76 protein-coding genes are annotated in these 115,343 nt (G+C 56.0%); 34 read left to right on the forward strand and 42 right to left on the reverse strand.

Annotation, left to right across the window (positions count from 1 at the left end; translation table 11 throughout):
• The first annotated feature begins 208 nt into the window (after nt 1-208).
• Nucleotides 209-3,520 carry a PVC-type heme-binding CxxCH protein gene (locus Poly41_RS03690; protein ID WP_231615372.1) on the forward strand — a complete coding sequence of 1,104 codons (3,312 nt, stop codon included), beginning with the start codon at nt 209-211 and terminating at the stop codon, nt 3,518-3,520.
• A 290-nt stretch (nt 3,521-3,810) separates the two neighbouring features.
• Here the strand turns inward: Poly41_RS03690 and Poly41_RS03695 are convergent, their stop codons facing one another.
• A complete protein-coding gene (locus Poly41_RS03695) occupies nt 3,811-4,794 on the reverse strand; it encodes an SPFH domain-containing protein (protein WP_146524532.1) in 984 nt (327 codons plus the stop codon).
• A 181-nt stretch (nt 4,795-4,975) separates the two neighbouring features.
• On the opposite strand from Poly41_RS03695, the gene Poly41_RS03700 reads away from it, so the two are divergent.
• Nucleotides 4,976-5,899, forward strand: a complete 924-nt coding sequence (locus tag Poly41_RS03700) for a sugar phosphate isomerase/epimerase family protein (protein ID WP_231615373.1) — start codon at nt 4,976-4,978, stop codon at nt 5,897-5,899.
• Between the two features lie 175 nt (nt 5,900-6,074).
• Complete coding sequence (locus tag Poly41_RS03705; protein WP_197231044.1) at nt 6,075-8,129, forward strand: esterase/lipase family protein; 2,055 nt, start codon at nt 6,075-6,077, stop codon at nt 8,127-8,129.
• 23 nt (nt 8,130-8,152) lie between these two features.
• On the opposite strand, the gene Poly41_RS03710 is transcribed toward Poly41_RS03705, so the two are convergent.
• The 4 genes from Poly41_RS03710 to Poly41_RS03725 form a co-directional block, all read right to left on the reverse strand.
• Nucleotides 8,153-8,422, reverse strand: a complete 270-nt coding sequence (locus tag Poly41_RS03710; RefSeq protein ID WP_146524533.1) for a Sec-independent protein translocase subunit TatA/TatB — start codon at nt 8,420-8,422, stop codon at nt 8,153-8,155.
• Nucleotide 8,423: 1 nt separating this feature from the next.
• Nucleotides 8,424-8,645 carry a twin-arginine translocase TatA/TatE family subunit gene (gene tatA / locus Poly41_RS03715; protein ID WP_390621396.1) on the reverse strand — a complete coding sequence of 74 codons (222 nt, stop codon included), beginning with the start codon at nt 8,643-8,645 and terminating at the stop codon, nt 8,424-8,426.
• 250 nt (nt 8,646-8,895) lie between these two features.
• Nucleotides 8,896-12,675 (reverse strand): CRTAC1 family protein, encoded by a 3,780-nt coding sequence (locus tag Poly41_RS03720; RefSeq protein ID WP_146524534.1) that lies wholly within the window; start codon nt 12,673-12,675, stop codon nt 8,896-8,898.
• 15 nt (nt 12,676-12,690) lie between these two features.
• Entirely contained in the window at nt 12,691-13,554 is an 864-nt protein-coding gene (locus Poly41_RS03725; RefSeq protein ID WP_231615374.1) for an SMP-30/gluconolactonase/LRE family protein, read from the reverse strand.
• 207 nt (nt 13,555-13,761) lie between these two features.
• On the opposite strand from Poly41_RS03725, the gene Poly41_RS03730 reads away from it, so the two are divergent.
• The 3 genes from Poly41_RS03730 to Poly41_RS03740 all read left to right on the forward strand — a co-directional run bounded on the left by Poly41_RS03730 (nt 13,762) and on the right by Poly41_RS03740 (nt 16,606).
• On the forward strand, nt 13,762-15,003 hold the full coding sequence (locus tag Poly41_RS03730; RefSeq protein ID WP_146524535.1) for a PQQ-binding-like beta-propeller repeat protein: 1,242 nt from the start codon (nt 13,762-13,764) through the stop codon (nt 15,001-15,003).
• 55 nt (nt 15,004-15,058) lie between these two features.
• The gene (locus Poly41_RS03735; protein ID WP_146524536.1) at nt 15,059-15,685 is read left to right on the forward strand and encodes a nitroreductase family protein; all 627 of its coding nucleotides are present in this window, start codon (nt 15,059-15,061) and stop codon (nt 15,683-15,685) included.
• Between the two features lie 189 nt (nt 15,686-15,874).
• Nucleotides 15,875-16,606, forward strand: coding sequence for a pyridoxine 5'-phosphate synthase (locus tag Poly41_RS03740; protein WP_146524537.1), 732 nt, complete (start codon nt 15,875-15,877; stop codon nt 16,604-16,606).
• 1,340 nt (nt 16,607-17,946) lie between these two features.
• Here Poly41_RS03740 and Poly41_RS03745 read toward each other — a convergent pair.
• The 3 genes from Poly41_RS03745 to Poly41_RS03755 all read right to left on the reverse strand — a co-directional run bounded on the left by Poly41_RS03745 (nt 17,947) and on the right by Poly41_RS03755 (nt 23,726).
• Nucleotides 17,947-19,128, reverse strand: a complete 1,182-nt coding sequence (locus Poly41_RS03745; protein WP_146524538.1) for a Gfo/Idh/MocA family protein — start codon at nt 19,126-19,128, stop codon at nt 17,947-17,949.
• A gap of 179 nt (nt 19,129-19,307) precedes the next feature.
• A complete protein-coding gene (locus Poly41_RS03750) occupies nt 19,308-23,051 on the reverse strand; it encodes a glycoside hydrolase family 2 TIM barrel-domain containing protein (protein WP_146524539.1) in 3,744 nt (1,247 codons plus the stop codon).
• A 156-nt stretch (nt 23,052-23,207) separates the two neighbouring features.
• Nucleotides 23,208-23,726 carry a response regulator gene (locus tag Poly41_RS03755; protein WP_146524540.1) on the reverse strand — a complete coding sequence of 173 codons (519 nt, stop codon included), beginning with the start codon at nt 23,724-23,726 and terminating at the stop codon, nt 23,208-23,210.
• A 269-nt stretch (nt 23,727-23,995) separates the two neighbouring features.
• Here Poly41_RS03755 and lysS point away from each other — a divergent pair, with 269 nt between their 5' ends.
• Complete coding sequence (lysS, locus tag Poly41_RS03760; RefSeq protein ID WP_146524541.1) at nt 23,996-25,582, forward strand: lysine--tRNA ligase; 1,587 nt, start codon at nt 23,996-23,998, stop codon at nt 25,580-25,582.
• Nucleotides 25,583-25,811: 229 nt separating this feature from the next.
• Here lysS and Poly41_RS03765 read toward each other — a convergent pair whose 3' ends face one another.
• The 3 genes from Poly41_RS03765 to Poly41_RS03775 all read right to left on the reverse strand — a co-directional run bounded on the left by Poly41_RS03765 (nt 25,812) and on the right by Poly41_RS03775 (nt 31,746).
• Entirely contained in the window at nt 25,812-26,813 is a 1,002-nt protein-coding gene (locus tag Poly41_RS03765; RefSeq protein WP_146524542.1) for a dihydroorotate dehydrogenase-like protein, read from the reverse strand.
• Nucleotides 26,813-30,391 (reverse strand): pyruvate:ferredoxin (flavodoxin) oxidoreductase, encoded by a 3,579-nt coding sequence (gene nifJ, locus Poly41_RS03770; RefSeq protein WP_146524543.1) that lies wholly within the window; start codon nt 30,389-30,391, stop codon nt 26,813-26,815. The genes Poly41_RS03765 and nifJ overlap by 1 nt, the downstream gene beginning before the upstream one ends.
• Nucleotides 30,392-30,744: 353 nt before the next feature.
• A complete protein-coding gene (locus tag Poly41_RS03775; RefSeq protein ID WP_146524544.1) occupies nt 30,745-31,746 on the reverse strand; it encodes a TIGR00341 family protein in 1,002 nt (333 codons plus the stop codon).
• Nucleotides 31,747-31,888: 142 nt separating this feature from the next.
• Here Poly41_RS03775 and ppsR point away from each other — a divergent pair, with 142 nt between their 5' ends.
• Complete coding sequence (ppsR, locus tag Poly41_RS03780) at nt 31,889-32,725, forward strand: pyruvate, phosphate dikinase/phosphoenolpyruvate synthase regulator (RefSeq protein WP_146524545.1); 837 nt, start codon at nt 31,889-31,891, stop codon at nt 32,723-32,725.
• Nucleotides 32,722-33,270 carry a M50 family metallopeptidase gene (locus Poly41_RS03785; RefSeq protein WP_146524546.1) on the forward strand — a complete coding sequence of 183 codons (549 nt, stop codon included), beginning with the start codon at nt 32,722-32,724 and terminating at the stop codon, nt 33,268-33,270. The genes ppsR and Poly41_RS03785 overlap by 4 nt, the downstream gene beginning before the upstream one ends.
• On the opposite strand, the gene Poly41_RS03790 is transcribed toward Poly41_RS03785, so the two are convergent.
• Nucleotides 33,250-33,537, reverse strand: a complete 288-nt coding sequence (locus Poly41_RS03790) for a transcriptional regulator (protein ID WP_146524547.1) — start codon at nt 33,535-33,537, stop codon at nt 33,250-33,252. The two genes, Poly41_RS03785 and Poly41_RS03790, sit on opposite strands and share 21 nt — an antisense overlap.
• Nucleotides 33,538-33,899: 362 nt before the next feature.
• Between Poly41_RS03790 and Poly41_RS03795 the strand changes: the two genes are divergently transcribed.
• From Poly41_RS03795 to Poly41_RS03810, 4 genes are all read left to right on the forward strand, one after another.
• The gene (locus tag Poly41_RS03795) at nt 33,900-36,716 is read left to right on the forward strand and encodes a hypothetical protein (protein ID WP_146524548.1); all 2,817 of its coding nucleotides are present in this window, start codon (nt 33,900-33,902) and stop codon (nt 36,714-36,716) included.
• 112 nt (nt 36,717-36,828) lie between these two features.
• Nucleotides 36,829-37,047 carry a hypothetical protein gene (locus Poly41_RS03800; RefSeq protein WP_146524549.1) on the forward strand — a complete coding sequence of 73 codons (219 nt, stop codon included), beginning with the start codon at nt 36,829-36,831 and terminating at the stop codon, nt 37,045-37,047.
• Between the two features lie 149 nt (nt 37,048-37,196).
• Nucleotides 37,197-38,123, forward strand: a complete 927-nt coding sequence (locus tag Poly41_RS03805; protein ID WP_146524550.1) for a sugar phosphate isomerase/epimerase family protein — start codon at nt 37,197-37,199, stop codon at nt 38,121-38,123.
• 1,433 nt (nt 38,124-39,556) lie between these two features.
• Complete coding sequence (locus tag Poly41_RS03810; RefSeq protein WP_146524551.1) at nt 39,557-40,096, forward strand: GrpB family protein; 540 nt, start codon at nt 39,557-39,559, stop codon at nt 40,094-40,096.
• Here the strand turns inward: Poly41_RS03810 and Poly41_RS03815 are convergent.
• The 5 genes from Poly41_RS03815 to Poly41_RS03835 are packed head-to-tail and all read right to left on the reverse strand — an operon-like array spanning nt 40,093 to nt 48,207.
• Nucleotides 40,093-41,037, reverse strand: a complete 945-nt coding sequence (locus tag Poly41_RS03815) for a patatin-like phospholipase family protein (RefSeq protein WP_146524552.1) — start codon at nt 41,035-41,037, stop codon at nt 40,093-40,095. The two genes, Poly41_RS03810 and Poly41_RS03815, sit on opposite strands and share 4 nt — an antisense overlap.
• A gap of 11 nt (nt 41,038-41,048) precedes the next feature.
• Entirely contained in the window at nt 41,049-42,974 is a 1,926-nt protein-coding gene (locus Poly41_RS03820; protein ID WP_231615375.1) for an acyl-CoA dehydrogenase family protein, read from the reverse strand.
• Between the two features lie 31 nt (nt 42,975-43,005).
• Nucleotides 43,006-45,228 carry a 3-hydroxyacyl-CoA dehydrogenase NAD-binding domain-containing protein gene (locus Poly41_RS03825; protein ID WP_146524553.1) on the reverse strand — a complete coding sequence of 741 codons (2,223 nt, stop codon included), beginning with the start codon at nt 45,226-45,228 and terminating at the stop codon, nt 43,006-43,008.
• Between the two features lie 40 nt (nt 45,229-45,268).
• On the reverse strand, nt 45,269-46,555 hold the full coding sequence (locus Poly41_RS03830; RefSeq protein WP_146524554.1) for a thiolase family protein: 1,287 nt from the start codon (nt 46,553-46,555) through the stop codon (nt 45,269-45,271).
• Nucleotides 46,552-48,207, reverse strand: a complete 1,656-nt coding sequence (locus Poly41_RS03835) for an AMP-binding protein (RefSeq protein ID WP_197231045.1) — start codon at nt 48,205-48,207, stop codon at nt 46,552-46,554. Before Poly41_RS03835 ends, Poly41_RS03830 begins: the two co-directional genes overlap by 4 nt.
• Nucleotides 48,208-48,780: 573 nt before the next feature.
• On the opposite strand from Poly41_RS03835, the gene Poly41_RS03840 reads away from it, so the two are divergent.
• From Poly41_RS03840 to Poly41_RS03850, 3 genes are all read left to right on the forward strand, one after another.
• Nucleotides 48,781-50,121 carry a Gfo/Idh/MocA family oxidoreductase gene (locus Poly41_RS03840; RefSeq protein WP_231615376.1) on the forward strand — a complete coding sequence of 447 codons (1,341 nt, stop codon included), beginning with the start codon at nt 48,781-48,783 and terminating at the stop codon, nt 50,119-50,121.
• A 42-nt stretch (nt 50,122-50,163) separates the two neighbouring features.
• Entirely contained in the window at nt 50,164-51,366 is a 1,203-nt protein-coding gene (locus Poly41_RS03845; protein WP_146524556.1) for a lysophospholipid acyltransferase family protein, read from the forward strand.
• A 218-nt stretch (nt 51,367-51,584) separates the two neighbouring features.
• A complete protein-coding gene (locus Poly41_RS03850) occupies nt 51,585-55,355 on the forward strand; it encodes an efflux RND transporter permease subunit (RefSeq protein WP_146524973.1) in 3,771 nt (1,256 codons plus the stop codon).
• Between the two features lie 109 nt (nt 55,356-55,464).
• Here Poly41_RS03850 and Poly41_RS03855 read toward each other — a convergent pair whose 3' ends face one another.
• The 3 genes from Poly41_RS03855 to Poly41_RS03865 all read right to left on the reverse strand — a co-directional run bounded on the left by Poly41_RS03855 (nt 55,465) and on the right by Poly41_RS03865 (nt 58,905).
• Nucleotides 55,465-57,321, reverse strand: a complete 1,857-nt coding sequence (locus Poly41_RS03855) for a biotin/lipoyl-containing protein (RefSeq protein WP_197231047.1) — start codon at nt 57,319-57,321, stop codon at nt 55,465-55,467.
• 118 nt (nt 57,322-57,439) lie between these two features.
• A complete protein-coding gene (locus tag Poly41_RS03860; protein ID WP_146524557.1) occupies nt 57,440-58,606 on the reverse strand; it encodes a sodium ion-translocating decarboxylase subunit beta in 1,167 nt (388 codons plus the stop codon).
• Nucleotides 58,606-58,905 (reverse strand): OadG family protein, encoded by a 300-nt coding sequence (locus tag Poly41_RS03865; RefSeq protein ID WP_146524558.1) that lies wholly within the window; start codon nt 58,903-58,905, stop codon nt 58,606-58,608. Before Poly41_RS03865 ends, Poly41_RS03860 begins: the two co-directional genes overlap by 1 nt.
• A 354-nt stretch (nt 58,906-59,259) precedes the next feature.
• Between Poly41_RS03865 and rimI the strand changes: the two genes are divergently transcribed.
• Nucleotides 59,260-59,736 carry a ribosomal protein S18-alanine N-acetyltransferase gene (gene rimI / locus Poly41_RS03870; RefSeq protein WP_146524975.1) on the forward strand — a complete coding sequence of 159 codons (477 nt, stop codon included), beginning with the start codon at nt 59,260-59,262 and terminating at the stop codon, nt 59,734-59,736.
• A 511-nt stretch (nt 59,737-60,247) separates the two neighbouring features.
• On the opposite strand, the gene Poly41_RS03875 is transcribed toward rimI, so the two are convergent.
• From Poly41_RS03875 to Poly41_RS03890, 4 genes are all read right to left on the reverse strand, one after another.
• Nucleotides 60,248-61,732 (reverse strand): MATE family efflux transporter, encoded by a 1,485-nt coding sequence (locus Poly41_RS03875; RefSeq protein WP_231615378.1) that lies wholly within the window; start codon nt 61,730-61,732, stop codon nt 60,248-60,250.
• A 6-nt stretch (nt 61,733-61,738) separates the two neighbouring features.
• Nucleotides 61,739-62,815: an ROK family protein gene (locus tag Poly41_RS03880; RefSeq protein ID WP_146524559.1), complete on the reverse strand. Its 1,077-nt coding sequence runs from the start codon at nt 62,813-62,815 to the stop codon at nt 61,739-61,741.
• 220 nt (nt 62,816-63,035) lie between these two features.
• Nucleotides 63,036-64,097 carry an SAM-dependent methyltransferase gene (locus Poly41_RS03885; RefSeq protein ID WP_146524560.1) on the reverse strand — a complete coding sequence of 354 codons (1,062 nt, stop codon included), beginning with the start codon at nt 64,095-64,097 and terminating at the stop codon, nt 63,036-63,038.
• 57 nt (nt 64,098-64,154) lie between these two features.
• Nucleotides 64,155-65,534, reverse strand: a complete 1,380-nt coding sequence (locus Poly41_RS03890) for a radical SAM protein (RefSeq protein WP_146524561.1) — start codon at nt 65,532-65,534, stop codon at nt 64,155-64,157.
• 239 nt (nt 65,535-65,773) lie between these two features.
• Here Poly41_RS03890 and Poly41_RS03895 point away from each other — a divergent pair, with 239 nt between their 5' ends.
• From Poly41_RS03895 to Poly41_RS03910, 4 genes are read left to right on the forward strand one after another with little or no spacing between them, the layout of a single operon-like run.
• Nucleotides 65,774-66,229 carry a GntR family transcriptional regulator gene (locus tag Poly41_RS03895; protein ID WP_146524562.1) on the forward strand — a complete coding sequence of 152 codons (456 nt, stop codon included), beginning with the start codon at nt 65,774-65,776 and terminating at the stop codon, nt 66,227-66,229.
• Complete coding sequence (locus Poly41_RS03900) at nt 66,226-67,146, forward strand: ABC transporter ATP-binding protein (protein ID WP_146524563.1); 921 nt, start codon at nt 66,226-66,228, stop codon at nt 67,144-67,146. The genes Poly41_RS03895 and Poly41_RS03900 overlap by 4 nt, the downstream gene beginning before the upstream one ends.
• Nucleotides 67,143-69,698, forward strand: coding sequence for an ABC transporter permease (locus Poly41_RS03905; RefSeq protein WP_146524564.1), 2,556 nt, complete (start codon nt 67,143-67,145; stop codon nt 69,696-69,698). Before Poly41_RS03900 ends, Poly41_RS03905 begins: the two co-directional genes overlap by 4 nt.
• On the forward strand, nt 69,695-71,071 hold the full coding sequence (locus Poly41_RS03910) for a hypothetical protein (protein ID WP_146524565.1): 1,377 nt from the start codon (nt 69,695-69,697) through the stop codon (nt 71,069-71,071). Before Poly41_RS03905 ends, Poly41_RS03910 begins: the two co-directional genes overlap by 4 nt.
• Nucleotides 71,072-71,150: 79 nt before the next feature.
• On the opposite strand, the gene Poly41_RS03915 is transcribed toward Poly41_RS03910, so the two are convergent.
• Together Poly41_RS03915 and Poly41_RS03920 are read right to left on the reverse strand one after the other, a co-directional pair.
• The gene (locus Poly41_RS03915) at nt 71,151-72,335 is read right to left on the reverse strand and encodes a trans-sulfuration enzyme family protein (protein ID WP_146524566.1); all 1,185 of its coding nucleotides are present in this window, start codon (nt 72,333-72,335) and stop codon (nt 71,151-71,153) included.
• Nucleotides 72,332-73,630 carry a trans-sulfuration enzyme family protein gene (locus tag Poly41_RS03920; RefSeq protein WP_146524567.1) on the reverse strand — a complete coding sequence of 433 codons (1,299 nt, stop codon included), beginning with the start codon at nt 73,628-73,630 and terminating at the stop codon, nt 72,332-72,334. The genes Poly41_RS03915 and Poly41_RS03920 overlap by 4 nt, the downstream gene beginning before the upstream one ends.
• A 457-nt stretch (nt 73,631-74,087) precedes the next feature.
• Here Poly41_RS03920 and Poly41_RS03925 point away from each other — a divergent pair, with 457 nt between their 5' ends.
• A complete protein-coding gene (locus Poly41_RS03925; RefSeq protein ID WP_146524568.1) occupies nt 74,088-75,665 on the forward strand; it encodes an SLC13 family permease in 1,578 nt (525 codons plus the stop codon).
• Nucleotides 75,666-75,713: 48 nt separating this feature from the next.
• Here the strand turns inward: Poly41_RS03925 and Poly41_RS03930 are convergent, their stop codons facing one another.
• The 5 genes from Poly41_RS03930 to Poly41_RS03950 form a co-directional block, all read right to left on the reverse strand.
• Complete coding sequence (locus Poly41_RS03930) at nt 75,714-76,607, reverse strand: ion transporter (RefSeq protein ID WP_146524569.1); 894 nt, start codon at nt 76,605-76,607, stop codon at nt 75,714-75,716.
• 1 nt (nt 76,608) lies between these two features.
• Nucleotides 76,609-77,496, reverse strand: a complete 888-nt coding sequence (locus Poly41_RS03935; RefSeq protein ID WP_146524570.1) for a hypothetical protein — start codon at nt 77,494-77,496, stop codon at nt 76,609-76,611.
• Nucleotides 77,496-81,362 (reverse strand): secretin N-terminal domain-containing protein, encoded by a 3,867-nt coding sequence (locus tag Poly41_RS03940; RefSeq protein WP_146524571.1) that lies wholly within the window; start codon nt 81,360-81,362, stop codon nt 77,496-77,498. Before Poly41_RS03940 ends, Poly41_RS03935 begins: the two co-directional genes overlap by 1 nt.
• A 142-nt stretch (nt 81,363-81,504) precedes the next feature.
• Nucleotides 81,505-82,320 carry a phosphatase PAP2 family protein gene (locus Poly41_RS03945; RefSeq protein WP_146524572.1) on the reverse strand — a complete coding sequence of 272 codons (816 nt, stop codon included), beginning with the start codon at nt 82,318-82,320 and terminating at the stop codon, nt 81,505-81,507.
• Between the two features lie 1,059 nt (nt 82,321-83,379).
• Nucleotides 83,380-83,970: a hypothetical protein gene (locus Poly41_RS03950; protein ID WP_146524573.1), complete on the reverse strand. Its 591-nt coding sequence runs from the start codon at nt 83,968-83,970 to the stop codon at nt 83,380-83,382.
• A 248-nt stretch (nt 83,971-84,218) separates the two neighbouring features.
• Here Poly41_RS03950 and Poly41_RS03955 point away from each other — a divergent pair, with 248 nt between their 5' ends.
• Nucleotides 84,219-87,506, forward strand: coding sequence for an SUMF1/EgtB/PvdO family nonheme iron enzyme (locus tag Poly41_RS03955; protein ID WP_146524574.1), 3,288 nt, complete (start codon nt 84,219-84,221; stop codon nt 87,504-87,506).
• On the opposite strand, the gene Poly41_RS03960 is transcribed toward Poly41_RS03955, so the two are convergent.
• Nucleotides 87,465-88,082 carry a hypothetical protein gene (locus Poly41_RS03960; protein WP_146524575.1) on the reverse strand — a complete coding sequence of 206 codons (618 nt, stop codon included), beginning with the start codon at nt 88,080-88,082 and terminating at the stop codon, nt 87,465-87,467. The two genes, Poly41_RS03955 and Poly41_RS03960, sit on opposite strands and share 42 nt — an antisense overlap.
• Before the next feature lie 64 nt (nt 88,083-88,146).
• Nucleotides 88,147-88,563, reverse strand: a complete 417-nt coding sequence (locus Poly41_RS03965; protein WP_146524576.1) for a DUF2780 domain-containing protein — start codon at nt 88,561-88,563, stop codon at nt 88,147-88,149.
• A 685-nt stretch (nt 88,564-89,248) separates the two neighbouring features.
• Here Poly41_RS03965 and Poly41_RS03970 point away from each other — a divergent pair.
• Both Poly41_RS03970 and Poly41_RS03975 read left to right on the forward strand, forming a co-directional pair.
• Nucleotides 89,249-92,311, forward strand: coding sequence for a vitamin B12-dependent ribonucleotide reductase (locus tag Poly41_RS03970; RefSeq protein WP_146524577.1), 3,063 nt, complete (start codon nt 89,249-89,251; stop codon nt 92,309-92,311).
• Nucleotides 92,312-92,570: 259 nt separating this feature from the next.
• Nucleotides 92,571-94,751 (forward strand): WD40 repeat domain-containing serine/threonine protein kinase, encoded by a 2,181-nt coding sequence (locus Poly41_RS03975; RefSeq protein ID WP_146524578.1) that lies wholly within the window; start codon nt 92,571-92,573, stop codon nt 94,749-94,751.
• Here Poly41_RS03975 and Poly41_RS03980 read toward each other — a convergent pair.
• The 7 genes from Poly41_RS03980 to Poly41_RS04010 all read right to left on the reverse strand — a co-directional run bounded on the left by Poly41_RS03980 (nt 94,744) and on the right by Poly41_RS04010 (nt 102,707).
• Entirely contained in the window at nt 94,744-95,658 is a 915-nt protein-coding gene (locus Poly41_RS03980; RefSeq protein ID WP_146524579.1) for a glycosyl transferase family 90, read from the reverse strand. The genes Poly41_RS03975 and Poly41_RS03980 overlap by 8 nt on opposite strands.
• Nucleotides 95,658-96,551, reverse strand: a complete 894-nt coding sequence (locus Poly41_RS03985; RefSeq protein ID WP_146524580.1) for a sulfotransferase — start codon at nt 96,549-96,551, stop codon at nt 95,658-95,660. The genes Poly41_RS03980 and Poly41_RS03985 overlap by 1 nt, the downstream gene beginning before the upstream one ends.
• Nucleotides 96,552-96,562: 11 nt before the next feature.
• On the reverse strand, nt 96,563-97,744 hold the full coding sequence (locus Poly41_RS03990) for a glycosyltransferase family 4 protein (RefSeq protein WP_146524581.1): 1,182 nt from the start codon (nt 97,742-97,744) through the stop codon (nt 96,563-96,565).
• 23 nt (nt 97,745-97,767) lie between these two features.
• The gene (locus Poly41_RS03995) at nt 97,768-98,163 is read right to left on the reverse strand and encodes a fascin domain-containing protein (protein WP_146524582.1); all 396 of its coding nucleotides are present in this window, start codon (nt 98,161-98,163) and stop codon (nt 97,768-97,770) included.
• Between the two features lie 406 nt (nt 98,164-98,569).
• A complete protein-coding gene (gene cysK, locus Poly41_RS04000) occupies nt 98,570-99,511 on the reverse strand; it encodes a cysteine synthase A (RefSeq protein ID WP_146524583.1) in 942 nt (313 codons plus the stop codon).
• Between the two features lie 119 nt (nt 99,512-99,630).
• Nucleotides 99,631-100,641 (reverse strand): 2-oxoacid:ferredoxin oxidoreductase subunit beta, encoded by a 1,011-nt coding sequence (locus Poly41_RS04005; protein ID WP_146524584.1) that lies wholly within the window; start codon nt 100,639-100,641, stop codon nt 99,631-99,633.
• 143 nt (nt 100,642-100,784) lie between these two features.
• A complete protein-coding gene (locus tag Poly41_RS04010; protein ID WP_146524585.1) occupies nt 100,785-102,707 on the reverse strand; it encodes a 2-oxoacid:acceptor oxidoreductase subunit alpha in 1,923 nt (640 codons plus the stop codon).
• 417 nt (nt 102,708-103,124) lie between these two features.
• Between Poly41_RS04010 and rpsB the strand changes: the two genes are divergently transcribed.
• The 8 genes from rpsB to Poly41_RS04050 all read left to right on the forward strand — a co-directional run bounded on the left by rpsB (nt 103,125) and on the right by Poly41_RS04050 (nt 112,585).
• Nucleotides 103,125-103,946, forward strand: a complete 822-nt coding sequence (gene rpsB / locus Poly41_RS04015; protein ID WP_231615379.1) for a 30S ribosomal protein S2 — start codon at nt 103,125-103,127, stop codon at nt 103,944-103,946.
• A gap of 262 nt (nt 103,947-104,208) precedes the next feature.
• Nucleotides 104,209-105,198: a translation elongation factor Ts gene (tsf, locus tag Poly41_RS04020; RefSeq protein WP_146524586.1), complete on the forward strand. Its 990-nt coding sequence runs from the start codon at nt 104,209-104,211 to the stop codon at nt 105,196-105,198.
• 143 nt (nt 105,199-105,341) lie between these two features.
• Complete coding sequence (gene pyrH / locus Poly41_RS04025) at nt 105,342-106,109, forward strand: UMP kinase (protein WP_146524587.1); 768 nt, start codon at nt 105,342-105,344, stop codon at nt 106,107-106,109.
• Between the two features lie 138 nt (nt 106,110-106,247).
• Nucleotides 106,248-106,808 (forward strand): ribosome recycling factor, encoded by a 561-nt coding sequence (gene frr, locus Poly41_RS04030; protein ID WP_146524588.1) that lies wholly within the window; start codon nt 106,248-106,250, stop codon nt 106,806-106,808.
• Nucleotides 106,809-107,073: 265 nt separating this feature from the next.
• The gene (locus tag Poly41_RS04035) at nt 107,074-108,681 is read left to right on the forward strand and encodes a hypothetical protein (protein ID WP_146524589.1); all 1,608 of its coding nucleotides are present in this window, start codon (nt 107,074-107,076) and stop codon (nt 108,679-108,681) included.
• Between the two features lie 177 nt (nt 108,682-108,858).
• Nucleotides 108,859-110,013 carry a hypothetical protein gene (locus tag Poly41_RS04040; RefSeq protein ID WP_146524590.1) on the forward strand — a complete coding sequence of 385 codons (1,155 nt, stop codon included), beginning with the start codon at nt 108,859-108,861 and terminating at the stop codon, nt 110,011-110,013.
• Nucleotides 110,003-110,914, forward strand: coding sequence for an NAD(P)-dependent oxidoreductase (locus tag Poly41_RS04045; protein ID WP_390621405.1), 912 nt, complete (start codon nt 110,003-110,005; stop codon nt 110,912-110,914). The genes Poly41_RS04040 and Poly41_RS04045 overlap by 11 nt, the downstream gene beginning before the upstream one ends.
• A gap of 78 nt (nt 110,915-110,992) precedes the next feature.
• A complete protein-coding gene (locus Poly41_RS04050; protein ID WP_146524592.1) occupies nt 110,993-112,585 on the forward strand; it encodes an alpha-L-fucosidase in 1,593 nt (530 codons plus the stop codon).
• A gap of 4 nt (nt 112,586-112,589) precedes the next feature.
• Here the strand turns inward: Poly41_RS04050 and Poly41_RS04055 are convergent, their stop codons facing one another.
• Complete coding sequence (locus Poly41_RS04055) at nt 112,590-113,912, reverse strand: Gfo/Idh/MocA family protein (protein ID WP_146524593.1); 1,323 nt, start codon at nt 113,910-113,912, stop codon at nt 112,590-112,592.
• 57 nt (nt 113,913-113,969) lie between these two features.
• On the reverse strand, nt 113,970-114,401 hold the full coding sequence (locus tag Poly41_RS04060) for an acyl-CoA thioesterase (protein ID WP_146524594.1): 432 nt from the start codon (nt 114,399-114,401) through the stop codon (nt 113,970-113,972).
• Between the two features lie 283 nt (nt 114,402-114,684).
• Between Poly41_RS04060 and msrA the strand changes: the two genes are divergently transcribed.
• On the forward strand, nt 114,685-115,236 hold the full coding sequence (gene msrA, locus Poly41_RS04065; protein WP_197231048.1) for a peptide-methionine (S)-S-oxide reductase MsrA: 552 nt from the start codon (nt 114,685-114,687) through the stop codon (nt 115,234-115,236).
• The last annotated feature ends 107 nt before the right edge of the window (nt 115,237-115,343 follow it).

Below are 115,343 nucleotides of genomic sequence, written 5' to 3' on the forward strand. Positions count from 1 at the left end.
TCTGGTTACAATCCACGTCTAAATCTTGCCATCTTTTGGCGTCCCTGGCTATGTTAGGGGAAACCACTTTTAAGATCGGCAACCGAAGCGTGAATTCTTTCCTTCCGATCCGTGCCAGATCGGTTTTCTCCGCCCAACCCTCTTTGGACCCTTGAACGTCTTGACTCCTTTTGTAACTTGCATCCCGGCGTCGTTCCGATGGTTTTTCTTGTCGATCCTGTTCGTTCACGCCGTCACGCGAGCAGCTGGACCGTTGGCAAGCAACGAACCCCTGCAGCCTGATGTCGCGGCGGCTTCGGGCGAAGCCCAAGTGGCGATGTCGGCGGTCACGATTCCTGAGAATTGGACGATTAATTTGTTTGCATCCGAGCCAATGGTTGCCAACATTGTGGCCTTTGATATCGACTTGGAAGGTCGGCTGTTTGTCGCGGAATCGTATCGTCAAAATCGCGGTGTGACCGACAACCGAGGTCACGATGACACTTGGTTGTTGGCTGATTTGTCGGCCCAAACGGTCCAAGATCGCATCGATTATCATCGCAGACTGCTCGGCGACTCGGCGGTCACTTACACGCAGCATGATGATCGCATTCGCCGTTTGATCGATGCCGATTCGGATGGGAAAGCCGACGACAGCGTGGTCTTCGCCAACGGATTTCATCGTTTGGAAGAAGGGACGGGGGCCGGCGTCTTGGCTCGCGGCAATGACGTTTACTACACCTGCATTCCTCGGCTCTGGAAACTGTCGGATCGAAACGGTGATGGCGAAGCCGATGACCGAAACGTGATCTCGGATGGATATGGGGTACGAGTGGCCTTTCGTGGACATGATCTCCATGGGTTGACGATGGGGCCTGATGGTCGGCTTTATTTTTCGGTGGGCGACCGCGGCTACCATGTCACCACGAGTGATGGCAAGGTGATTGCAGACCCCGCGACCGGAGCTGTCTTTCGTTGTGAGATGGATGGCAGCAGCTTGGAGGTCTTCTGCAATGGGCTGCGGAATCCTCAGGAGTTGGCTTTCAACGATCTCGGAGATTGGTTCACCGTCGACAACAACAGCGACAGTGGCGACAAGGCGCGGATTGTCCAATTGTTGCAATACGGTGATTCGGGATGGCGAATGTACTATCAGTACTTGCCAACGCGCGGACCGTTCAACGAGGATCGGTTGTGGGAACCGTGGCACCCGGCGCAACCTGCCTACATCGTTCCGCCCATTGCAAACTTCACAGACGGCCCATCGGGGCTTGCCTATTACCCGGGAACCGGTTTCTCCGACGAGTGGAAGGATCGGTTTTTGATTTGTGATTTTCGTGGTGCGGCAAGTCAGAGCGGCGTGCGCAGCTTCAAGCTTAGCCCCGCGGGCGCTTTCTACAAACTTGAAAGTGACGACCAACCGATTTGGTCCGTTCTCGCTACGGACGTTGCGTTCGGGCCGGATGGTGCGCTCTACGTTAGCGATTGGGTCGATGGCTGGGATGGCGTTGGCAAAGGTCGCATTTACCGGCTGACGGACAACCGGTTTCATGATTCGCCGGATGTCAAGGAAGTCGCCAAGCTTCTTGGTGGTGATTGGCGTTCGTTGCCGACGGAGGACTTGGTCGCGGGGCTCGCACATTCGGATCGTCGCATTCGATTGGAATCCCAATGGGAATTGGCCCATCGTCGGGACACCGCTGTCCTACTACCCATCGCAATCAGCACCGATACCCCGACGCTCGGTCGATTGCATGCCCTTTGGGGAGCCGACATGGTGGCTCGGGTTGATCTACGCAAACGGCCGGCGGTGATCGACGCCATTCGTCCGCTGATGGAGGATGCAGATCCCGTCATTCGGGCAGCCGCAGCCAAAGTGGTGGGCGAGCGTGGCGATCAAGATTCGGTGGCTCGTTTGACAAACCTGCTGACCGACGAATCGAGTCGCGTACGCTACTATGCGACCCTGTCCTTGGCCCACTTGAAAGCTGCTTCCGCGATGCCCGCCGTTGTGCAATTGCTGGAAACGAACAACGATTCGGACCCTGCCCTCCGACATGCCGGACAAGTCTTTTTGTCGCTTGCCGTTCCTGCCGCGCAGGTTGCGACTTTGAGCGAGCACAAGAGTGAAGCGGTCCGGCGCAGTGCTGTCGTAGCATTGCGACGAACCACCAGTGGTGAGGTCGTGCGGTTTTTAACCAGCGAGAGCCCCTTGGTGTCGGCAGAAGCCGCCAGAGCGATTCATGATGCGCCTATCCCTTTGGCACTTCAAGCCTTGGCTTCCATGATCGAAACCCCGCTTGCGAATGTTCCCTTGCTTCGGCGTGTGATCAACGCAAATTATCGCATTGGTTCGCCGGAAGCGGCAAAAGCACTTGCCAAGTTCGCGGCCCGTGGCTCCAACCCCGAGTTGATGCGGATCGAAGCACTCGATTGCCTCGCTGAATGGGATAACGTCGATCCGCGAGATCGCGTTTTGGGTGACGTACGCCAAGTGACCCCGCGATCCCGCGCCGATGCCTTCGATGCGCTATCGAGTGAAATGGAGGCGATTCTGGCGGGAAGCGAGACCATTCGTGAGAAGGCCATTGAAGTGGCAGCCAAACGCGGCATCAAGAAGGTCGCCCCGTGGTTAGCGATGCGAGTGATTGATTCCAACCACAATTGGCAGACGCGTGCATCGGCGCTGACAGGATTAGCGAAGCTGGATTCGTCGAAGGCGACGGAGTTGGCAAAAGAGGTCAAGCTAGCGCCGGCGAACGAGTTACTCGAAGCTGCCCTCCGCGTGCTGGCCGATCATGACGCTGCGGCCTCGATCGACACGTTCATTGCAGCGACCGAAAGTCGTGGAACAAAGGTACGGCAATTGGCGTGGGATATTTTGGCAACAATCGAAGACGAACGCGCAAACGAAGCGATTTCGAATGCGGTTCGGCAATATCTCGAGGGGACCTTGGCGAGTGAAGTGGCATTGAATGTGCTGGAAGCTGCCAGGGACCGGCTCGACGTCCCTACGATGGAAGATCTGAAAGAGCACCAGTTGTCGCTGCGTGAATCGGACCCTTTGGCGCCTTGGTTGACATCGCTCCATGGTGGTGATGCGATGGCAGGCAAGAAACTCTTTTTTGAAAAGACCGAGTTGTCGTGCGTTCGATGCCATCGGATCGAATCCTTGGGAGGCGAGGTGGGCCCCGAATTAACAACGATCGGCAAGCAGAAAGATGCTCGCTATCTGCTGGAGAGTATTTGCTTGCCCAATACAACCATCGCTGAGAAGTTTGGTTCGATGGTGATTGCAACCGACAGCGGCCAGGTGTTCACGGGGATCGTAAAATCAGAAACAGAGGAAGCGATCGAGCTGACTCAAGTCGATGGGTCACTGGTTCAAGTGGCCCAAGAGGAGATCGTCGCCTTACGATCGGGAAAGTCGGCGATGCCAGCTGATTTGGTCCAACATCTTTCGGGCCGTGAATTGCGTGATCTGGTGGCCTATCTGTCGAGTTTGCAAACGGAAACGCAGCCTTCAACCGACGTGCAGTAGCGAGCTCGTCTTCCGCCGCAGCTCAATTTTCGGGAAGGGCCGTTTCCTAGCGGCCACACTCCCAGGTGATTTGGCCGGTGGGAACCGGCCCTACTTCGAACGCCGACTCGCAATTCAAGCTGAGTCGGAATACTGGTGGACCGTCAGCATTAAGTTTTAGGGTAGTGGATTTCGCCAGAAATCCGTAACTCAAATGTTCTTCGGGACTTCTGGCGAAGTCCACTACGTCCCAACTCGCAGTTTTAACCTTGACGGTCCACTCGACCGAACGTGACCTCCCAAAAAGGGTGTTAGGATCCCGCTTGGACCACGGGTTGCGTGTGCCGATCGCTGCAGAGGACAACGAGCAAGTTTGAAACCAGTTTGGCTCGTTGGGTCGCATCCAGTTCGACAATGTTGTCACGATTCAAGTGTTCCAGTGCCATTTCAACCATTCCAACGGCACCGTCCACGATCTTGGTTCTCGCAGCGACGACGGCTCCGGCTTGTTGACGCTGCAACATCGCCGCTGCGATTTCAGGAGCGTAAGCCAGATGGCTGATGCGAGCTTCCAGCACGGTGACGCCTGCCTTCATGAGTCGTTCCTGGATATCTTCTCGCAGTCGATTGCATATTTCCTCGGTGCTGCCGCGCAACGATACCTCATGATCTTCGCTGTCATAGGGATAGCGTGTTGCCAAACTACGCAATGCGGCCTCGCTTTGTACTTCCACAAAATGTTCGTAATCATCGACTTCAAACAGTGCTTCGGCGGTGTCGGTCACCTTCCAAACCACCACGGCCGATATTTCAATAGGATTCCCATCACTATCGTTCACTTTCGAGGGTCGGCTGGCGGTGCGAGATTTCGCTTTGAGTACCTTCCCCGTGCCATCCTTTTCTTCGGGGGTCGATGACGATCCGGTTTCAAAGTTACGCACCCGCAAACTCACCTTGCGTTTCCAATAGAACGGGTTGACCCAAAAGAAGCCCGATTCTTTGACGGTTCCGCGGTACTCGCCAAACAGCAGCAGCACGCGCGAGTCATTTGGCGCAATCGCCATCAGGCCAAACAGACAAACGAGTGCGCTCGGAATCATCAGGATTCCAAGCAGGATCGTCAATGCACCGAAAGCACCTCCGGCTGCACCTCCGAGAATGATCATCAGGATGGCGAGGGGGATGCTTGCCAGGGCTCCAAACAACGGGCCCCATCCGGGAATCGTCTTGCCGACTTTCTCGTTGTGAACAACTTGGTCTTTCGGGGGCTCAAATGAATTCGTAGTCTGAGTCATCGTCGCAGCTCGGATTGAGGAAGTTGGGTTGGGGGACAACCGGGATTGGTCATTGTAGGGCTTGATTGCGAGGCAAGTTGGGCGCGCAATCTCAATCGTGTAAGATACCGCGTAAGACATGTTCCGGGGTTGCGTTCTTCGGAATCGTTCCTGTCGCCCGCCCCTTTGTCGGAGAATCGTCATGATGCAACTAGGTTTCACCACCGCCATCCTGCCAAGCCAGTCCCTTGAAGAAGTTTTTTCGGTCGCATCGGATTGCGGCTACGATTGCGTGGAAGTGATGTGTTGGCCAGCCGGCAAGGACGCGCGACGGTACGCCGGCATCACTCATATTGATGTAGCCGGATTGGATGATGCAAAGGTCAGTGAGATCCATGCATTGTCTGCAAAATACGGGGTCGCGATTAGCGCGCTCGGATACTACCCCAACCCCTTGTCACCGAACCAGCAGGAAGCGGAGGCAGCGGTTGCTCATTTCCGAGACGTGATCGCCGCGGCGGCCAAGTTAGGAATCTACCGCGCCAATTCCTTCATCGGCCGCGACTGGACAAAGTCCGTTGACGAGAACTGGCCGCGGTTCCTGGAAACCTGGGAACCAATCATCCGGTATGCCGAAAGCTTGAACGTGAAGGTGGGAATCGAGAACTGTCCGATGTTCTTTACAGGCGATGAATGGCCGGGTGGAAAAAACCTCGCCCACAGTCCTGCGATTTGGAAACGTATGTTCACAGACCTACCGAGTGACCACTTTGGTTTGAATTTTGACCCGTCGCACCTGGTATGGCAGCAGATCGATTACCTGCTCCCGCTTCGTGAGTTCGCCGATAAGCTGTTTCATGTTCACGCCAAAGACGTACGCATCGATCGGGAAAAGCTGAATCAAGTGGGGATTTTGGCCGTTCCGAACGATTACCACACCCCGAAACTCCCCGGCATGGGCGAGATCGACTGGGGGAGGTTTTTCTCGATCTTGGGGGATGTTGGTTATCGAGGGCCGGTTTGCGTTGAGGTGGAAGACCGAATCTTCGAGGATTCCGATACGAATCGCAAATTGTCATTGCAGCAAAGTGCAACGTATTTGCGGAACTTTGTTCCTCGCCGCTAGTGTTTCACGGAGCGTGAAACCGAAGTAAAAACAAGGTTGACATGCGCGTCTAAAGAACCCTAACGTTCGGCTGGGTTTCTCAAGCGTTTTTGAGAGGGGTAAGAACCTTTGATTCGCATCACTTTGCCAACCGACGACTAGGCGATTGTGCGGTTTTCCGCCGCAAGACACCTGCATGCCGACCTTGTTTCCCTCGACCGTCTCCTCGGAGGGTTGCCCGAACGATTCGAGCAACCGCTGTGGTAGCGCGCTGACGCGGTCGAGGTTGTGGCGAACCATCATCACTGCAATCTGGGTTTTGCTGATCGCAGTGGGCGCATCCGGATGCTCGACACCTCGCTATTTGTCGAGTCGATCCGTTCGCGAAAACCCGCTTGCCGGAACGTTGAAGCTGATGGGGGCAAAAGGTCCTCAGATCAGTGAACGAACATGGAACACGTTGAATCGATTCGGGCTAGAAGATCAATACTCGGCCGATCATCACAAGTGCTTCGCCAAGATCCGCGAAACGATCAACACCACTGCGGATCCCGAATTGGTCTACGCACTGAGTGAACTTTGCTATGTCGAGGGCAAGAAAGCCGAACGCGACGGCGACCTCGTGGATGCGTTGAGTCACTATGGAATGGCATTGACGAACAGCTACGACTATCTGTTCAGCGACGACCTTCAGATGACCCGCAATGCGTTCGACCCGCAATTTCGTGATGCCTGCGACTTGTACAACGAATCGCTCGAGGACACGTTGCGCATCATGTGCCGCGAACATCACATCGAACCCGGCAGCACCTACACGATCAAGACGCCTGACCGAGAATTCATCGTGCGGACCGAAATGCACGGGAAGTGGAAGCCGGAAGAGTTTGACCGGTATGAATTCGTCAGCGACTACGACATTCAAACGCTCCACAATCGGCACACCACGTATGGCTTAGGCGTTCCGTTGATTGCCGTGCGTAAATCCGCTTCGAACGATGATCCACGAGAGCGGTTCTATCCCGACGGGTTGAGCTATGCCGTCTCGGCCATGATGCGCTGTGCGCCTGGTCATAGCGATAGCCGCGCGGGTGAATCGCCAACCTGTGTGTTGGAGTTCTTCGATCCACTGCAAGCGAATCAGATCGAGATCGCGAATCAATGGGTTCCACTTGAAACCGACCTCACGACACCGTTGGCGTTTTTCCTGGATAGCCCTGAATTTCGTGAACGCAACCTTGCAACCGAAGGGTTGCGCGATCCCGACAAGTCACAAGAACGTCGGGGGATCTACATGCTTGAACCTTACGATCCCAATCGAATTCCCGTCTTGATGGTCCACGGTTTGTGGTCGAGTCCATTGACGTGGATGGATATGTTCAACGACCTTCGCAGTTTTCCCGAGATTCGCGAGCGGTACCAATTCTGGTTCTATTTGTACCCCACCGGACAACCGTTTTGGATCAGTGCGGCGCAACTACGCTCTGATCTGTTGGCAACCCGAAAGGCGTTCGACGCGGGACACCGTGATCGAGCGATCGACCAAATGGTGCTCGTCGGTCACAGCATGGGGGGATTAGTCAGCCGCTTGCAAACCATGGATAGCGGTGATGAGTTCTGGAAAATCGTGAGTGATCAGCCGGCCGACAAGTTAGTGGGATCGGAACAGGACCGCGTGAAATTGGTCAGCACATTGTTTTTCAAACCCAACGAATCCGTGCGCCGGGTGATCACGATTGGAACGCCCCATCAAGGCAGCAATTTTGCGAACGATTACACACGTTGGCTGGCACGGAAATTCATCAACCTGCCGCAGATGTTCGTCTCCACTGGGCAACGCCTGACCCGCGAAAACCCCAGCTTCTTTCATGATACGAAATTGTTGACCACTGCGAACGCGATCGATTCACTGGCCCCCAAATCGCCCATTTTCCCCGTCATGATGCGAGCGAAGAAGGCCCCCAATGTCAAATACCACAACATCGTCGGTATCGTCGAAAAACGCGGCTTCTTTGCGCCTCACACCCGCAGAGGGGACGGCATCGTCGAGTACGAGAGTTCGCACATGGATGATGTGGAGAGCGAGTTGATCGTTGAAGCGGAACACACGACGATCCACATGACAGGCAAAGCCATCTTTGAAGTTCGTCGTGTCTTGCTAGAACATTTGCAACAAGTCGATGCGGAGGACCGCGTCGCGATGCGGCAACAGGCCGATGCAAATCCAACCCCAGTCAACGCAACCATGCGGTAGCACAGCGATCGGGACCGAGGGGGCTACGCCGGCGGTTTAAACTTGGGAGCCGAGGGTTCGTCGGGTTCATCCAACTCCGATTCGCTCGCTTCTTTTTTCGAATTATCCATCGACATCGCTTTGTTCGCCTCATGCTCGGCGTTGCGAAATTGTTGCTGGACGTCGTTGAGCGTTCGACGAAGTTCGCGGTAGCTGCCTCCGAATTTCCGGGCAACCTCGGGAAGATTGCCCCCGAAAAGCACAACCGCAATGACACCGATCACCATCAACTCGAATGGTGAAAGTCCGAACATGTTACGATTCTTTCCCGTCCGACGAATCACGGGTGTCTTCATCGTCAACCGCTTCGTTCATGCCACGTTTGAACTCGTTGGCACTCTTACCCAGGTTTCGCATCAAACTCGGCAGTTTTTGGCCACCAAAAAGCAGCAAGGCGATAAACAAAACGATCACCATCTCGGGCATGCCCGGGAATCCGAACGCCAAGACTGAATTTGCCGATAACACCGTTAACATAATTTCGCTCCGCAGGAGAGGCTCTGATTCGAGAACCCTGACTGATTGTTCGGCGAAAGCGGGAAGGTCGCTTGGCCTCTGCACAGAACGGCACAAAACCGCTCGGCTGAGTCTGCCAAACACCTCCAGAACCGATGTGTCGGGGATTGTGGGTGTAGGTGCGAGCAACTCACTCGCTTTCCATCCCCCATTGTATTGACCGACGCAGAAGAGTCAAAGGCGTAAGGTTCCCAAAACCAGCGATTTTCCACTACTGCCAAAACGCCTGGAACGACTGAGTCCGCTGACGGTGAGCCGCATTGATCGCGTCCGTTTTCTCGCTTTCGGCCCATTGTCGTCGCGTGGGCGGGTAGGTTTCCATCGATTTGAACGGTAGCGGATCGGCACTTTGTCCGGTCAGCGTGTTCAAATCGGCGTCCTTGTCCCAACCGACACAGTGCAGGACGAAGTCACGCTTCCAACCCTCCGGTGGCGACGCTTCGGGAACGGGGAAACGCAACCGCAATTCGTCGCCCGCCCCCATCACGACCATCGAATCGTCCCAAGCCTCAACCAAACTTTGGCAGTCGCCATAATTCGTAAACTTGCCCCGCAGCGGTGGCCATTTGGGCGTTTCGGTCACATGGGTGTAATCGTAGGTTTCTGGCGCCAACGGCGACTCCTTCCATCGCCGCGAAAAGCCGCGGTAAACCAATTCGGCATCGCGGAGCGTCAAAGGGTGCGTCCGCGTTTCCACCGGTTTCTGCTGGATCACCAATTCGGCACTGTCCCAGTAGATCTGAGCCGAGGTGCGAACTCGCATCCGCAAATCGTCACGATTGATGGCATCGGTCACGTCCACCACAATCGTCTTCGTCTTTCCCCCGGGGAAGCCGACATAGGGAATTGCTTTTCGCCATCCTCCCTCGGCTTCGGTGTCGGGCACCCATAGCGATGGAAACTCAATCGGCTGCAGTTCGGGGTTTTGGTCAATTTGTATGTTGAGCGAAGTGTCGGTAGGCAAAATCCAGCCAGTCAAAACCAGGTAGACCGATTCGCCCGAGGGTTCTTGAGGCAAACCCGCCTTGGCAAAACCAACATCGATCCAGTGTGGCGGACAAAGGCCTTGCCGCAATCTGCGATCGAATCCTTGAACGTAGTCCTGGTCGATGGAGGTCAGTTTCTCTGTGACGTCCCGGTCGGCGGTGTCGAATGCACGGGTCACGTTCCGCCGACTCGGCTCATCAAACGCAAAAATCGTTGGTTTCGCGATTGCCGCTGGGCCAACCTTCTCGTTGGTCCAAATGTCCACTTCCTCGGGATGATCCACGGCGACCAACGCGACATGGTCAAAATAGCCAACTTCCCAAAGCTCTTCGGTGATTCGCATTTCGTAATGCCCCTCGCGCTCGACCACGAAATCACCATCAACTTTCAAATACTCCCACGGCCGATCCTTCGCAACGACCCCTTCGGCTACCTGTAATCCGAGCGGTGCCGCCCACAAACAATCGGTCACGAAGGCAAATTTCTCTCCATCCCAAGCGTACAAGTAAGGGCAGGAACCCTTGAGCGTTTGCTCTTCTTCGACCAACGTGTCGACCGTGGGTTGCAAGATCGTTTGGGACAAACCGTTTGGGAAAATCACCCGCAGCGTTGCGGCCGCGTCGAACTGTCCCAAACCAAAATGGGTCATCGGTGTCGTAATCACCTCAGCCCGGTAATAGGGACCAAACCTCACTTCGACCACCGATCCGACGGCGTAATGATTCACCCGACCGCTATTGGCATTGTTGTCGTCGATCCCTCGGAATCGAACCTGCAAGAAGTGGTTCGTGGACTCGGTCGTGTTCAGCGCGACGGTCGGTTGACCTTGACGCACGGCCAATGTGTCGAGCAAACCATCGAGATTAAAATCGGCAACGGCTAAGGATTGATTCCCCAGGGCCGTGTCAATGGTTTGAACCGTATCGCCCTCTTTCGACCCCATTCTCAGCACATCGGCAGCCGACTCGCTAGAACGAAGCACATCGGGCCAGATGTCATTATTGAAATCAGCCAGCGCCAATCCATTCCCCGTCTGCTTGACCGTTTCGGCCCGGTCGACGGTCCAGGCTCCCGCGTCGGCGGTTTGGGAATAGGCGATCACCGACGTACCTTTTCCGGCAACCACGAGGTCCCAGGAGATGTTTCCATCCAAGTCGCCGATGGCGATTCCAGCCGGTTCGTCAACAGCCGGCACCTCGTCTAGGTTGCGGAAACGAAACTGTAGGTGCAGCAGATTCTCGACCAATCCGACCTGGCCCGATTGATCCAAGGTGACAATGTCCAGGTCCAAGTCACGGTCCAGATCAACGATGGCCAGCTGCTGAATCGAATTTTGAGACGCCAGCGACGAGCTGTTGCCGGCAGTCGCGGTTTCAAAGAAGGTTCGGTTCCCGCGATTGACAAACGTTCGAATGCCGAGATCCGTTGTGGCCAACACCAGGTCCAAGTCTCCGTCGCCTTCTAGGTCTCCGACGGTCGCCGCTGTCACGCCGGTCACATCGTCCAGTCCGGCCGAAGGTTCCGCGAGCGACATCCGCTGGTCCTCCCCCGTTTCCCCGCGACCGTCGACCGTGACCAGCCGGACGCCTTGGTCGCCATAGGCAATCACGGTAAGGAACGTGTTGTGACGCGACGACGAATCGGCCACCGCAGCACTCGATCCGCCATCGCCCGATGCGGTAGCCGATTGTCCGCTCGCTTGGATCCGTTTTGGATCGCTGCTATCGACCATGAATAAGTCAGCCGCCAACAAACCCTTGATCGGCATTTTCAGATCGAGTGAGCCGGCAGATTCCCAGGTCGCGGAACTGCCCATCCGATTCCGTAGCAGGGTCAGTTTTCCGTCCGTTGTAGCGGTCAACACATCGGGGGCAAGGTCCAAATCAAAGTCAATCGGAATCGCGACGGCGACGTCGTGGGCTTCGCTGACCGACTTGGCGTCGAACGTGATCGGTGCCAAATCCAAGGGGGCCGGTTGCGCTTCGGCAACGGCAGCCGACGCACGCCGCATTGCATCAAAGCTGAGCCGATCAAGCGGGTGAGGCGCCGAGCGGCGACGATCAAGTTTCACCAATTCCGTACTGTTGAGGACGTTGAACCAAAGTAACATTTGGTTTTCCGCGACCGACCAATCTTCCGAATCAATTCCATCAAGGATCTTTTGGACCAACTCGTCGGGCGTCAATCCAATCGGTTCCGTTTGGCGACGCAGCGAGGGCTCGATGGATCTGGCAAGCTCGCCGGTGCGACGGACTGCGGCGGTGGCGGATGGCGACTGGATCGAAAGATTGGATCTCGCCGCCCGCAGCGCGATGTAAAGATTTTCGGGGTTTGTGTCGGACAAGGTCACCAGTGCTTTTGCGGCCACAGGCTCAATCTCTTTCGGCAACCCGTCAATCGGGTCTTCCATCTCGTCGAGCACTTGAGTCAACGGCCCGCCGAGCATGATGGATCCAGGGCGTTTGCCGAGATCCCCTTCGATCGCAGCGACAAGACGATCGAAGATTTCTTTCCGCATCGATCGCGTCAGGGTCGGCGGCAATAGCGACGCTTCATGGAGATCCACTCGACAACGCAGCCATAACGCGACGACGGTTTCGCCATCGGTCTTGCTATAATCGTCGACACCTTGCCGCGCCGCGTCGATCGCCTCTGGCAATTGCTTGCGAGCGGCCTGTTTTTCCGCAGGCGTTAGCAGCGAATTGGTGGCTTGGGACGTCAGTGCATCGACGTGCAGCACTCGCGACAACGCTCGGTTGAGCGTGATAGAGCGATCGTCTGGATGATCGCGGTAGAGGGAAGTCCAATCCCTGTCGGCGGCGACGACCTCCAAGTTCTCGGTGTCGGCCAAGGCTTGACGAATCTGTTCGAGTTTTGCAAACGCTGCATTGTTCTCGGACGAAGCGGTCTGTTGGGCCTCGTTCGCAGGGCGTCGGTTTGCAACCACGATGATCACCACGGCGGCGGCGACCAGCACCAAGAATGCCAAGAAAATGCGTTTCATTTTGAGTTCCTTCACTTACAGCCGAGGTCGTACGTCCTTGTTCGCCAAATTGAACTGGTAAACTTGCAGCTGTTTGGGGTCGGCAACGTAGAGCGACGCTTCATCGATGGCCATGCCCACGGGACCGACCAACGGGTCGCCTTCGTGCCAAACCTCGGTCTTTCCATCGGCCGTAAACTTCCAGATTTTCTTAGCGTAACCATCACTCACGAATCCATGTTCGCCGGACCAAACCAAGCCATTGGGGTATTGGAAAGGCCGCCCCGTCACGATCGCTTGCGATTCCTTTGTTTCGACGTCAATGCGATGAACCGCGGCATCATCGGGCGTGACCGCCCACAGCTTTCCTTCGGCGTCAAACGCCAATCCGCGGGCGTTCACTCGCACGACCAACTCCGGATCGCCGCCTTCGATTGGAAATCGAAATACCGAACGCTTTTCGGCATCACCAACGTAGACGGTTTTTTGATCGGGTGACACGGCGAGCGCCATCGCGACCCCAACGCGAGCGTTGCACAATGGCTTGGGGTCCGCGTTCGGTTCCGCCACGTAGTAGACTTCGCGAGTGGCGGAATCGCCCACCAACAAGCCACCGTTGGGATGGTTGGCGATCGGGCGGGGCCGGTTCATCGGTTTTCGTAGTAGGTTCGAACCCCGTGCATAGAGCGATCGACCCGACGCATCCACTTTCCAGACACCCGGCAGGTCTAAGTCAACCACAAACAGTGCCTCGCCATCGACGGCTACCGAAATCGGGTACTTAGGGTCGGCCGGCGCGTCGTTACGATCTTGCCCAAACAAAGGGACAGCGGACGTGAAAAACAACACCAGACAAACCGGCATCGACCATCGTCGGGAAGATTGAGATAAACTCTTCATTTGGGGGCCAACACCAAGTGGGAACTGTGTGTTCGAAACGAGCAACTCTGGCTGATTGTACGGCATTCGTCTCCGGCCGTGAACGCGGCAGCTGGCTTCGGGCAAGCCAAACAACAGGTCTGAAAGGCCGGCGGGATTCGGTGGTCAGTTGCCGATGCTCTAGAATACAGTAATCCTTGCTTAAAACCCTCAGAGAAATCTTGACTCATGCCAAATCGCAGCCTAATGAAATTTGCGTTCTCGATTGCGATCGCGTCCGTTTGCCCTGCTGCCGAGCCGGATAGCTCGTGGAACCAATGGCGAGGCCCCTCGCGAGATAGCCAAGTGCCCGCTGTCCCGTGGCCAGAAGACCTTCAAAGCAGCATGCAATTGCTCTGGCAACGGGCTCACGACCCAAGCTATAGCGGGCCGGTCGTTCTGGAAGGCCTCGTCTTCACGACCGAAACGATTGGCAAAGCGATCGAACGGGTGACGGCGTACAACCTAGAAGATGGCAGCGTGGCGTGGTCCAAAGAGTGGCAAGGGGCGATGGCGGTGCCTTTCTTCGCTGCATCCAATGGTGACTGGATTCGATCGACCCCGGCTGTGGTTGAAGGCCACCTTGTTGTGCTGGGCATGCGAGATGTCCTGGTCTGCTTGGATCCGAAAACGGGGGACGAAAAATGGAGAGTCGATTTTCCGAGCGAGATGGGGACTCCTCTTCCCTCGTTTGGGGCCGTCTGTTCGCCACTGATTGATGCGGGGGCGATCTACGTTCAAACTGGCGGTGCGCTGGTGAAGGTGGCGCTCGCCGATGGCCGTATTCTCTGGCAATCGCTTGAAAACGAAGCGGGCATGATGAGTAGCGGTGCTTTTTCGAGCCCCGCGATCGCGACGTTGTGCGGCGAACGTCAATTGCTGGTTCAAACACGAGAGGAGCTGTGCGGTGTTTCCCTTGATGATGGGACGGTCCTCTGGAAGGAGCCGATCGAAGCCTATCGCGGTATGAATATCCTCACGCCACTGGTGATTGGAGACACCGTTTTCACTTCGGCACATAGTGGCAAGGCGCAACGTTTTCAAATAGGAAAATCCGAGGATGGGACTTGGAGCGTCGAGGAACAATGGTCTCAAAAGAGTCAAGCTTACATGTCGTCTCCCGTTGTGATAGACGATACCATCTACTTGCACTTGAAGAACCAACGTTTTGCCGCAATCGCGGTCGACGATGGGGCGATCCGGTGGACGAGTGCGCCGTTCGGAAAATATTGGAGTATGGTTGCTTGCGGCGATAAGATGTTATGTTTGGACCAGACCGGTGAGCTGCTACTGATCCAAGCGGACGATGAGAAGCTAAACATCATCGACCGCGTCCAGGTCGGAAGTGATACCTGGGCTCATTTGGCGATCAACAATGATTTTCTGATCGTCCGTGACTTGGCCGCGTTAAAGGTCTATCGCTGGAAGTAGTGGCATTGCGGGTCGCCATGCATTTTGACATTCAGAATAAAAACTGGACGAGACAATGAGTTCCCCCTCTCCGAAAGACGTGAACCCCACGGATCTTGGTGTTCTTGATGCGATTCGCCAGCGATGGAGTCCGTATCGATTTGAAGATCGATGGGTGGAAGACGAGAAAGTGGTGCGTTGTCTCGAGGCGGCCCGTTGGACCGCCAGCAGCTACAATGATCAGCCGTGGTCGTGGATAGTGGCTCGCCGGCAAGACACCGAGCCTTTTCAAACCATGCTGAGTTGCTTGCTCGAGGCGAATCAAGCGTGGGCAAGCCAATCGGGAGTGTTGTTGATTTCGGTGATCCGAACGACGTTTCGCAAGAATCAAAAGCCCAATCGAGTTGCCTTGCACGATCTTGGACAAGCCGCCGCTCATTTGGCACTCCAGGCAACGCAGATTGGCCTTCAGGTTCACCAGATGGCTGGACTCAATCTAAGCCGCGTGCGCCAAATCTACGAGATTCCCGACAGTCACCAGCCGCAGACGGCAATCGCGATCGGCTACCCTGATCGGAGTGCACCGGTAACCGAGGTTGACCGCGAATTGCAGCAGCGAGAAACGAGGGCCCGCGAACGCATGCCGCTTCGCGATCAGGTGTTTTCTAGCAAGTGGGGCAACACGAGCAGTATCCTGAAATAGTCCTCCCACCAGCGTGCTCCGGTTCACTCCCCGCGTCTCGTCTATCCGTTTCGGGCCACCGGTGATTAGACTACGCTTGCTCTCCTCATGGCTGAGTGTCCCATTTGGGATTCGTTCACCGGGTCGGTGCATGCCGAACGTAAACGATGCATCGTCTGCCCGTTTCTTTCTAACGTTAAAGCAATCCTCATGATCGAACTTGGTGTCAACATTGACCACATCGCCACGGTTCGCCAAGCGCGTCGAACCTACGAGCCCGACCCGGTGATCGCCGCAGGCTTGGCCGAACAAGGCGGCGCCGATGGAATTACGTTTCATCTACGCGAAGATCGACGTCACATCCAGGACCGTGATATCGAAATTCTGATGAAAACGGTGACGGTTAAAACCAATTTCGAGATGGCTTGTGCGGACGACGTGCTCAGCATCGCGTGCAACGCAAAACCGTCGTGGGGCCTGTTGGTCCCCGAAAGTCGCCAAGAAATCACGACCGAGGGAGGACTTGATGTCGTGAACGATCGTGGTCGGATTCGGGATGCCGTTAAGCGACTGCAAGATTCAGGTATCCTGACAAGCCTGTTTATCGACCCGGATCCCGCTCAGGTGCAAGCGTCGGTGGACCTCGGAGTCGACGCCGTCGAATTGCATACGGGCCCCTACGCGCTCGCCACGCATCAAACTCAAACGACCGAATTAGCGAGGCTCGACTCTGCGGGCCAAGTTGCCCGAGAGGCGGGGATCCGGCTGCACGCTGGGCACGGACTCCATTACGCGAACGTTCGTCCCGTCGCGGCGCTGGCAAACATGATCGAATTGAACATCGGTCATTCGATCGTCAGTCGAGCGTTGATGGTGGGGATGCGTGAAGCGGTTGCCGAAATGCGACGCATTTTGGACCTGGTGAGATCGCCAGTTTCGTAGTGCGTCCCCCACGCAGTGTGCATTTCAAACCCTGACGTTTCCCAAAACTTTGCAGCAGCACCCTTCCTCTTTAGCTCCCCTTTCCCCCGATTTGAGGTTGTACCGTTCTTAGGTCGTTGTTTGTCCAGGAGTTACGGTACCGTTACCTCTCCTTTGGGGAGGTCGGCGTCTAAACGCCGGGAGAGGGCCGGTGTTGCTGCATCGAGTGAAGACCCTCCCCCTCGCTGCGCTCGACCCCTGCCCTCGCAGCGCTCGCTGTACCGCGCATCTCGGGTGGTGTCTAATACATCTGCGGGGTAGGTGACGAGATTTCGCTTTGGACTTTCGACAAACCGCTGCGAATGATAGTTGCCTTACGGTCCGCGCTGGTGCTGCGAACATGGGAAAGCCTGTTGCACGGAGGTATGGCTCCGGTGTCCAATGATCTCTTAGAAAAGAGTCCCCGACGGTCGGTCGTCCGCCGGGAACCTGTAGCACCCTTGGCGCACCGTCGACCGGGATATCCCTTGTCAAGTTGCAACTCTGCAGAGCTCGACTCCGTTTCTACCGGCAACTGCACGATAACAAGTGAAAATAGCTCCTGCCAGCAATGATGGGACACCGGAGAGATGCCTCGAAAACCTCCTGCGCACGCTTCCGCCGGATGAGCCAAAAAACCTAGGTGCGCAAGAGCCTCAGCAAGCTTACACCTTCGCAAAAATCGGACAAGCGACGCAGTCCCCCGATCTCCGAGAAGGAAAGTATTCGTTGGCTCGAAGGATCTTCCCCCGAGCGTCCGCGTCAACGTGGTGCTGTGCGAAGAGGTCAATGTACCCGAAGGGGAGGATCCGATTTGCTGGATGCTGGTGACCACCTTACCGATCGATACCGACGAGGACCTTGTGGATCGGAATGCAACGCTGCCACGACCTGTCCAACGCATGGAACACATTCGGACCAGGAGCCAAAAAAATATCACCGGATTAGGATGTGGGGTACAACGAGCCGCGCAGCGGGAGAGGTCGAGCGCAGCGAGGGAGAGGGTTTCTTGGCACCCAATTGACTTGCTCCCTACGACTACTTTCGAATCGTTGATACTTTTCATCGGTCTCCAAATCCCCACCGATTCGTCAGCCGACCCCCGCGGAAGGGGGGGTGCTGGGTCAGCCCTCGCTTCTGAATACCGACTTAGAAACTGCACGACCTTCAAAGGTGGAGGTGACATTACGAAGCTCGCACGGAATAACAACTTCAAACCTTTCCACCCTCAACGATTGAGGGTGTATTCGCCGAGTCGCGCAAAAAAACGGCAAGAGCGTTCGTTGAACGTCTTGCCGTCATGGAGTTGGTTTACGGAATGCCTACTTCACGTCGTCCATGTTGATGGCATGCTTTTCCGCTGCCGACAAGGATGCCGCTTCGAGGACTCGCTGCGTTTGATACGCGTCTTCAAACGTCGGAATCGGCACGGTTGGCGTCTGGCCAGCGATTTGACACAAGAAGTCATAGGCTTCGTTGGTGAAGCAGTGCTCGTACCCGATCAAGTGTGCGTCGGGCCACCAATTAGCAACGTAGGGGTGGTCACCCGCGTGGGTGCACATGATGTTGGTCCAACCTTGAACGGCACGTGGACGCGTTGCGTCGTAGTACTCGAGTTCATTCATTCTTTCAAAGTCAAACTTCAGCGAACCCTTGGTTCCGTTGATTTCGAAACCGTTTCGGTTCTGGTTGCCGGTTGCTTGACGAGCCGCTTCGAAGCTGGCCACGGCACCGCCACTGAATCGAGCCAAGAACAACACCGTGTCATCGACGGTGACGTCCCCCATATCCTTCCCTGCATCCAACCCACCGGCGATGCTGCCGGAAGCAACACCGGTCATCAGTTTGCGTTTCTTGATAAAGGTCTCCGAGATTGCACCGGAGATCTCAGTGATTTCCTGGCCCGTCACAAAACGAGTCATATCGATGATGTGGGCGTTCAAGTCGCCATGAGCACCCGACCCAGCGAGCTCTTTCTTGAATCGCCACACCAATGGCACCGACTCGTCGGCCCAATCTTGTAGGTACTGAGCTCGAACGTGAAGAATGTCACCAATCAGTCCGTCTTTGACCATTTGGTAGGCCAGCGCTACGGCGGGCACGCGACGATAGCAGAACCAGACAGCGGTTTTCACGCCCGCCTTATTGGCTGCTTCCGCCATTTCGCGGGCTTCGGCAAGCGTACCGGCGATCGGCTTTTCGCATGCCACATGCTTGCCGGCTGCGATGGCCGCTTTGGCTGGCGGCGCGTGCATGAAGTTAGGCGTCACGATATCGACGATGTCGATGTCGGGTGACTTGACAACGGATTCCCAATCGGTCGCAGCGTTCTGCCATCCCCAATTGTCCGCAAACGCCTGCGGGTTTTCCGCTTCTTGGCCAAACACGGTGTGCATCACTGGCTTCGAGGGGCATTGAAAGAACTTTGCCACTTGGCCCCAGGCGTTCGAGTGCGAACGCCCCATGAACCCTTGACCAATCATTGCCACGTTTATGTTACTCATCAAAAGTCTCCGCTAAAACCTAGTAATCGAACCAAGAATCAATTTGCTGGCGAACCAGAACGCCTGCGATCCACTTGCAACCCAAGTCAGGCAGTTTTCTACGGTGAAGTGGGCCCGTTTTCAAGGGGACGGGTTGCGTTTGCTCCCTTGTCGGCGGTTAAGCCCGCTTAGGACGTGACTCATTCCACTGGCGAGAGTGTGAACGAATAGGAGTAGGGCTGATCGCCTGGCAACGTGTACTCAGGATGGGTTTTCGCCCCCCAACTGTTGTCGCCTCCGACGCCGTGCAATTTCAAGTCAACGAACACCATGTTGAAGTCTCGGCGCGGGAGCTCGTAGGGATGGGATGCCAACTCCACATCACTGATCGTGTAGGGCCAAGCACTCATGCTGAGCGGCTCCGATCCGACAATCTCAATGCCACGACCCTTCGAATCGGTCAATGTCATCGAGCGGACATCGGTTCGATTACCGGTGTCTTGGCTACGACAATAGGGAAAGACCATTTCATCAACGGTCGATTCGTACACGGCGATCTCCCCGCCGGTTTTGCGGTCGCAGTACGTTTCCTGAGGCCCGCGGCCGTACCACTGCACTTGGTTCAGATCCTTGGCAACTGCGAGCTGCATGCCAAACCTGGGCAGCATTGGAAAATTACCCTTACCCGGTTCGTAAGCAGCCTTCACCTGCACCGAACCGTCCGGAAAGAACCAATAGCGGATTTTGTAGCTGGAATCGCCGACGGGCAATTTTGATTTGATCGTTGCTTCGAAGACGTCCCCGTTTTCCTCGCCAAGGAAATCAACGAACTCCCTTTCCGCAGCCGCGGCACGCCAGGGCCCCAGTCGATTGACGTAGCCGTTTCGGAATTGGTTGTCGTTGGGAGCTTTCCAGAAGTTCGGTGCAAGTGGGCTGTGCAGCATCTCCTTTCCGTCGACCTTGATCGAAGTCAGATCCCCGTTTGATGGATCCATTCGGTATTGGACCTTACCCGAAGTGATCACCACCATTCGCTCATTGTCCTCAGCTGTAACCGTTGGCTTTTCGCCGCTGGGTTGGTCGACCGAGTCCGCAGCCTTGACCTCGAATTGGTCCCAAGCGATGCGGTGGCCGGCCGAGGCCCAATTGGTTTCTTTTGGCAGCTCAAAGGAGACTGTCAGCAAACACTCACCCTTCATTTCGTCGGTGACCATCGTCGGAATCACCACGTACTCGTCACTTAGCGGCTCGACATTCAAATCGTTCAGCTCCGCCGTGGCGACGACCTTTCCATCGCACCGGAGCGTGGCCGTCGCCTTGAACTCGTTCAGATTGCAAAACAGGAACTTGTTTTCGATTCGGAAGCGACCTTCGGCCAGGTCCACTGCGTGCAGCTTGATCTCCTGATGGACTTTCTTGACTTCCCACAAATGGGGATTCGGTCGCCGGTCGGGTTGCACCAGACCGTTCATGCAGAAATTGCCATCATTGGGTTGATCGCCAAAATCGCCGCCGTAAGCAAAAAATTCGCCGCTTCCATCCGGAGAGGTCTTCACACTCTCGATCTGACGCAAGTCCATGTGCAGAACTTGTCCTTGAGGGTCGCGCGAGCCGACGTCGGCTGCCTCGGCCGCCGTCAGGGCTCGGTTGTAAATCCGAACCTGTTGAATCGGAAGCGAGGTGACGCGATCGGTCACTTCTGAGTTGCGGCCGATGTTGACGGGATAAATGCTTTCGGAAAGGGCTCCCGTCAATGCTCGTTCACCCACCTGTTTTCCGTTCACAAAGATTCGCATCTGTTGGCCATCGTAAGTCGCCGTGATTCGATTTGCACCGTCGAGCAAATTGGCATCGTCATACAAGACCTTTAGACTCTCCCAAGCACCGGGGTACAGCGTGAAGTTGATTCCGGAATTATCGAGTCGAAGTAGATATTGGTGGTCACCCTTAGAAAGGATCGGACAGAATCCGCCGACACGATTGCCGTAGACCGTCGCTTCGAGTGTCAACTGCGTCGTCAATTGCAAGGCATCGTCGTTGTCGACCATTGCTGCGCCGGTCAATCCTTGCTGAACATCAAATTCCCCGCGGACTTGCGCCGTTAGCTTGGTGTTCTCGATGTCCGTTACGCGGTACACCGGCGGGACGGGCTTGCGCAGCCCTTGGTCGACCCAGTCCCATATGAATCCACCCTGCAGATGATCATACGCTTCCATCGCGTCCCAGTAGTCTTGGAAATTGCCGACGCTATTACCCATCGCGTGTGCGTATTCACAAAGAATCAGCGGCCGATCGGGTTGGTTCTTTGCATAATCGACAATTCGGTCGATCGTGGCGTACATCGGACATCGAATGTCGGTGTTGTCGAGATCAAAACCCGCTTGCTCATACTGAACCGGTCGAGACGGGTCACGCTGTTTGATCCAGTCGTAGTTGGCGAAGAAATTGACGCCATTGCCTGCTTCGTTGCCGAGTGACCAAATGATGATCGAGGGATGGTTTTTGTCCCGTTCAACCATCCGAATCGCTCGATCGAGGTGAGCTTTGCCCCACTTTGGGTCTTTCGCGAGTGATTCCGCTCCGTAACGCATTCCGTGCGATTCGATGTTGGTTTCATCGACCACGTACAAGCCGTACTGGTCACATAGCGTGTACCATTGCGGATCGTTTGGATAGTGGCTGGTGCGCACCGCATTGACATTGAATTGCTTCATCAACTTGATGTCTTCGATCATGGATTCGACCGAAACGGTGTGCCCGGTATCGGGGTCATGCTCGTGACGATTGACGCCCTTCAAGTAAACTTGCTTGCCATTGACGTGCAACAAACCGTCTTTGATCTCAACTTCCCGAAAACCGACTTGAGCGGTTGTGATTTCGATCGTTTTGCCTGCCGCATCTTTGAGTGTCAGGAGCAGTTGATACAAATTGGGTTTTTCTGCGGACCATTGCTTTGGACTCGAAATCGATTTGCTCAGCGTTAGCTTCGCCGCCTTTCCGGCTGCCACTTGGGTTGATGCACGGAGATCGTTGAATACCACCTTGCCCTCGGCGTCAAGCAACTCGGCAAGTACCGAAAATGGGGTTGACTGTTCCGTCGCGTTGGCAACTTCAACATCGACGCTCAATGTGGCGTCTTGATAGGCGTCATCTAAGTCCGTGTGGACAAAGAAGTCGCGAACGTGCAGGGGATCAGCTGACCAGAGATAGACATCACGAAAGATACCGCTCAGTCGCCAAAAATCTTGATCCTCCAAGTAGCTGCCATCGCTGTAGCGATACACTTCAACCGCCAACGTATTGCTACCGTCCTTCAAGTAATCGGTGATATTGAACAACGCCAACGTCCGGCTGTCTTGGCTGTACCCCACGCGCTCGCCATTGATCCACACATAGAATGCCGAATCGACACCGTTGAACTGCAAGAAGACCTCACGACCATCCCACTCGGGTGGCAGCGAAAAATCACGGCGGTACGAACCGACGGGGTTACGATCGACATAGTTGGTAAAATTGGCTGGCGGCTCACCCATCACCCGCGGCGGGTCCTTCTTGAACGGATAGGTCATGTTGGTATAGACCGGAACGCCGTAGCCTCGCAGCTGCCAGTTGCTCGGCACGGGCATGTCGTCCCATCCGCTCACATCAAAGCTGGGGTGAAAAAAATTCTCCGGCCGTTCGCTCGGCTGTTTGACCCAATGGAACTTCCAGATTCCATTGAGACTGCGGTGATAGACGCTCGCGTCACGAGTCGCTTCGATCGCACTCGCCCGGTCATCGTAGGGCAGCGATGTGGCTCGTCCGGCCAACTTATTGATGCCAACCACCTGCTCGTTTTCCCAATCAGGGGCTTGAGCGCTTAGCGAGTGGAGGGGCAACAGCGACAAAAAGGCAAGGCTGGTCAGCAGGACCCAAGGACGAAGCGAGATCGTTTTGCAGAGCATGAGGGGGCACTCTCATAGGGCAGGAAAAATGGCAGCCGCAGACAACGTGGCGGCAGTCGCCTCTCGTTGCCGTCTTTCGACGGCGGATCAGACGCCCTTCAAAGATGATGAAAGGTGCTGCGAAAGTCCAGCCCTGGCAGCTTGGGTGAAGGTGAATTAGAGGGTCACCCAGCCGGGCCGGGTCGGCTGGGAACCTCGCTTGCGATGCGCGGAAATCAAGGACGGCATCCAAAGCAATTGGTCTGCCACAGCAATCAACGCATGGGGGTCAACGGGTTTGAACAAGCAGCGGCTTGCGGCTGCCATCTGATCCGTCTTCTTTTCCAGTCCCGCCCAGCGAGTGTCGGCCAACAAAACGACCGGAATTTGTTCATAGTCGGTTTGTTGGCGAATTCGTTGGATGGCCTCTAATGCCGCAGTCGCATCGTCGGCGACATCCCAGATCAATAAATCTTGGGTGCCCAGTGCGAGTGCGGATACCGCGGCCTCGGCCGTCCGAGCGCACGTACACGCATAGCCTTCATAGTGAAACACGCCGGCGGTCGCCAGCAAGGACAAGGGACTTGGATCAACCACCACAATCGATGCCTGTTTCGTTGGCGGCGTCGCGTGTTTCGTTCCGCTGGCCCTCAAGCCAGCGACGCTGCCGGCATCGTGTCGAACTTTACGTTGCATGGTGGTGTCTATCGAAGAAGTCGGGTGCAATCCGGAAACGGGGGCTGCGGATGCTGTCGAACAACACGCCGCAGGCCCCCAGATCCCCTGATACATCCATTTCGCCAGATAAAGCAAGATCGCTCGTGGTTGCGTGTTTGCCAAATCGTGCCGACAATCTGACGAAACAACCATACGATTGCGGACGTCTCGTGTGACGAAAAGCCGCAGGTTCGAGTCCCGAAATATTCCCCCATTCTAGCCACGGCGTTGCCGTTTTCTGTCAACTCATGAGCCAAAAACTCCCCGCATCGCCCGTTGGCGACGACCACACCGACCCCAAAGTCGCCCGCCGAAACAAGCTAAATCAGTTGGTCGAGCGGGGCATTGACCCGTTCGGCAGCCGGTTTGATGATCGCTCGTTTGTCAGCGATTGCCAAGATCGATCGGGCGAGGTGCAGTTTGTCACCGCCGACGGCAACAACATTGAACTTCCCGACTTCGACGCACCCGATCTCGATTATCGTCAGTGGAAATCGGACAATGGACCTGGCCAGGAAATCGGACCCACCGTTCGTGTCGCAGGCCGGATCATGTTGTCGCGGCCGACGGGGAAGTTGATTTTCTTGAACTTGCGTGATTGGACCGGCGATATTCAAATCTTCGTTGGTAAGAAGCAGGTGGGTGACGACGACTTCGAAGTCGCCAAATTGTTCGATCTTGGCGACTTGGTCGGCGCCGAAGGACGCCTCGGCCGAACCAACACGGGCGAGTTAACCGTGTTTGCCGAGAAACTTTTCTTCTTCACAAAAATGCTGGAACCGGCCCCCGACAAGCACGCCGGGTTGACCGATCCCGATCTGCGTCAGCGAATGAGGTACGCCGATTTAGCGTTTAACGATGGAGTGATCCATACCTTCATGGACCGAACGCGGATCATTAAGTCGATCCGCCAAACGCTTGACGATGACCGCTTCTGCGAGGTCGAAGGTCCTACGCTGCATACGATTGCCGGTGGTGCCGCCGCTCGACCTTTCATCACGCACCACAACACCCTCGACATGCAACTCTACCTGCGGATTGCATTGGAGTTGCATCTCAAACGCTTGATGGTCGGGGGGATGGAACGCGTCTACGAACTGGGACGCGTCTATCGCAACGAAGGGCTGAGTCCTCGGCACAACCCCGAATTCACGATGCTCGAAGCCTACCAAGCGTACGGTGATTACGAATCCATGATGGATTTGACGGAGCGTTTGGTCAGCGGCGCGATCCGCGCGACAGGCGGCAACACTCAGCGAGAGTTTGCAGGGAAGGTCATTGATTTCAGTGTCCCGTTCCAACGAGCCACCTATGCTGATCTGTTCCAAGAAGCCACGGGCGTCGACCCAGCCGATGAGGATGCCGTGATCGCATTGGCGACGAAGTTGGACATCGACACCGCTGACAAGCATCCCGACGTGATTCGCAATGAGATCTTTGAAGAGAAGGTCGAAGATACCTTGGAGGGGCCGATTTTTGTGATCGACTACCCCGCCAGTATCTGCCCCCTGACGAAGCGAAAGAAGGATAATCCCGCGATCGCGGAACGATTTGAGTTGTTTGTGCGAGGAATGGAAATTGCAAACGCTTACACCGAATTGAATGATCCTGATTTACAGCAACGGTTGTTCGAAACGCAACTCGATGGCCAAGACGAAGAGGATTCGATGGCCAAGATGGACCACGATTTCGTCCGAGCGTTGCGCTACGCGATGCCGCCGGCGGGTGGATTGGGCGTTGGAATCGACCGATTGGTGATGCTGCTGACCGGACAGAAATCGATCCGCGATGTGATCCTCTTCCCGGTCCTAAGACCCGAAAGCGAGTCGAAGTGAGAACGTTGGTCAGCGACCGCGTCAGGCAGCCTACGTCGAAGAGGTTTTACAAGGAATGGCATCGAGCCCCAACGTGACGCCCACCGGCGCTGGCCTTATTGTACAACGGCCTTATTGTACAACGCCTGCGGCGTAGGAAGACGCTTTTCGACACCGTGGCCCCAGGGTGCGCCGCTGTGCGTCGACCCTGGGCACTGGAATCCAACCGCTTCGCGGCAATGGACTCGGCTTACTTCGACGTGGTGTAGGAGGTCAGTGCCTTCATGTAGTTCGCGCGACTGAGACCTTCGGGATTTGAGCAATTCTCTTTGCTCATGCTGCCCTTCATTTGTTCGACCGAGGTGTACTCATGCTCGGTCATCCACTGGATCAGTCCCGTGCGAAGCGTGTCGAGGTGGTTGGGGCCCTGTTTCAACAATGCGGACGCCAGCATCACGGCATCGCTGCCCACCAGCAAGGCTTTCACCAAGTCGGGTACTTCGTGAACGCCCCCCGTTGCGGCCAAGCTCGCGTCGACTTGATCTCGAAGGATTGCGATCCATCGCAAAGCAACCCGCAACTCATCCGCTGTGCTGAGAACCAAATCGGGTTTGAACGTTAAGGTTTCCAAATCGATGTCGGGGGCCAAGTAGCGATTGAACAAGACGAGTCCATCAGCGCCCGCTTGGACAAACCGCCGCACCAGATCGGGAAGCGAGCTGAAGTAGGGTCCGATCTTAACACCGACCGGAATATGAACCGTCTCGCTAACTGCCGCAATCAATTCACAGTATTGATTCTCGACATCGTCAGCGATGGCGTTAGGTTCTGTGGGAATGAAGTAGATATTCAACTCGATCGCTCGCGCACCGGCTCGTTCCATCAGCTGAGCGTAATGCACCCAGCCACCCCGCGTCGATCCGTTCAAGCTGGCGATGATTGGCATCTTGACCGTGCTCACAGCGTCACTGATCAGCTTCAAATACTGGTCTGGCCCAAGGTTGTATTCGACTTCAGGAAAGAAACTGAGCGATTCGGCCATGGAATCGGATTGGAATTCATGCAGCCGCTGAACCTCTTGCCGATCATGTTCAATTTGCTCTTCAAACAACGAGGGCAAAACCGCCGCCGATGCCCCCGCCTGCTCCAGTTTCTGCAGCGAATCGATATCGCCGGTCAACGGACTCGCCGACGCGATCAGGGGGCTGTCAAGTTTCATGCCCAAGTATTGGGTCGATAGATCAATGGCCATCAGTTCTCCTTCACTACCTTTTTTAAATCGGTGTATTCACGTTCTACATCGGCAAGCTGCTGATAGTAGTGCCAAGTCTCGTCGATGTCACGTTGTGCAAGGCCCATCAATTCGCGAGCCCGATCCGGTTTGGATCGCGCCAACATCGCAAAACGAGCCTCTTTCATCGCGACCTCTTTGAACGGCAGGCTCGGTTTCCGCGAATCCAGTCGGAACGGATGTTCTCCCTGACGTGCATTTCGCGGGTCGTAGCGGTAGAGCGGCCAAAAACCGCTCTTGACCAAATCCTTCTGGTGCGACATGGCGGTGGTCATGTCGATGCCGTGGGCGATACAGTGACTGTAGGCCAGAATCAGCGAGGGACCCGGAAACGATTCGGCCTCGTGGAACGCCTTGATCGCCTGTGCGGGATTGGCACCCATCGCAATCTGAGCCACGTAAACGCTGCCGTAGGCAATTGCCATTTGGCCCATGTCCTTACGGTGGGCTTCCCGGCCAAACGCGGCGAACTTCGCCGTGGCCGCTCGCGGTGTTGCCTTGGAGGCCTGGCCACCGGTGTTGGAGTAGACGCCGGTGTCGAGCACCAGCAAATTCACGTTTCGTCCAGTGGACAATACGTGGTCGACACCACCGAAATCAATATCGTAGGCCCAGCCGTCTCCGCCGATGATCCACATGCTGCGATTCACTAAGGAATCAGCGATCATCAACAGTTCCGCCGCTTCGGGGGTCGTCAACGGGTGGAGTGCCTGCTTCAACCGGGCGATTCGATCACGCTGAACATGGATTTCCTGTTCATTCGACTGAGTGGCGTACAGAAACTCGGTCGCCAATTCCAAGCCGATGTCTCCAGCGACTGCTTTGAGCAACTGTTCGGCGCGATCGCGTTTGCCATCGAGTGCCAAGCGAATCCCCAGACCGAACTCGGCGTTGTCTTCGAACAGCGAATTTGCCCAAGCCGGGCCGCGGCCTTCTGCGTTGGTCGACCAAGGGGTCGTGGGTAAGTTGCCGCCATAAATCGAGGAACACCCCGTTGCATTCGCCACGACCATGCGATCGCCAAACAACTGCGACAACAGTTTCAAATAGGGCGTTTCGCCGCAACCGGCACAGGCACCCGAAAACTCGAACAGTGGTAACATCAGTTGCGATCCCTTCACGGTGTCCGCCTTGACCGTGGTCCGATCGATGTCAGGGATGGTGTCGAAGTATTCAAAGCGAGTCTTCTCGACCTCGAAGTGCTCGCTTTTGGGAAGCATGTCGATCGATTTGTGCTTGACGACCTCCTTGCTCTTCGCTGGACACACGTTGACGCACACGCCGCACCCCGTACAGTCCTCGGGCGTCACTTGGACGGTCAATGCCGTTTGAGGCTGAGCATTCGGTTTGGACAATCGAGCTTGGAAATTCTCAGGAGCCTTTGCCAGTTCGGTAACATCGAATCGCTTGGTTCGAATCGCCGCGTGAGGACAGACGAGGGCACACAAGCCACATTCGATACAGATGTCAGGATCCCAAACAGGAATCATGTCGGCGATATTGCGTTTCTCGTAGGTGGCCGTCCCCGTCGGGAAGGTCCCATCGACGGGAAAGGCACTGACCGGCAACAAGTCGCCTTTCCCGGCAATGATCATCCCCGTCACTCGCTTGACAAAATCAGGCGCGAACTCGGGGACCGGGGGCAACATGTGTTGGTCACCACCGATTTTGGCAGGAACCTCAACTTGTTGGAGGGAATCGACAGCGGTGGTGACAGCCCTAAGGTTTCGCTCAACCACACTCGGCCCGCGCTTGCTGTACGATTTTTCGATCGCCGTATTGATTTGCTCGAGCGCCTCGTCCATCGGCAAGACTTTCGAGAGCGCAAAGAACGCAGTCTGCATCACCGTGTTGATCCGTCCGCCCAAGTTCACCTCGCGAGCGATCTTGGCCGCATCAATGACATAGAACTTCAACTGCTTGTCAATGATCTGCTGTTGAAGCTCAATTGGCAATTGATCCCAGACCTGGTCCGCCGCGAAGGGGCTATTGAGCAAGAACGTCGCGTTCGGCTGAGCCGTCTCCAAAACATCCATTCGCCTCAGCAATTCGAATTGGTGACATGCCACGAAGCTGGCTTTGCGAATCAAATAGGTCGATTGAATCGGTCGAGGACTAAATCGCAGGTGGGAAACCGTCGTCGACCCCGCCTTACGCGAGTCGTAGACGAAGTAGCCCTGTGCATAGAGCGGAGTGTTTTCGCCAACAATCTTGACGGAATTCTTGTTCGCCCCGACGGTGCCGTCGCTGCCCAGCCCATAGAAAATCGCACGCGTGACGTCGTCGGGCTCGCTAAATCGCTCCTCGTCCCATGGCAAACTGGTCAGCGAAACATCGTCGTGAATGCCGATCGTGAAATGGCGTTTTGGGTTGTCGGCTTTGAGTTCGTCCATCACCGCAATCAACATCGCCGGCGTGAATTCCTTGGACCCCAGTCCGTATCGCCCGCCGATCACCAGCGGCATCCGCTCGGATTGTGGGTTCCAGCCTTCTGCGACCGCAGTGATCACATCCTGATACAGCGGCTCGCCAATCGCACCGGGCTCTTTGGTTCGATCGAGCACCACCATCCGCTTTGTCGTTTTTGGAAGTGCCGATACGAATCGAGTCACATCGAACGGACGGAACAAACGGACCTTCAGCAATCCGACCTTCTCGCCCTCGTTGACCAGCTGTTCGATCGCCTCTTCGGCCGCACCCACGCCCGATCCCATCATCACGACAACTCGATCCGCGTCGTCCGCTCCCAGATATTCAAACAGCTTGTATTGCCGACTCGTTCTCGCCGCGAAGCGGTCCATCTCTGCCTGCACGATGTCCGCTGTTGCAGCATAAAACGGATTTGCGGCTTCACGAGCTTGGAAAAAGACGTCGGGGTTCTGTGCCGTTCCACGCAGCACCGGTCGATCCGGGTCCAAGCTACGGTTGCGGTGTGCCCACAGCGAGGGCATGTCAAGCAAACTGCGAATGTCCTCATCGCCGAGCGGTTCAATCTTGTTGACTTCGTGTGAGGTGCGGAATCCATCGAAGAAATGCAGGAACGGAACTCGCGAGCGGAGCGTGGCCGATTGCGAAATCATCGCAAAGTCATGAGCCTCTTGGACCGATGCGGACGAGAGCAAGGCGAACCCCGTGCCGCGAACCGACATGACGTCGCTGTGGTCTCCGAAAATCGACAGCGCGTGAGTTGCCAAGCTGCGAGCCGCCACGTGGATCACCGCCGACGTCAGTTCGCCCGCGATCTTGAACATGTTCGGAATCATCAGCAGCAAGCCTTGCGACGCGGTAAACGTCGTCGAGAGTGCGCCGCCCTGCAACGAACCGTGAAGCGCCCCAGCCGCTCCCCCTTCACTTTGCATCTGAATGACCTGCGGAATGCTGCCGAGCACATTGGGCTGTTCTGACGCCGCCCAGGCATCAGCCAGTTCCCCCATCGTCGAGGAAGGCGTGATCGGATAAATCGCGATCACTTCGTTTGTCGCGTAGGCAACACGGGCGGTCGCCTCGTTCCCATCGACGGTGACATACCCGATATCCATGTGCGCAATCTCCAATGATTCAAACTAAGTGATGGGTGTTGGGTGAAGTGGTGTTCTTTTTGGACTTTTCGGGCCGCTCGCCCCTAGCGATACAGCCGCAACTTCCCCATCTGGGCAGCGGCCACGCAATGTTACCCCAATCGGCGCCGAGTCAGAATGACCCCTGGTCGCGAACGTGCTCTGTGCGTGAAGATGCGATACCTCTTGACGTCCTTAGCGGCGTCCAGACACCCTTTTGCAGCGCGCGAATTCGCACGCATGCGACAATATGGCCCAGTTTTGACCTATGCACAACTCGGCATCGAAGCCCATTTTTGGCAATTCGCGGGATCCGATCTGGGTTTCGACAATCGCTAGGGGGCGTCGGTAGCGAGGTGGATCAGCACGACCAAGATCCCCAGCAACACGACCCAAGTGAGGATCGCGAGACGCGTCGCCTTTTTAGCTCGCTCGGTTTCCCACCACGTTCGCGGCCCAACGCCTTGAGCGAGGAAGGTCAACACTCCGGCAAGATTGACGCAGATCACGTTGGTCGCAGTCAACAACAATGCACCTTTGGCCGAGTCGAATTCACCCACGGCCAGCAGCAACCCGAAGACGGCGAAGGGTGGCAGCAGCGCGACAGCGACCATCACGCCAACCAGGGCCGACGGTGCGCCAGTCGTGAAAGCCAAGACTCCGGCGCATCCGGATGCCAAAGCGAGAACGATGTCCCCCATGCCAACTTCGGTGCGAGATCGAATCGCATCACCGTTGGGGTCGATCGCAAAGCAGACTCCCACGACCAACGATGCGACCAACGCGATGGAGAGCCCGACGGCATTGGTTCGGAGCGACTTGAAGACTAAATTCCAATCGCCAAGTGTGGTAGCCAGGCAGAGCGACATGTTTGGCCCCAGCAGGGGGGCGATCACCATCGCCCCAATGATGATGGCCGTATCGTTGCGCATCAATCCGACTGCAGCAACCAAGGTGGCGATCACGACCTCGGCAGCGAAGACGCGAGAAAGCTCCGCGCTCTCAGCGATATCCGCATACAATTCTTCACGACCAATCCGCTCGGGCGAATTCCCCTCACCATTGGACCGTTTGGTCGACTCGACCGGTTTGGGCCGAGGCAGCGTTGCTTCGACCGGCAGCAGCATGACACGGAAGGGCTGAAGAGATGAGAAATGATCTTGCAACGGATCCATCAGCGCTTCGGTCTTTTCCGCATTGACCAACATACGGATCAACGAAGTGTCGTCGCCAATCGGTTGCGCCCAACGATCGAGTATGTGCTCGTCATCACATTGGTCGAACAGGTCGTCGACGGAACCGCTTGGAATCACAATTTCGATTAGTCTCAAGGCCATGATGATGTCGCCCGATCCACGATCTTTGAAGGAGTTTTGAAACGCGATCCCCAACGCGAATCGAAGATGGTATGATCAAGTTTCGGTTCGCGTTGAAGTTGGCCCCCATCTTACCCGGAACCTGATCATCCACGGGATTCGCATGCCCAACACCAAATCCAAGAAGACGCCCAAGATCGTGATTCTTTCGGGTGGCACCGGTCGCACGGTCGACAGCTTGCTCCGTGCTGCGTTGGAACAGTTTCCAGACAGCCCGGTCGAAGTGGTGATTCATGCGGGGGTCCGCAAAGTAGACAAGGCCATGGGGGTCATCCGCGATGCGGATCGTTCCGAGGCGGTCGTTTGCCATTCCTTGGTGGAACCCGAAATTCGCAAAGCGGTCGAAAAAGAAGCTCGGAGGTTATCCGTCCCTTGCATCGATGTGCTTGGACCTGCGATGTCGCTGCTTGCCGATCATCTTGGGGCGTCGCCACGTGGCCGAGCAGGGCTGTTGTATCAAGTTCATCACGAGGAAATCGATCGGATGGATGCGATGGATTTCACGCTCGCCCATGACGATGGCCAAAACCCAAGCGATTTGAAGAAGGCCGACGTGGTCTTGGTGGGGGCGTCAAGAACCAGCAAGAGCGTCACCTGCTGCTACTTGGCTTTCCGAGGCATTCGAGCGGCCAATGTTCCCCTCATCCCTAATTTGCCACCACCACCCCAGCTACTGAAGCTCGACCCCCGCCGCGTCGTGGGGCTGACGATGAGCGCATCGCGTCTCGAAGCGGTTCGCTTGACCCGAATGGAACGGATGAGTCATCGATCGGTCCCCAAATACGCGAGTCTGCGCGACATTCAAGGGGAACTTCGGCAAATCCGCGAATTGATTCAGGGCAACGGCTGGGAATGCATTGACGTGTCGTACAAAGCGACCGAAGAAGTCGCGGATTTGGTAGCCGAACTGTTGCCCCGCCGTCGCCCGCGCAAGAAATGAAATGGATCACGTGGCTGTTGTGGTGCTGGACCGTGATGACGCTCAGCCATGAAGTCGGACATGTCATCGGCGGCTGGGCAAGTGGTGCGGCGATCACCGACTTAGAACTCCGCCCGTGGCATTTGCCGCATAGTTTGTTCCAGCCCGACCCTCATCCGATCGTGACCCTTTGGAGTGGCCCAATCCTCGGATGCGTGGTCCCCTGCATTGCAGCGGCAATCTCCCGTCGCGATGCTTGGTGGCTGGTCGCTTGGTTTTGCGTCTTAGCCAACGCCACCTACATGCTTGTCGGTTGGTTCAGTGGTGATGCGGAACTGGACACCACGAAAATGATCCAAGCGGGCACGCCACCTTGGCTGCTGCTGGCGATCTGGACCACGGTGTTACCGGTTGGCTACGTGAAATTCCGAGAACGGCTTGTGCAACGTTTTGCAGCGGACCGATCGGAGGCTTTTGCGAAGGAGCATTTGAAATCAGCAGCTGCATGGGCTGCCGTTTTCCTGGTCCAGTCGATCGTTGGCGAGTTACTGGCCGCGCTCTTCTAGCTGCTCGCGATAGCTATCACGTTCTCGGCGAGTGGCTTCGAGATCGAAGATCAAGTACTTCATGTCCAAACGTAACTGCGAGAGCGCCTCTTGGACCAAGTTGAGGATACGGCGACGGCGGGTGCTGCATTCGATCACGCGTCCAAGGGCAGGGGCAACGGCATCCCGATAGCGAGCGGGCAACGCGTTGATCGCATCGACCATTTCCTGCAGTTCCACTGGAGTTTCGTCGTTCAGCTTGTTGGTCGATCCGATGGTCTTAGGCATGTCAGGGGTGCTCCAGAAAAAACAGCAAGTTGTGTGATTCAATGTTTTGCTATCCATTGCATTTCAAATGCCGAATCCCTAGCCCGATCTCGCCCTCGACGACGTAACCTCTTTCCTTGGAAGGCTTTATCGCTAGCACAGTGCCAATGTTGTCAAAACACCACGTTGCAAGAAATCCACGCGTTTTCGCCTTGGCTTCATGACTTAAATCATGGTATGGAAAGGTCTTACGTTTTACGCATGCAGTCTAAAAACCGTTGGTGCCTTTTTTCAACAACGTGTCGTGTTTACCGCACATCCATCGGCTACCGAGTCGAGTGCCAGCAGATTGTTCCGCTTTTGATCCCTTGGGTCAACGATCAATGTCCTCACCGAAACCAAAGCGAACGAAATCGCCGTGGGTGATTCCATTGGGGCAAACGCTGCGCGTTGCGCTCGGCGGTTTGGTATTTGCGTTTACGGGATTGTTGCTGAGTCTCTCCCCGGCCAGCGGCCAGTTGTATGATGCCCTGGACGCCTACCCACCCCGCTGGCACCTGGACCATTCCGATTGTGACGCTCGTGTTGTCACACACAAACACCTTGGCGACGGTGGCGTCGACGGTCGCGGTTGCGAGCTGATCACCATGACGGCCTCGCACGGCACTCAGATCGTGCTCGCCTACCCCATTGAACCTGTTTTGCCGATCGATGGCTTGACTGCGAACGTCTCGGTCATGAGTGCGCTCAACGGAGCACGGATTGGACTTCGTGTTCGGTATCCCTACCTGCGAGTCGATTCGTCTCGTCAATCTGCGTCCGTGATCGTCTACGGCACCGCTTACAAGGATGCCGGCAAATATGCGGCGATCGGCATCGGGATGATCGAAAAATCGCTTGAGGAGAAGGTTATCGCGCTTCGTGCCGAGCATGGATCCGATTCGGACCTGCGAGATCCCTACGTTGACGCGGTGGTGATCAATGCTTACACCGGTGCGGGATCCAGTTCCCTCAGGATCGACGAGTTGCGAGTCGACGGATTGGTCAGTGTGAGCGACGTTTCCGGTGCGACGCTTCGATCGGCATCCGACCATCGCGGCGATGACCTTGTTCAGGCTGGCCGAATCGGTGAGGGGTCGCAACTTGGTTCGTCCGGTTGGCAACACGATACGACGCAAACGATTGCATTCCCACTGGGTCGCATCACTCGAATTTTGCAGCACAACGGGGAACCGCTTTCTTGGGTTCGTTCACTTGGTTTCGATGCGGTCCTCCTGTCCAAACCTCCCGACGCTGCCATTTTGGGTGAAGCCATCCGATCCCGCATCGCGATCTACGCACCTCCCCCCTCGTCCCCGGATCCGTCGCTTCAGTCGCTCTTGCAACCGGTAGCAGGATGGTGCATTGGAATGAATGTCGCGCTCGACTCGACAAAAATCAACGACGCCGAGATGACATCGCGTCGCTTGCGAGCGATGCCGATGGTTTGGCAGCGTCCGATTCTGGCTGCCCCCTTAGAGTCCTATCGGCAATACGTCCCGATGTTGGACGCGATGATTCACGATCTACCGATCCGATCGCGTGGCGTAGCGGACAGCGAGGAGATCTCGCAACTTTTGAGTGTCCGCCAACGCGTCGGCGATCGGATCGAATTGGCGACGGGAGTGATGAGCATGCCCCCAGAGCGGGCGCTGCGTCAAGCCGAAGCGATCGCCGATTCGATTGGTGCTCCACGACCGACGGGGTTCCGATGGCATTCGATGTGGATTCAAGCAATGCGTTCCTTGCAGGCCGCTCCATCGGCAATTGTGTTTCGCTCGACTCGTTCACTTCTCTCAGGTGCGGAGATTGAAAATCAGCGTTCCATGGCCTTGAGCTATGTCAATCGAATGATTGCCATGATTGAACCGTGGGCCTCGGGTGCAACGCCCAGTCCGCCGCTATCGATTCGTGGCGCCCCCTACCGCTGTTCGCGTTTGGTCAAGGGCAAGGCGGAAGTTTTGATTTTGACTTCTTCGACGGCCCGTGGTTCGGAGGTGCTCGCAGGCGATGGGAATTCCCTTGAACTGGTCCTTTCCCCCAGCGACGCCAACAAGACGATGTGGCGGATGACCCACTTTTCTGCGGAACGATTGACACCCGAGACGACGGCCGAAGGCGCACGCGTGGAAATTGTTTCACCCGACGCTGTCGAAGTGATTGTGGTGAGCAGCGATCCGTCACTCGGATCCCAACTCAGTCAGGCGGCAAATCGATTCTCAAGGCAAGCGGCCCTTGACCGTTGGCAATTAGCGGGTGATCTGGTTCGCCGCACGCGCGATCATTGGCAAACAACCAAGGCGGCTCGAGTCACCAACCGCCCGCCCCCCATGGATCTACTACGCGTCGCCACGCAATCACTGCATGACGCGGAACCTCTGTATCGGGCAGGCGAGACGGAAGCGAGTTTGCGAATGGCTCGACGCGCGGACGCCTGGGCAATGCGCAGTGAGTGGCAATTGAGTGAAACATTGATGCCGGATTGGCCACGGCCTACGAGTTGCCCGACCATCGATTGCGGTGCGACTGAAGTTCAAGCGATCTGGTATCCGTTAATGCGAGATCGCGGGTGGAGTTCGAACTACTTGACAACCGGTTCGCTTGATAGCGCCGATCTGATTGATCAAAACCGCTGGACATTCGGAAAGCGACTCGAAGGCCGAGCGAACAGCGAAGTCGTGTTTGCCCACCGTGGATCTTACAGTGGCCCAGGCGCGTTGGTCACACGTGCAACCTCCATCGCCGACGACCCGTTGCCCGGGGGCTATGAAGGCACCGTGCTACAAGTCCGCAGCCCCGGGGTGCGGATTCCAGCCCAAACCGCGGTACGAATTGATGCGCTGGTGCGAACGATCGGCTTCGGCAGACCTCAACAAGGCATTTTGGTGTATGACAATATCGGCGGTCAGGAAATGGGCGTCCTGGTCCGCGGTCGGTCAACCTGGACTCCCGTCCGGCTGTATCGCCAAACCACCGCTGAAACCGAAGTCAGCGTGATGTTTGAACTGATGGGCGATGGCGAAGCCATGATCGACGAGGTGGAAATCAGGATCTGGCAACCCAGCGAAGCGATCCGTCCCCCAATGCCGATCCGGCCAATCGAGGGTTCCCAAACGGGTATGCAAATCAGCAGCGAGCCCGAGCTCACCCACAAGCACTAGCCGCGCGGTCATGATCAGGTGATAATGGTCTGCGAAAGGCTGAGTCGTCTCAACGCGAGTCTGTGCTCGAATCGCGAAAACTATATCGAATCGCGCCACGCAGGGAAGTCCCATGCAACAAGTCAAGATTTTTAAAACCGTCGATACGGAACTGTCCGAGTTAGAACAACAAATCAATCGCTGGATGCGGAAGAGTGGTGCCCGCGTGATCTCGATTACGGGTAACCTGACCTCCCAGCCGCCGTCGAGCGGCGGCCCGCTGAACTCCTTTTCCGCGGGTAACATCATGCTGGTCGTGCTCTATGAAATCGATAAGCCGCCAGCTTCGTAGTGCTGACCATGACGGATCCATCGCCCCGCCCCTGCCGGTTGTGCGGACGTGTGACCCGGCACGGCTGCACGGCCCCCCTTTGATTGCCGCGATCGGTTACACTAGCGGGTTAGTGCATTCCATTCTTACCCGTCTCAACCAACGATCCCATGAACCTGACCCGCCGTGAATCGATTGCCGCGCTGGGCGGCTCCTTGCTACTTGCGTCGTTGCCCTCTCGATCGCTGGCTGCGAACGAGTCACAAATTCATGTTGCCACGAACACCTATCCTTGGCTCACTTTTTGTCGGCGAGATGGCCAGGAGTTCGTGCTGCATACCGATCAGCTCCTTCGCGATATCTCGCTATCGAAGATGAATGGGTATGAGCCGATCATCAACGACGTCTCCGAGTTCGTAGGTCTGCGAGAGCGACTCCAGAACCATGGATTGGAAATGCGATCGCTTTATGTCAACAGTGCGCTACACGAGAAAGACCAGGCTGACGCGAGCATCAAAGCCGTTTTGGCGATCGCAAAAGCTGCTTCGGATCTTGGCACAAGCATCGTCGTCACCAACCCGTCTCCGATTCGATGGGGCGGGCCCGAGGACAAATCCGATGCTCAACTTCGTACGCAAGCGGAGTCGCTTGATCGGCTTGGAGCGGCACTCCGCAAGCAAGGACAGTTCTTGGCCTATCACAACCACGACGCCGAGTTGCGACAGGGGGCTCGCGAGTTCCATCACATGCTCTCCGGCACGAACCCCGAGAATGTGAAATTCTGTCTCGATGCCCATTGGGTATTCCGTGGCTGCGGCGATTCCGAAGTGGCCGTCTTTGATGCACTCTCGCAGTATGCGGATCGGATTGTCGAGCTCCATTTACGGCAATCGGTCGACGGTGCTTGGACCGAAGCGTTTCAATTGCAGGGCGACATCGACTACGTGGCGTTGTTTGAGTTTCTTCAGCACAGGAACATCCTTCCCCATTTGGTCCTGGAACAAGCAATTGAAGATCGATCGCCAAAACAGCTGACCGTGATCGAGGCTCACCAACAAGGTCGTGAACAGTTGGTGAAAGGGTGGGGAGCCACCTAAGACGGAAACCGCAGCGCTGCAAAACGTGGCACTCGCAGATCGGTGGAGAGGGGGTTGGAGTTCAGGCTTTAGCCGCACGAGCGAATTTCGCTGTCGCCTGAAGGCTAAACTCCAGCGCCCCCCCCCCGCTTGAAGGTCGTCCGGTTTTTACGTTATTGATTGAAAAAGACTTACAAGATTTAACTCTCCCTCTGGGAGAGGTCGAGCCTAAGCGAGGGAGAGGGAAAACGGGCTGCGATGACAACATGAAATTCCAGCACTGTTTCTATACCGGCCCTCCCCCTCGCTGCGCTCGACCCCTCCCGCTGCGCGGGCAGGGGTGGTTGGATACCTAAACACTTCAGCAGTCACAACTTAAAAACTGCACGACCTCTGCGCGGGCAGGGGTGGTTGGATACCTCAACACTTCAGCAGTCACAACTTAAAAACTGCACGACCTCTGCGCGGGCAGGGGTGGTTGGATACCTAAACACTTCAGCAGTCACAACTTAAAAACTGCACGACCTCTGCGAGGGCAGGGGTGGTTGGATACCTAAACACTGTGTTAGTCACAACTTAAAAACCGGACGACCTCCGAGCTGGAGGTGTCGTTGTGAAGCTCCCACGGAAAAACGACCATAAAGCGGCTCGGCATCTTCCTGTGGGGGGGCGTGACTAGTCCCTTGATGGACGAACTGGACAATCGGACGCTGGTCGTGACGGCATCTCAAAGCCGAGCGTTTGGAAGCCGGCAAGATCGCGACAAAAAATCGGTTGGAATTTTCTAACTCAGTCTCGCTCAAGGCTTTACATCGCAAGCAAGGTGGGTGCTGCGATGAAAACAGAAAAACTGAGGTTGACCGGGGCGCCGAACAACGTAACCTAAGTCTGTCGAGACAACGTTTGCCCCACACATCGCCGGTCCAACGCAGGTTGGATCGGCCAGCTTCTGTTTGTCGCTAAACGCTTGTTATCAATTGACTTACAACTTCCGGACGAGGGCGGCTGCCGAATGGTAGGCCTTTGGAATGTCCGATTAGAATCCACTGATGGATTTGCTATCACGCGTCTTCCGCGAGTTCGCCTCGCGTGGGGTCAACGAAGGATCAGCTTGCGGCCACGGGCTGATGCATCGTCGATGTTTTGTTTGGCATGAGCCGCCCAATCCATCATGAACCCACGGGCCGGGTACACGGTAAAAGGTACCCGGTCGCGAACGCTCGCGCGTCTTCCTGAGCGATTTCGGATCGTTTTTGACCGCGTTTTTTACGACGCTCTCGGGGGATCTGTGCCGCGGCACCTGCTGCTTCATCGTGCTGTCCTCGAACGCTGCCCATCGAAGTGGCTTCCCAACGTTGAACAATGGTTGGCCGGCGTCTCTATTTTCTTCACGGAAATCCGGTTCTTAGTTTGGCAAAACATGCTGAGTTTTTCATTTGATTTGATGGGAATGAATGATGGTCCCCACCACCGTACCTTTGATGCATTACGACCCCAGTTGGCCACAACAGTTTGAGCAAACTCGCAGCAACATTCTCGCCGCTTGTGACGGGCTTGTCGTTGCGGTAGAGCACATTGGGGGCACGGCAATCTCGGGGTTAATTGCTCGACCCACGATTGATGCGGTTGCAATGGTTGCTGAGTCGGATTCGATTCCGACTGCCGCCCTGCTCATCGAAGGGCTGAACTACCGCGTACAACCTAAGACGAGTTGGTGTGATTCGGCATGGGTCTTGACCAAGCCGCGTTATCTCAGCTCAACTCAAACCGCAACAAACCGTTGCATCTACTTACTGGCGTCTGAATCTCCATTTTGGAAATCGGCCTTGGCGATCCGTGACCTGCTGCGTCGAGATCGACGAGCCGCGATCGATTTCGAGCAGGCAAAGCTGCAAAGCTGGAAAGAATCTGAGGGCGATTTGGAACGATACAACTCCGAGAAAGCGGAGATCTTCGCACAGCTCCACTCCATGCTCCCACCGGACTTTTCCTAGCCTGCTTTTCGCGCAAGAAAGCCCGCGAGTGATTTTCGGCCCGCATCGCGCCCACGATCGATCAGCGCTTGTGGATTTTGGAAATCGAACCATTGCACCCCGTCCAAATGTGGCCGAATCAATAGATCGGCAACTTCCGATTTCTCGCGTCGCATCATTCGTTCTCCGAGGTCTTGCATGCGCATGACGACATCCAACGCAGTCGAGCAATCTTCGACGTGGCTCTGTGCCTGCCCGACATCCACGGCGATGGTCATGTCGGATGCATAGGACTTTGCGACCGTGGATGGCAAGGAATCGACGACGCCAATGTCGCACAGCAGCATGCCGTCCCACTCAACCGGTGGGAAGATCCCGGGAATTGCCATCGACGCTTTGACGGCCTTTCGCACCGATCCGCTTTCCAGCACCACTCGGTGTCCGCTCCGCAGATCTGCTGCAACCACACTCAGCGGAGTCACAAGATCCGCGAAGGAGGTGTCATCAATCAAGGCATCGATCGCATCGGCCAAAATTGCGCCGGGCATCAGGGACATTTTTGTAACGGCCCGCGTCAAGCGACGGTGAGCGGAGTAAAGGTGTTTGACTCGGTTGTACCACGCCATCATTGTCGAGTCGCAATCACCAAGGTGCGGTGTCGTCGAGCCAAACAGCAATCGTTGATCACGAGCAAAGGTCGGGGAGGACAGGAACTCGATCGTTCGAGTCTCAACGCGACGAAGATTGGGATCGATGGCACACATCGCTCCAACCATCGCTCCGATACTGACTCCAACGAATCGCTCGGTTTGAATTCCTGCTTCACCGACTGCTTGAATCGCTCCGAGATGGGAAAGTCCTCGCGCACCGCCACCACCGAGTGCAATCACGGCTCTCCGCATGGGTGGTTGTCGTACCGCGTCGCCAGAACGAAACCCCAGAAAATCAATCAGCTTCCTCATTCCAGGCCACCTTACTTATACGGCATCATGATCATTCCATCCGAAATTCCCTTCAACTCCTCCCAACCCTGTTCGGAAAGCGTCCGGCCCAGACGAGTGACTCGGCGGAAGTCGTTATCGGTTGGCTTCCCCCCGGTGATCCGCAGTCGAAGTTCGTGGCAAACGGTATCGGCAGCCATCCGGGTAACCGGGTCGTTTGAACCCTTGGCGTACAAGCTTGTCACTAACAAGACGATTGCATGCTGCACGTCCGAAGAGATGGCGGACATGCGACATTGGCGATCTGCTAACTTCAATTGATACTTGGTCATCTTCAAGCTAATCGACGTCCCGCTACGGGAGAGAAACCTCTGGGCGAACCGAGTGTGCTGGTTCAGCGAGCGGTCACCGGGCTTCACGCTCGACCACCGTGATGGAACCAGCGCATGCGCAGCGAACCATGTCACGTAGCGTGCCAAGGCCCCCTTCAGTGCCCAAGCGTGACGTGGGTTGAGCGGGTTGGGTTTTTGCACCCCCAGCTCGCCAAGGGTTCGACCGATTGGCTCAAAAAACTGTTTACCGTGGTGCTTCACGAGCGACTTGAAGAATGCCATACCAAGCATTTCGCCTTCCCCCTCGTAGATGCATGGCGCTAAAAAATCGTGAACGTTGTCGCCGAACAAGTGCCCCTGCAAAAAGGACCGTCCACCATGCGTCTTCATGAACAGCTCGACGGCAGCTTCTTTTTGCGTTTCGCTGCCAAAGATCTTGGCGATGATACATTCCATTTCACCTCGATAGCCCTGGTCAAGCAGCCCGGCACACCACGCGGTCATCGCGTCACATGCGACGATGAATCCCGCCATGCGTCCGATTCGTCGCTGAACCAACTCACGTTGGTTGATCGGTTGACCGTAGGTTTCCCGGTAACGCCCCCACGGCAACATCTCGGCCAGCATCCAACGCATGGCACCCGCCGCATTCGCACACAGAGCGACTCGGCCAAGATTCAAGCCATGGTAAGCGATCGTTAACCCATCACCTTGAACAGGACGAAGCAAGTTCTCGACGGGCACTCGGAAATCCTTAAACACCAAACCCACATTGTGTGCGCGGCGAAGCGCGTAGAGACCATACTTTTTGATTTGAAAGTGGGCGCTGTTTTGCAGTGGCAGATCGACAATCAGCACGCTTGGTTTACCATCAATTCTGCATACCAATCCGATGGTTCGTCCAGGTGCCGCGTTGGTGATAAACAGTTTTTCGCCGTTGACGACATACTCGTCCATGTCCAGTTCGGCATGAGTCCGTAATGCGGTCAAGTCGCTGCCTGCACCCGGTTCGGTTAACGCAAATGCCGACAAACGACGGCCATCCGCCAATTTCGGCAAGAAGCGAGCTTTTTGTTCATCGCTGCCAAAGGAGCGAACCGGGTCGACCGCACCGATGCATCCGTGTACGGACGCCAAACCCGCAACGGTGGGGTCAATCGTCGCCATCTGCGTAATCATTTCCGCAAACGCTCGTGTCGATGCGCCGCTTCCGCCAAACACCGGATCGACGAGGAGTCCCCAGTAGCCAACTGTGCCAAGTTCTGCCAAGACGTTCGCCGCAATCTTTCCGTCCGCATCGAGTAGCGTTCCCTCGTCACGGTGCTTTCGGACAATCGCGATCGACTGTGAGATGACTCGGGAAACCGATTCCTGCTGCGGCATCGGTTCGACTTCAAACGATTCGGTACAAACTCGCTTTTCCCAAACCGCACGATGCACGGGGCTGTTGACCGTTTGATACTTGGCCGCAAACAAGGCTTCGACTTGATCATCCGCAGTATCGATCACGCCAGTCCGCTGCGATTCGTCTTGTGATGCACCGCCGAGACGGAGGGCAACTTCGGCGAACGATTCGGCCGCGCGTGGATCGAGCGGCTTGCTCTGAGATTGCATGTCGATGTTCATGGCTTGGACTCCAGAAAAGGACAATGGGAAGCTAGTGGGTTGAAACCGCATGATCGTTTGATTGAGGATTTGACTTTGGAAAGAATTGGCGATTCTGTTTCGCCATCTCCACGAGCATTCGTGGCGAAGCAAACCGGTCACCGTAGAGCTCTTGCAGCTGACGTAAGTTCTCGTGCACGATGTGCTGGCCGATCGAATCGACAACATGCAGCGGGCCGCCCGTGTGGGGTGCAAAACCGGTTCCCAGCACCATCGCTAAATCAATGGCCCAACACTTGTCGACCACACCTTGCTCCTTGCAGCGAATCGATTCGGTCAACATGGGGTAGAGCAGCCGCCGTTGGGTCGTTGTCAAAGAATCGTTGACAAACCTAGCCTCATGGCCGTCTGCGGCACCGGCGTGACTTGGTGCGGACTTCAATCGTGGGAACGTTGCTTCGGCCGTTCGTTTGCCGTTGCGATAGCGATAGAAACCGCTGCCCGATTTCTTACCCATCCGTCCGTCGTCGACCATCATCTGCAATTGATCCAACACCGGTCTCAGTCCACTCACGATGTTGTCGAGTGACCTTGCCACATGCCAAGCCACGTCCAAACCGACTTGATCGAGCAACTCCAATGGCCCCATGGGCATACCAAACGATCGCGTCTGATTGTCCAAATCACGAATCGAATGTCCCTCGGCCACCATCAACACCGCCTCGCCAAGGTAGGGGAACAGGACCCGATTGACCAAGAAACCAGGTGTATCGGCTGTGACAACGGGAGTTTTTCCGATCGCACGGACAAAACCGAGCAGTCGTGCGATGGTGGCGTCATCGGTTTGCTTGGCTCGCACCACTTCGACCAATTCCATCTTGTGAACGGGATTGAAGAAATGGAGCCCCGCAACGAGTCGTCCTCGACCGGTAGCGTTTGCCATTGCGTCCACAGACAGCGACGAGGTGTTGGTCGCCAGGATCGTCTCGGGCGACATGATTCGGTCGAGCGTTCGAAACAAGTTCTGCTTGACGTCGATCTTCTCCACGATCGCTTCAATCACCAAATCAGCGTCTGCGATCGCGTCCGCCTCGGTGACGACGCGGATGCGATCGAGCAGTTCGGACTCGTTCGCATGGCTCATTCCCTTGTGTCGGGCCCATTTCCGCACGAGCGTCGTAACGCGTTCGCGTCCCCGGTCGGCTGCTTGCTCGTCGACCTCCACCAAGACAACTTCATAGCCATGATTTGCCGCAAGTTGGCCGATTCCCGCGCCCATCGCGCCAGCGCCAATCACGCCGATTTTTCGAAGCAGTTTTTCATGGATCACGGCGGATGGGTCTGTCCAACTCCGTAGCGACCGAGCGGATTCGCGGGCGAAGAACAATTGCAACAGATGTCGACACGTTGGCGTTGCCAACAGATCAATGAATTCATTCCGCTCCGTCATGAATCCCTTGGGCCTCAGACCATAGCTGCTTCGAACCGATCGTATCGCAGCCCCCAGTGCGGGATAGTGCTGGAGTTTCGCGGCAATCCGTCGCCGCGTTGCCGCAAAAACCAACGCCCGTCCCAGACGTGTCTTCTCGATCCATCGGCCCAGGTACGCGTTCTTTGCATGGCGTCGTCTTGGTGGGCTCGAAGCCAGCACGAGATCCACAAACACGTCGACATCGTCGTCCCAATCATCCGGCGAAATGGCTCGATCGATGAGACCAAGCTTAACGGCCTCGGCAGCCGACACGTGCTTGCCGGTGAGGATCATCGACAGGGCAGCCGGCAGCCCGATCAGCTTCGGCAATCGCTGTGTGCCGCCCCAACCGGGGATCAGTCCGAGCTTTATTTCTGGCAAGCCGATTTTTGTGCTGCTGTTGTCACGGGCAATCCGGTAATCGCAGGCCAGCGCCCATTCCAATCCGCCCCCCAAACAAGGTCCGTGGATCACCGAGATCGTCGGCATGGGAAGCCACTCGATCGCGTCAAACAGCCGCTGCCCACCGTCGATCAATTTTGCCGCTTCGACAGGGCAACTCAAATCCGCAATTGCTCCTACATCGGCTCCTGCTAGAAAGCCACTCTCTTTTGCGCTTCGAAAGATCACGGCGGCGCATCCGATTCGGTGTTGCAGATCGCGAACGATCTGGCTTAGTTCGCTCATGACAGACGCATCCATGACGTTCATCGGGCGGCCCTGCACGTTCAACGTGATGGTCACCACGGAGCGATAGTCGGTGGTCACGGTAAAGGACTTGTAAGATCGTTCTTTCTTGTTCATGGTTCTGCCTCGCTTTTTGTGAGGTGTTTCTTGGGCGGACTCACTGGCTTTGCACTGCGATCGCGACTCCCTGGCCACCTCCGACGCAAAGGGTTGCCAATCCGCGACGTCTGCCGCTGGCTCGTAAGGACCGAAGAAGTGTGATGATCATTCGGGTCCCGGTTGTTCCCACCGGATGGCCAAGGGCAATCGCCCCGCCGTGGATGTTCGTGCGATCGATCGGCAATGTTCCCACTGGCGTCGATTGGGAGAGTTCCCTTTTCGCAAACGAAACCGACATCATCGCACGACGGCAAGCAATGACTTGGGCGGCGAAGGCTTCGTTGATTTCGATCAAGTCATAGTCTTCGAGCGTCGATCCCGTTTTCTGAAGCAATTTTGCAGTCGCGTAGACCGGACCCAATCCCATCCGACGTGGATCGCACCCCGCAATGGCATAGGCGGTGATGAAACCCAGCGGTGGTCGCGAAAACCGATCAAGCTGATCGGGGTCGGATAGCACCACCGCTGCTGCCCCATCGGTCAAGGTGCAACTGTTACCAGCCGTAACCGTTCCGTGCTCGTCAAACAGCGGCCGAAGTCGGGCGAGCTGATCGAGTGATTGAGTGTGACGTGGGCCATCGTCCTTGTCGATCGTTTGCCCGGCTGGAACGGAAACACCGACAATTTCTCCGGACATGAAACAAGCCTGCTGAGCAGAACTGGCTTTTTGGTGGCTGGAAAGTGCAAATTCGTCTTGTTCCGTTCGTGTGATCGCGAATTCCGTCGCCAACTCTTCCGCTGTCTCGCCCATCTTCAAGCCCGACACGGGGTCGGTCAAACCCAGTTCAATCGCAGCGACAGGCTTAAAGTGTCGTGGCCGCATCGAAGCGATCGCGGAAATTTTTTGCGAGATCGTTTTCGCTCTTGCCAATCGCATCCATGCCTTCGCTGCTGCTCGTGAAAAGAGCATGGGGATTTGCGACATCGATTCGCTTCCGCCCGCAACGACCGTTACCGCCTCACCATCGTGAATCCGCGAACAACCTTGAAGAATCGACTCCATGCCGGAAGCACAATTGCGGTTGACGGTGTGAGCGATTCGGTCATTCGGTACGCCGGACCGCAAAGCAATCACACGAGCGATGTTGGCCGCCTCGGCCGGTCCTGCGACGTTTCCGATGATGACTTCATCGATCATGTCAGGGGTTAAGCCGCATCGGCGGATCGATTCCGCAACGACGACACGTCCAAGCTCGACGGCGGAGATGCTATCCAATGCACCGAACGCTTTCGCAAAAGGAGTCCGAATGCCATCCACCACAGCTATGGGTTTTGACCGATTCATCGCAGCCTCCTCCGAACAACCTTCCCCAAGAAGTTACGTGGCAAATCACCGCTGCACCTCTCGTACAGCCTTGGCTGTTTGTGTTTCGACAAATGGTCTCGGCAATGTTGCCGGAGCTTTTCTTCGTCCCATACGGATCCCGGCTTCATGACGATAAACGCTTTCACGACCTCGCCTCGTTTGGGATCCGGTGCCGAGACGACGGCGGCATCTTGGACACCCTCCACCGTTCGCAATACGGCTTCAACCTCCGCGGGATAGACATTGAATCCCGACGTAATGATCAAGTCCTTCTTGCGACCCACAATCTCAAACAGCCCCTCGCGATCGCGCATTGCCAAATCACCGGTGAAGAGCCATCCGTCGCGCAGGGCTTCCGCGGTTGCAGTGGGATTTTCCCAGTAACCAAGCATCACTTGCGGGCCTCGAATCAACAATTCTCCAACCTGGTTCACGCCCACGTCGCGAATGCCACTCAACGATTCCTCAATGATGCGACAACGCGTTTCGGGTAGCGGATACCCAATCGTGCCGTAGCGTGGCTCACTGAAAAGATCGCCAACATGGGTCACCGGCGAGGATTCGGACAATCCAAAACCTTCGACAACGACCGCACCACAATGCTCCGTGAACTCCTCGGCTATCTTTGCTTCCAAGGGAGCACCCCCACAAATTACCCATTTGAGTGAGCGGAGATCTGCCGGATAATCTCGGAGTCGTTCGTTGAACGCTACCAGCATTGCGGGAACTGCGTGAAGCACCGTTGGCTGATGCTGTTGCATCAACTGAATCACCTGCCGAGCATTGAAACGATGGTGCAAAATGAGTGTTGCCCCCATCGCCGCCCCCCCCATCGCGATAGCTGAGACGCCGTAGCTGTGGAAAAACGGTAAAACGGCCATCATCGTCTCGGATGCGAATGTCCGCCCTGCCCATTGGAACTGTTGCCACGCATTGGCAACCATATTCTCGTGACTGAGTGTGACCGACTTTGGGGAACCGGTCGTTCCACCCGTCGGCAGTATGTATGCGGGATCCGTTGCCGGATCAATCGCTACCGGTTTCCACTCGCGACGCGCCTGTTCAATCTCGTTCCAGAACCATGAATGTGATGCGTCACTGGGTAGCGACAAGACCCCAGTCCGTTGCATCCGAACCCACAAGTAGCCGATTTGTTTCAGTGACGGCAAATGCTCGCGGATGGAAACGTACAGTGTTTTTTCGAGGTGCGACTGACAGCCCCCGAGCAAATGCGCGAGCATGTCGAGCGTAATGACCACTCGACACTTCGTCTGCTGAACCAATTGGGTCACTTCGTCTGGCACCATCAACGGGCTCAGCGCGACAACAATCCCCCCGCATCGCCAGATACCGTTGATGGCGATCAGGAACTCCGGCACGTTGGGCAACAACACTCCGACGCGATCGCCTGGGGCAATCCCAAGCCGTTGCAGCATTGCGGCAGCACGAACGGAGTCGTGATTGAGCTGGGCATAGGTCCAGCACTGGCTACCGTAGATCACCGCGTCTCGATCGGGGATCACCTCCGCGGCATAGCGAAGCAACCCGAACGCGGGCAAGCCTTTGTAGTAGGCGATGCCTTCTACCAGCGTCGGAACCGACGCCTGTCTGTTCTGTAGCAAGTGACCCATAACCGAGCTCCCGAAAGAGGCCGAGTGTGAAGGGACCGCCGGCTCGAGAGTTCCAGCCCAAAAAAAGAGAGTAGAGAATAATCGACGCACCACGCTGGCAGGATCGTGAACCACCCTGTGACGCGGGCAAACAGAGGAGAAGCAGATAACCGAGCCGAGATTGCCCCTTACTGCCTGCAACCCCATTCTAGGCACTATCTTCTTTTAGGGAAGCAGTAAAACCTTAAATATGCGATAAGGACTAAATATAGAACCTAATGAATTTATGATCCAAGTATTCCCAAGCATTTCAGCGACGCGGTCGTCGTTTGGCGGCGTATGAACGATGGGCACGGATCACGGTCCAACGCCCCGCGGCGCGACGTCTTTTCGGGAGAGAAGGGCTGGGGATGAGCGGGCAGCAGCAGCGTGATCGAGCCAAGTAGTCGGTCCGCAATCGGTGTGCGAAAAGGACACCTCCGCCCGCCCCTGATTTGGCTATAATCATTCGCACTTGCCGCTGGCATCTTCCCCCCCACTGCAATCGCTGCTCCGCGGATGTGTGTGTCGCTCCCACCAATGAAAGGCCTACCGATGACCGAAATGCCCACTCAACGACGAAATTTTCTCAAACGAACCTCCGTCGCTGCCGGCGCCGTTGCACTTTCGGCCAGCGCCATTCCGAGCGTCCATGCTGCGGGTGACGAAACGATCAAAGTCGCATTGGTCGGTTGTGGCGGTCGAGGCACGGGGGCGGCATCGCAAGCCCTCAATACGGCGGGTCCGGTCAAGTTATGGGCGATGGCCGATGTTTTTGAAGACAAGTTGAAAACAAGTCTCGAGGTCTTAACCAAGGGACAAGAACAACGCTATGATCGCGAGGCGCACGACGGCTTTGCGAATCAAATTGACGTTGCACCGGAGCGACAGTTTGTCGGTTGGGATGCCTACAAGCAGGCCATCGACAGCGGTGTGGACGTGGTGATTTTGACGACCTTTCCCCACTTTCGCCCGATGCAGTATGCGTATGCGGTTGAGCAAGGCAAACACGTCTTCATGGAAAAGCCGGTTGCCTGTGATGCGGCGGGCGTCCGCCAGATCTTGGCAGCGAACGAGATCGCCAAGCAAAAGAACTTGAAGGTGGGGGTGGGTTTGCAACGTCGCCATTCCCCGCTCTACCTCGAAACGCTCGATCGAATTCACGGCGGTGCGATTGGCCCGATTCAATCGATGCGGTGCTACTGGAATTCGGGATCCGCGGGCCAATTAAATCCGCGTCGTGGCGAAACGGAAATGGAGTTTCAGATGCGTAACAAGTATTACTTTACATGGCTCGCCGGCGATCACATCGTCGAGCAACACATTCACAATATCGACATTTGCAATTGGATGGCTGGTGGTCATCCCGTAGAGTGCAACGGGATGGGGGGCCGAATGTGGCGAAACGGGCGAGAGCATGGGGAGATCTACGACCATCATTTCGTCGAATACACCTATGCCGATGGAACGAAGATGCACAGCCAATGTCGGCACATCCCTCGGTGTTTTAGTAGCATGTCTGAACATGCTCAGGGATCCAAGGGCTCGGCGATGCTGGACAATCGCAATGGCGTGATCGAGATCGCGGGTGCGGAGCCGTGGAAATATAGGGGCGAAAAAGTGAACCCCTATCAGAGCGAGCATGATTGCTTGTTCGACGCGGTGCGAAAGGACTTGCCTTTCAATGAAGCGGAGTACGGAGCGATCAGCACGATGACGGCGATCATGGGACGGATGGCAACCTATAGTGGTAAGGTCGTTCAATGGGAGGATGCCTTGAATTCAGAGGTTGACTTGAAGCCCGACCGCTACGCCTGGGACGGCACCCCCCCAGTGGTTCCGGATGCCGACGGAGTCTATCCGTGTGCGATGCCGGGAATGACCAAGGTACTGTAGTCACACGTTGTTCTCACTCTTTTCGAACCAAGCGAACTGCGAATGAATCGATATCGCATGCGTTTTGCACCCAGTGTGTGGAAGCCCAAGTTGAATCCGTGGTTAGTCGATTGGTTACGTCCGCTGCGAAAGAGGCGTCAATGGTCGGAGTTGAGGATCAATCGGGTCTCGGTCGTCGGCGAATCGATCGTACGCGACCAGTTGGATGCTGGCAGTGGCGTGCTGCTGATGCCGAACCACTCCAGCCACGCCGACCCGTATATCATCTATGCTGCGGCCGATCGGATCGGGACGGCGCTCTACGTGATGGCGACGTGGCACGTCTTTGACGGACAACCCTGGCTGACTCAGCAACTCCTTCGATGTCATGGTTGTTTTAGCGTGGACCGTGAAGCGAACGACATTGGTGCGTTTCGATTGGCCACAGGAATTCTGCAAGAGAAGAAGCAGCCGTTGGTTCTTTTTCCTGAGGGAGAAATCTATCACTGCAATGACCGAGTGACTCCGTTTCGCGAAGGAGCCGCTGCGATCGCAGTGTCCGCCGCGAGGAAATCGAAACGGCCGATTGTTTGTGTCCCCTGTGCGATGACCTATCGCTATGAAGACGATCCGACCGATCAACTCGTCGAAACGATGGGTGAACTTGAAGAGGCGATTCTTTGGCGACGGCGAACCGGTCGGCCGCTGAGCCAACGCGTCTATCAGTTTGCCGAAGCCTTGTTAGCTGTCAAAGAACTCGAGTACTTTGACCATGCAAGTCGCGGCCCGCTGCCCGAACGCATTCGCGTTCTTGGCGATCACATCCTGAGCCAGGTGGAATCACGTCACGGAATTCTTGCGGGAAGCAGTTCCGTACCGGAGCGGGTCAAGGCGGTGCGACGCACGATTATCGAACAGCTTGAATCGGACGACTGTTCGTCGGAATTGGCCGCAAAGCTGAATGACGACTTGGAAGACATGTTCCTCGTGGTTCAATCCTTCAGCTATCCGGGTGACTATGTGAAGGCGGAACCGTCCATCGAACGGTTGGCCGAGACCCTGGACAAATTCGAAGAGGATATCCTGCGGCGGTCCACCGCATCAATCAAGGCCGAGCGGAGTGTTCGCGTTCAGTTCGGTGACGCGATCGCGGTAACGGGTGATCGTAAGGATAAGGGCCAAACGTCTCGAATCACGTCGAAAGTCGAGGCGGCAGTCCAATCGATGCTCGACGAGGGGGCCCGTTGGCGCTGCGGTTCGGCCTAACCGAGAGAAGAATCGCCTGCACGGAAGCCGTTGCAACGACTCCGACGCCGCAAAGACACCGTGATCGGCATATCCGGCGGCGTTATGACCGTCGTTCGCATGGCAGCGGTCGATGTGAAGTGGACCATCGGCGCTTCGGTTGGTAGCCTTTATATTGCCTGTTGGTTTCTTGAACACGGAAACCAACGCGCCCAAAACCCCCGAGATCCAAGTTGTCCATGCCGCCTTTTCTCGAGCGACGTAGCCCTGCACGGGTCTCGTATGCGCTGTTGATCTTGATGGCTTTCTTTTTCTTTCTCCCCTCGGTGTTTCGCGCCGCACGGCTGAGTTTGGGAGAGAAACAGAATAATATCAAAGATTGGTTGCCAAGCGACTTCCCTGAAACAGCCGAATTGGAGTGGTTTGGTAGCCACTTCGTTGGGGAGAGTTTTGTCTTGGCGACCTGGCCAGGCTGTACCAGCGGCGATCAGCGGTTGCAGTTGCTCGAACAAAAATTGCTTCACGAATCCGACGCCTTCGATCCGACGGGCAAGCTACCCCCCGACGACATCGACGATTACCGACGCGCGAAGGAGTTGGGTAAAAAACTCGAGCTGCTCAATACGGGACGCAAATTTGATAACTGGGGTGGCAAGCAAGAGAAATGGGTTCGTGCCGCCAAGGGGACATGGTTTTACTTGACGCCCGACGGTCGGTTTTATCGTTGGGAAGGATCGATGACCGGGCCGGCATCCTTGGTTCGGTCGATCCAACGCAGCCTCGGTCGTTATGAACTCGATGGGACCTTTGTGACAGCGTTCGGGCAACAACCTGATGATGAGCAGAGCAACCCCTTTCACAACGATCCGACCCTCCTTTGCGCGCCGCTTTTTCACACCGTTCAAACCGGTGGCTCGATCGCAGAGCAGTTAGCGTCCGAAGGGGGGCCGCTTTGGCCCATCGAGTTGATCGACCCTGCAAGTCGCCCGACGATTGCCCGTCGTTTGGCCATGAAGCGATTGACCGGGACGATGTTTGCCCCTGCGGTACCGCCCCAGTTTGATTGGACGGCGAAGTCGTTTCGTGCAGCGATCCCTGAGGAGGTTGGCGAAACGCTAAGTGACGACTTTGAGTTGACGGTTTCCGAGACCCTCCGTGAGATCGTCGAGACTCGTTTCGCGGGATCGATCGAGCAGCTTCAAGCGGCTCCGATCGACGAGCAAGCCGACGTCTGGTATGCGGTTTTTGATGCGGTTGCGATCGAGCCCCCCCCGCGTTTGAGTTGTGTTTTGGTCACCTTGACCGACATTGCGAAAGAGAACCTGCCGTACGTGCTGGGGCGTGGTGCAGCGGGAGGCCCGCGAGGCCGGCTGCTTCAATTGGCCGAGGAATCGGGCATTCATCCCGCTCCGCCACCTTCGCTTGCACCGCCTCCCTTCAACCGCGAACCGGTCGAATCGGTAGCGGGAATGCCAACGCTGCATCTTGGTGGGCCGCCGGTCGATAACTTAGCGATCGATGAGGAAGGCACGGTGACCCTGATTCGGCTGCTTGGATACAGCTTGTTGGTTGGAGTCGTTTTGTCGTACCTCTGCTTCACCAGTATCAAGATCACCGTGATGGTGTTTGTGGTGGGTGGTAGTGCAGCGATGTTGAGCATGGCGACGGTTTGGTGGACCGGGGGCAAGGTCGATGCGATTTTGATGAGCATGCCGTCGCTGGTTTACGTGATGGGACTTTCCGGTGCGATTCATGTTGTCAACTACTATCGCGATGAGGTTCGCCATCGTGGTTCAAGCGGTGCCGCGGGGCGAGCGATTCGCCATGCGGTCGTTCCTTGCACGCTCGCGTCGCTGACCACGGCGATCGGGTTGGTCTCTCTTTTCACCAGCAACCTGGCACCGATCAGCAACTTTGGGCTCTATTCGGCGATCGGGGTGATGGCGACCCTGGGTGTTTTGTTTTCTTACTTGCCCGCTGCATTGCAAACGTTTCCGCCCTCACTTCATTTCGCAAAGGAAGGTAAAAAGGCTTCGGAAAAGTCCGCTTCGCAGGAAAAGGTTGGGCAAGCTGATCGAGCGGAGGAGAGTGCATTCGCCGAGGCATGGGCATCGGCGGGGCGATGGATCACTTCGCACCATCTCGCGGTCACAACGGTTTGTTTGTTGGTGCTGTTTACAGCGGCCATGGGACTGCGGCACATCAAGACTTCGGTGCAACTTTTGAAGCTGTTCGATACCGAATCACGGATCATCCGTGATTATGCATGGCTTGAAGACCATTTTGGCAAACTGGTGCCGATGGAAATGATCGTCCGCATGCCTCCGTTGCCAGAGATTGCAGAAGAAGCGAATGAGTTGACGGATAACGTCGAACCGGCCGATACGGTGACGTCGCTCAACATGCTCGAGCGTGCCGAGGCGGTGTCACGGATCACGACGGTCGTGCGGCGGACCTTGGGTGAAACCGGGACCGATGTGGTGGGCCAGACGTTGAGTGCCGATACGTTTTTGCCCCCTTTGCCGGAACCCGAGTACCGTTGGACGAGCCGTCGATCGACGTTCAACCGTCGATTGTTGGCTTCCCGCTCGGAGTTGTTGGATAGCGACTACATCCGGATCGAAAAAGAGGGCCCCTTTGCTGGTAGCGAGTTGTGGCGAATCAGTTTACGCGTCGGGGCACTTTCGGATGTCGACTACGGACGCTTCATTTCTACGTTGCGAACCGCCGTCGAGCCAGTCCTGCGAGCCTATGACACACGCGAGGCCATCCTTGCGGCAATGACACGCGATGCGGAAGGCAACGCGGTCGGTTTGTCTGCTAAAACGCGTCTCTTGATCATCGGCCATTCACGCCCGGAATCGCTCGACCAGGCTAAGTTGCTTGCCGAGGACGGCGAAACCCTTGACGCGGAACAGATTTATCTCGCGACCCTTGGCGAACTACTCGCCGGAGTCCCGATGCGAACGCCAGGATGGATGGCCGAGGCGAACGTTACGCAAGACTCGAAGCAGTGGCAGCAAGCGATCGCGAACAATTTTGATGCCGTTGTTTGGGTTGGCGACCAGACGCCCGATGAAGCAACGCGAACAGCGATTCCTCGATTTATCGATGCTCGAGCCATCTATGCCAAGTCGGTTACACCGATCTTGATCGACGGCAACGTTCCGGATGTTGAAGGCTCCGGTGAATTGCAAGTCGTTTACACCGGAGCGATCCCGGTCGTCTACAAGGCTCAGCGAACCTTGTTGTTTAGCTTGGTCGAGTCCATTGCCTTGGCCTTCGTGCTGATTGCGGGTGTGATGACCTTGCTTTTGAATCCGGGACGTTTTCCATTCGGGTGGTTCTCGCCGAGCAACTTTGCCTACGGTGCAACCGCAGGAATGATCGCCATGATTCCAAACGTCTTTCCGGTGCTCTTGGTGTTCGGCGTCATGTGCCACCGGGGCATTGCGATTGACATCGGCACGATGATGACCGCATCGGTGGCGATGGGGGTCGCCGTGGACGACACGATTCACTTCCTTTCTTGGTTCCGAGCCAATTTGGATGCGGGGCTTAGCCGCGTGGAAGCGGTGATCGAAACCTACCGGCGCGTCGGTCCAGCCATGACGCAAACGACGATTGTCGGCGGACTCGGGTTGTTTGTATTTGCACTTTCCACTTTTACGCCGACACAGCGATTTGGAGTGTTGATGTTGGTCATGCTCGGCGCGGCTTTGGTGGGGGACTTGGTCTTGTTGCCGGCTTTGTTGGCGGGTCCCCTGGGTCGCTTCTTTAAACCGCGTGTTGTCGATCCCAATCCGATCCCAGCCTCCGACGTAGGCGCAGTAGAAGACGTGAGCGCCGAGGAAGACGCGGGCGCGGAAAAAGGCGCGGGCGAAGGGGAGGACGTGGGGGAAAAGGAAGGTGCATCATCGGGCGTGGAAGGCTTGCACGATGAAACGCTGCCTCGATTGAAAGTCCATTTCCCCTCGGGGCGAGTGGACTCGCCACACCGAGCACGGTAGATCGTACTCGGTCGTTTCAGACGGGATTTTTCGGTGAATACGCCGAGCCAACGGTTGACGATCGCGGAGCGAAGCTTGCCTTCCGCGCACAACATGAGTCGTTTTTATCCTATTGGATCGTTGCTAAGACCTGGCCGGTTGCAACCTTGTCGCCGACGTGGAAGCGAATTTCCGCAATCGTTCCGTTGACCGGAGAGGAAACCTCCATCTCCATTTTCATCGCTTCGAGAATCAGGATCGGATCGCCTTCGCGTACCTTGTCGCCAGGCCCGACGATGACCTTGAAGACGACGCCGGGCATCTGAGCGATCACTTGGGTCCTGTTGGCTTCTGACGCGGTGGAGGGTTCGATTTTCGCACCCCCTTCGTTGCCTTTTCCCTCTTCGGGACGAAGGGCAACCCGATAGACTTTGCCATCGACCGTGACCATGTCGCCTTCAAACGCCATAAAGAAATCTTCGCCATTGATCGTGACCGTGTATTCCGACGGTCCCTGTTTTGCGCTGGATGCGTCTTCCGAAGCGGTGCTTTGGGCCGATTGCGCCACCGGTGGGGCGCCCTTGTCGATCTTTCGCACGCCGACTTCCGCTTTTCCATGCAAGTAGCGGATTCCTTTTTCCTTACAGGTCGCTGCGATAAAGATATTTTCGTCGGTAATCCGCAATCCTTCTTCTTCGAGCAATGCCTTGGCCGGCTCGATCCCCTTATCCGGATCCGCATCGTTCAACTCAAGGACCTTTTGTGTCGTCGGTTGCAGGTTCAATTGCTGGCTAGCAAGCGCGACGATTTCGGGATCGGGTTCGACCGGTGTTTTGCCGAAGTAGCCAAGCACCATCTTGCCGTAGGGTTCGGCGATCTTCTTCCAAGGGCCGACCATGACGTTGTTGAACGCTTGTTGGAAGTAGAACTGCGAAACGGGCGTCACCGATGTGCCGTAGCCACCTTTCCGCACCACATCGCTCATGGCGGCGATGATTTCGGGATACTTGTCCATGATGTTGTTGTCACGCAGCATCTGCGTATTGGAGGTCAGCGCTCCGCCCGGCATCGGGCTCCAAGGAATCAGCGGTTCGACCGCAGTCGCTTCGGGCGGCAAGAAGTAATCGCTCATACAATCCTTGAAGACAGCCTCGGCTTCACGAACCTTATCCAAATTGACGTTCAAGTCGTATTCGCTACCGCGCAGTGCGTGCCACATCACCAAGATATCGGGTTGGCAGGTGCCGCCACTGCAGGGTGCCATCGACAAATCAATCGCGTCGGCACCCGCATCGAGTGCGGCCTTGTTGGCGAGCACGCTGACGCCCGCCGTCTCATGGGTATGGAAGTGAATGAACGTTCCCTCGGGCAACATCTTCCGCGCCGCTTTGATCGTTTCATAAACCTTTGAGGGGACGGCCGTTCCCGATGCATCTTTGAAGCAAACCGAATCGAAAGGAATTTCCGCATCCAGGATTTGACGCAAGGTTCTGGCATAGAAAGAAGCGTCGTGGGCACCTTCGCATCCCGGCGGTAATTCCATCAAGGTGACACAGACTTGATGTTTTAGTCCAGCGTCGACAATGCACTGGCCGCTGTAGATCAGATTGTTGACGTCATTAAGTGCGTCAAAGTTACGGATCGATGTGATGCCATGTTTCTTGAACAGGTCCGCGTGCAATTTGATAATATCACTCGGCTGCGATTCAAGTCCTACGACATTCACGCCACGCGCCAACGTTTGCAGGTTGGCATCTTTGCCAGCGGTTGCCCGAAATGCGTCCATCATCGCGAACGCGTCTTCGTTACAGTAGAAATAGAGCGATTGAAACCGTGCGCCACCGCCTGCCTCAAACCAGTCGATTCCCGCATCACAGGCTGCTTCCACCGCGGGCAAGAAATCTTTGGTAAAGACACGAGAACCGTACACGCTCTGGAATCCATCGCGAAACGCGGTACACATGAACTTGACTTGTTTCTTCGACACGTTGCGTTCCTGCTGTGAAAAATTGTAGGCCAAACCAACTGTCTGGCGAGTGAGTCGGTTCGTAAGGGATGAATCAGGCAAGCACCTGAGGGACGTTTCTCTGAGTGTGATTCGGTCGCTAAGGCAACACGGCCCACAACACGCCGGCGGCGATCGCAGATCCGATCACACCGGCAACATTGGGTGCCATCGCATGCATCAACAAAAAGTTGTGAGGATCTTCTTGTTGGCCAACCATTTGGACCACCCGAGCGGAGTCGGGAACGGCTGATACTCCTGCGGCTCCGACCAAGGGGTTGATCTTTTCGGTCAAGAACAGATTCATGAACTTGGCGAATAGCACGCCACCCGCTGTGGCGACAACAAACGAAAGCGCCCCGAGTCCAAAAATCAATAAGGATTGAGGACGCAAGAACGTATCGGCTTGAGTGCTGGCTCCAACGGAAAATCCCAGCAAAATGGTGACCACATCGATCATCGCGGTGCGAGCCGTGTTGGCAAGCCGTTCGGTCACCAAGCTTTCTTTGAGTAGGTTGCCGAAGAACAGCATGCCCAACAAGACGATCGCCCCCGGCGCAATCAACGTCGCGATTAAGAATGCAGCCACAGGGAAAAACATCTTCTCGCGTTTCGACACGTTTCGCGGTGGCTTCATGCGGATCAGCCGTTCTTTGCGAGTGGTCAACAGTCGCATCACCGGCGGTTGGATCACCGGAACCAGTGCCATGTAGGAATAGGCCGCGATGGCAATCGCGCCGAGCAGATCGGGAGCAAGTTTTGAGGAAAGAAAAATTGCGGTCGGGCCGTCCGCACCACCGATGATCCCAATCGCTCCCGCTTCCTTCAAGGTGAAGCCGAGGTAGATCGCTCCAAGAAACGTCAAGAACACGCCAACCTGCGCCGCAGCACCGAGCAAAACCAGTTTGGGGTTGGACAACATGGTCGAAAAATCGGTCATCGCCCCGATCCCCAGAAAGATCAGTGGCGGGAACAGTCCCCAACTGACGCCAAAGTAAATGTAGCTCAGGACACTGCCGGGAACGTAACCGATTTCGCCATCGCTAAAGTTCCACGTATGCACGTCGTACACGCTCATCGACATCCCCTGGACCACCGGGATATTGCCCACGACGGCTCCCATCCCGATCGGCACGAGCAATAGCGGCTCGTAGTCTTTCTTGATGGCCAAGGTGATGAAGGCGATACCGATCACGATCATGATCGCATTACCCAGCGTCATGGCCGAAAAACCGGTTGTCTTCCAAAATTCGAGAAATATATCCATTAACGTTCTTTCGAAGCCAACTGTTCTTGGTGTTTCATATGCAAGGCGTAGCCGATGGCGGCGTACAGGGCCTCATCATGCGGCTCCAGTCGCTCATGATGGCCTCGCCGGGCATGGGCGTCGTCTTGTTCAGGGAAAAGACGTCCCATCGCCGCCAAAACCTGCGGTAGCGCTGCGATAAACAGGCTGATAAACGCCAGCGCTAAGCCGACAATCACCATTCCCGCCACTGCGATCGTCAAACCTTGACGGGTGATGTCCGCGATCAGAAAAACATGCATGTCGGTAACAGACGCCATAGCGGAAATACTTGGGTTGGGAACGAGTTGATCGAGGACAGCCAACCGGGAATTGACGGACGCGAGCCTACAAGATAGCAGACAAGGATATCAAATGGGACCATGATGTTCATCTATGGGGAATCAGGGCATCCGGGGGCGGAAGCGAACAAAAAACAAGGGAACCCCATAATTTGTCTTGGTCCGATTTCCGTGATCTGCTAATCTCCGAAACACGTCGTTGGTTGCGACGCATTTCTGAAAGCTCGAACGGGATGCCATGAGGGTGTTTTTTCGAGAGGAATCGTTCATTCAGGTGGAAAGGACTCCAGCGTGGATACCAAGCAAGCTTCCGTCAGCGTTCACATTCGTTGGATGATTCGTCGCGATATGCCGGCGGTTCTGGGAATTGAAAACCGGAGTTTCGAGTTTTCTTGGACTGAAGAAGATTTTATTCGCTGTCTTCGCCAACGCAATTGCATTGGCATGGTTGCCGAAATCGATGATCAAGTCGTGGGGTTCATGATTTATGAATTGCACAAGAACCGGCTGCACATCTTGAACTTTGCGGTTCATCCAGATGCTCGCCGCAAGGGCGTCGCGAACTCCATGGTCAACAAGTTACTCGGCAAATTGTCGCAAGAACGGCGTAACCGAATCATGTTGGAAGTTCGCGAAACGAATCTCGAGGCGCAACTGTTTTTCAAGAAAATCGGTTTCCGCGCGATTTCGGTGCTGCGAGACTTCTATGAAGACACGGTCGAAGATGCGTACTTGATGCAGTACCGCTACGCACCAACGGCCGAGGAATTGGCACAGCCGCACAACCGGATTTCGCGGATGGCCGGTTAGTTTTTGCGCTCATCCGACGGAAGCGCGCAGAACGCAGACTCGAGGTTTTTTGGAGGTATGGCTCCGGTGTCCAATGATCTCTTAGAAAAGAGTCCCCGACGGACGGTCGTCCGCCGGGAACCGGTAGCACCCTTGGCGCACCGTCGACCGGGATATCCCTTGTCAAGTTGCACCTCTGCAGAGCTCCACTCCGTTTCTCCCGGCAACTGCACGATAACCAGTGAAAATAGCTCCTGCCAGCAATGATTGGACACCGGAGAGATGCCTCGAAAACCTCCTGCGGACGCTTCCGCCGCATGAGCCAGTTTTTCAACGTCGTGGACCGTCAATATTGAAACTGCGAGTTGGGACGCAGTGGACTTCGCCAGAAGTCCCTAAGAATATTTGAGTTACGGATTTCTGGCGAAATCCACTATTAAAATCCACTATCAAAAATTCAGTGCTGACAGTCCAGTTGGTTGGTTTTCGGGAGCGTCCGGATGGTATCCAAGACGGAGGGACACGGGTTCCCCTACACCATGCGCATCGTTTTCCATTTGCCTTGGGTGAAACGGGCGGCCATGAACAGGGCCAACATCCATACCCAGAGCGTGATCATCCACCACCACCAATTCAATTGGTTCTCGGCGGGTTCAAACATCACGCCGAATCCAAAGGCAAAAACGGACGTTGCTAGTCCGGTGCCCAGCACGAACCACGTGTCACCGGCGCCACGCAGCGCGCCGGCCAAAATCAACTGCGTTGCATCGACGACCACATAGATCGCGACGAACTTGAGCAGTCCTCGAGCAATCTCGATCGCTAAGGCGGAATCCTCGCTGGGTGTGTTGAGTTCGTAGAGATTCATCATCGTGTCGGGTAATGCCAAATAGCCGACGCACCAAAGGGCTGAATAGATCCAGCCGATCGCGAGAGCTGCAAAAACGCTCTTGATCGCCCTGGCGGGTCCCGTTTCGAGCAAATGGCGACCGACCAAAACGGATGCGGCGATCGACACGCCGACCAAGGGAATGAACGCGACCATGTTAAAGTTGATCGCCATCGTGGTTGCCCGTAGCGGCACGTCACCCAGTTTTCCAATCTGTAAGACAATCGCCGTGAAGCCGCTGGCTTCGGTCAGGAACATCAAACCGCTTGGAAATCCAAAAAACAGCAGCTTTTTGATCAGTGGCCAATCGAAACCGAAGCTGCGGCGGACTTGGTATTCTCCGGCGGAATCATAGTACAGAATCAAGAACGCAAAGCAAACGGCCTTAAACCAAAAGGCGATGGAACTGGCAATCGCCGCTCCCGCGATTCCCAGTTCGGGAAATGGGCCAGCGCCAAAGATCAAGATCCAATCAAAGACCAAGTTGACCAAGCCTGACATCAAGCTGACCCACATGATGACTCGTGTCCGTTCGGTTCCGCTAAAAAAACCGCTCAGGGCGTTTTCCAAAACCGCCCCAACTGCGCCGATTAACAACAGACGCAAGTAGGTCGCTTCGGCAGGGACGAGGCTATCAGGTTGCTCGCTGAGCCGAAACAAGTCGGGCGCGAAGTAGGCCACCAGGGCAAAGAACGGGGCCGACAACAAAGCGAGCCAGATCGATTGCCAAAGGAACCGGCCGATCCGATGTTCTTCGCCCGAGCCGACATATTGGCTGATGATGGCGCCCGTCATCGAGGCGATCCCGACCGGCAAACAGATCGAGACCCAGAAAAAATTCCCGCCTGCCATCGAGGCGCTCATCGACGCGCCGTCGTACCACAACAATAGCGTGCGGTCGATGAACAGGACGAGCGAGAAGGTGCCCGCACTGACCATCAAGGGCAGCGCAACCGCGAGCAGTTCGCGGACGATCACGCCAACGGAATCGCCGCTGTGGTCCTCGGGATGGTGATGAGGCGTAGGCTGGCCGCGTCGCAAGAGGCGCGCGAGCGTTTGGGGAAAGAAACGTCGCGCGTTGGTGCAAATTCGGCTGAGAACCGATGGAGGCTTGGAAACGGTGGTCACATTTGGCTACGCGGATGCTTGGGCCGTTTCATACGCTTCTGCCAACGCGCCAATCACCGATGCTTGGTCACCACACTGCGAAAAGGCAAAGCCCGGCAGGTTGCGGAACCCGTCGAGAGCGTGTTTCTTGTACGATTCTTCGGCGATTCTCGCGTAACGCTCGCGCATTTCCGCCGATAAATCACAAACACCACCACCGATCACCAAAAGCCCAAGGTCGCCGATATAGTTGACGACCAACATCGCGATTCCCAAGGCCGCAGCTTGGTCGTCAAACAACTGAATCGAGAGCGCGTCACCCGCGGCCGCGTACTCACGAAGTTTGCGAGCCTTGTCCTTGATCGTGCCCTCCTGGAAATTAAGCGGATGCTCTTTCCACTGAGGCAACGCCAATCGGTACTCCAATTGATGCGTCAGCGCGGTCAAAGAGATCGCCGATTCGGCCGTGCTCAGCGCGTTGCCCACTTTGAGTTGGCGATCGTGGTCGTAGCGAAAGGCATCGTGGGGTAAGAACAGGTGACCTGCATGTCCGGCGCGTCCTTCGCAGCCGCGGACCACCTTGCCATCGGCGACTTCGCCGCCGCCCAGTCCGGTGCCGACCGCAACAAAGAACAATGATTCAAGGTTATCCGGTTGGTGATCATTGGGATCAAGCGGTGGGGCACTCGGCCACGCCAGCTTTTTTGTTCGGACGACGTATTCCCCCAAGGCTGCCGCTTGGCCGTCGCCAAGGTACCAAACCGGGACGGGGCCACCGTCGCGCGAGAGCCGCGTTTGAAGTTGTTCGCGAATCCCGCAATTCACCCATTCGGGGTGCCGTAAATTCGGGCTTGGCCTCAAAACCCCATCCAGCGTCGCGGGTCCCGGAGTCGCAATGACGGTGGAGCTGACGTCCGAAAGCGAGCCGCCGAGTTGCTTCAGTTCCTTTTCGAGGTTCACCGCGATGTCTTCGATGGTCGCCGTGGGGCCTTCGATGGCACGGGTCGCAAACTGATCCGAGATCCGCACGACTTCGCGACGGTCGTTCCCGATCGCAACGGTCGAAGTGGTGCCTCCGACATCAATCCCAACAAAAAAAGACACCGGCCAATCTCCTGAAAAAAAACTCGCTACACAGCAATAAAAAAACGATGACGCCCGAGCGGTGGGTCGTGCCTGATCCTTTTCGACGCTCGGTCTTCAACATATCAGCCCCGTCCTTCTTAGGCGATACCCAGGAAACCGTCACGTCGTCAGGTCGTCCCGTCGCGAACGCGGCGATCGAATATCGGGTCAAACAACCGGTGGGAGGTTGGCACCTGGCCTACTTCATCCTGACTGCAAAACAAACCTCGCAGCGGTTCCGAGCCAATTGGCGAACTTGGATCGCTTTGGGGTTCCATGTCTCGACGGTCTGCTGCCACTGATCGATCTTCTTGGCCGCCTTGTAGTCGCCCAATTTCAACGTGATCAACAGTCCTCGTACGTCGCTGTAACGACTGGTGACGATATTGCCCACCGTGACAAGCGTTTGCTCGGGCTTCACGTTCGAATCGACTAAAATCCATTTCACGCCCCGAAAGTCTTTGCGAGGCAAATCGCCGGCACGGGCTTGGATGTACCGAAAATGGGGATGCTCGCTGATTCGGGGGTCCATCTCCGCAGGATCAATTCCAATGACTTTCAAACCGAGTTCGAGCAATCGACCGCATGCCCCACCGGGGGCGGCACCAATTTCCGCCGCCAAATCACCTCGTTGAATCGGAAAACCGCTCCATTGGATCGCTTCGGCGGCTTTGTAGTATGCTCGCGATACCGGCTCTTCCGCCAAGTCCATTGGCTGAATTCCACCTGGCCACCGGGTGGGCCAAGTTGAGGCAACGTGGGTGCCGAAGAACCAATGCGCGGGCTCGACCAAGACCACATCCAATACACGTTCACCCGGCTGCGCGACTCGGTTGGCTGCGTCGCAACGCAAGTGGTCCGGCGACAAGGCCGCGTAGATTTCAGCGGCAACCGCTCTGGAAACCTCATCGACACCAGGCTCGAAATCGAACCGTCCAATCGGGGCGCGATCCTTGGGCCAAACGTGAAGTTGGTCGAAGCGATGCTCCGCCGGGTAGTGGTCGGCGAGCGACTTCCGCAACGATTCGAGAAGTTCACTCGCATTCGGGCTGCGGGCTTGCCCGATCGACGTCGCGGCGGTGCGAATGAAAGTGCCCGAGGGGGTGGGGACACGTTCATCATGTTTGGCGGTGACAAAACCGGGCCGCGAAAACGCCAGTCGCCATCCTTCACCCGCGATCGACTCTTTCACCAGCGGTTCGGCACCGTGGGCACAGCAGATCATCGTAAATGTCGGACCAGGGGTCGATTCGGCGTTCATTCAAGGCTTCGTTCGAAAGGGGCGTTCGTAAAGGAACCGATGCGGAGCAGCCAAACGTTAGGGTTGCAAAAACGACCATCGAACTTCAAAGCCGGATTGAATCAGCCATGCAGCAACCTCGTCGGCGGATCGCTCGTCGGTGACGGGGAATTGTTCCCCCAGGCATTCCGGTCCACCCGGACATTCCGGTTCGCTTTGATCGCGGTAGCCACCCGGTGCCGTTGAACTGCCAGCGCTCATTTGTGTGATGCAGATTTGGGCCAACTGGCCGCGTAGAGCGGCCGGCTCACGCGTCGACAACACCAACTCGGCGTCCGGAAATGACAGCCGGCAAACGCTGTAAAGCCTGACAAGCATCTCGTCGGTCACTTGATAAGGAATGTCGAAATCGTCGGGCGCTTCGTGGATACGTGGCAAGCTGAAGGCGAGCTGCAAATTTGGAAATCGGTCTCGCAGGTATTGCCCATGACGCAGCATTGCGGTGACGTCGGCGACCGGATCCGATAATCCTAACAAGACCCCAAGCCCGATCCGCCCGATCCCCGCTTCGGCTGCCCGCTCGGGCGCTTCCAATCGCCAATGAAACGATGCTTTCGGACCCCGAATGTGATACGTTTGGTAATCCGCTTCATCGAACGTTTCTTGGTACAAGGCCAAGCTGCGTACCCCGGCGTCCACCATGGCCGCGTAAGATTCGGTGGACTGAGCCGCGATCTCGATACCGACCTCGATGCCGTCGCGATGCAGCCCGTCGATCAATTCGACAAAGTACTCGGTCGACGTGTGACGTGGGTAATCTCCTGCGACGATCAATTGATGGCCAAACCCGCGGCGCCGCAAAATGCGTGATTGCTCAAGCACTTGGTCGACGTGCAAATGCGTGCGGTTGATCTTCAGCGGATAACGGAATCCGCAATAAGTGCAGTGATTCACACATTCGCTCGAAACGTAGAGGGGCGCATAGAGCACCATCCGACGTTTGGCTGCTTCGGAGCCTCCGGAAACCTGCACCGAGAACCCTCGGTCCGTGACCTGCTTGGCCGCAGCGGTCAATTGGTCGAGGGGATAGGCAGCATCGAACCAAGTTGGCAATTTTGCGATCGGTTCGCTGTCGCGGGCGTCACTTCGTATGGCGTCGAGCGGACGACGAGGGGGACGCGGTTCGCCACCGCGAAGCTGGTTGGCATGAAGGTCCAAGTCATCCAGAAGCGATCGATCTTTCTCGTCCAGTGACCCATTTTGCTCATTCAAAATCTGGTATCGCCAACGCTCCAGTTGGGCTGCCAATTGCCGACACAGCTCGTCGGAACGCTGGCGATCGTCAAGCAGTGCTTGCTCGACTTGTTCGATCAGTTTGAGTCGATGTTCGGCGTGATGGTCGGATGCCCGTATCCAATCGGACCAGTGCAGAAGGGGCGAAGGGGTCAGCGCAGTCATCGGTTTCCTAGCGATACAAAAGAGGACGCCGGTACCTTAGCGAACAAACCCCATTTTGTCATGCGGCGGTTCCTCAGCACGTGGCCCGTGAGGTGCTTTGCCGAAGGCGGCCGCCAAACGGAGCTGGAGCAAAGCACGAACGTCCCTTGACAGGCAGGATGCTTGGTGTACTATGTTGCTAGGTAGCTGTGTGGCTGTGCTCCGTTTGCTGCCGCGGTTCCGATTTCCCGGAGGGCGTTTTGTTTCTTTCCATTGATGTGCATTCCGACGTCGCGATCTATGCCCAGATTGTGCGTCAAGTGAAGTTTGCGGTCGCCGCTGGCACGCTGCGGCCGGGCCAATTGTTGCCCAGCGCCCGGACCCTCGCCGGCAAGTTGGCGATCAACCCCAATACCGTTGCTCGCGCTTTCACCGCCCTGCAAGCCGATGGCGTGGTGGAAACCCTTCGAGGACGCGGCATGGTGATCCGCGACGACGCGGTGGCGATTTGTCGTCGTGAACGCGAAGACGTGCTGGCCGAGCGGATCGGTGTCGCGCTGGCCGAGTCATGGCACGCGGGTTTGGACGAGCACAAAATTCAAGCGATTGTGCAGAAGCACTTGAAGCAATTGACGAAAACGAATCCGTCGGTTTGGGTTTCAATCCCTGATGGCGATGCAAACTCCGAAAGCACAACCCCGAAGGCCAAGTCATGAAGCCCATCATCACTGCTGATTCCCTAACGATGCACTTTCGCCGCTGCGACGCACTCCGCGGCGTCGATTTGCAAATCGAACCGGGCACGGTGTTTGCCTTGCTCGGTGAAAACGGTGCGGGGAAAACCACCCTGATTCGAATTTTGACCGGCTACCAAGCCCCGTCGAGTGGGTCTTGCCGCGTTTGCGGCTTGGATCCGACACGCGATCCGCTAGGGGTCCGGCGACAAATCGGCTACGTCTCGGATTCGCCCGCGCTGTACGACTGGATGACCGTCAGCCAGATCGGTGGCTTCACCGCTTCGTTTTATGACGATCGGTTCCGCGATCACTTCAATGAATCGGTTCGTCGCTATGAGATCGATCCCGCTCAGCGAATCCGCAACCTCAGTCGTGGCCAACGTGCAAAGGTCGCACTATCCCTTGCACTCTCGCACGACCCCGCACTCTTGATCATGGACGAACCGACGTCCGGGCTTGACCCGAAGGTACGCCGCAACTTTCTCGAAAGCATGATCGATCGCGCGGCCACGGGACGCACCGTCTTTTTGGCGTCGCATCAAATCAGCGAGGTGGAACGCGTCGCCGATACCGTCGCGATCATGCATCAGGGTCAGATTTGCTTGACCGCTCCGCTGAGTGAATTGCGTGAATCGTTTTTCCATGTGGTGATCGACGTCGAAGACCCGCTGCGAACCTTGCCACCGCTTCCCTCTCCTGCCGAGATGTTGAGCGAAGAAACCGAAGGCCGTCAACGCCAATGGATCGTTCGCCATCTCGATCCATCGATGGTCAGCATGCTGAGGGAAGCTGCGGGCGTGATCGACGTTCGCCACCGTGTCGCGACACTCGAGGAAGTGTTCATTGCTTGCACCTCGAGTGATTTCGCGACCTCTTCGGCAGAGGTGTTGTCATGAGCGAAGCAATCGTGAAACGAACCGGATCGAGTCCGATCAACTCGTGGCTTGTCTGGAAAGAGGTGATCCAAATCGTGCCGCTGGTGGCTTCACTGTTGGTGATCGTGGCGATCTTGGTGACGCTTCAATACTGGAACAATCCACTTCGAGTCGATGGTTTTTTTGCGACGTTGGAACTGACCTGCTTGATCCTTCCAGGCATTTTCGCAACCGGTGCCGCGGCGGTCACGGTCGGTCAAGAACGCGAGCATCGGACGATCGATTGGCTTTCATCGCTACCGATCACGCCAAAGCGACTCATCCTAACGAAAATCGCCGTCGCCCTTGCGGGGTTGCTGATCATGTGGGTGATCGCGGTAAGCTTGATCACGCTGCTTGTCGGCCCCGATCCGCTCGTTTCCCGCTTTCGTTTGACCAATACCAGCGAGGTTCATAGCGATTTGACTCCCATCAGTTTTCCGATGTGGGGCGTCCATTCGCTGTTGGTGTTATCCGCGGGTTTTTACACCGCGTGGCGATTCAAAAACCAGTATTTATCTTTGATCTCGCTTCTTACCATTGCCGCGATTCCTACCGTCTTGGCATGGATCGCGTCGGAGTTATTCTCGAGTCATCGACATCTTGGATTGGGAGTCGAATTTTATGCCTGGTTGATCCTCTCGATCGTGATGATTCCGACGGTGTTCCTGCTTGGTTACCGCCGCGCGAAGATTGTCTTGTCGCCGGCGTCGGCGAATCGCCCGCATGCACTCGGTCGAGTTCGCTCACTCCTTACCTCCAACGAAGTACCGGTCTTTCACAGCGATGTGTCATCGATCCTTTGGCAATCGATTCATTCGTCACGGGTGTTGTATGCGATACTGGCGGTGATGTTCCTGGTCGGCGCGGGACATCCGACTGATATGCTGAATCTGTTGCGGGTTCGATACTATGTTTCGACCTTCATTCCTTTGGCTTCGGTCGCGATCGCGGTGGCGTTGCCGGTCGCGATCTCCTGGGCCGGCGTGTCGGTCTTCAAGTTCGCCGGCAGTGCCGACCAGCTTCGCTTCCTCGCCGATCGAGGCGTATCGCCGACGAAAATCTACATCGCTCGACATGCGGTACCGATCGCGATGGTCGCCGCATCGGTGGTACTTTGCACGATCCTCTCGACGATCCAAGCCACATCGGGTACCCAGTCGTCTCGTTATGGTGAGTCGCCAAGTTTGTTGTCGTTGACGCTTTCTGCCGCGGGTATCTATGCGATCAGTCAGTGGGTTTCCCAATTGATCCGGACCACGACGGTGGCTGCCCTTGTCGCGCCGGCCGTATCCTTCGTGATGTATCCCTCGACATGGTATTGGTATGACTTGGACAATCGCTGGCAAGTGCTGTTGCGGTTGTTCGCCGCGGCGATTCCGATGCTGGCGACGTGGTGGTTGATGCAGCGGTACATGGACCGACGAGATTTTCTACGAAAGATCTTGCTGGCCGTATTGGTCGTCTTCTTCACCGCCAGCACGTCCTTTGCAGCGAGGTTGCTATGGGAGCGGGACCTCTTCGGTGAGCAGTTTGGCGTCGAGGGTGATGCGCGATCGATGCATATGAAGTGGTTGATGGAGCAGAAACAACAGCCGAGGCCGAACCCCGTTTTGGTTCCCATCGATTCGAACCTGTTTGATGACGTGGAATGGTTCTACTCGGACGAATCCAAGGTCCAATTGGCGTCGGAGTTGATCGAGGCCAAACGTATTCGCCCGATGGATCTGCTAACCAACCTTGACCAACTTCAAAGCGATTCCACCTCGGCTGCCGCAATCGATTCGAATGCTTGGAGGGGATGGTTGGTATGGTTGATGTTCGAGCAGGTGCGGTTCGACGCGGCGATGGACGATGCGGACGACGCGCAGGCGGACGACGCGTTTGAGAGCCTTTTGCCTTGGATCGACAGCACGTCCTTGTTGGTCAGCACCTTGCGCCGCAGCCCTCGGTGGTTGGACCAGGAGGTCGCGGATCGTTTTGAGATTTGGCTCGCCCAAAGCTTGACACGACCTACCACTGCACCGTTTTTGAATCGCGACATGGTTCGGGTGGCGATCGCCCGGTTGCCCACGATCGCGGCTCGCAACGAAGCACGGCGTCATGCCATCCGTGCAACGAGGGAGTCGTGGCCTGATGGTCCGGGTGATCGTTTGGACCCGGCCGTTTTTGGGGGTGTAGAAGTGCTGAGTCATAAAAGCACCGAACTGGGGATTCGTGTTAGCTATGACCCAAAGTATCAACTTGACCGCATGGCCGTTGCAGCGTTGGAAGCCGTCCGTCTGAGCGACCAAAAGATTTATTCCACCGACCCGAATCGAAAGCTGCTGTGGTGGGAGCGTCAAATGCACGAAGCCACCGTCAGCAGCTTGGTGCCGCCCGCAATCGGTCCGTACTCGCCTCGTTATCGAAGCCTTCCTGAGAGGATGACGTTGATTGCCCATGTGGGGTATCAGCCTCAGAAACTATACCCGGCTCAGTTTTTTGCGATGCCATGGGAATCGGTGGTGGAAGGAATGAAAAAGCAACGATGAGAAACGACAAAACTCGAAGCGACTACCATTACTTGTTGTTGGTTGCTGCTCCGCTGGTAACCCTTGTCACGATGTTCGGTATTGCGATCTTCTCGGCTTGGAAGAGTCAGCGATATTGTGAATCCGGTTTGCAGCTCGTTACCGGTCTTGAGCGCCCGATGGCGCCGACGGCGCTCGCGGATTGGTATGACGCACGGTCGTCGAAAGCCGACACCGTCAAATGGCAGGAGTTGGAGATGGCGTCGGTCGCAGTGAACTATTTGGAACGTGTTTCCAACATGAATCATCGAAACCGCTCACTTTCATGGGTGCCACCCGGCGAATCTTCTAGAACCGCCGAACGCAACGAGCGGTTTGCAACCCTGGTCAAACCGATCGTCGATCAGCTGAAAGCGATGCCAGAGCCTGGACAACCGGTTTGGCATCCGCTGGACTATGACAATCTTACCCTTCAAAGCATGCCAGCTCCTGTGTCAGCCGTATTGATGTTCGAGATGTCGGATGCGTATCATCAAGGCGACACCCGTCGAGCGATCGAGGCGATTCGACTGGGCGACCAACTTTTGGGTCCGAGATCGAAAACAGCGATCCAGATTCCTCAATTCCACCAGCAAATGGTCGGCAGGTTGATTCGCCTCTCACTGAGAGACAACCTTTGGTCGGAGCCGGACCTTGCCGAAATTCAGCAGTTGATGTCCGCGCAGGGGGATGCCGAGGAAAGCTGGCGAAATCATGTCACGATGGATGCCTTGCGGGTCGCTCCATGGTTACTCGATCACTATCGGGGGTCTCGCTATCGCCACTATGCGCACGGAACGAATCCTTTGTCACAAGATCGAAGCGGCGAATGGCGGGTGGTTCCGAGTGAAGCGATCGGCATCGTTGATCAATACACCCATGCGGTGCAACTTGAAGGGCAACCCGGAACGGCCGACCATTCGAATTCGGCCGCGCGAACGTTGCCGTCGCGTTTCCCTCGGCCTTGGAACGACGAGCCACAAAAGCGATTCTATTTCGACCAATGGCTAAAAATGCCCTATGTGGATCCGAATCCCGATATTTCGTCGATTGGAAACAACTTGCCGTCGTTTGCGCAGCAGCTGGTCGACCATACAAAGGACCAGCGATTCACTCGGACTGCGATTGCGCTGAAACAGTACCAAATGAAGTTCGATCGGTACCCCGAAACGCTCAACGAATTGACCAAGGTTGGTTTGCCCGCTTCGGCGATGCTCGGCAGCGAGGGCAAGCCCTTCTATTATCGTGTGGAAAAACAGGGTGAATCGGTGACGGTCGGAACGTTACCGTATGAAATCAAGATTGATCCCGAAAAGGAGGCCTACCGTTACCACTCGATGCTGCTGGAGTTGTAGCGGAAGCCGTAGCGGCTTCACGGATGTTGGAGATCACGGTTGGCGTGTTCCGTATGCCGAGCGAACGCTCTCGCGATCCTTACGACTCGGTCGCAACACCGCTTGAGCCGATCGCCGCTTCGAGGTCTCGTCTCAAATCTTCGAACGACTCGAGCCCGACCGACAAACGGATCAAGCCATCGGTGATCCCAAACCGCTCGCGGTCTGCCGCATCGTAGCTGGCGTGTGACATCGTCGCAGGTTGTTCAATCAACGATTCAACGGCACCGAGGCTGACGGCCAAGTGAAATAGCGTCGTTGACTCGCAAACCTTTGCTGTCTCGCGAATCCCCGCATCCAATTCGAAGGTCATCATCGCGCCGAAACCACCTTCAAATGTCTGTGATGCCAACGCGTGTTGAGGGTGTGACGCCAATCCGGGATACAACACGCTGCGGATTCGCGGATGCAATTCCAACCATTGTGCCAATCGCAGCGCTGTCGCCGACTGTTCACGGACGCGAAGATCGAGAGTTTTCAGCCCACGCGATACGAGGAAACAGCTCAGTGGATCGAGTACGGCGCCGGTCGAATTTTGGATAAAGTACAATTGGTCGTACAGGGAGCGATCCGCGACCGCCAACGTTCCGCCCAGGCAATCGCTATGCCCACCCAGGTACTTGGTCGCGGAATGCATGACGATATCGACCCCTTTTTCAAGTGGCCGGACGAGAGCGGGAGTGCCAAAGGTATTGTCGACGCCGAACAGGCATTCCCGTCCTCGGGCAATCGCTACCAATGCATCCAAATCGGGGATCGTCAACCGCGGGTTGCCAATCGTTTCGGCCCAAATCAGTCGGGTCTTTGCGGTGATTGCGGATTCGACCGCCACCGGGTCGGTCATGTCCACAAGCGTGACGTCGATACCGCTGCGGTCACAAATCTTGTGCAGCAGTCGATAAGCACCGCCGTACAAATCACACCCAGCGACAACATGATCGCCACTGCGTAGCAACATCGTCACGCAGTGAATGGCGGCCATGCCTGACGAAAATGCCAAGGCATCGGAACCGCCCTCGAGTGACGCCAACGTCGTTTCGAGGTTACGGCGAGTTGGATTCCCGCTGCGCGAATAGTCAAATTCGCCCCATTCGCCAGCAGCCGGTTGGCGAAACGTGCTGGCGAGATGAATCGGCGGAACGACGGCGCCCGTCGCAGGGTCGATTTCGTTTCCGACATGGATCGCGCGGGTGCGAAAATCGGCATCCGATCGTTGCTTGTTCATGCCGTCAACGCTTGCTCGATGTCGGCAATCAAATCCTCGGTGTCTTCGATTCCACAAGACATCCGAATCATGTTGTCTGCGATCCCAAAGCGTTTCCGATCTTCGGGTGTGTAGTTGAAATAGCTCATCACGTAAGGTTGTTCGATCAACGATTCGACTCCACCGAGGCTCGGCGCGATACGGGCCAATTTCGCGGCATCCACGATACGCGAGGTTTGTTTCCAATCGGCATCTTTGACCTCGAAGGTGATCAATCCGCCGAAGCCTCGCATTTGTTGCCGAGCGATGGAGGAAGTGGGATGAGATTCGGCGCCTGGGTAATACACCCGGCTGACGCGCGGATGCTTTTCCAGGAACTGCGCGACGGCCAGCCCATTTTCGTTGTGTCGCTGCATGCGAAGTCCGAATGTTTTGAGTCCCCGTTCGAGCATGTACAGGTTCTGAGGCGAGTTGATGCTGCCCAAGATGCCTCGCATGCCCCGAACTGGCTCAAGTGAATCGTGACGACCGCAAATCACACCCGCCAATAAATCGTTGTGCCCGCCGAGGTACTTCGTTGCCGAGTGCCAAACATAATCGACACCGAAATCGATTGGATTGATGTTGAAGGGAGTCGCCAAGGTCGCGTCGATCAGGGTTTCCACCTCATTGGCCTTTCCCACCGCGGCGAACTTCTCAAGATCGACGACCGTCAGATGCGGATTCGTCGGCGACTCGCTGACCAGCATCTTCGTTCGTGACGTGATCGCGGATTCCAAGGCGTCAAAGTCGCCGGTGGGAACTTGGTGGGTGATCACGCCAAAACGCGAAAGATGCTTGCTGCAAAATTCGCGGCTGCGGTGATAGCACTGGTCAAAGAAGACGATTTCATCACCCGCACTGAGTTTCGTCATCAGCAGCCCGACGATTGCCGCCATTCCGCTGCTGTACAGAATCGCCTCTTCAGCGTGGTCGAGTGCAGCGAGTTTCGCCTCGACACTTTTCTCGTTTGGGCATCCATAACGACCATACTCTTCACGTTGTTCATCGCCTTGGACGAACCGCAAAATCGCGTCCGTGGATTCGAAAGTGAAGGTGGATGCCGTATAGATGGGGGTCGAGATCGCCCCTTCGGACTTTTGCCTTACTTCACCCGCGTGAACGCATTGTGTCGAAGGCCCTCCTGCCGAAGCGCCCCGTGTCGGAGGTCCCTGCTCGGCTGGGAGAGGATCCGAAGGCCCCGGAGTCTGGCCGCTTACGGGCGACACGGGCTGGGATGAACGCCTCAGATCGGGCGCATCAGAATCGATGGTCATATTTGTTATCATGGCTCTTTAGCAGTTCTAGGCTGCAAGCGGCCGCAAATCCCTAATGAACGTGAGCTCCGCCGAGCCACGTCCATTCACGTCGCTCATAGGCTAGCCGCGGCAAACCGTCGCGGCAAGGGTTTTTCTGGTGAAGTGGAGGAAATACCGTCTCACCGGCTCCATGGGCCGCCAGCGGTGTGAATTGCGACAGTACATTATCGTTAGTGCAGGTCGCCATAAATGGAGGAACATCAACCACTTATGGCAGCAAAGCCGAAATGGCAACAGCGAGATTCTGCTACAAGAAATCACAAGATTTGAGGATCACGGATGTCGAAGCCTGTCTTGCTGGATGTCGAAGCCTGTCTTGCTGGATTGAAACCCCGCCTTGAAACTTTGAAACACAGAGCACCCGTGAACACCTCGGTTCCTTCATTTCTTCAATCCTCCAGTCCATGTCTCCTTGATGCCTGACGCACCTCAACGCAGCGGAACGATGCAGTGGATCGGTTTTGTGCTCGGACCGTTGTTGGCAGTGGCAGCGCTGTATCTGCTGCCGCAACAGTTCCACGCGGTCGCTGCCGAGGGGCCAGATCGTTTGCTCGATTTTTCCTGGCCTGGCCGCGCGACCTTAGCGGTGATGTTGTGGATGGGGATATGGTGGTTGACCGAAGCGGTCCATATCAGCGTCACGGCCTTGTTGCCGATCGTGCTGTTCCCGTTACTCGGAGCCACGACGGCCAAGGAGGCTTGCTTTCCCTATTCCGATCCCTTGGTGTTTCTGTACTTTGGTGGTTTCATCATCGCGCTCTCGATGCAGCGATGGGGCCTCGGGAGACGGATCGCTTTACTAACCCTCGGAGTGGTTGGAACCAGCGCGACGGGCATGGTCGCCGGATTTATGCTTGTCACGGCGGTACTCAGCGCGTTCGTTTCCAACACCGCGACCACCGCGATGATGTTACCGATTGCGTTGAGCGTGATTGGGCTGCTGCGTCAATCGGATCGTGACGAGACTCGGGATCCGCAATCACCCGACTTGCAAGCGGGACGCGATCGTGTCGGCCCATTTAGCGTTTGCTTGTTGCTCAGCATTGCCTACTCCGCGTCGGTCGGTGGCGTGATGACCATCATCGGCACTCCCACCAATGCGTTTCTTGTCGGTTTTCTTCGAGACAAAATCGCTCCCGAATACCGTCAAGACTTCAGCTTCTTTTCATGGTTACCGATTGGCGTTTCCTTCGCCGTCGTCATGTTGCCGATCATCTATTTGGTGTTGACGCGATTCGCTTTTCCGATCAAGGGGATCACGATGGCAGGAGGGGCACAGCTTGTAAAGAAAGAGCTGGACAAGCTCGGGCCAGTCAAACGTGGCGAGTGGAACACGTTGGTTGTGTTTTGTGTGACCGTGCTGTTGTGGTTCGTTCGCCCCCTCCTGACGCGTCTGGAAATTCCTTTTGGCGACATCGTTTATCGTCCTTTGGCGAATCTCTCGGACCCGGTGATCGCCATGTTGGGTGCTTCGTTGCTGTTTGTGATACCGGTTGAGGTCAAGAACCGAGTGTTCACGATGGATTGGGAGCATGCATCCAAGATGCCATGGGGGATTTTGTTTTTGTTCGGGGGTGGACTCAGTTTGGCGGCCGCAATGCAGGCAAACGGGGTTGCCGAGTTCATCGGCAGCCAAGCGGGCGTGTTCGCCGTGTTACCGGCGGTCGTGATTGTCTTGATCGTTTCGATCGCAATCGTCTTTCTGACGGAATTGACGTCGAACGCAGCAACCACAGCATCGCTCGTGCCCGTGTTGGCGGCACTGGCGCCTGGGTTAGGGGTCCACCCTTACCTATTGATCTTCCCTGCGACGGTGGCCGCCAGTTGCGCGTTCATGTTGCCGGTTGCCACGCCCCCGAATGCCATCGTGTTTGGGTCGGGGGAGATCACGATTCCGCAAATGGCCCGCACCGGCATTTACTTGAACCTGATTGCGGTCGTGCTCGTTACCGCTTTGGCCTTCTACGTGGTGAAGCCTTGGTTGGGCGTCTGAAGTCACGGCAGGGCCCGACTCTCATCCGCCCTTGGCGTCACCGTGACCTTACGACATCCTCGAACCACAACGATAGCAGTAATGTGCTTCGCTTCGATGCCCCGTCGCTTCGCAAATGGGACAGCCGGTGCGGTCGTCCGCCATGGTACCTTTCGCGTTGATCATTTCGGCACTCACGAATCCCGTTGGCACGATAATCAAGCTGTAGCCGAGCAAGATCAGGGCTGCGGAAATGATTTTTCCGATCACGGTTTTCGGAACGACATCGCCATAGCCAACAGTGGTCATCGTCACGGTCGCCCAATACATCGCTTGCGGAATGGACGTGAAATCGCTTTCGGTGTTGATTTTTTTTTCAGGGTCGACGTTAAACATCAACGTTTCGACGTGATACATTAACGAACCGCTGATCGTCACCGCAACGAGAACGACCGACAAGAAGACGACGATCTTGTTGCGTGCTCGCCAAATCGCCGTTGATAACTCGTTCGCCTCGTTCATCATCCGCCACAGCTTCATGACGCGAAAAACGCGCAACAATCGGATACTGCGGAGTGTCAGCAAGGCGCTGGAAGAACTGCCAATCAAGAGCGTCAAGTAGCCTGGCGCGATGCTAAGCAAATCGATGATCCCCCAAAAGCTGAGGGCGTAACGAAGGGGGCGGCGCGAGCAGACTAAGCGGAGGACGTATTCAATGGTGAACAGAATCGTCAGTGCCCACTCGGCCACTTGGATCCAGTCATTGTCGGCGTAACCATCAACCGTTTCGAGGGAAACGAAAAAGATGCTGGCAAGAATCGCAAGGAGCAATCCAATGTCGAACCAGCGTCCGGCATGCGTGTCGGCTTCAAAGATGACATCGTACATGTGGACTCGCCACGGTGGCGAGTCCGGTCGCTGTGTCAGTCGACGACGCTGGGTCGAGACGGTAGGTGGCGACATGTTACCTTACCGGCATCGTTGCACTTGCGGGCAACACGGTGTCGACGGTCGGACGCGATGCCATGCGGATTTCTTGAGACGGCACCGACGTTGACTGTGCAATGCCCGAGTCACCATCAAACCGCTGGGTTCCCGGGACCGAGATCGATGGGATCGATTTTCGATTGGAAAGCGGCGAACGACGTCTCTCGATAGTCGTCGTCGTCAACCCCGACGTGCGCGTGTTGATTCCGGCGGTCGCCTGTTTGTACTCTTGGTATTGGGGCGACAAACGGGACTGCTCTTCGGCGATTTGGTTGATTCGGGACTTTTCACCGGGCAACATGATGGTCGAGGGGACCCCTTGCACCAGCTTTGGCGATGGGTACGGCTTGCCGTCGGCGGTCAATTCGCTGCTCTCGACGGCGAGAGGTTTGAAGGATGCGACCAGAGAAATCCGACGGGGTTCACCGCCGATCGCGTCCCACGGAATCCAGACGCTGTAGGAAGCGCCCAAGTCCGATTGGCTGAAGTGTCGGGTGAATTGCTCGGGTGTAAACTCGAAACGCTTGACCGTTTTTTCTGGATTCGAACTTTCTTCGTCAAACCCATGCACGACCAAGGTCCCTTCGACGGGCACGGGGCGTGATTTTTCGTCGTAGAAGAAAATTCGGCCTCCGAAGCCGCGAGTCGGCGTTCGCCCTGTCTGGACGAGCGTATCGGGAGTCCAGGTGGTCGCCATCTTGACCGGGTTCGGGTACGGCACGATGACGTCCTTCTTTTTGCTCCACGGCATCCACTCGGCAAAGGACTTGCTCGACTTGTTGCTCGACAGACTTGAACATCCAACACTCGATAGCATCGCGATGACCGCGACCAACGTAAGGCTTTGTTTGAAGATCGTATTCATCAGCGAATCCATGCTTGCGGGAAAATACTCGGAATCGGTTGTGTAGTGGAGTTCTGGGATTGCGTCGTCGGTTTTTGGCCCGACGCGCCGAGTCGTGTTGGGAAGGATGCGGCCGGCTGGGACACACTATTCGCATTTTGCCAACTGACTTGACGTGACACGTTGGTCGACGGCGTCACCGGGGCTCGCGACGCACCCTCTTGGAACCCTGGTGAGAGGGGTTGTGTGGATCTTGGAATCGATAACGCATCTTGCGGGATCGATTCCGAATAAGGATTCGAGATGGGTTCCGACATCGATGGCGTGACTCGGCCATCGGTCGCTCCGTTGACCCCAGCACCCGTGTCCAGGTACATCGCGTTGGGCGACGACGTCGCTTCAAGCGGCACCATCTGCGTGCTTTGCTGCTCTGGCAATAAGGTAGATCCATAGATCGCACCTTCGGACAAGGAGGAGGCGCCCTGATTGATCATCGCGGGTGCCGTCTGGATCAAGCCCTCGCTGTGAGCATCGTCGGAGATCATCACGGAATCCGCATCGGGGCAAAACACGTCTGCTGCATCTGTGTCGGGATAATACCGTCGGTCGCCCGAATCGGAGTGTTTTTGGAAGTCGTCGATCGTAGGCTGCATGTCGGGATAGATCGTTCCACCGACCGCAGGTCCCCACAAACCGTAGCCACCGCTCAGGCCGACGTCGCCGTGCATTTCGACAATATCCGCCAGACACCAACTCATTCGGCTCGATTCGGAGGCTTTGACATAATCGAGGTCTTCTTCGCCGTTGATCACCATCGGAGTGAGGATCACCAGCATCTCGGTTCGTTCTTCACCTTCTCGGTCGTACTTGAAGAAGTAGCCGAGTACGGGGATGTCGGCCAAGTAAGGCACGCGGCGACTTGTCGCGACGCGAGTCTTTTGGATCAAACCACCAAAAATGACGGTTTGTCCGCTGTAGGCGGCAACGGTCGATTGCGCGGTGGTTCGCAGAATGTCGTCGATGGTCACGGTTCCCCCGTCTCCGGTTGGAACCACCGTACCGTTGTTGTCATCACGGGCCGAGCGGGTGGCATTGATGTCCATAATGATCAAGCCATCTGCACCAACGCGGGGCCGGACCTCCATGATCAAGCCGACTTCGATATCTTCGGTGACCACCTGAGTTCCAGCAACGCCGTTGTTGATCACACCGGTCACTCGTGCGATTTGGCGTCCTACTTGAACAAAGCCTTCGGTGTTGTCCATCGTCATGATCTGAGGACGACTGAGGATCTGCAGCCGTTGTGCATCTTGAAGCGTTCTCAGCAACAAGCTGACCGATTCACTGGCGGCACTCAACACAAACCCACCATAACCCAGTGAGCTATTGGTCGATCCCACGCCGAAACTACTCAACCCGCGTCCCGCCAAGCTTTCTTGACCGAACGAGTTGACATTTGGCGTTCCATTACCGTTGTAGGTGAAGCCGGGAACCGATTGAGGGTTATTGGTGGCGATCGATCCGGTTGCAATGCCCCGGTCAAACATTAACGAGTCTTGCAAACCCACTTCGCCACCGATTTCGAATTCGTCGCCGAGTCGTACTTCGGCCAACAACACTTTCATCAAGACCATCGGACGGCGGCGATCTAGCTTGTCGATCAATCGTCGCACGTCTTCATACAACCGAGGTGAAACACTGAGCAGCAAACTGTTGCTGATCGGTTCCGCGATTGCGATCAGGTCACGGTCGGGCAAGTCGAAGGGCCCTAACCCGCCTTGTTGAAACTGTGTGATCGAGTTCAATCGTGTCGATCGCTGTGTCACATAGTCGCTCACCGCTGTTGCGATATTTGCAGCATCACTGTGTCGCATCCAGATCACTTCGGTAATCCGTTCGGAAAAACCAGTAGTATCGAGACGCAGCAAGATGCTCTCGGCGACTTCCAAATCGTCCGCCGAACCGCTGGCAATAATGCTGTTGGTCCGTTGATCGGTGCTGAACCGTAGCGGGACCAGCGAAGAGTCACCCGAGGCGGTCGAGGACGGCAAGCCGGTCAAGTTGCCTGCACCAACGCTCGTCCCACCGGTTGCCGCGTCGTCTCCAAACAAATCCTGTAAGGCCGCAGTCAACTGAGTGGCGTCTCCATTCTCGATCGTGAAAACTTTCACCAACGAGGCGATTCCTGGGGCAATGTCCAACTGGCGAATCAACTCGCTGATCAATGGCATGCTGGCGGCCGGTGCCCGAACGACGATCGAGTTTGCATTCGTATCGGCGGTCACAACCGCTCCCGCCAGAATCCCTGAGTCAAGAATCTGGTTTCCATTGTCGCCGAGCGGGACGATCGAAATGGTGGTCGAAGGCGTTGTCATGTTTCCATCACCATCCACTTCACTTTCACCGCTGATCGCTTCTTGAATCACGGGTGCCAGGTCTTCGGCAATGGCATTGCTGAGCGGGAAAATCTTGATTTCGCTCTTGGCGGAATGCTGTTGAACGTCCAACTCATTGATCAATCGAGTGACTTCGGCCATGTCCCGAGGTGCAGCACTGATGATTAGCGAATTGGTTCGATAGTCGGCCGTGATCCGCACTCGAGGCCCAAGGGCGGGGCGGGGATCATCGTCGGAGCCCGGCAACGCGGTAAAGAACTCGCGAATGCTCTCCTCGGCATCGGCTGCTGAGGTATATTGCAATCGAAAGATCCGCAGTCGACTCGACTCGTCAATCGGGATGTCGACCTTCGCAATCAAGTCGCGGACGCTGTTGATCGCTTCACTGCGTCCGATGAGAAGCAGTGCATTGGGCGTGTCGAGCGCGGTGATGCTGACGGCACCTTGTCGAGCGGACAACACATCGTCGTAAAGCTGCGTGAGTAGCTCTGCGACCGCGTTGCTATCCGCGTACTTCATCTCAATCACTTCGATATCGGGCTGAGTGACCTCGCTTTGTTTCTCGATTTCGCGGATCACATCCATCACGCGTTGGACGTCGCGTTTGGCCCCTTTGATGATGATCGTTCCCAGTTCAGGAACGAATTGGATTTGGGTGTCTCCGATCACGCCCGAACCGCCCTCGGCGGGGTCCGCACCTGTGCCGTCCTCGAAACCGCCACCTTCGTTGTTCGCAGCGGCAGACGAATCTCCACCTTCGACCGAGGGTGCAGCACCGGCGTCTTGTTGAAACAAGGCGTTGCGGAATCCTTGATTCGCATCGACCGGCAAAAGCTTCCGCGCGTCGAGTTGGCCCAAGACTTGAATCGCTCGTTGCACCGGAGCGGGCTCGGCGTTTTCCAGCCGCAACAGCTCCGTCACTTCTGTCAGCTTCGTTGGTGGCTCGTCGAGCGTCCCGATGATTTGACGCCATCCGTCCTGCGTGGAGTTCGGCGCCGTGACCGTGACCAAGTTGTTTCTACGATCGACTTCGATCGTGGTCCCCGTCAACGGGATGGCGTTGAGTTGGAACGACGCACGTTCGCCATTCTGGCTGGTGGTGATCGGCAAGGGCGTACCGGCCAGCTTTTTCAAGCCGTCCTCGAACTCTCGCCAACTGATGCTTCGTAGCTGGATTTGAACCGGCCCGATCGCTGAAGCTTGTTGGATTTCACCGGATTGAAGCAACGAGACGACGTCTTTCGCAATTCGTTGCTGAGCCGCCTCGGGAGCCATCACGAGCAACTGGCCGTTCTTCAGATCCGAAGAGATCTTGACGCCATCAATGTCGCGATACATCAAGCTGAGCCGAGTGGCCAGCCCGCGGCTTTGAGCCGCCGGTACGTTTAATTTGCGTAATTCCGGTTTCGATGAACCTTGAGCCCACGCATTGCTAGCGACTGTGGAAAGCGACAACGCCAGGGTCAAAGTGCAGTATATCAAACGCCGCATTTGCGACCACCTTTGTGGTGTGTACCAAAGAGCATACCCATTGAACGGAAACAACGTGCGCGCTCGCCCGTTCAAACGGATTCATCGTCTCGATTGGTACAACCACTACAGTCAAAATACGCCGCAGGGTCACATGAATTTGCTAGGCGGCGACTTTGCCGTCTGCGTCGTCCTGGCTCGGTTCGCGATCCCCTTCGATTACCTCGTCTTCATGGTGAATCTCGGGTTTTCGTACCCTTCGCTCCGATTCCATGCGGTCAAACAGGCTGCCGAGCAGCTTGGGATGGAAACAGACGTAGGCCCAGCTGAGCCCAAAGGCAGCTCCGCCACAGACGTCGCTGAGATAGTGGGCACCGGAAAACATGCGTTGTAACATCACGCCGACAAGGAAGATGGCGAACAGCACCCGGCCTCGCGGCAACACGGCCCACAGCCCCACGGCAAAGGCCGTCGCCGTCGCCATGTTCCCACTCGGAAACGCTCGCGTACTTGAATCAAACGCAGCCACACGATCGAGGGTCCAATCGAACACCCACCGCCACGCAACATCGTACGAGGCAATGTCCAAATTCATGCATCCCGGTCGCTCCCGCAGAACAAACATCTTGACGAGCGTCGCAACCGCCCCGGCACCCATCGCCAACACGGCAAGCCGCGAGATGTAACGACGACTTCGCGGCGCCATCAACAAGATGCACAACAGGATCAAAAAAATCCCGGTCCCGTGAGAAAAAAAGCTGGTGAGATTGAGCAGATCACCCACTTCGCGAGACAGGTGCGTATTGGCAAACCAGCGACCAACCGGAACATCGACGAGCGTCAACATCGGGACGCTGAGCAACGCAATGCCCGCGATCCAGACCAAACTGGTGGTGCGAAACGGAGCAAGTTCGTCCGCATCGGCGCCACCAAACATTGATAGCTTGGGTCGCAACTTCGAATGATCACGATTTCGCATGTCAGAACCGAATCCGCAATGAAGAACGTTTGTGCTAGCATGCGGTCATGCCGCGCCGGCGCCAGGTTGAACACTGGTTCGGGAAGCTAATCAATAGGCGGCCACCAGGGGAAGATCATTTTTCCCCCCCAACCTTGAGGGGTGCGACCCTTTGTGGCCCTCGTCCTCTCACCCGATCATCCGCACGACCATCACGATTCGTTCTTGGGAATGACGTCGTGCAGTTTTTAAGTTGTTTATTTAAAAAGACTTACAAGATTTACCTCGCCCTCTGGGCTCGTTGTACCTCGCATCTCGGGTGGTGTCTAATACATCTGCGGGGTAGGTGACGAGATTTCGCTTTGGACCTTCGACAAACCACTGCGAATGATTGCTGCCTTGCGGTTCGCGCTGGTGCTGCGAACATGGGAAAGCCCGTTGCACGGAGGTGCGGTTCATGGATGCGGTGGCTCTCGGACTCCTCGGTCAAAAAACCGGCTCATCCGACCGAAGCGCGCGGAACCCAGACTCAAGGTTTTTTTTGAAGGTATGGCTCCGGTGTCCAATGATCTCTTAGAAAAGAGTGCCCGACGGTCGGTCGTCCGCAGGGAACCTGTAGCACCCTTGGCGCACCGTCGACCGGGATATCCCTTGTCAAGTTGCACCTCTGCAGAGCTCGACTCCGTTTCTACCGGCAACTGCACGATAACAAGTGAAAATAGCTCCTGCCAGCAATGATGGGACACCGGAGAGATGCCTCGAAAACCTCCTGCGCACGCCTCCGCCGGATGAGCCAAAAAACCTAGGTGCGCAAGAGCCTCAGCAAGCTTGCACCTTCGCAAAAATCGGACAAGCGACGCAGTACCCCCATCTCCGAGGAGGAAAGTATTCGTTGGCTCGAAGGATCTTCCCCCGAGCGTCCGCGTCAACGTGGTGCTGTGCGAAGAGGGGTGTGTAAATACCATGGCCACAGAGGCAGGGTGAGGTCCCAAAACGCTTATTGTTGAAGTAATTAAAAACTGCTCGCACTGAATCGGGGACGGAGCGGCAACGCGCCGACGTTGTCGGGCAACGCAAGCGCTATCGTAAATGGTTGCCAAACCGACCATCGGTTTGATCGACGGGCACAATGTAGAACCACTGGCCGTTGAATTGGAAACGCTGCCAGGAGTTTGGCACGCTCGTGTTGGGGCGAGGGAACCCGTTCGGCGTGGGCATGTTCGGAGCATCGTACGGAGTCGGCTGCGGTGGCACCGGCAGCGGTGTCGCGTTGAAATAACGGGGGTCAGATTGCGGCGGTTGCGGGGCCTGGGGAGCAAGTCGGGGAGTGGGGTAAGCCGAATTCGGGGGCTCGAGATTTGGGGTTTCGGGGCGCTGCGAACGAGCCCCGGGCATTGAAGGGGGGCCTGGTAACGGCGGTGCAGCGCGGCGTGGCTGCGCTCTCTCGGACTCAAGTTCTGCCAGACGCTGCTCCAACTTATTGATCCGTGCCAACAAACTCTGCATGGTCACAGGGGCGTGATTGCGCGTTGGGTCAGCTTGTAGAACGGGATGAGGGTTCCCAGGAAGATCGGGAATAGGGCTAACTGGGGAATCGTCCGCAAAGGCGGTATGGGCCAACAGACTGACCACGATCGACGCGAGCGTGAAGGCGATGGGGCGAATCAACATAAAATCCCTTTGACGAGTGAGAGTTGACGCGGCCAATTGAACGGAAAGTCAGTTGTCAAAATGGCCGGTGACGAAGCACGAAGTCTACCGCGCGGACTTAACAGCAACAATCTTTGCCACGAGGGGATTGGACCTGGACAAGAGAGGGTCAGACCCCTTTTCGGATTGGTTTTAAGGTACACTGGAGTCCCCTGGTTTGACCGATCCGCTCAAAACCTGCGACATCCTCCTACCTCAAACGGATTGTGATGAAGCTACGATTGATCCTCCTCGGCTGTTGGCTCGGTTGCTTCACGATCGCTTTGACGATCACGACCTCGGCAGACGCATTGGCGGCGGGATCCTACGCGTCGCAGGGTCGACGGATCAATCGCTCCGTCGCGGCCTGCGAAAAACTGCGTTTGGCGGTTACCGATTTGTCGTTGCAGTTCGGTGAACGCTATCCCGATGCTGAAAGCTATCTGGCTCGGCTGCATTCGATCGAAGCACGTCTGGCGAGCGAGCCGCGACAAGCAGCCGATGAACTTGAGTCGCTTCGCCGAGAAGCGTTGATGGCCAACCCCTTGTTGGATTGCCGTGTAATCGTCGTCAAGCGACGCGCGAATCATCCGATCAAGGGGATCGCGATACCCGCACCGCATGAGACCAATTCAGGGTTACCGCGTGAGGGCTACGACAATGAGGTGCTTGTTGTCGATCTGAAGGCCCCGATCGAAAATGCGACCCGCCTGTTGAAACCCGAGGACGGCGGTTATGTCGGCGAACTTGATTTGCATTTTGATGCCGACCGGATCCTGCTGACTCGTTCGGACCGCGAAAGTTGGAAGTTGTGGGAGATGGATCTGGACGGATCCCATTTGCACCAGGTCTCGCAGACTCCACCCGATGTGGATTGTTTCGACGGATGCTATGTGCCTGACGGAGGGATCGTTTTCGCCAGCACCGCATCGTACCAATCGGTACCATGCTGGCACGGCAAGATGCCGACCGGCAACTTGTATCGGATGAATCCAGACGGCACCGGGATGCGGCAATTGTGTTTTGACCAAGACGTCGATGCACATCCCGTTGTGCTCAATGATGGCCAAGTGATGTTCAGCCGCTGGGACTACACCGGAGTCAATCATATCTTTCAGCGCGAATTGATGGTCATGAACCCCGACGGCACTGGCCAACGGGCGGTTTATGGCAGCAATTCGTATTTTCCCAACTCGCTATTTTTCCCCCGCCCGCTTCCGGGCCCCGCAAACCGGTTGGTCAGCATTTTGTCTGGCTACCACGGCGTACCGCGGATGGGATGGCTGGTGATGCTTGATCCGTCACGAGGTTGGTACGGCGCCGACGGGATGGTTCATCGGATTTCTGGCACCGGCGCGGCCATCACGCCCGTGGTCAAAGATAATGCCGTCGACCAAGATTGGCCAAAGTTCTTGCATCCCTACCCGCTCAGCGATAAATACTTTTTGGTCAGCATGTTGGAAAATGCTCAGTCGAATTGGACCGTTTGCGTTGCGGACGTGTTTGATAACGTGCTGCCAATCTTTGGACAATCTGGCTACGCGATGTTGGAGCCGATTCCGGTGGTTCGCCAGCCAACGCCACCGGTTATCCCCGATCAAACGTTGGCATCGAAGGAAAATGCGACGGTCTATCTGAACGACATCTATTCGGGACCAGGATTAAAGGGAGTTCCACGCGGGACGGTGAAGGCCCTACGCGTCCTTTCCTATCACTTTGGATACCGCGAATTAGCTGGGTCAGACAAAATCGGTTATGGCGGTCCTTGGGATGGCATGCAAATCGAGGGGACGGTGCCGGTGGAACAGGATGGATCGGCCGTTTTTGAAGTCCCCGCCCGCACTCCGCTGGCGATCCAGCCGCTTGACGAAGAGGGCAAGGCGGTTCAGCTGATGCGGTCATGGTTCACCGCGATGCCGGGTGAAGTGGTCTCGTGCGTGGGATGCCATGAAACGCCGACCGAGGTCCCTCGCGTCGAATTGTCGTTGGCTGCTGCGAAGCCGCCGAGAGCCATCGATCCTTGGTACGGGCCGCCACGTGGTTTCGATTTTGCGCGCGAGGTCCAACCGGTGCTCGATCACCATTGTGCGGCATGTCATGATGGATCCAATGCTATGCCTGATCTGCGAGCGGAAACCGAAGTCGCGGTTCGCCAATCGTGGCCGATTGGGTACGCCGGACGTTTGGACCAACAGATGATGCGAGACACCGGCGGGCGGATGACCTACACGCCCGCGTACGACGCATTGATTCACTACATCCGCCGCGTTGGGGTCGAGGATGCTGTGGGGATGCACCGACCGGGCGAGTATCACGCCGATACCAGCCCCTTAGTCCAATTGCTTCGCAAGGGGCACCAAGGGGTGGAGTTGTCGGCTGAGGATTGGGATCGCATCGTCACTTGGATCGATCTCAACGGCCCTTGCCACGGGACGTGGGGCGACGTCTATCCGATCCCCAACGATGGGCATCAGCGGCGAATGACGCTGCGGCGAATGTACGGTGGAGCCCTCCGTGATCCCGAAGTCATTCCCGCCGCTCGAGTGGACCGCCGCGCTGCGGCCCGACCGAACCCACCCGATCCACCGCCACGCGTGACGCTTGAGGATGACACGCTGCACCGTAACGCAACACGGAGTACGGGTGCACTTGATCCGGCGATACGAAATCCGGCAACACGAACGATTGACTTGGGCGACGGAGTCACGATCAACTTGGTGCAAATTCCGGCGGGGCGATTCGTGATGGGATCGGTCGAGGCAGAACCGGATGAATGGCCGCCCTCGGTCGTCGAAGTGACCGAGCCGTTTTGGATGGCGACGACGGAAATCACCAACGAACAGTTCGCTCGGTTTGACCCCGGTCATGATTCCGGTTTCTACGCGCGGCGACTTCCCCGACCGGATTGTGAAGGAACCCCTTTGTCCGAGCCAAAACAACCGGTTGTTCGCGTTTCATGGGAACAAGCCAACCGGTTTTGCGAGTTCCTATCCAAAACAACGGGACAGAACTTTCAATTGCCGACCGAGCAGCAATGGGAATACGCTTGCCGTGCCGGAACGGAAACGCCGTTATGGTTCGGAGACACCGAGAGCGACTTTTCACTGTTTGAAAACCTGGCCGATGCAACGTTTAGCCGCGGAGTGATGCAGGCGTTGAAGGTTCATCCCGACGACGTCACCCAGTGGTCCGGTGGGGTGCCGCATTTGGTCTTGGAAGGGGCCAGGCTGGCCGAAGATCGATTCAACGATGGATACAGTGTCACCGCACCAGTTGACCAATTCAAGCCGAATCCACTTGGCTTAGCGGACATGCACGGGAACGTCGCGGAATGGACGCAAACGCAATCGCCTGATTCCGATCGACGCGTCGTGCGGGGCGGTTCGTTTTTTGATCCTCCCCATCAGGCTCGCAGCGCCGTGCGCCGCCAATACCACCCCTGGCAACCGCTGTTCAACGTTGGATTCCGCGTGGTCTCAGCCGCCGAAGACGGCCGCCGCCACTCCAAGAAGGATTAACAGCAGCAAGAAGCCCAACAAGATCCAAACGATCAGTGACGTCTTGTACTTGATGTGGGGCGTTTGGGCGATGACGTCTTGGTAGGCGGGTGAAAAAACCGTTTGTCCCTTCTCGCTGACGAGCAAGTACAAAAAGTAACCGGAAATGATCGTACCGATCGGAATCGCCAACAGCCCGAGCACACTCAGCACGATCGCTACGATCCTGGCCCAGGGACGCAGCCGCCAGAGTCCGACGGCCGTAAAACCTTGCAGGATCCCAAGTCCAAAATAAATCATAGCCAGGACGGCGATCACGATACGCTCTTCGGGACCAAGGCCGCCTCCGCCAGCGGAGGCCAGCATGAACAGCGAGATCGGCACCATGAAAATGGTGCCGAGCATGTACAGCGTGCCAATCGATTTGACCGATGCTTCGTGATTCAGGTGGTAACGCCGGATCTGTTCTACTTCACCCCCGACCCCCGGGTTCAACGAAGTCTGAGCCGACGGAGCATAAGGATTTGCTGCCGGAGCGGTCCCCGAATTCGGGTCGTTCAGGTAGGGATTGGGCTCGTTGGGAGGCAAGTTAGACATGGACGTGACTCGGCGATGACGAAACGGAGGGAAGAGGCCGCGACGTCACCTGAACGCCGCTGCATCAATTTAGCAAGTTTTTCAGCATCGGTGCTTTTGCCAAGATTTGATTTAGCACATCGTCGCCGAGCTTGTCTTTCAGATACTCGATGACGGTGTTTGCGAATCCGCCCATCTGATCCGCACTCAATCCGGCTGATTTGAGCGTTGCGTCAAGCTCCATTGCCTCGCCCGCTGAACTGCCAAACACCTTGGACGCCATCCCCGACAGCGCGCCCATCACGCCCGCGTCGGACTCGTTCGCCTTCTCCGTAGCAGCGGCAGCGGCGTTCTCGGCTCCTGGGATCGCCCCCGAAATTTTCTCAAACAAGTCGCCACCGACTTTGTTTTTTAGCATCGCCATTGCTTGGCCGGTGGCCGCATTGGCGGTATCCGCGTCGATTCCCAATTGTGCGCTCAGTTTTTGAATCAAATCATCCATCGGAAGTAACCCCAGTGAAAAAAATTTGTGGAGAGAAGGAGAGTAAAGGAGACAGGTCGCAGAAACACTTCTTAGCCGCGTCTGTTCAGAATCAAAGGCGTGATCGGAAGGCAGAATCCGCATCCGGATCCGATGCAAAGGACCTGTGTTGCCTAGATTGCCAAAGTGGCTACGTGACTGGGATATTTTTCCAGATTCCGACAAGTTTTCCACAGAACACATTCCGATGCCATCAAAACTCACTAACTCTTCATCTGTCAACGAGTTATGTCGAGTTGGTGCAAACCATGGTCTGTAGATGGTCATCAAAACGAACGATGTAACTACTGCGAATGCAATGACTTAGCTGGTCTGCAAAATTCAGGTTTGACACAGCCACGCGAAGCCCTAAGATTCCCTCCGTTGTCCACATGTAGTGTGCTCGAGAGCTATTCGGCACTACTGGTAGTGATGGCATTGGCGATTAGGGAAACCCTGCGCTCTGGGTCGTGAGAACGGATTCGTCCAAAGATTCACCCCGAACATCAGAGCCAAGCCGATCCACCGCAGCCGAATGTGGTGAACAAACGTTATTTCTTCTGTTACGATTTTTTGGTGAGTATCCGGCGCTTCGCGAGGAATGCGAGCGAGAGTCTTGGCGCCCGGTACCTGCCCACGGACGAACCCCATTAGGAGTCTTAGAGGTATGGCCACGGTACTGTCTGCACAATCCCACGAAAGTTCCACTTCCGAAACCGATCCGGGGCTCGAGCGAGTCAACGAGCAGCACGGCGTCGAGTACGCGAAGTCAAAGTACGGCAATAAGCTGCGAGGCACTCGCAGCGGACTGAAGATCAGCACCACCTTCTGTCCCGATAACGGCGAAACCCCGTTTGCGACGACCCAATGGGAGATGCGAAGCGCGACGATCAAGGACGAGAGTGGTAGGGCTTTGTTCGAACAAGGCGAATGCGAAGTCCCCAAGGGTTGGAGTCAATTGGCGACCAATGTGGTCGTCTCGAAGTACTTTTACGGCGATCCCAAGAACCCACGTGAACGTGAACGAAGTGTGCGTCAGTTGATTCACCGCGTCACTCGCACGATTACCGATTGGGGATTGGCCGACGGTTATTTTGACACCCCCGAGGATGGCGAGCGGTTCTATCGCGATTTGTCATGGTTGTGCTTGCATCAGCACGGTGCGTTCAACAGCCCCGTATGGTTCAACGTAGGGCTGCATGCTCAGTACGGCGTGGTGGGCGACAAATGCAATTGGCATTGGAACGAAGCGACAAGCGATACGGCCCAGCCAGAGAACCCCTACGAATACCCGCAAGGTTCTGCCTGTTTCATCCAATCGGTCGATGACAACATGGAAGACATCATGCGGTTGGCTTGCAGCGAAGCGATGCTGTTTAAGTTTGGTAGCGGAACGGGAACGGATTTGTCGACGATCCGTTCACAACGTGAAAAATTGTCAGGCGGCGGAACCCCGTCGGGTCCGCTTTCGTTCATGCGTGTCTACGATTCGATCGCGGGCGTGGTCAAGAGTGGTGGCAAGACGCGGCGTGCGGCAAAGATGCAATCCTTGAAGGTATGGCATCCCGATGTGCTCGAGTTCATCGAGTGCAAATGGAACGAAGAGAAAAAGGCGCATGCACTGATTCGTGAAGGATACGAGTCCAACTTTAATGGGGAAGCGTATGGCAGCGTTTGTTTCCAGAACGCCAATTTGTCGGTTCGTGTGACCGACGATTTCATGGAAACGGTTCGTGACAACAAACGATTCAAGACGCGTTGGATTGATGCGAAATCGGCCGGCGAAGCTCCCGAGTATGATGCTCGCGAGTTGCTGAACAAGATGGCCGAGTGTGCATGGCATTGTGGCGATCCAGGGGTTCAATACGACACGACGATCAATCGATGGCACACCTGCCCCAACAGCGGCGCGATCAACGCCAGCAACCCCTGTAGCGAGTACATGTTCCTCGACGATACGGCTTGCAACTTGGCATCGATCAATTTGATGAAGTTCGTCGGTCGCGACGGCAAGATCCATGTCGACCGATTCCGCGCAGCGTCACGGCTGTTCTTTATCGCCCAAGAGATTCTGGTGGATCACGCCAGCTACCCGACCGAGCCGATCGCTCGCAATAGCCATAAATTCCGTCCCCTTGGACTCGGCTATTCGAACCTGGGCAGCGTGATGATGACTGCCGGGATGGCTTACGATTCGGACGCGGCTCGAGGGATGTGCGGCTCGTTGACTGCACTACTTCATGGCGAAGCCAATCGCACGAGTGCTGAATTGGCCAGCGTTGTGGGGCCCTTCGACGGGTACAGCGAAAACGAAGTGCCGATGTTGGGTGTTATGCAAATGCACCGCGAGGCTTGCGAGCAAATCCATGACGATGGACCGGCAGAGTTGAAACAGGCGTCTCGTGAGCTTTGGGACGAAGTCCTTAAGATCGGCGAGAAGTACGGATTCCGTAATGCCCAGGCGACCGTGTTGGCGCCAACGGGAACGATCAGCTTCATGATGGATTGCGATACCACGGGCATTGAGCCGGATATCGCGCTGGTCAAGTACAAGCAACTTGCTGGCGGCGGGATGTTGAAAATCGTCAACCGGACGGTCAACCTGGGATTGCAGAAACTTGGCTATGACGAGGCTCAAGTCGAGGGGATCTTGAGCTTTATCGATGAGCATGACACGATCGAAGGGGCTCCTGATTTGGACCCCGAGCACTTGAAGGTGTTTGATTGTGCGTTCAAGCCTGCAAGTGGCGTTCGCAGTATCGCTTGGCAGGCTCATGTGTCGATGATGGCCGCTGCTCAACCCTTCTTGTCTGGGGCGATCAGCAAGACCGTCAACATGCCCAACGACGTCACACCGAAGGACATTGCGGATGCCTATTATTGGGGTTGGGAACTCGGTTTGAAGGCGATCGCGATCTACCGCGATGGCAGCAAGCAGTCGCAACCGCTCAATACGAAAAAGGGTGAAAAAGCCGAAGCGGCTGGAATTAGCGATGGCAAGGTCAAGGTGGTCGAAAAGGTCGTTTACAAGCCACGCCGCGAACGATTACCGGACACCCGCCAAAGTTTGACTCACAAGTTCAGCATTTCGGGTCACGAAGGTTATCTGTGTGTGGGGCTTTACCCAGACGGACGGCCCGGAGAAATCTTCATCACGATGGCCAAAGAGGGTTCGACCATCGGTGGGATCATGGATAGCTTCGGCACGGCGCTTTCGATCGCCCTTCAATACGGCGTTCCGCTCGAGGTGCTTGTCAACAAGTTCAGTCACACCCGGTTCGAGCCGATGGGAATGACTAGCAACAAGGACATTCGGATTGCCAAGAGTGTCGTCGACTACATTGCTCGATGGTTGGGTTTGACGTTCATGAGCGGAAATGGTGATTATTCGCCATCGGCCGCCATGGGAGACAAAACGAATAGTGGGAATGGTCCCGTGGTCGGTTCGACCAATCGCGTGATTGAGGAATTGAAGGAAGACGCCGGGGCCGCCGTGGCCATCGCCGAGCGGGCCACCTTCTTGGCCAGTTTGCCGGATTCGTACCAGGGGAACGGAAATGGGTTTAGCCATGGACACAACAGCGAAGATAGCTCGGTGACCTCCCAAGGTGACCAATTCGCTCGGTTCCAAATGGATGCACCGCCGTGCGACAATTGTGGAACGATCACCGTGCGAAATGGCAACTGCTATCTCTGTCACAATTGCGGCAATAGCATGGGATGCAGCTAACGGTTTTCTGATCCCCATCCACCATGCGGTGTCCCACCGCAGATCCACACGACAAAGTCACCGATCCCTTTCGGTGGCTTTGTTTCGTTTCCGGCGGGGCGGGATCAGGTTAACAGCGACGGCCGATGGGTTCGAGCGGCGTTCTGAGAAAATCGCCCACACCGGAGTCGCGAAAACGCCTATGATGGGAGGATTCTTTTCGACTTCTGTTTATTGATCCGGGGGGGCGGTTTCCGCCCCCCGTGAGCCATCGACTGCCATGACAAGCCAAAACGATCAAGATCCCTCTGTTCAGGGCTCCGAGCGCGCGGATTCCGATACGACTCACGCGGTCAAGCAAGAGGGTCTTGTTGGCACCGACCGATCGAACTCGCGTCAATGGGAGCCTCTGAAGGTTGGTGAGGTCCTTGGCCGATACGAAATCATCGAGCGTCTCGATGGCGGCGGGATGGGAGTGGTTTATCGTGCCCGACATACGGCTCTCGGAAAATTCGTTGCGCTCAAAGTCGTTTCGACAAGGAACCAAGCCTCTCCACAAGGCATGGATCGTTTTTTTCGTGAAATGCAGGCGGTCGGTCGACTCGATCCGCACCCAAACGTTCTCAACGCCTATGACGCGGGCGATGAGGCTGGCATTCAGTACATTGCAACGGAATTGATCGACGGCATCCAACTTGCAAATTTGATCAGTCGAACAGGCCCCTTATCGGTATCCGAAGCGTGCAAGATTGTGGCGCAAGCCGCGCTGGGGCTGGACCACCTGCGCAAACACAATCTCGTTCATCGAGATGTGAAACCAAGTAACTTGATGCTGACCCGCGACGGGATGGTCAAAGTCGTGGACATGGGACTCGCTTTGTTGCGTGACGAGCAAGCCGAACAACTCACGCTCGCTGGCGAAACGATGGGGTCCATCGACTACATGGCACCGGAACAATGGCGGGATTGCCACGCCGTTGATTATCGTAGCGACGTCTACAGCCTTGGGTGTACGTTCTATTGTTTGCTTGCGGGGCACGCACCTTTCCGCGATCACCCCAAGGGTTCGGTTTCGAGAATGCGTGCTCATCTGCAAAGTGATTTTCCCGACATTCGCAAGACGCGCGGCGATGTTCCTGGTGACGCCATTGAATTGCTTGCGGCGATGGTCGTCAAAGATCCCAGTCAGCGTTTGAGTGATCTTGTCTCGCTTTCCAAGAAACTCAACGTCATTGCCTCGGGGGACCTTCGCGGGTTGGTTCAACGTTGCTTCCTTCAGGATCCCTCGCCACCGTCGCGTGTGCCGTCGCCCAAGCCCCTTTCGATGCTGTCTGCGGCGAGCATGAATGCGCCGACGCGCGCCGAGTCTGAGGGGAAAATCCCTGCAAACTCGGGGAAATCAAAAGCAGCCCTGTTCCGACGAAACGGGAGGATCGGCTTGGCGATAGTCTGCTTGATTGGGGTCGTGGGATTTGGCGTTTCTCGCTTGGGGGACGACGTTGAATCGCAATCGAAACTGCCGCTGGCGGCACAGGACGATTCGCCCAAGTTGCTCGACGCGAACGCCTCGATGAAATTGTTGAGTGAGCCGATTGCTGTTTGCATTGGCCATCAAACGAAAGTCACGGATGTCGTGTTTCTCGATTCGGAGAACCGGGTCGCCTCGATTTCGGATGACGGTGTGCTTTGCCTGTTTGACTTGAACCGTCCCTCCCAACCGCTGCAAGCGATCAAGGTCGCCGAACGTGCCGCGACCGCGATAGCCTATGACCTCGCTACCCATACTTTGGCGATTGTGTCCGAAGATGGTTTGTTGCAAATTCGTTCTGCTCAAGATGGAGCCTTGCTTCAGAAAGAGTCGCTCGGTATTGGATTTACGGGCATGGCGTTTGTTCCCGGAAAAGATACCATTCTGACAAGCGATTGGAACGGAGAGATCAGACGCTTCGATCTATCGGAAAATCCTGTCAAAAATAGCCTGATCTTCAGCCGTGGCGACCCGCTTTTTGACGTGGAAGTGGCAGCAACGGGTACGTTCATGGCTTGGGCTGGCCGCGAACCGATCGTGTCCCTTTTTGATGTGGGCCAACAGACCGCAATGGATTTGCTCGGACATAAGCAGTGGGTCTACGAGGTGGCGATTTCGCCTGACGGTGAATTCCTTGCGAGTGCAGGGCATGAGGGCATCGTGCGAATATGGCAACTTCCAAGTGGCAAGCCGCTCACGCCGATTGAACACGTTGTCCCGCAAACGATCTGTTTTTTTCCGGACAGTCATCGATTGGCGGTGGGAGGTCGCGATTCGGTCGTCCAAGTTTGGGACGTTCGATCCCACCAACGGATCCAAAGAATTGCAGTGGGCAATCCGGTCAACGCCCTTGCTCTCTCCGCGAATTCAAAACGGATGGCGACCGCTGCCGACGAGGGCATGCTGAAAGTTTGGAATCTGTCACTCAAGTAGTTGTTGCATCTCGAGAAGACTCCGACGGCAACGCGCGCGGCTCCGAAACCCGCTTGTGGATGTAACTCCAAATCGCCGTGGGCGTGCAGTATTTCGCAAAAAATTGTTTTGCCGAGCGACCGATTGCAACCGCTTCGTCACGATGTTCTGCGACCCATTGGATCTTCACGGACAAGTCGGAATAGTCGTCTTGAATGCCAACGTAATGAATCCCAGCTTGGGGACGATGCTCTAAACAGGTTGTCCAAAGATCAGGGCTAATCACGCAGACGCCGAGCGCGAACATCTGCTGAACCGTGCGATCAAGGATGTGCGGATGCGATCCCGGAATGTGAACCACCACAAGGCTATCGAGGCAATCACGAAAATACATCTGCTGGGCAATGAAGCCCGTTTGCAGTTTCCCGATGGTCATGGGATCGTCGCAGTGTTTTTGCAGCAACTCCATCGCTCGTGTTCGACGTTGCACCAGATTGGGCAATCGATTATTTAAATCCGAATGGCGATAGACAATCGATTCACCTGACGCGGTGTAGCTTGGCAATGCCTTCGCTCGCGTGTAATCAGCCCAATCCAAGAAACTCCATGGCGGAAAGGAGCCCAGATTGGGGTAGGGTACGAACGCGGGTGTATGGTGAAATCGAAGCCAATGCTTGAATGCGGCGGACGCCGTGTCGACGAGCAGAAAGTCGGAATAGTCGATCACAACGACCTCGTCATCCACCCGTATCTCAAAGGCGCTCCACCCTCGGCGGACCAAGTGCTTGCTGTACTCAAGCTTGATGACCCCGTTCATCCCTTCCAAGGTTCCGCGTACGTACTTCCAATAGCCAACGAATCGACCGTCTTCAAAAATGCGGTCGTACGGCAAAACCACCTGCTGCGGTAGATGATTCTCGATTCCCATTAGACCGCTCCTTCGCTGCTGATCGAATGTTGGTCTTGACGAAGCCGTAGTTCCAGGTAACGGATCCTATCGGCCCTTGTGTTTCGGTACTCGGCGGCACTGCGATGCAGTTCTGCGTTCTTGACCCATTGGTTGTCGTAGAAAATCGATTGGTGTTGTCCTAAGTATTTTCCGTCCAAATACTCACTTTCTTGTTGAAAGAAGGCGACGTTGCCGGTTTGCTGAGCATAGATCGCGTTATTGCCACCGATCGTACAAGTGTCCCCATGCCAAAGTCGGTTTCGAAAGGCTCTGTCGAACGGAAGAGCCAGTTCGTCGCAGAGCCGCTCCATCGTCGCATCGGTTGCCGTGGCAAGCTCGCGATACGTTACCGTTGCAACACGGTCCTGAGAAATTCGCGAGCATAATGTCTGTTGCACTTCGGTCGTCGCTGCATTCGCAAGAATACTGTCAATGCTCCCAAGCAGGTGTTCATAGAAACTCACCCACTCGTCAAACGCTTCGGTAACGGAACACTGATCGTGCCTGGCATACGAATGCGCAAATTCTTCGAGCGACTTACTGAGGACGACGAGGCAGATGCGGTACGGTTGCGGTGGAATCGGCATCAATCGAAAGCACTGACCCCAGTGCTTCGACGAATTCACGATGCAGTCCGTTTCCGGGTAAGCTTCAAACAAGCTTTCGTAAAACCGATCCGGGTTCGTCTTTGGCTGCAATTGACACTCCGAGATGGGGCACTGGCAACGGCTACACCAAGCATCGGTTGGCTTGCTAACCAGGTGCACCGCTTCGCCGAGACCACGCGTCCTTGGTTGGGAATCTAACAGACTGTTGAGCAGGCTGCTGCCGCTGTAAGAGGTTCCCAGGATATAGACCACGGTGGGTTGCATCAGGATCCCGTTCAAAGGGTCGTGGCAATCGAATGGCTATTCTTGGCGGAGCGTCGCAAGCGTTGCTTTCGCAGCGGTGAGACGATGGATTGCAGGTAATCAGTCCAACGGTTCGCCATCGCCTCGCTTGTAAAATGCTCCCTCGCAATGCTCTGGGCTCGTTCGGCCCGGTGTTGCCCGGCGTCCCCCTTGGCAACCCGCACTGCCTTTGCCAGGACGCTCGCGCTGGCATCAAGAGGGACTTGGACGGTCAGCTTTCCAAACCGCTTTTCCAACTCCGGCAAGGAGCCGACGGGTGTGGCCACCACGGGAACGCCTGCTAACCAAGCTTCGATCAAGCCGAGGCTAAACGCTTCGCGACAGCTTGCCAGCATGAAAACATCGAGACCGGCCAGAACGTCGCCGACTTGCTCGACCGACGAACGAAAGATAACGCGTCCCGGCGCGACTTGCCGCGCATGTTCGCGAAGGACGACCGTTGTGGTCTGATCACGCGGCGTGGGGCCACCGTAGTAGATTGCATAATGATTCTCAGGCAATCGGCTGACGGCGTCGACGGCGGCTTGTGGATTTTTTTCGGGGGAATGACGCCCAAGATAACCCACCGCCACGTCGTCCTCAGCGATCCCCCATTGAGCTCGGATCGGATCTCGACCTTGCATCGGCTGACAACGATTTAGATTGGCGCCGTTGTAAATCACCGTCACCTTTCGACCCGCAGCTTGGGACGAAAAGTGTGCCTTAGCCGCTTCGGAAACCGCAGCCAAATGGGTGGCCGATTGAAACCCGCCTCCGTTGGCCGCTGCGGGCTCTGTCGTATGAGACGTCTGGACGATTGGGATTTTGATGTCGGGGGCATACTTCTTCGGGTCGACGCCACCCCAAGCGACCAATATATCGGCCTCGCGGCAGGCAGCACGGATGGCATCGCCGAACTCGGCGTGGATCTGCTGAAAGTAGCGAGTTGCCAACCGATGCGCCCCAGGCTGCCGATTCCAGCCACCATGATTGGTATGCACCGGAACATGTTGCGCAAGTTGGCGACAGAGAAACGGATCCAAGCCCCCCCAGCCACTGACGACGGCTCCTGTCCATCGCAGCCGTCTCCGATCGACCGAAGATGCAAGCGAGGCGACCCACATTTCGGCTCCACCCATCGTTAGATTGGGAGTCAACAAGGCGGCTTTGAGCATGACGATTTCCAGGCAACCCAGCTTTAAAGCGATTTAATCGTGAAGGCTTCCCATGAGCTAACCACCGTGGCATGGCAATCAAGTTCCGCCCCACCGAGATTCTTTGCACGCCAAAAACGGCCGTCGCTGGTTTGAATCGCAACCTGGCCATTCGCAATGGCATTCTTTGTGAATTTTTCATGGTCACTGGCGATGGCGCGGTCTGCGGACAAAAGGCCGCCACCACCACCCCGGGCGCGAACGAATTGGCTCCCCGCAGGGTGGGATGCGAGCGTTTTCAGTGAAAACCGTCCATCAGGATACTCTTCGTACTCGAACATTTCCCAGGTACTAACCTCCTCTGCCACGGCGTCGAGCGTTCCATCTCGAGACGCACGAACGAAGTGATTTCCATCCGCACTCAAAATCGCAACTTGCATCTTTGACCTTTCTCCTGCATCGCCAACGTTTTTCCAGAGACCCTTCTTGTGGGTGGAATGTTACCCCGAATGCAAGCGGAAGTCCAGGAAAATAATCCCAACCCTTCGAGGCAAGTCTCCACCAAGCGGTCGTGCCGTTTTTATGATGGTTTTCCGTGCGAGCGAAGCAATGTCAGCTCCACCACGTTTGGTTGGGGGAATTCGAGCCCTAAGGCTTGCACCGGGGGCAGCAACCGATAGCCCTCTGCCGGCGATTTACCGCCGACCTCTCCCAAAGGAAAGGTGACGATCCGGGAACTCACCGATGAACAATCCCTTCAAGCCTGCACGACAGCGGCACGCTGTCGTGTTGGCAACGGCGCAGGCCTCATCGGCAATCCCGATGCAGAGAATGGAGGACGTTGGACTAGAGTCCCAGATCGCCAAACAAGGGAGTGCTGAGGTAGCGTTCCCCGAGACTGCACATGATGGTGACGATTCGTTTTCCCTTCATCTCCGGTCGGGCGGCAACTTGTGCCGCTGCCCACATGTTGGCTCCGCTGCTAATGCCAGCGACGATTCCTTCTTCCTTGGCGAGGCGACGGCCCCACTCAAAGGCATCCTCATCGTCGACTTTCACCACATCATCGATCAGTGACATGTCCAAGTTGCCCGGGATGAAGCCGGCGCCGATACCTTGAATGCGGTGCTTGCCTGGCACACCGCCACTGATCACGGGGGAATGGACTGGCTCGACCGCAATCACTTTGAAATCAGGGTTCTGCTTCCTGATGAAACGTGAGATTCCGGTGATCGTCCCACCGGTGCCAACGCCAGCCACGATTGCATCGATTTGCTGGCCGCTATCCATCCAAATCTCTGGCCCGGTGGTCGCTTCGTGGATCGCAGGATTCGCAGGGTTTTCAAACTGCTGAGGCATAAACGAATTCTCGTCTTCTCCGACCATGTCCGCCGCCTTGTTGATGGCCCCCTTCATCCCCTCGGCCGCTGGCGTCAAGACTAAGTTCGCGCCCATCGCCCGCAGTAACGCTCGCCGTTCGACCGACATCGATTCGGGCATCGTCAGCGTCAGCTTGTAGCCCTTGGCGGCACACACAAATGCCAACGCAATCCCCGTATTGCCGCTGGTGGGTTCGATGATGTGCGTGTTCGCCTTGATTCGGCCATCGCGTTCCCCCGCATCAATCATCGCGACACCGATACGGTCTTTCACACTGTTCAGGGGCTGAAAGAACTCGCACTTCGCGAATACCACGGCATTGCCACTTGGGACGAGTCGATTGATTTCAATCATCGGGGTATCGCCGATGGCTTTCGACACGTTCGAATAAATCTTTCCGCGGGGCATAAGATCAGTTTCCAGTTTTCAGTAGACAGATGTCAGTAACGTGCAGCTTCTCGTTGGCTTGACCAAGGAGATTGTTCTCCTTCCTTGCGTTCTGGCTGAGATCGGATCCCTCAACACCGTCACGCCACCTCCCACGTGTCTCCGCGGGTGAACAGTTCTTGCAGATCGCCGGGGCCCTTTGTTTCTTTCGCTCGTTGTACTTGCTCGTTGATCTGATCGTTGTAGGTCGCGACTCCCTCCACCGATCGTAGCACACCGATCGGTTCGGGCATTTCTGGGTACCGCATCCGTGCCAACATCATCTGGATTGCTGGATTCGGCTCCTTTTCGTCGTGGATCAACAAATCGTCAACCGCGACGTCCGCAACGTTCACGACCTCCAATCGGTTGCCGACCAACCTCACACCCTTGTCACTATTGGTGCCAAAGATCAGCGGCTTGCCGTGTTCGAGTTCAACCACATTCTCGGCACGTTGCTTTTTTTCCTGCGCATACGCCATGGCTCCGTCGTTGAACACGTTGCAGTTCTGGTAGACCTCGACCAACGACGTTCCCTTGTGCTCCGCCGCACGCTTGAGCATTTCGCCAAGGTGTTTGACATGAGCATCGATGCTGCGAGCGACAAAGGTACCCTCGGCTGCCAATGCGAGTGACAACGGGTTGAGGGGGTGATCGATCGATCCCATCGGCGTGCTCTTGGTGATCTGCCCCTCGCTGCTGGTTGGACTGTATTGGCCTTTGGTTAATCCGTAGATCCGGTTGTTGAACAAGACGATGTTGACATCGATATTACGGCGCAGGGCATGGATGAAATGGTTCCCGCCGATCGACAACGCATCGCCGTCACCGGTGATGACCCAGACCATCAAGTCGGGACGTGTTGATTTCAGTCCCGTTGCAAACGTCGGAGCGCGGCCGTGGATGCTGTGCATGCCGTAAGTGTTCATGTAATACGGGAACCGGCTGCTGCAACCGATCCCGCTGATGAACACAATCTTCTCGCGAGGAACCCCAAGATCGGGCAACACCTTCTTCATCTGTGCGAGGATCGAATAGTCACCGCATCCGGGGCACCAGCGAACATCTTGATCGGATGCGAAGTCAGCAGCTTTAAGAACAGGAAGAGTCATGGGGCAGAATTTTCTTTGCAGATGTCAGATGTCAGATGTCAGATGTCAGATGTCAGATGTCAGATGTCAGATGTCAGATGTCAGATGTCAGATGTCAGATGTCAGATGTCAGATGTCAGATGTCAGATGTCAGATGTCAGATGTCATCCCGCTCGACTTTGGACGGCAGCTTTTCCTTTTGAGGAAGCCTGGGGTGTGACGCGTGCTTCGATCGCGTCGACCAGTTCCGTCACCGCGAAGGGTTTGCCTTGGACTTTGTTCACCCCAACACAATCGACCAAGTACTTTGACCGCAGCAACATACGCAATTGCCCCATGTTCAATTCGGGCACGATGACCGTTTTGAACGACTGGAGTAAATCGCCGATGTTGTTGGGCATCGGGTGGATGTACCGCAAGTGCGCGTGAGAGACCTGATGTCCTGCATCGCGGCACCGTTTCACGGCGGTGTGACATGCCCCGTAGGTGCCCCCCCAAGAAACGACCAACACATCACCGCTGGTCTCTCCGAAAACATCTTGTTCTGGAATTCGCTCAGCAATCCGGTCGATCTTCGCGGCCCGCGTGTTGGTCATGTGTTGATGGTTCGCAGGATCATAGCTGACGTTGCCCGTCCCGTCTTGCTTTTCCAAACCACCGACACGGTGCATTAACCCGGGAGTACCGGGGATCGCCCACGGCCGTGCCAGAAATTCGTCACGGGCGTAGGGCAAAAAGGGTTCGTCCAAATCGGTTCCCGCCGGGTGATTGATGGTGATCTTGGGCATCGACCCCAGATCCGGAATGCGCCACGGTTCGCTACCGTTGGCGATGTAACCGTCGGACAACAACATCACCGGGCACATGCATTCGGTCGCAATCCGCCACGCTTCAATCGCAATGTCAAAGCAATCGGCGGGGGAGCGCGGGGCCAGGATGGGCAGGGGCGCTTCGCCGTTACGCCCAAACATGCACTGCAGCAGATCGCTTTGTTCGGTTTTGGTTGGCAAGCCGGTGCTCGGTCCACCGCGTTGGACGTTGATCACGATCATCGGCAATTCAAGGATCATCCCCAATCCCATGCCTTCGGCTTTCAGCGCGATGCCCGGCCCACTGCTGGCCGTTACCGCCATCGTGCCTCCAAATGCGGCGCCGATGGTCGCACAAACCGCCGCGATCTCGTCCTCGGCTTGCAGGGTTTTGACGCCGAAATTTTTGTATTTCGACAATTCGTGCAGAATGTCGCTGGCAGGCGTGATCGGGTAGGTTCCATAGAACAAATCCTTGCCGCTCAGATGAGCAGCGGTGACCAAGCCCCATGCCAAGGCTTGGTTGCCCATCATGTTACGATAGGTGCCCGATTCCAACGTGGCCGCCGCCTCGACTTGGAAACTCTCTCCAAACGCTTCGGTGGTTTCACCATAAGCCCAACCGGCTCTCAATGCGGCAACATTCGCCGCAGCAATATCGGGTTTTCGACCGAACTTGTCTTCGATGAAACGGAGGGTCGTATCGAGCGATCGGCCGAACAGCCAATACACCAATCCCATCGCGAAAAAGTTCTTGCAGCGATCGGCCACCTTTTGGCTCAGTCCATGCTCGGCGACCGCAGTACGCGTCAAGGTGGTCATGGGAACTTTAAAAATCCGGTAGGTTTCCTCGATCACGTTCGCTTCAAGCGGATCGGACTCCAACTTTGCCAGCTTGAATTCTTTCTCGTTGAAGCCATCGACGTTGGCGATCAGAATGCCGCCTTTCCGCAAGTCGCCCAAATTGGTGACCATTGCTGCGGGATTCATCACCACCAACGCATCAAGCTGGTCGCCCGGCGTGAAAATCTCTTCGCTGGCGAACTGCACTTGGAAGCCGCTGACGCCGGCTCGCGTCCCGCGAGGCGCACGGATCTCCGCAGGGAAATCGGGGAAGGTCGCCACATCGTTTCCCGCCAACGCGCTGGTGTTGGTCAACTGCGTGCCGAGTAATTGCATGCCGTCACCCGAGTCGCCGGCCAAACGAACGGTGATGCCCGAAACGGTTTTCACGTTCTTCGCGGTAGTCGGATTTGAGGAGTTCGGGTTCGACGTCATAGGTGTTATTTTGAGGGAAGTGCGACAATGCGCACCTCCACCGAGAGGGGTAAGGTGTTGGTTTATTACGACTGTATCGATCATTTCGGTCAGGAATGTTACCGAAATTCTATATTTTGGTGCTTCCAGCGTCAGGGGGAACCGCTAGGAATCGTGGAAATTCACCGAGAAAGCATCTCCGGCGAAGCGGGTGTCGAAGCCTTCCCTTGCCGAAATGGCTGCGGTCGGCTACCCTCCCCGACTTCACGGTCCGATTTGGCGGACCATTTTCCTCGCGCGTGCCACTGCACTTTGGGACGAAGGGCGATTTAGGGATCGGGTGTTCATCGGACAGCCATCCGCCCTGGTTTCGTTGGTGAATCCGGCGATTCTCGTAGCCCGCAGTTTTGGCAAGAAATCAAAAGGTTGAATCAAAGTATGACCACCACTCCTTCGAGCCCCATCGTTCAAGAAATGATCGAAGCGGGCGTCCATTTTGGCCACCGCACCAGTTTGTGGAACCCAAAGATGGCTCCGTACATCTTTGGCCGTAAAAGCCAAATTCACATCATGGACATCCGCGAAACCCTTCGTGGACTGCTTCGAGCCAAGAAATACCTCAGCCAAGTTGCCGCCGGTGGCAGCCTGATTCTGTTCGTCGGGACCAAGCGTCAGGCTGGCGAAGCGATGGAAGAGCAATCGCTGCGATGCGGGATGCCATTTGTGTCCGAGCGTTGGCTGGGTGGCACGTTGACCAATTTTCGTACGATTCGTAGCCGATTGGGCCGTTTGGAAGAGTTGGAAAGTCTCAAGGCGAGTGGCGAATGGGACAATTACAGCAAAAAAATGCAGTCCGCACTGAACCGCGAGTACCGCAAAATGTATCGTAACTTGAACGGACTTCGCACCATGAACCGGTTGCCCGAATGTTTGTTCATTGTCGACCCGGGTAAAGAGCGGAATGCGGTTCGGGAGGCCAAGCGATTGGGCATCACGACCGTCGCTTTGATCGATACCGACAGCGATCCTTCCTTGATTGACTTGCCGATTCCTGGCAACGATGACGGAATTCGCAGCATCGAGTTGATCATGAAGCAATTGGCCGATGCGGTGAATCAAGGCAAAGGCCAAGCTGCGATGGCTCAAGGCAAGTCCGCAGACGTTGAGCCTCAGGCCGCCGCGGCTGCTGCTCCGGAAGCGACCGCTGCAGTGGCAGCAAGCCAACCGGTGGCAGAGGAAACGCCTGCTGCCAGCGAATAGGTCAGCGAATCGACCGGCGTCACACCGGATGTGTCGTGGACGTCATTGCAAAGTTGGGGGGAAGACGCGAACCGCGTCGTCCTCCGCAATGTTGGTGATGACGATTTCCGCAAAGGCAGCGGCTCGCTGAGGTGTGAATTCCACGGCCGTCGAGGCCAGCGCCAACGCAAAAGTGACGGTCAGGTTGGTGCCTGACCCATCCCTTCATTACATTGTTCAGAATCTCAGAATCACTGTTTATTGTTTATAGGAAGACGAAAGAATGTCTATTTCAGCAAAAGACATCAGCAATTTAAGAAAAGCGACCGGCGCCGGCATCATGGATTGCAAGGCTGCCTTGAAGGAATCGGGTGGAGACCTCGATGGTGCGATGGATTATCTTCGCAAGAAAGGTCAAAAGGTGGCTGCAAAACGAGCGGATCGCGAAACCTCCGAGGGGGTCGTGGTCTCTATGGTCGACGAAGGGGGCAAAGAAGGAATCCTGTTGGCCATCGGTTGTGAAACCGATTTTGTTGCCAAGAACGAAGACTTTATCGCATTCGTCGATTCGATTGCGGCGGCGGCTGCGGAAAAGAACGCCAACAGCAAGGAGGAGGTCTTGGCCTTGCAATACGACGACGACATGACCGTCGGTGAGAAGTTGGTTTCTCAAACGGGCGTGATTGGCGAAAAAATTCAGATCGTTGGCTTCAAGCGAGTCAAAGGAGAAAATCTGGCGTCATACATTCATGCGGGCAGCAAGATCGGCGTGTTGGTTTCGTACACCGATGGGGGCAAGGCTGCCGAAGCGGCTCAGTTCTTCCGTAGTTTGGCGATGCATATCGCTGCGATGAACCCATCGATCCTAAGGCCCGAAGAGTTCGACGACGAGTTCGTCGTCAAGGAAGCCGAAGCACTTCGCGCTCAGATCATGACAGAGAATGAAACCAACGAGCGAGAAAATCTTGGCAAGCCGCAAAAGAATGTGCCGCAGTATGCCAGCAAGCGACAATTGACACCGGAGGTGATGAAGCAGGCCGAAGAAGCGATCAAGGCAGAGCTGAAGGCCGAGGGTAAGCCAGAGAAAATTTGGGACAAGATCATCCCAGGGAAATTGGAGCGATTCATCGCCGACAACACCTTGTTGGATCAAGAGCGTTGCTTGCTGAGCCAAGTCTACGCGTTGGATGACACCAAAACCGTTGAAGCGGCGATCGCAGACTTCCATCCGGAGTCCGGAGTGGTCGAGTTCACGCGGTTGTCGGTGGGTTAATCGATTCCTCGTAGCGTAGTCGTCCTCGCAGCGTAACAGCACAAACCTCGCCAGCGCCCTATCGGGCGCGGCGAGGTTTTTTTGTATAATCCCATGCCGAACGATTTTTCCTCTCTTTTTCATCTTGAAAGCGACTGCGACCGATGACGGATGCTCCATCTTCTGCTTCACCTCTTCGTTACAAACGCGTGATCTTGAAACTGAGCGGGGAGAGTTTGGCCGATGCCGGGGGACGCGGGATCAGTGCTCATGAAGCAGGCGAGATCGCCAGGCAAATCAAGCAGGCGCACGATACCGGTTGCGAGATTGCGATCGTCATTGGCGGTGGCAATATCCTCCGAGGAGCTCAGTTCTCAGGTAGCAATGCGTTAGTCCACGAAGCGACGGCCCACTACATGGGGATGCTTGCCACGACGATCAATTCGTTGGCGTTGCAAGATGCACTCGAAGCCCAAGGTTTGCAGACGCGGGTGATGTCGGCGATCCCGACCGAGAAAATTGCCGAAACGTTTATCCGCCGCCGAGCGCTTCGCCATTTAAGCAAGGGGCGAGTGATTGTTCTTGCGGCTGGCATTGGTAACCCCTTCGTGACGACCGACACCGCCGCGGCCCAACGAGCGCTTGAATTGGAGGCCGACGTGGTCCTGAAAGCCACTCGGGTGGACGGAGTCTACAGTGACGATCCCGAGAAAAATCCGCACGCGGTGCTGTACGAGTCGCTGACCTACCAACAAGTCGTCGAAAAGAAACTCAAAGTGATGGATGGCACCGCGATCGCATTGTGCAGCGAGCACAACAAGCCGATCTTGGTATTCAACTTTAAGCAAGACGGCAATATCGTCCGAGCCATTTCGGGGGAAACGATTGGGACCTGGATTGGGTCCGCCCCTTCGCCAAGTAATTGCGAGTAAGATAAGAGAATTCCGGTGAAGCTCCGTTGGGCTTCGCTGTGAACCGAGCTCCGTTGAGCTTCCCTGTGAACCGAAGCTCATTTGAGCTTCCCTGTGACCGATTTTTCACCTGACCAGATACTTTAAAAAGGATGCAAAATGTCCAGCGACGACGTGCTGATTGATGCGGAGGAACGAATGGAAAAGGCGATTTCCGTGCTTCTTCATAACCTATCGGGAATCCGAACCGGGCGAGCGAATCCGGGTTTAGTCGATTCTTTGAAGGTGGAAGTTTACGGATCGGCCACGCCATTAAAACAATTGGCATCGATCGGGACACCGGAGCCTCAGCAGATTGTGATCCGGCCTTATGACACGTCGACGATCAAAGAGATCGAGAAAGCGATTGTGGCCGGGGACCTTGGGTTGAACCCGCAAAACGATGGTCGCATCATTCGGCTCAATGTGCCGCCATTGTCGACCGATGTTCGCAAGAAGATGGTTTCGCGAATCAAAGAATTGGCCGAGGAAGCCAAGGTGTCGTTGCGAAACATTCGTCGTGATGCGAATAAAGCAATCGACGCTGCCGAAAAAGCGAAAGAGATTTCTGAAGACGATCGCGATTCGATGAAAGAAAACGTCCAAGAACTGACCAAGAAGTTCGAGACCAAGGCAAGCGAGTCGGCCAAAGCGAGGGAAGCTGAAGTGTTGGACGCTTAGCGCGATGATTCGCCGAGGGATCGATCACACTTCAGCGGATTTGAGTCTTCACCGGGTTTGAGGCGGCTCGCTTTTGCCTCGCTCGGTATGTCGACGGAGATCGGTGGAAGGTATGATGGAGGAACGGTTCTAGGATTCGTTCGGAATTCGCCTCGGTTGTAGCTTTTCGCCGCTTTGAGTGAGCGGACGGAGTGAAAGCTTCGCAACGGACGCGTTCTTTTCGCGAGTGAATTCGCATTCGCCTCCATCGTTTCGAGCGGACAAAATGGCTTCACTTTCGCTGCAGTGCCCGCAATGCAACCGACCGGTAACGGTCGATGCCGGTAGCGCTGGAACTCGGGTGAAGTGTCCCCACTGTGATAAGGCCTTTTTGGCACCGGGGCTGAGTGCGACGACTTCCGACGATGCGGACGATTGGCTGTCACTTGATAGCGATCCGATCCCATCGCGCCCCGTGGTCGCCAAACCGACGTCCCCTCCCGCTGTGCCAAAGCCAGCGGGCTCCAAACCGCGGCCGATTCATCCAAACCCCGCTCGTCCCGGTCCCAGTCGAGAGCCGAAAGCTGGCAAGCCGGCTTCACCCAGGCGGTCCTCGGAAACGGCTCCTCGTTTGACCGAGGCCGAAGAAGCGCTTTTGTCCCAGTATGCGGACGACGACTTTACCTCGCGGGTTGAATCGCCTCCAAAACCAGCATCGAAGTCACGTTCAGGACGCCCGCCCGATTTGTCAAAACCGGGCACAGGTTCGGATCCCTTCACTGCCGACTTGGGCGAGGATGCCTTCGGCGGGCTGGGCGAGATGGACTTGCAGGATTTGGCGGACTTACAGCAACCGCTTCCCGCCAAGGCGAAGCCGGTTGAACCGGAGTACGAGCAGGAGTATCGGCTGAAGTGCAACGTTTGTGATTCGCTGCTGTATGTCAAAGCCGAGCAAGCGGGCAGCACCATTAAGTGTCCGAATTGTTATTCGCCACTCAAGGTTCCGCCTGCTCCGAAGGTAAAGAAGAAGCAGAAACTCGAGTTGGACCAAGTCGAGACGTTTGCTTTTGAAAAGCAGGTTGAAGGGGAAAAGAAACGCGTTGATCCCTTCCGCAAATCAGCCGAACAGTTGCTTGAGGAAGCTGCACGTGAAGAGGTTGAAAGCCCACCCGACAACAGTGACGTGCCGAATTTGGTCGAATGGTTGAAGGGCGTCTTTGGGATTTTCCTAGACCCCGGTGTCTTAGTTCATTGGCTCGTGCTGTCCGTGTGTGCGTCGGTTCCTGCTGCGGTCGCGATATCAACGGGCAACAAGATCGCTGTCGTTGGCTTGTTTGTCGCTGGGTTCTTTCTTGGTGCGGTGGTGGTCAGTTGTGGGTTCGCGATTTTGCAATCGGTCGCCAACGACGAGAAGACGGTCAGCGATTGGCCGGTATTCGATTTCTTCGCCTGGATGGGGCCGCTGTTTGTTGCATTCTCGGCTGTCGGTTTTTCAATGGTGCCGGTGTGGTTTCTTAGCCAGTGGTTGCTGGGGCCGGGTTTGTTTGCGCTCGCATTAACGATGCTCTCTCTGTACACCCTGTTCCCGTTTGTGTTGTTGTCGATGTTGGACATGAATAGCCCGTTCACGCCCTTTTCCGCCGAAGTGGCGCGAAGTGTGACCAACAGCCACGAGGCCTGGGGGGGACTCTACTTTTCTGCCGGGTTGCTGTTTTTTGGACTGTTTTTGATCTACGCGGCGGGTTCAACGATGGCCGCCCCTGTCGCTGCCGTTTTGGCGATCTTTTCGACGATCGCGGTCGCGTTCATCTATTTCGCGATGATCGGCCGGTTGGCCTATTCCATCGGACAAGAAATCGCCGAACCCGAGTTCGAAAAAAAATCGGATAGCTAGTGCTTTGTGAGGGACTCCCTTTTCGATCAATCGGTTTCTCGCGATGCTTAGCGATCGACAGAGCGCCGGCGGGGGTGGTGGGCGGTGTGCCCGAACGAATTCGTGGCTCGATCCGTAGCAACAGAACGGGCGTAGTGGGTTGTCGTTTTTTGATCGCTCAGGTGAGGTGTGTTTTTGGTGACAACGGTGACCGATTCAGGCAGCGAACAACGGTATTTTCCGACCGAACTTCCCCCATGGTCCCTACCCATTGGACGTGTTTGGGGCCGCCTTTGGTGCGTTTCGTACACGCTGGTGATCACTTTGGCGATTCTTTGCGGCGTGGTCGCGATGAGTGCGGGCCGCGTTGGTAGTCAAGGCTTGGTGTTGGCATCGGCCGTGGCACTCGGTATCTGGTTTCTCGGTTTCTTGATTCAAGCCTTCGCCTATTCACTGGGACTCCCAGCCAATGATTCGTCGATCGGGTTTGGACTGGTCGGTGTTCAATGGCAGTCGGGCGTGATGACGTCGAAGCGAACGCTGCAGGCGACTATCCTGTCGATCTCGGTGATGGTCGCCGTCAGCAGTTCTTTGTTGCTGGCCTCCCGCTTTCTGTCGACGGCTGCTGCCGAGCTGGGGGGGGCCACGACCGCGATCCACCCCTTTTCTTTGCCCCGTTTTGATCTGATTTCGGTTGAATCGGTGACTCATTTGGCGGGTTGGCTTCTGTTGGTCCAATGCGTCGCCCAATTGTATCCGTTACCGTTTTCTCTTGGCCGCCACTTTGCTGCTGCGCTCGTGGTCGCTGCGGTGCCGACGCAATCTCGCATGAAGCACACCTTGATCCTGCATCGGGTGATGATTGTTCTCAGCATTGCGATGGCCATTTTTTCAGTTGGGGTGCTCCGCAACGAGAATGCGATGTGGATCCCCCGATGGCCGCTGCTGATGTTGTTGGCATTCACGCTGGCTCGCACCTCACGAATCGAACAGATCCAACAGCTTGTCGATTCGTTTGATCCGATCATCGCGGATGACGAGGATGACGAGATTGCCATGGGCTTTTGGGACGATTCAAGCGACCCTCGTACCGCCAAGCCGAAGCGAGAATCCCTACGCGAGTTTACGAAGTCATGGTTTGCTCGGCGTCGGCTTCGGCATAGGATGCAGCAGGAAAGAGTTGAAGCGATCGATGCGGCGAAGTTAGACGAAATCTTGGAACGACTCCATCATCAAGGTGCTGCGTCACTTAGCCGAGGTGACCGTGAAGTACTCAGACGTGTGAGCGAAAGCCTGCGACGAGAACGACAAAAAGATCGAATCATTCAAGGCGATGAAGATGATGCAGATTGAAGCGGGAACGACACGGATTGGATGGATTGGTACGGGGGTCATGGGGCAATCCATGTGCGGCCAGTTGATGGATCGTGGATTCGCGACAACCGTCTACAACCGCACTCGCAAGAAAGCCGATCCGTTGATCGATCGTGGTGCGGTATGGGCGGACTCTCCTCGATTGGTTGCCGAACAATCCGATGTGGTCTTTGCGATCGTTAGTTTCCCTCGGGATGTGCGACAAGTGTTCCTTTGCAAGAACAGTGGTGTCCTGGCAGGATGCCGCGATGGAAGCATCGTCGTCGATATGACCACCAGCGAACCGGCGCTGGCGATCGAACTCTACAACACGGCAAAGCAGGTGAATGTCCAATCGCTCGATGCGCCGGTTTCGGGAGGCGACGTCGGCGCTCGGGAGGGGACCCTATCGATCATGGTCGGCGGTGAGCGAGAAACGTTCGAAACGCTGATGCCTTGTTTCGAAGCGATGGGGAAGACCGTTGTGTACCAGGGTGACGCTGGTTCGGGCCAGCACACCAAGATGGTCAATCAAACGTTGATCGCCACAGGAATGATCGGCGTTTGCGAGGCGCTGCTTTATGCCCACAAAGCCGGATTGGATCTCGAAGCCGTTTTACGATCGGTCGGTTCGGGGGCGGCCGGCAGCTGGTCGCTTTCCAATCTCGGGCCACGGATCGTTGGCAATCATTTTGATCCAGGTTTTTTTGTGGAGCATTTTATCAAGGATATCGGAATTGCCTTGTCCGAGAGTCGCCGGATGGGGTTGTCGATGCCAGGTTTGTCGCTGGCGGACGCACTCTATCAATCGGTGAAGGCACATGGCGATGCCGACCGTGGCACCCATGCCTTGATGCTAGCGCTGGCAGAAATGTCTGCGGTCGATTGGCAAAATCGCTGAGTGCAAAGGGTTCGGATTGCTGCTACAATCTGGATTGTTAACATTTTCCCGAAGTCCCCGATGCAGCCGGTCCATTCAATGAAACAGCTCGTGATTTTTCCCCTCCTTCTGCTTTTTGTTTGTTTTTCCCCGGCCAAGGCTCAGGATGTGGTTTCGGCGAAACCGCTGTCGCCCGCGGTGGCCCCAAAACTTGCCGCGATTGAAAAGGCTCTCCCTCAAGGACCGTTCAAACCCGAATGGGACTCGCTGAGCGAGTATGAGATCCCTCAATGGTACAAGGATGCAAAGTTGGGCATCTTCATTCACTGGGGGGTCTATGCCGTTCCAGCGTACGGCAGCGAGTGGTATCCGCGCAACATGTACATCAACAAGGAAGGCTGGGCCGGCAAGGTATTTCGTCATCACAAGGAAACGTACGGCGACCTATCCCGCTTTGGTTACAAAGACTTCATTCCGATGTTCAAGGCCGAAAAGTTCGATGCGGCCGCCTGGAGCAAACTGTTCAAGGACTCGGGAGCTCGCTACGTCGTTCCCGTTGCCGAGCATCATGACGGATTCCCGATGTACGACTGCAGTTTTACGGAGTGGGATGCCAGCGAGATGGGGCCGAAGCGGGATTTGATCGCTGAGCTCGAAAAGGCGATTCGCGCCGAAGGCATGAAGTTTGGCGTTAGCAGCCACCGCGCATTCAATTGGTCGTATTACTTGCGGAGCAAGGACTATGACAATGCCGATCTCAAGTACGCCGGTTTGTACGGGCGGCCGTTGCCGTTTCTGTTTCGCGAGGAGGCTGTCAATTACAAAGGTAGCAATCCGACTCAGGACGACACGTTTAAAGACGACTGGTTGGCGCGCACCTGTGAGTTGGTCGACAAATACAATCCCGATTTGATTTGGTTTGATTTCGGGATCGCGATGAAGCAGGATTTGCCCTATGACCAAAACCCATTTGCTCCTCACCTAAAGAAGTTCGCAGCCTACTATTACAACCAACGAGCAAAACACAGTGATGATTTTGGGATCATCAATTACAAATGGAACGCGTTTCCTGAAAAGGCTGCAGTGCTGGACAAAGAACGCTCGAAAATGGCGGAAATCCGCAAACCGTTTTGGCAAACCGATACGGCCGTTAGCAGCAGTTCTTGGGGATACACGAAGGATCAGCAATACAAAACGCCTGATCGACTTGTCGACGATTTGGTCGACATCGTTTCGAAGAACGGTTGCTTGTTGTTGAACGTTGGCCCTCGCGCCGATGGGACGATTCCCGACGAAGATCAAGCGATTTTAAAAGCCATCGGTGGCTGGCTGAAAATCAACGGTGAATCGATCTACGATACGACCTATTGGAAAACGTTTGGCGAAGGGCCAACCGCGGTATCGACCGGTCACGTGTCGGAGAACAAAGACAAGCCGTTTACATCGGAAGATGTCCGTTTCACGGCCAAGGACGACGTGGTCTATGCAACGCTCTTGGCATGGCCCGAAACGGGAACCGCCGTGATCCGTACGCTGCGGGCCGGGGCGGAAGATTGGCCGGGTGAGATCGAATCGATCGAATTGCTCGGGTCGGATCAGAAATTGACGTGGACGCGAACGAATGAAGCGGTCACGGTGGAACTGCCAAGCGAGAAACCATGCGATTTTGCTTACGTGCTGAAGATTCGCTAGTGGACTAGGCGTTCGAGTGTTCCCAAGGATTCCGTGCGGGCCGAGTGCGCAGCCCATTTGCTTCGGCATCGTCAAGGAAGGTTTCCGTGTTCGGGTCAAGCTTGAGCGTGCGTCCTAGCATCCAAGACAGCGCGGCGGCGTGACAGGCGATGTGGGATCGCCGCATCACGGTTTGGTTCGCGGCTGTCGGTTGCCGTGATTTGACACAATCGAAGAAATTCCTGGCGTGCGCCGATACGTCGAGCCCCGTGACCCGCTGGGTGCGTGGCGGCAACGCGTTTGTAAGCGATTCCGGTTTGATGACGATGCCACCGCTGTCGCCCGTTTCTACCGAACCCGAAGTTCCCACGAATCGAACCGGGCAGGTCCCGAGATCTTGCACCCATCCCGGGCGTTGGCCGAACGGCGTGATCAAGAAGTCCAGCACCAACTTGACCCCGTTGGCGTATTGGCAAGTGATGCCTTTGTCGCTTGGAACATACTCGATCGGCATCGTGTCGTCCGCTTGGTTTGCCCACTGGCACAAATCCAAGGTGTGTGCACCCCAATCGAGTAGTTTGGCGCCGGAATCAAAATCATAGTACCCTCGCCATCGGCCCTGAACGTACTTCTCGTTGTAAGGCCGCCACGGTGCTGGCCCCAACCACAGATTCCAATCGCAAACCTCGCGAGCAGGCGTGGGTTGACCGGGTAACCAGGTCGTTTCGATGGCAGGTTGGTAAACGGACGCATACAGCGTATGCAATTTTCCAAGTTTTCCCGAATGTGCCAGCTCAACCGCATGTTGGAAATTCGGCACACTTCGCCGCTGAGTTCCCGCCTGAAAGATGCGGCCTGTGCGATCGAGGGTATCCGCAAGTTGTTGGCAATTCTCGATGGTCAATCCACATGGTTTTTCACTGTAGACGTCCTTGCCCGCTTCCGCAGCCATCATCGACGCTGGTGCGTGCCAACGGTCGCCCGTGGCGACGATCACCGTGTCAAGATCCTTGCGGTCGAGCAGTTCACGGAAATCGCGATACAGTTCGCACGACGTGTTGCCATAGTGCTCGTCCACCAACTTCTTTCCCGCGTTACGCCGTGACTGTTGAACGTCAGCGATGGCGATACATTGAACATCGCTGAGCCCCATCATCGCTTTCAAGTCGTATGTGCATCGTGGGCCAATGCCAATCACGCCAAGCGTCAGTTTTTCGCTTGGAGCGACAGCGGAATCACGACCGAGTGCGGATGCCGGGATGATCGTGGGGATGGCAAACGTTGTGCTGGCGGCTGCGGCGTGCCCAAGAAACGTACGGCGAGTGTTTTTTTGGGGGGAAGCGTGCATGATGATGGGGAGGTGGGTTGGCGAATCGGGAATCGGGTGAAGATCGGCGACCGTATTCTACTCCCATGGCATCGGCGGTGTGGGGGCCACGATCATCAATTCTCGAACGTTTTCAGGGATCTTGACCACCCGGTGTTCCCATAGATTCACGTAGACCCAACGTGTCTTGACTCGCGCCAAAACCGTTTGATCGGCCGGGCGGCAGACAATGGTTTTTCGAAGAGCCGCGTAGCGTTCGATCTCGCTGACCCAGGTTCGCACCACGATTTGATCCTCTGCGACTGCAGCAGCGCGATACGTGATGTCGTGATTTCTAACGACCCAGCCCAAGCCATCGGCGGCGGCTAGCTTCGAAATCCAACCGCTATCTGCCGAATGCTTGCTGGCGGCCCAAAGCGTCCACTGCAGGTATCGCAGGTTGTGAACGTGCAATTGGGAATCAATCTCGTCGCTTTGGACGGTGTGAGAAATATCAAAAAAAGACTGCATGACAGGTTTTTCGTGCTGCTTAAGTATGGGGTTTCCGTCGCTGCCACGGCCCAGGGCGTTTCCCAAACCCTCGACGAGTGCCTAAGATGAATTGTCGATCCAACCATCGCGAAAATGAACAAACACAATCGAGGGCAACCGTACCGTGGAAATACTTTTCTCTGCGTCGCCACCCAAAGGGTTTGGCCAATTAACTTATGGCATCTTGTTGTCGGTCGCCACCTGCTGCGTGCTGACATCAACGAGTTGCACCGCAAATGAGCCCCAATCCGGAGAATCCCCTTTGACTGAATCCACCAAGCCTGCCGAAGCCGTCGCAACCTTGGCGGGAGGTTGCTTTTGGTGCACCGAGGCCGTCTACGAGCGAATCGATGGTGTGGGTGACGTCGTCTCCGGTTACATCGGTGGTCAGGTGGTCAATCCAAACTATACGCAAGTTTGCACGGGTCGAACGGGTCATGCCGAGGCCGTCGAAGTGCACTTTGATCCGTCGAAGCGGACGTTCGAAGAGATTTTGGAGATCTTTTTCAAGACGCACGATCCGACGACGCTGAACCGCCAAGGGCCTGACACAGGGACTCAGTACCGCAGCGGTATCTTTTATCACAATCAGGAGCAGAAGCAGATTGCGGAGAAGTACATCGAAAAGCTGAATCAATCGGGCGAATTCAATCGACCGATTGTGACCAAGTTGGAGCCGGCCACCGTCTTTTATCCGGCCGAGGAGTATCACCAGGACTATTACCGGCGAAACCCAAATGCGGGCTATTGCCAGATGGTGGTGCGCAACAAGGTCCGTAAGACAAACATCGAGTTCCGTGACAAGCTGAAGTAACGGTCGCGTCTGCATGAGGTGGTGTTGTAACCGTTAAAGACCTCAAACTCTTCGGCAACTTGTGGCGTTTAGGCAACATCTCATGTTGTTTTTCGGCATCATCGTCC

Source organism: Novipirellula artificiosorum, from assembly GCF_007860135.1.
GTDB lineage: Bacteria > Planctomycetota > Planctomycetia > Pirellulales > Pirellulaceae > Novipirellula_A > Novipirellula_A artificiosorum.

Excerpts from the sequence above, each read along its gene's own strand:
- Poly41_RS03755 (WP_146524540.1), bottom strand. The coding sequence starts at position 23,726 with ATGCAACGTAAAGTTCGACACGATGCCGGCAGCGTCGCTGGCTTGAGG.
- Poly41_RS03925 (WP_146524568.1), top strand. The coding sequence starts at position 74,088 with ATGCCTGACGCACCTCAACGCAGCGGAACGATGCAGTGGATCGGTTTT.
- Poly41_RS04010 (WP_146524585.1), bottom strand. The coding sequence starts at position 102,707 with ATGACGTCGAACCCGAACTCCTCAAATCCGACTACCGCGAAGAACGTG.
- Poly41_RS03950 (WP_146524573.1), bottom strand. The coding sequence starts at position 83,970 with ATGTTGATTCGCCCCATCGCCTTCACGCTCGCGTCGATCGTGGTCAGT.
- pyrH (WP_146524587.1), top strand. The coding sequence starts at position 105,342 with ATGACGGATGCTCCATCTTCTGCTTCACCTCTTCGTTACAAACGCGTG.
- Poly41_RS03835 (WP_197231045.1), bottom strand. The coding sequence starts at position 48,207 with ATGGGTCACTTGCTACAGAACAGACAGGCGTCGGTTCCGACGCTGGTA.
- Poly41_RS03960 (WP_146524575.1), bottom strand. The coding sequence starts at position 88,082 with ATGTCTAACTTGCCTCCCAACGAGCCCAATCCCTACCTGAACGACCCG.
- Poly41_RS03955 (WP_146524574.1), top strand. The coding sequence starts at position 84,219 with ATGAAGCTACGATTGATCCTCCTCGGCTGTTGGCTCGGTTGCTTCACG.
- Poly41_RS03765 (WP_146524542.1), bottom strand. The coding sequence starts at position 26,813 with ATGGCCATTGATCTATCGACCCAATACTTGGGCATGAAACTTGACAGC.
- ppsR (WP_146524545.1), top strand. The coding sequence starts at position 31,889 with ATGCCCAACACCAAATCCAAGAAGACGCCCAAGATCGTGATTCTTTCG.
- nifJ (WP_146524543.1), bottom strand. The coding sequence starts at position 30,391 with ATGGATATCGGGTATGTCACCGTCGATGGGAACGAGGCGACCGCCCGT.
- Poly41_RS03795 (WP_146524548.1), top strand. The coding sequence starts at position 33,900 with ATGTCCTCACCGAAACCAAAGCGAACGAAATCGCCGTGGGTGATTCCA.
- Poly41_RS03910 (WP_146524565.1), top strand. The coding sequence starts at position 69,695 with ATGAGAAACGACAAAACTCGAAGCGACTACCATTACTTGTTGTTGGTT.
- Poly41_RS03710 (WP_146524533.1), bottom strand. The coding sequence starts at position 8,422 with ATGTTCGGACTTTCACCATTCGAGTTGATGGTGATCGGTGTCATTGCG.
- Poly41_RS03935 (WP_146524570.1), bottom strand. The coding sequence starts at position 77,496 with ATGAATACGATCTTCAAACAAAGCCTTACGTTGGTCGCGGTCATCGCG.
- Poly41_RS03785 (WP_146524546.1), top strand. The coding sequence starts at position 32,722 with ATGAAATGGATCACGTGGCTGTTGTGGTGCTGGACCGTGATGACGCTC.
- Poly41_RS03845 (WP_146524556.1), top strand. The coding sequence starts at position 50,164 with ATGAATCGATATCGCATGCGTTTTGCACCCAGTGTGTGGAAGCCCAAG.
- tatA (WP_390621396.1), bottom strand. The coding sequence starts at position 8,645 with ATGTTAACGGTGTTATCGGCAAATTCAGTCTTGGCGTTCGGATTCCCG.
- Poly41_RS03725 (WP_231615374.1), bottom strand. The coding sequence starts at position 13,554 with ATGAAGAGTTTATCTCAATCTTCCCGACGATGGTCGATGCCGGTTTGT.
- Poly41_RS03970 (WP_146524577.1), top strand. The coding sequence starts at position 89,249 with ATGGCCACGGTACTGTCTGCACAATCCCACGAAAGTTCCACTTCCGAA.
- Poly41_RS03965 (WP_146524576.1), bottom strand. The coding sequence starts at position 88,563 with ATGGATGATTTGATTCAAAAACTGAGCGCACAATTGGGAATCGACGCG.
- Poly41_RS04050 (WP_146524592.1), top strand. The coding sequence starts at position 110,993 with ATGAAACAGCTCGTGATTTTTCCCCTCCTTCTGCTTTTTGTTTGTTTT.
- Poly41_RS03905 (WP_146524564.1), top strand. The coding sequence starts at position 67,143 with ATGAGCGAAGCAATCGTGAAACGAACCGGATCGAGTCCGATCAACTCG.
- Poly41_RS03940 (WP_146524571.1), bottom strand. The coding sequence starts at position 81,362 with ATGCGGCGTTTGATATACTGCACTTTGACCCTGGCGTTGTCGCTTTCC.
- tsf (WP_146524586.1), top strand. The coding sequence starts at position 104,209 with ATGTCTATTTCAGCAAAAGACATCAGCAATTTAAGAAAAGCGACCGGC.
- Poly41_RS04060 (WP_146524594.1), bottom strand. The coding sequence starts at position 114,401 with ATGCAGTCTTTTTTTGATATTTCTCACACCGTCCAAAGCGACGAGATT.
- Poly41_RS03815 (WP_146524552.1), bottom strand. The coding sequence starts at position 41,037 with ATGAGGAAGCTGATTGATTTTCTGGGGTTTCGTTCTGGCGACGCGGTA.
- rpsB (WP_231615379.1), top strand. The coding sequence starts at position 103,125 with ATGACCACCACTCCTTCGAGCCCCATCGTTCAAGAAATGATCGAAGCG.
- frr (WP_146524588.1), top strand. The coding sequence starts at position 106,248 with ATGTCCAGCGACGACGTGCTGATTGATGCGGAGGAACGAATGGAAAAG.
- Poly41_RS04035 (WP_146524589.1), top strand. The coding sequence starts at position 107,074 with ATGGCTTCACTTTCGCTGCAGTGCCCGCAATGCAACCGACCGGTAACG.
- Poly41_RS03840 (WP_231615376.1), top strand. The coding sequence starts at position 48,781 with ATGACCGAAATGCCCACTCAACGACGAAATTTTCTCAAACGAACCTCC.
- Poly41_RS03945 (WP_146524572.1), bottom strand. The coding sequence starts at position 82,320 with ATGCGAAATCGTGATCATTCGAAGTTGCGACCCAAGCTATCAATGTTT.
- Poly41_RS03825 (WP_146524553.1), bottom strand. The coding sequence starts at position 45,228 with ATGAACAAGAAAGAACGATCTTACAAGTCCTTTACCGTGACCACCGAC.
- rimI (WP_146524975.1), top strand. The coding sequence starts at position 59,260 with ATGATTCGTCGCGATATGCCGGCGGTTCTGGGAATTGAAAACCGGAGT.
- Poly41_RS04045 (WP_390621405.1), top strand. The coding sequence starts at position 110,003 with ATGCAGATTGAAGCGGGAACGACACGGATTGGATGGATTGGTACGGGG.
- Poly41_RS03930 (WP_146524569.1), bottom strand. The coding sequence starts at position 76,607 with ATGTCGCCACCTACCGTCTCGACCCAGCGTCGTCGACTGACACAGCGA.
- Poly41_RS03975 (WP_146524578.1), top strand. The coding sequence starts at position 92,571 with ATGACAAGCCAAAACGATCAAGATCCCTCTGTTCAGGGCTCCGAGCGC.
- lysS (WP_146524541.1), top strand. The coding sequence starts at position 23,996 with ATGAGCCAAAAACTCCCCGCATCGCCCGTTGGCGACGACCACACCGAC.
- Poly41_RS03790 (WP_146524547.1), bottom strand. The coding sequence starts at position 33,537 with ATGCCTAAGACCATCGGATCGACCAACAAGCTGAACGACGAAACTCCA.
- Poly41_RS03890 (WP_146524561.1), bottom strand. The coding sequence starts at position 65,534 with ATGACTGCGCTGACCCCTTCGCCCCTTCTGCACTGGTCCGATTGGATA.
- Poly41_RS04005 (WP_146524584.1), bottom strand. The coding sequence starts at position 100,641 with ATGACTCTTCCTGTTCTTAAAGCTGCTGACTTCGCATCCGATCAAGAT.
- Poly41_RS03900 (WP_146524563.1), top strand. The coding sequence starts at position 66,226 with ATGAAGCCCATCATCACTGCTGATTCCCTAACGATGCACTTTCGCCGC.
- Poly41_RS03980 (WP_146524579.1), bottom strand. The coding sequence starts at position 95,658 with ATGGGAATCGAGAATCATCTACCGCAGCAGGTGGTTTTGCCGTACGAC.
- Poly41_RS03810 (WP_146524551.1), top strand. The coding sequence starts at position 39,557 with ATGATGGTCCCCACCACCGTACCTTTGATGCATTACGACCCCAGTTGG.
- Poly41_RS03735 (WP_146524536.1), top strand. The coding sequence starts at position 15,059 with ATGAGTTCCCCCTCTCCGAAAGACGTGAACCCCACGGATCTTGGTGTT.
- Poly41_RS03865 (WP_146524558.1), bottom strand. The coding sequence starts at position 58,905 with ATGGCGTCTGTTACCGACATGCATGTTTTTCTGATCGCGGACATCACC.
- Poly41_RS03745 (WP_146524538.1), bottom strand. The coding sequence starts at position 19,128 with ATGAGTAACATAAACGTGGCAATGATTGGTCAAGGGTTCATGGGGCGT.
- Poly41_RS03995 (WP_146524582.1), bottom strand. The coding sequence starts at position 98,163 with ATGCAAGTTGCGATTTTGAGTGCGGATGGAAATCACTTCGTTCGTGCG.
- Poly41_RS03915 (WP_146524566.1), bottom strand. The coding sequence starts at position 72,335 with ATGAACAAGCAACGATCGGATGCCGATTTTCGCACCCGCGCGATCCAT.
- Poly41_RS03705 (WP_197231044.1), top strand. The coding sequence starts at position 6,075 with ATGCCGACCTTGTTTCCCTCGACCGTCTCCTCGGAGGGTTGCCCGAAC.
- Poly41_RS04055 (WP_146524593.1), bottom strand. The coding sequence starts at position 113,912 with ATGCACGCTTCCCCCCAAAAAAACACTCGCCGTACGTTTCTTGGGCAC.
- Poly41_RS03920 (WP_146524567.1), bottom strand. The coding sequence starts at position 73,630 with ATGACCATCGATTCTGATGCGCCCGATCTGAGGCGTTCATCCCAGCCC.
- Poly41_RS03700 (WP_231615373.1), top strand. The coding sequence starts at position 4,976 with ATGATGCAACTAGGTTTCACCACCGCCATCCTGCCAAGCCAGTCCCTT.
- cysK (WP_146524583.1), bottom strand. The coding sequence starts at position 99,511 with ATGCCCCGCGGAAAGATTTATTCGAACGTGTCGAAAGCCATCGGCGAT.
- Poly41_RS03720 (WP_146524534.1), bottom strand. The coding sequence starts at position 12,675 with ATGAAACGCATTTTCTTGGCATTCTTGGTGCTGGTCGCCGCCGCCGTG.
- Poly41_RS03730 (WP_146524535.1), top strand. The coding sequence starts at position 13,762 with ATGCCAAATCGCAGCCTAATGAAATTTGCGTTCTCGATTGCGATCGCG.
- Poly41_RS03695 (WP_146524532.1), bottom strand. The coding sequence starts at position 4,794 with ATGACTCAGACTACGAATTCATTTGAGCCCCCGAAAGACCAAGTTGTT.
- Poly41_RS03990 (WP_146524581.1), bottom strand. The coding sequence starts at position 97,744 with ATGCTCAAAGCCGCCTTGTTGACTCCCAATCTAACGATGGGTGGAGCC.
- Poly41_RS03740 (WP_146524537.1), top strand. The coding sequence starts at position 15,875 with ATGATCGAACTTGGTGTCAACATTGACCACATCGCCACGGTTCGCCAA.
- Poly41_RS03850 (WP_146524973.1), top strand. The coding sequence starts at position 51,585 with ATGCCGCCTTTTCTCGAGCGACGTAGCCCTGCACGGGTCTCGTATGCG.
- Poly41_RS03885 (WP_146524560.1), bottom strand. The coding sequence starts at position 64,097 with ATGAACGCCGAATCGACCCCTGGTCCGACATTTACGATGATCTGCTGT.
- Poly41_RS03985 (WP_146524580.1), bottom strand. The coding sequence starts at position 96,551 with ATGCAACCCACCGTGGTCTATATCCTGGGAACCTCTTACAGCGGCAGC.
- Poly41_RS03820 (WP_231615375.1), bottom strand. The coding sequence starts at position 42,974 with ATGAACATCGACATGCAATCTCAGAGCAAGCCGCTCGATCCACGCGCG.
- Poly41_RS03800 (WP_146524549.1), top strand. The coding sequence starts at position 36,829 with ATGCAACAAGTCAAGATTTTTAAAACCGTCGATACGGAACTGTCCGAG.
- Poly41_RS03805 (WP_146524550.1), top strand. The coding sequence starts at position 37,197 with ATGAACCTGACCCGCCGTGAATCGATTGCCGCGCTGGGCGGCTCCTTG.
- Poly41_RS03860 (WP_146524557.1), bottom strand. The coding sequence starts at position 58,606 with ATGGATATATTTCTCGAATTTTGGAAGACAACCGGTTTTTCGGCCATG.
- Poly41_RS03750 (WP_146524539.1), bottom strand. The coding sequence starts at position 23,051 with ATGCTCTGCAAAACGATCTCGCTTCGTCCTTGGGTCCTGCTGACCAGC.
- Poly41_RS03830 (WP_146524554.1), bottom strand. The coding sequence starts at position 46,555 with ATGAATCGGTCAAAACCCATAGCTGTGGTGGATGGCATTCGGACTCCT.
- Poly41_RS03775 (WP_146524544.1), bottom strand. The coding sequence starts at position 31,746 with ATGGCCTTGAGACTAATCGAAATTGTGATTCCAAGCGGTTCCGTCGAC.